Origin of the sequence: Mesorhizobium sp. AA23, from assembly GCF_001672435.1 — a bacterium.
Taxonomy (GTDB): domain Bacteria; phylum Pseudomonadota; class Alphaproteobacteria; order Rhizobiales; family Rhizobiaceae; genus Mesorhizobium.
The window spans coordinates 115,344-230,448 of record NZ_LYTP01000028.1 but is presented as its reverse complement, the minus strand read 5'-3'; the positions used below and the strand labels follow the sequence as shown (position 1 = coordinate 230,448).

Genomic DNA, 115,105 nt, shown 5'->3' with positions numbered 1-115,105 from the left:
CGGCGACGGAGTTCCGGCTTTCGCCGGAGGCGAGGATCGCTTCCATGACCTCGAGCACGTGCAGCGCCAGTTCGCCGGACGCGCGGGGTCTGCGCCCTTCCGACAGCGACCGCGCCAGGTCGGCGACGCCGAGCATGCGATAGTTGGCGCGGTCCGGTGCGGCATAGGGCCAGTTGCGCGCGCCGTAGAGCTCGCCTTCGCTCTCGAAATCCTTCCAGTCGGCGCCGTGCGCCGATAGCGAGACCGTGCCGCCAAACGTGTCGGGATCGGGTAGCCTGAGCGAGCCTTCCGTCCCGTGCAGCTCGATCGGATGGTTGGAATGTTTGAAGACGTCCCAGGAGGCGCCGAAGGTGACGGTGGCGCCGCAGTGGAATTCGAGCAGCGACAGGATGTTGGTCGGCGTGCCGACCCTGAAGCTGGTGTTTTTGTAAGGGCCTTCGGCGGTGATCAGGCGCTCGTCCTGACCGCGCGTCGTCATCGCCATGACGCGGGCGACCGGGCCGAGCAGGTTGACCAGCATCGTCAGGTAGTATGGCCCCATGTCGAACACCGGACCGCCGCCCGGCTGATAGTAGAATTGCGGATTGGGATGCCAATGCTCCATGCCGCGCCCCATCATGAAGGCGGTGCCGGTCACGGCGCGGCCGATCGCGCCCTCGTCCATTAGGCGGCGGGCACGCCGCCCGGCTGCGCCGAGGAAGGTGTCTGGAGCCGAGCCCAACAGCAGATCGCGCTTCGCCGCCTCCGCGACCAGCCGGCGGCCCTCGCCGGCCGAGGTCGCCAGAGGCTTTTCCGTGAAGACGTGCTTGCCCGCGGAAAGCGCCGAATGGGTGATGTCGAAATGCGCCGACGGAACGGTGAGGTTGAGGACGAGATCGACCTCGGGATCGGCCAGCAGCGCATCGACCGGCAGCGCGCGGATACCGTATTCCCTTGCCCGTAGCGCGGCCATGTCGGCGGAAATATCGGCGCAGGCGCGCAGTTCCCCGCCGGCGAAAAGTGCTGCGTTGCGCAGATAGGTCATCGATATGTTGCCGCAACCGATAACGCCGATACCGAGCTTCGCGCCTGATTTTGCTTGCATTTCCTTCCGACCTCCCATGCGGCACCGCCGCAGACAACCCGCTGCAACGGCGGCGGACCATGTTCGTGACTCGCTATAGCGCATTTTAAATCTTGACGCGCGTAAAATTTTTATAGAGCATGTGAAAATGCTGGCTCGACATCGGAGGCCGCCAGCTCAAAACCATTGAGGAATTTTGCACTCATGAGCCTAGGAACCAAGGTGCGCCTTGCGCGCCTCTTCTCGCATCCGTCCGGGAAGCTTTTTGGCGGCGCGGTCGACCACTTTGTCGGCTATGGCGACGTGCGCAAAGGCGGGCTTGCCGATCTGCCCGGTGCGCTCGCGCGCGTCATGATGGGCAAACCCGACTACGTCAGCATCCAGCCCGGCACCGCGCGCCATCTGTGGCCGCAATACGCGGGCAAAGCGTCTCTGGTGATCCAAGCGGGCTGCTTCACCCCAGACGATCGCATCAGCGAGCTGATTGCAACGCCGGAGGATGCGGTGCGCGCCGGGGCCGATGCGTTGGCCGTCGCCATTCCGGTGCGCGGCGCGACCGAGGGTAAGTACATACGCTGGCTGACCGACTCGGTGAATGCGGCGGCACGCTACGGCATGCCGGTGGTGGCGCATATCTACCCGCGCGATTTCACCGACGGAGCAAAAATCGTCTTCACCCCCGACGAGATCGCCTATGCGGCGCGCATCGGCTACGAGTCCGGCGTCGACGTGATCAAGATGGGCTACACGGGCGATTTCGAGTCGTTCCGAGAGACCGTCCGGACCTGCCCGGTGCCGGTTGTGATCGCGGGTGGTCCGAAGACCGAGACGCTGCTCGGCGCCCTTCAGCAGACGGCGGACGCCATACGTGCCGGCGCGCGCGGTGCCGTGGTCGGTCGCAATCTCTGGGGGCACGGCGATCCGGAGAAGGCGGCACTTGCCTTTCGGAGCGTCATCCATGACGGCCTTTCGGCAGAAGACGCCCTGGCGAAGGCGGGTGCCTGAACGATGCCCACCGTCCCTTCAATCCTCGGCTTCGGCGCTATTGCGATCGACGACATCGTCTATGTCGATCAGCCGTTGTCGGCGGGCAAGGGGAAGGTTCTGCAAACTGCCCGAACTTTCGGCGGAAATGTCGCGACGGCCCTTGCCGCCGTCGCGCGGCTCGGCGGAACCGCCGGGTTCGTCGGATGGCTGGCCAGTGCCGCTGACGACGCCGTGCTGTGCGATCTCGTTGCGAGCGGAGTTGAAACCGCATTCGCGCCGCGCCACCCGCACGCACGCCCGGTGCGCTCGCGGATCATCGTCGGCTCGGATGGGGAGAGGTTCATCGCGTATGACGACGAAGCGATGCTGGGCACCGCGCCAGACTTTCCGGACGAGGTCCTCAGCCGCGCGGCCGTCCTGATCGTCGATAGTTACGCGATCCGGTCGATGGATGTCGTGGCTCGGGCTCGCGATCTCGGCCTTGCAATCCTCGGCGATATCGAATGGAGCAGCGGCCCAGCCACCGAGAGGCTGATCGGGCTCTGCGACCATCTCATTCTTCCCCTCGGCTTCGCGCGGACTGCCACGGGCGGCCGATCGCCCGCCGAGATGCTCGACGCATTGTGGATGCCGTCGCGGTCCACCGTGGTTCTGACTGACGGCGGCAGGGGCGTCTATTATCGCGGACGCAACGAGGCAGGGCTCTGGCACCTGCCTCCGCACCGGGTTGCCGTCGTTGACTCGACCGGCGCCGGTGACTGCTTTCACGGTGCCTATGCCCATGCATTGACGCGCGGAGCCGAGACCGCAGGCCGGGTCGCATTCGCAGCCGCGGCCGCGGCCCTGTCGATAACGGGGCGTGGCGGGCGCGAGGCGCTGCCGACCGAGGGCCAGGTCACGGAACTCCTGGCATCGACAAACGCCCCGTCGGCAGTCGAACTGAAATCTGCGCAGCTCGATACCGGAACATAGTCTGAACTATCCGAGGAAGATTTCGCAGGGCGACCATAGGCCGACAATAATCATAAAAATGAGCGGCTTAGACTTGTGGAGGGAGGAAGATGGCAGAAGTCATTCTTGAGAATATCTGCAAGACCTACGGGAACAACTTTCATGCAATCGACCAATTGAACTTGTCGGTCGAGGATGGCGAGTTCTTGATTCTCGTCGGGCCGTCCGGCTGCGGCAAATCCACCGCCTTGCGAATGATCGCGGGATTGGAGGACGTCACAAGCGGCAGCCTTCGGATCGGCGGAGTCGACGTGGTCGACATGCCGCCCAAGGACCGGGACATCGCGATGGTCTTCCAGAGCTACGCGCTCTACCCGCATATGACGGTGTTCGAAAACATCGCCTTTTCGATGCGGCTGGCAGGCAAGCCGAAGGCCGAACGCAAGAAGCGGGTGGACGAGATCGCCAAAACCCTTCAGCTGACATCTCTGCTCGACAGCAAACCCGCGAACCTTTCAGGCGGACAGCGTCAACGGGTTGCCATGGGCCGCGCCATGGTGCGCGAGCCGGCCGCCTTCCTCATGGACGAACCCCTTTCCAATCTGGACGCGAAGCTGCGTGTTCAAATGCGCGCCGAAATCACCAGCCTGCAAAAGCAGCTCGGCGTCACGACCATATACGTGACCCACGACCAAACCGAGGCGATGACGATGGGGGACAGGGTCGCGGTGTTGAAGGGCGGCGTGCTGCAGCAGGTCGACACTCCCAAGAGACTCTATGAATCGCCGGTGAACGCCTTCGTTGCCGGCTTCATCGGTTCTCCTTCGATGAACCTGTTCGAGGGGACGCTGACGGGCGACGAACTGATGTCCGGCACCTTCGCCATCCGGCTGCAGGACGCAGCCTTCGTGCGCAGGCCGTCCTTGAGGTCGTATGCGGGGCGCAAGGTCGTGTTCGGGATCCGACCGGAGGATCTCTATGACAGCAGTCTCGAATCCGGCCGCAAGTATCAGACGATCCCGGCAAAGGTGACCTCGATCGAAGAACTCGGGTCCGAACACATCGTTCATCTCAGCATCGACGCGGTGCGGGTGGACTCCGGCGATCCGGACGCGGTGCAGGATTTCGGCATGACCTCGAACGCGGTGGCGAAATTCGAACCGGTCAGCACAGTCCTGCCCGGCTCGGAGATCCGCTTAGCCGTGGACGACGCCAAGCTCCATTTCTTCGATCCCGAAACGCATCTGGCGATCTGAAGATTTGTCGCAGAGCCCGCAGGCAGGAGCGATGCGCCTGCGAAAGTACTCGTAAGAAGACTTCTGAATGAAGCAGACGATCGTCCGCATTGTGCGGTCGATCTTAAGAAGGAGGAGAAAATGACGTTTCGGATACGACCCGCGATGCTGAAAATGGCCGCGGCCGCATGGCTGCTCGGCGCAACCGGCGCCATGGCGGACACGACGCTGGAATTCACGCAGTGGTGGGAGCCAGAGCTGCCCGCAGGCTCCTTGCGCAAAATCATGGACGAGTTCGAGGCTGCAAACCCCGGGATCAAGGTGACGCTGGTCAGCGGCCCCTATGCGACCACGCGAGACCAGATCTCGGTCGGTGCTGCGACCGGAACGCTTAGCGACGTTGTCGGTCTCGATGGCGCCTGGGTGAACAATCTGAACGCACAGAACGCGCTGGCCGACATGAACCCGATGATGGATGCGAGCGGCTTCGATAAGAGCCAGGTCGCCGATATCATCAAGGTGGACGGCAAGGCGGTGATGTTTCCCGTGGCTTCGTTCGTCTATCCGGTCTTCGTCAATATGGACCTCGCCGCCCAGGCAGGCGTGAGCAAGCTGCCGTCGACCCGCGCGGAGTTCCTCGAAGCCGCCAAGAAGATGACCCATGCCGACAAGAACCAGTATGGCTGGGTTCTGCCCCTGTCGCTGCAAACACCGTCCGGCGTCCAGAACGACATGATGTCGTGGGTCTGGGCTTCGGGCCAATCGATGATGGCGAATGGCAAGCCCGACCTCGAGGGCAAACCGGTGGTGGATATGCTCAGCTTCGTGAAATCGCTCAACGACGCCGGCACCATCTCGCCCGGCATCGCCACCAAGACGGAACAGGAGAAGGTCGAGGAATTCGTCAACGACCGGGTCGGGATGATGATCGACTCGCTCGCGCATGTGAACCTCATTCGCAAACGCAATCCCAAGCTGAACTTCGACCTCATCCCGGTCCCGGTCGTGGAGAACTACAACGGCAAGCGCGGCCTTCCCTATGCCTCCTGGGGTATCGGTATCTCTGCCGGCTCGAAGCACCAGGAGGAGGCCTGGAAGCTCGTCCAATATCTGATGAGTGAAAAGGTGAACGCCAAGCTCGTGTCGCTTGCAAACGCCTTCCCGGGCAACGTCAACGCCAAGCCCGATTTCGTGACGTCCGACAAGGCATTCGCAAAGGCTTTCGAAATCTTCAAGACCGGTTATCTCGCCAACGAGTTCACGGGTCTGCCGGTGGCGGAAGACCTGATGACCCAGTTCGACGTGGAAGCCCAGAAGATGCTTGCCGGCGAGCAGTCTCCGGAACAAGCCGCAGCCAACGCTCAAAAGGGCTGGATGGCGAAATTCTGATCGGCCTGTTCCCCGTTCACTTTCCGACCGGGTGGCCTGACTTCGGGCAGGCCACCCGGCCACAACGGATCGGTGGACCCGTGTTCCGAAGCTCACCTTCTCTTGAAGGCGTATTTCAAGGTTGGCACATGACCCCGCAGAAGCGCTCCCATCACAGACTGAAACGAGCGGTCGCACCCTATCTCTATCTGTCGCCCTCGCTCCTCATAATCGGTCTTCTGATGCTGCTGCCGATGGTGACGGTGATTGCCTATTCGTTCCAGAACAGCGCGGTGCTGCGCCGTGACCCATCCTTTGCCGGACTGAAACACTACCAGGCGATCTTTGCCGATCCGGTGTTTTGGGCTTCGCTGTGGCACACGCTCTACTTCACTTGCATGAGTGTTGTTTTCCACATGACCATCGGCATGGTCTTCGCACTCATGCTGAACAGCGACCGCATCAATCCGATGCTGCGCAATATTCTGCGCGTGCTCTACATACTGCCTTGGCTGTTCACTGCGGTGATTATCGCCGTGATCTGGCGCCTCCTGCTTGAGCCGAACGGGGTCGTGAACAGCATTCTCATGCAGATGGGCATCATCGGTTCCAAGGTCGAGTGGTTTTCCTCGCCCGAGACCGCGCTGCACGCCGTCACCTTCGCCAATATCTGGGCGGGGTACCCGCTTTTCATGGTCAGCCTGCTCGCAGGCCTGCAGGGCATTCCCAAGGATTTCTACGAGGCCGCCGATATCGACGGCGCCAAGGCCTACCAGAAGCTGATCTTCATCACGATCCCGCAGTTGATGCCGATCATCATCAGCATCTCGCTGCTCGACTTCATCTGGACCATGCAGGTCTTCCCATTGATCTGGATAACGACGGGCGGTGGTCCGATCTACTCGACCGAGGTCCTCAGCACCTACACCTATAAGCTGGCGTTTTCGAGCTACAACCTGTCTCAGGCGTCGGCGAGCGCTGTGGTCATCCTGCTGATCTCGCTTGGCCTGACGCTGTTCTACATCCGTTATCAAAAGGCTCGGTAGTCCATGAGGAAAAGGCACACGCCGAAAGACAAGCTGATCACCGTCGCGCTCCATGTAGCGCTTGTCGCGGGGCTCTTTTTCGCGGCCTTCCCGATCTACTGGATGCTCAGCAGCTCGTTCAAATCGAATACTGAAATCTTTGCCCTGCCACCAACCATCCTGCCGAAGGCCTTCACGCTGGAAGCGTACGCAGCCATCGTTGGCGACCCGGTAAAGCTGCGCTTCTTCTTCAACAGCTACTTCGTGGCGGCAGCGGTGACCGTGCTGACGGTGCTGATCGCCTTGCTGGCGGCCTACGGGTTCAGCCGCTTCAACTTTCGCGGCAAGGGCAGCCTGAACACACTCATCATCAGCACGCAGACGATTCCGCCGATCACGCTTCTCATCCCCTTCTTCGGGCTTGTCGTCTCATATGGCATCTTTGACACCTATATCGCGCTGATCCTGACTTACCTGGTGTTTACGCTGCCCTACGCGATCCTGCTGATGACGGGATATCTCAACACCTTGCCCCGCGATCTCGATGAAGCGGTGGCTGTCGACGGCGGCACCAGTTGGACAGCGCTTTGGCGGGTGATCGTCCCGATCTCGCTGCCTGGTATCGTGGCGACGTCTGTCTACACCTTCCTGTTATGCTGGAACGAATTTCTCTTTGCGCTGACGCTGACCAAGTCGACGTCCATGCGCACCGTGCCGATCGGCATCCAGCTGTTGATGGGGCAGCACGCCTTCGAATGGAACCAGATGATGGCGATGAGCGTGCTCGGCTCGTTACCGCTTTTGCTCATCTACCTCGTTGCCCAGAGATTCTTCCTCGCAGGCATGACCGCGGGCTCGGTCAAGTAGGACGTCCCTCCCATGAAGACGCAGAGCGACACCAAGGAATGGGCGGTATCAAGGAATGAAAGAATGAACGTGAAAGACCTCAAAGTCGGCTGCCAGACTTTTACCTGGGAGATGCTCGGCGACCGTTTTGGCGGCGGCCCGGACGATCTCATCAAGGCGATTTCCGACGGCGGCTATGCCGGCATCGAGATCACCGACACGATGATCGGTCGCTATGCCGGCAATCCTGCGGAGTTCGCCGCCGCGTTGAAGGCATCCGGCCTCATGCTGGTCTCGTTCGCCTTCGGCTCGAAGAGCGGCTTCACGCTCAAGGAGAAAATCGGCGAGGACCTCGAAACCGCCGGTCGCTGGATCGACTTCGCCGCCGCCTTTCCGGGAGCGCTGGTGTCGATGGGCTCGGCAACCGTCGTCTCCGACGGCCCGCGCGACCACAAATTCGCCATCGCCGCCGAGGTCTACAACAAGGCCGGCGAACTTGGGCGCAAGGCCGGCCTGCAGGTGGCTGTGCATCCGAGCTCGCATCACAACACGCTGCTCTTCGACCGCGCCGATTATGACCGCATCTTCTCCCTGCTTGACCCATCGCTGGTCGGCTGGGTGCCGGACACCGGACACATCTTGCGCGGCCGTCAGGACATGGCCGATACGCTCACCACCTATCGCGACCGCATTCGCTATGTGCATCTGAAAGACGTCGATGCCAACGGCAGTTGGGCGATGCTCGGCCAGGGTGTCTGCGACACGGCTAAGGTGATCGAGATCGCAAGCGCCGCGCCCAACTTCAACGGCTGGCTGGTGCTGGAGGAGGAATCCGAAACCGCCGCCGCCGATCCGGCTGGCGCGGTGAAGATGAATCGCCAGACCATGCGCGGCTACGGGGCTTGAGGCGATGATCCGCAAACAAGACCGTCGTCTTCGTGTCGGTGTGCTCGGCTGCGGGCCGATCGCGCAGTTCGCGCATCTGGAATCCTGCGTGAAGGCGGCCAATGCCGACCTCTACGCGATCTGCGACGCGGCGCCCGACCTGCTTGCGCGCATGAGCGCCACCTACGAGCCGCAAAAAATGTATGGCGACTATGACGAGATGCTCGCCGACCCCAAGTTGGAGGCGGTGATCGTCGCGACGTCCGACGCCTACCACGTGCCGATGTCGATCAGGGCGCTCGAAGCAGGCAAGCACGTGCTTTGCGAAAAGCCGATCGGCATTTCCGTCGAAGAAGGCGAGAGGCTGGCGGAAGCGGTCAAGCGCTCCGGCAAGGTGCTTCAGGTCGGGCATATGAAGCGCTTCGACCCGGCGCTGGAGGCGGCGCGCGATTTCGTGTGCGACGAGATGGGCGAGATCCTGGCGCTGAAGGCCTGGTATTGCGATTCCACCCATCGCTACACCAATACCGACGCCGTGCAGCCGCTGCCCGTCACCAGCAAGCTGGCGAGGAAGCCGGCCGGCAATCCGAAGGCGGACCTGAGACAGTATTTCATGCTGGCGCATGGCTCGCATCTGGTCGACACGGCGCGCTTCCTGTGCGGCGACATCACGGCCGTGCGCGCGCGGCTCAACCAACGCTTCGGCGCTTATTGCTGGTTCGTCGAGACGGAGTTCGCCAATGGGGCGCTCGGCCATCTCGACCTAACCGTTGCGGTGCGCATGGACTGGCACGAGGGCTTCCAGCTCTATGGCGAGAACGGCTCGGTGATCGCGAAGACCTTCAATCCCTGGTATTTCCGCGCCAGCGAGGTCGACATTTTTCATGAGAAGGACGCGACGTCGCGCAAGCCGCTCGGCGCCGACAGCCACTTCTTCCGCCGCCAACTGGAAGGCCTCGCCGACACGGTGCTCAACGGCGCGCCGCAGCGCGGCGCTACCGTGGAAGACGGGCTCGCTTCGATCCGCGCCATGGTGGCGATCGCCCGCTCGGTCGAAAGCGGCCAGCGCGTTGAGCTCGCCGGCGTCACCGGAGCGGTCTGATGCAGGTCGGGGTGTTCGCCAAGACTTTTCCAGGCGGCGAGCCGGCAGGCGTGCTCGCCGCCGTTCGCGAAGCGGGCTTCGCAGTCACCCAGTTCAACCTTGCCTGCGCCGGCCTGCCGTCGATGCCGGACGATGTTCCCGACGAAGCGATCCGTACGATCGATGCCGCCGCTAAGGCTAGCGGCGTCGGTCTCGTCGCGCTGTCGGGAACCTACAACATGGCGCATCCGGACAGCCGGGTGCGCGATGACGGGCTGCGGCGGCTCGGGGTGGTCATTGAGGCAGCCGCCAGGCTTTCGATCCCGCTGGTGACACTGTGCACCGGAACGCGCAACGCCGAGGACCAATGGGCGCACCACCCCGACAATGCCGATCCCTCGGCTTGGGCCGACATGGCGCGGGAAATGGAGAAGGCGCTTCAGCTCGCCGAGCACCACGGCGTCGATCTCGGCATCGAGCCGGAGCAAGCCAACATCGTCACCTCCGCCGATGACGCCGCGCGGCTGAATTCCGAAATGGGTTCGAACCGGCTGCGCATCGTGCTCGACCCCGCCAATCTGTTCGAGCGAGCGAATGCCGACGAGGCACGCGGCATCGTTGCCGAAGCGGTCGAGCGCACGGCGGGTCATGTCGCGCTTGCGCACGCCAAGGACCGTTTCGCCGATGGGCGCTTCGCCACGGCCGGACGAGGCGTGGTCGACTTCGACGATTTCGTCGCTCGCCTGAGGGCCACAGGCTTCGACGGGCCGCTGGTGACGCACGGGCTTTCGGCCGAGGAAGCGCCGGGCGTCGCCCGCTTCCTCAAGGGGCTCATGTGATGGGCACGCTGCTGCGCGACGGTGCCACGCTGCATATGACCGACACCGGCGAAGGCCTGGCGGTCGTCTTTCAGCATGGGCTCGGCGGCGGCGAGGCGCAGGTCGCGCAGACTTTCCCCGCAGGCTTCCGGCGCATCACGCTGGAATGCCGCGGGCATGGCGGCTCTGGGCTTGGCAAGCGGCGGCCGTTCTCGTTCGAAATCTTCGCTGACGATGTGCTTGCCGCCGCCGATCGTGCCGGCCTCGACCGCTTCGTTGCCGGCGGCGTCTCGATGGGCGCCGCGATCGCGCTTCGCCTCGCCTGCCGTCATCCGCGGCGCGTCGCCGCCCTGGTCCTGGTGCGGCCGGCATGGACGTTTTCGCCGGCACCGCAGAACATGCGGCCGATCACCGAGGCCGCCGAGCTCATCCTGGAACACGGGGCCGACAAAGGGCGGACAATCTTCGCACGATCGGACACGGCCACGCGGCTCTACCGCGAGGCGCCCGACAATCTGGCCTCGCTGCTCGGCTATTTCGACCGGCCCGACGCCAAGGGGTTCGCGCAAGTGCTCGCCGACATCGCCAGCGACGGTCCAGGCGTTTGCGACCGCGACGTCGCGGCGCTCGACATTCCTGCGCTGGTCGTCGGCAATCCGATGGACGCGGTGCATCCGCTGTCGAGCGCCTACACGCTTGCCGCCGCGATGCCCCACGCGGTCTTCGCCGAGATCACGCCGAAGGCGCGCAACAGCGCCAGACATTTCATCGAACTGCACGAGCAGATCAGTTCCTTCCTCCAGTCCAACTCGAATGCCCGGAGCCTCATTCCGTCATGACCGCCAAACCCGTCTCCGGACCCGCGGCAATAGCCGCACTGCCGCGCAACCGGCTTATCGGCGAATTCTCGCTGTGGTCGGCGGATCTCGCCAATATGGAGCGCGACCTGAAGCGCATCGAAGCCCATGCCGATCTGCACCACATCGACGTGGCGGACGCCCGCTTCACCCCCGGCTTCTTGTTCTTTCCCGACATGGTGGCGCGCATCGCCAAGCTGACGGCGAAGCCGATCCACGTCCATCTGATGGTCGAGGCCGAGATCGTCGAGGCTCAGACGCGCCAGTTCATCGAGGCTGGTGCCGATCTCGTAACCATCCATGCCGAGAATGGCGCGGCAGGCTTGCGCGCCGTGAAGCTGGCGCGTGAGCTCGACGCAGAGGCCGGAGTGGTGCTGCGGCTGGAGACGCCCCTTGAAGCGATCGAGCCGTTCCTGCCACGCGTGGCCTTCGTGACGCTGCTCGGCACCTCGATCGGGGTCAAGGGACAGAGCCTGTCCGAGGAAGCCTGCCCAAGGCTGGTCGAGGCGCGCGCCCTGATGAGGAAGGCCGGCCGCGAGGGCGACATCCGGCTCGCCGCCGATGGCGGCATCCGCCATGAGACGGTGCCGCTGCTGCGCGCCGCCGGCGCCGACACGGTGGTGCTGGGCTCGCTCGCTTTCGGCGATCCCAATCTCGCCCAGCGCATGGCCTGGCTGCATGGACTGAAGGCCGCCGCCTGATGAGCACGATCGCCCTTGCCTTCGATCTCGGCGGCACGGAACTGCGCGGCGCGCTGGTCGAGCGCAGTGGCGAAGTCGTCGAGCGCGTCTCGGCGCCGACGCTTGCCGGCGCCGGATCGGAAGCGGTGATCGGCCAGATCATCGCGCTGGCGGACAGGCTGCTTAAAGAACACCCGCAGGCAAAGGTCAGCGGCATCGGCATGTGCGCGCCGGGGCCGCTCGACCCCAAGGCAGGCATCGTCATCGGGCCGCCGACGCTCGCCGGCTGGCACAACGTGCCGCTGATCGACATCCTCAGCCGCCAGTTCGGCTTGCCGGTACGGCTGGAGAACGACGCCAATGCCGCGGCGCTCGGCGAGTGGCGTTTCGGCGCCGGCCGCGGCGCGGGCTCGCTGGTCTTCGTCACCGTCTCGACCGGTATCGGCGGCGGCGTGGTCGCTGATGGCCACATCTACCATGGAAGGCGCGGGCTCGCAGCCGAGATCGGCCACATGACCATCACCGGCGAAGGCGACCGCTGTTTCTGCGGCAACGTCGGCTGCTTCGAGGCCGTTGCTTCCGGCACCGCGCTCGGGCGCCGGGCGACCCGCCTCACCAAGCCAGGCGACGGCTCGGTGCTCAGACGTCTTTCCGACGACGGCGACGTCTCGGCCCGGCATGTCGTGGATGCCGCGCGCGCCGGCGACGCGGCCGCCCGCGAACTGGTCGAGACCGAGGCGAAATGGCTGGGCATCGGCTTCACCAATCTCCTGCATCTCTATTCGCCGGACCTGATCGTCATGGGGGGCGGCCTCGCAAACGGGTTCGATCTGCTGGCGCCGGGCATCAGGGCGACGGTCGAGGAACGCGCCATGCAAGCCTATCGCGACGTGCCGATCGTGCCGGCCGAGCTCGGCGATCGCGCCGGGCTGGTCGGCGCGGCAAGCCTGATCCTGTGGGAGGGCGAGCCGGGAACGGCGCTGGCGATGGTGCAGAATGAGCAAACGAAGCTCGGCGAAACGACCGGCGCTTCGGCCCGATCGATCATCGAACGGATGAAGGAGAGCGAAGGGAACTGAGACCGCCCGCCTTCCTATTGTCCGCGCCCGGCTCGGTCTTGGGCTGAGGTCGCGCCAGAAGATAAAGGGCGGCCACGTGCGTAATCATCAGCAGGGGCACATAGATGATCGGGATCGCGTATGCGGCGCCCAGCTGCCCGGCCTGCTCGGGCAGATGAAGCACGGTGCCGTGATAGTAGTCGCCGACGAGGTCGACTATTCCCACCAGATTGAAGGCCGCGACGGACGGCCAGAAGATCGAGGACCGCTTCACGCCAAGCAGCGCCAGCATGGCCAGCAGCCCGGTCGCGAAATCGCCATAGGCGGCAAAGACCGCGAAGTCCGCCGGGAGGTTCGGGCCAACCACGCCCGGAACCAGGAAGACCAGCCCGAAGAAGCGGAAGCTGTGCAGCGTCGCGATGGCGCGCTGCGCCTCGACGCGGTCCATGAGCCTGAGCCTCGGCCAGATATAGGCGCCGAAGCAGAGCAGCCACGGGACGTAGCCCAGGACGAGATGGATGTTGAAGATCGTCGCCGGCGTCATACTTGCCTCCCGTTAGAGATTGGCTGGAACGGCTTCGAATACCGCCTTCAGGATACCGAGACGGCCTTCCAACAGAGATTTAGCGAAGGCGGCGGCCCCGACGCCCGCAACCGCACGCGATCCAAATCGTCCGTCATTGCCACTTCCCTCCAGCCTTCCAATCGACAACACAGATACGACCGCTTTGTGCCGGGAACTATCCGCGATAATCTCAATGGGTCATGAAGCAAAACTTCACAGTCCGGCATGGCGCCCTCGACGGCGTCGAGGCGTTCCTGAGCGTCGCCAGGCATCGCAATTTCCGCAAGGCGGCGGCGGAGCTCGGCGTCACGCCATCGGCGATCAGCCAGGCGGTGCGGACATTGGAAGCGCGCATCGGCGCCGCGCTGTTCATCCGCACGACACGCAGCGTCGGCCTGACCGAAGCCGGCGAGCGTTTTTTCTCGCGTGCCCGGCCAGCCTTCGAGGAATTGGTAGCAGCAAGCGAGGTCGCGCGCGAAATCGGCCAGCGGCCGGCTGGGCTTTTGCGCCTGTCGGTACCGCCTGCGGTGGTGCCGACGCTGCTGGAGCCGATGATCGCGTCCTTCTGCCAGGCCTATCCCGAGATCGAGCTGGAGATCGTCGCTAGCGGCGAGCTGGCGGACCTCGCAGCCGAGGGATTCGACGCCGGTATCCGGCTCGGCGACCTCATCGCGGCCGACATGGTCGCGGTTCGACTGACGCCGTCCTTCCCGATGGTGGTCGTCGGCAGTCCCGACTATCTACGCCAGCGAACAACGCCGGAGCGAATCGAGGATCTGCGCCACCATGCCTGCCTGCGCCTGCGCCGATCGAACGGTTCGGTCGCGCCGTGGCGCTTCGCCAAAGGCAACAAGGCGGTCGAGGCAATCGTTTCCGGGCCGTTCATTGCACACGACTATCCCACGCTGCTTGGCGCTGCGATCCAGGGCGCCGGGCTTGCCCAGGTGCCAAGCCCGATTGCCGCCGCGGCGCTCGCGGACGGGCGCCTCGAGGCGCTGCTTTCGGCCTTCGCTGCGACATCGCCGGGTGTCTTCCTCTACTATCCGGAAAAACAACAGGTCCTGCCCAAACTGCGCGCCTTCATCGATCACATCAGGCATCGAGGCGGCGCCGAGACCTCCCGAAAACGGCCGAGGGAACGGCAGACTCAGGCCTAACGCATCAGCCGACCTGGCAGCGATCAGCGACTGGATGGGGCGGCGATAGCGCAGGCCGGCTTCAAAGTATCGGTGGTGCGGCTTCAGCAGGTGCATGACACGGTGAAGCAAGGCCTGATCACGCCGCGGGTGGCGCTGACCTCGCGCCAGGGTGTCAGCCTATCTTGGCCTAACCGGGCTCGCTTCCTTCAGGCGCGGAGCAGATCAGCGAGGCTGTCGGACTTCTCGACCTTGTCGGTAAGATCGAGCCCCGAGAGCAGATCGACCAGATGGCTGTTCATCAGCGCCGCGGCGTCGGCGCTGTCGCCGGCTTCAATGGCGTCGACCAACGCGTGATGGGCATGTTTCTCGCAGGTCGCGTCGCGGCGTTTCCAGTAGAGCGCGATGATCAGCGAGGAATGCGAGACGAGGTCGCGCACGAAGTTGGTGAATACCGAATGCGCCGCGATTTCGGCGATGCCGACATGGAAGCGCGCCGACAGCATGATGGCGTCGCTGTCGCGACCGGCATGCAGCGCCTCATGCTCCTTCTCCAGGTGCATTCGCAATTGCGCGATGTCGGAGGGCACCGCAGCCTTTGCGGCGAGCGCCGCCACCTTGGGTTCGATCAGTGCCCTCGCCTCGAACACTTCGCGCGCCTCGATCTTCGAGGGCTGTGCGACGAAGGCGCCGCGGTTGGGCTCCAGCCGCGCCAGCCGGTCATGCGCAAGGGCCTGCAAGGCGGCGCGGACGACGGTGCGACTCACCGAATAGATCGACGCCAGCTCGTCCTCCGGCAGCTTGGTGCCCGGGGCGAGACGATGGCTGACGATGGCGTCTCTCAGCCCATAGTAGATCTGCGACCAGCGCGCTGCCGGCTTGTCGTCGCGATCGTCTTCTCTGAGTACCGTCAACATGCTTTCAATGCGCAGGCCCGACGCGGCCCGCTCTGCCCCCAAATCGCCAGCGGCCGGTCCAATCTAATGGCGCTCGCGCCCCGGTCAATCCCGCGGGACCGATCTCCCGGGGCCACGTTTACCCAGGCGAACCGGCGCCCGGGGGAGACGCCGAAGCGAAGATACCCGCGAAACGCTTGCCTCGCGGGGCGGCATAGCCGCCGATCTTCGATGTCTTCAAGCCGACCTTGAACAGGCTCTCGGCCAGGGTGACGGCGCAGACGACGCCGTCAAGCACCGGAACGCCATGCTCTTCCGACAGGCTGTGCGCAAGGTCGGCCATGCCGGCGCAGCCCAGCACGATCGCCTCGGCGTGATCCTCGCGAATGGCGCGCGCGATCTCGTCCGAGATCCGATGCCTGGCGTTCGAGCCTGGCCGTTCAAGCTCGAGCACGGCGACTTCCGACGAGCGCACTTTGGCGCAGCGCGAGGAAAGACCGTATTTCGCAAGGTTGTGCTCGATGGCGGGGACTGAGCGGGCGAGCGTGGTGACGACGCTGAACTTGCCGGCGACAAGGCTGGCGAGATGGAAGGCCGCCTCGCCGATGCCGATGACCGGCGCTTCGGTCGCGCAGCGCGCGGCGTCGAGCCCGGTATCGTCGAAGCAGGCGATCACATAGGCATCCGCCGCCGGCGCCTTGCTCATCTCGGCGATGATGCCCGGTACGGCGAACACCTCGTCGAAATAGCCCTCGATGCTCGGCGGACCATCGGCCGGATTGACAGCGACGATTTCGGTTCCTGATGAGGCGACGCTTGTCGCCGCCTTGCCGATCTTGCCGGTCATCGACGCGGTCGTGTTGGGGTTGATGACGAGTATGCGCATTAAAATCAGCCTCAGATCTCGCCGCCGAGATAAAGACGTTTGACCCGGTCGTCGCTCAGCAATTCGGCGGAGTTGCCGCTCAGGGCGACGCTGCCGGTGGTCAGCGCATAGGCGCGCTGCGAAATGCGAAGCGCCATGCGGGAATTCTGCTCGACCAACAGAACGCTGACCTTCTCGTCGCGGTTGATGGCGACAATCGAGCGGGCGATGTCCTGGACAAGTTTTGGCGCGACTCCGAGCGACGGCTCGTCGAGCAGCAAAAGCTTCGGCTTGGCCATCAGCGCGCGGCCGATGACCAGCATCTGCTGTTCGCCGCCGCTCATCGTGCCGGCAGCTTGGGAGAAGCGCTCCTTCAGCCGGGGAAAGCGCCCCAGCACCATCTCCAAGGTCGCCGCGATCTCGGCCTTGCTCGAGCGCGTGAAGGCGCCCATCAAAAGGTTGTCCCTGACCGTCATATAGGGAAAGACGCGGCGCCCTTCCGGCACCATGGCGATGCCCATCTTGACGATCTCGTCTGGAGCGGCGCCGTCGATGCGCTTGCCGCTGTAGTGGATCTCGCCGGACCTAATCCGGTTGAGCCCGGTGATGGCGCGCAGGATCGACGACTTGCCGGCGCCGTTGGCGCCGATCAGCGCGACGGTCTCACCCTCATTGACCTCGAGCGAGACGCCCTTCAGCGCATAGACGTGATCGTAATAGAGTTCGACGCCGGCGAAGTTCAGGATCTGGTTCATAGCCCGATCGCCTCGTCTTCGCTGCCGAGATAGGCTTCGATGACCTTCTCGTTGGCCTGGATTTCCGACGGTGTTCCCTCGGCGATCTTCTGCCCGAAATTGAGCACCACGATGCGGTCCGAGATCTTCATCACGGCCGGCATGTCGTGCTCGACGAGCAGGATGGTAAGGCCGAGATCGCGCAGGCGCCGCACCATCGCCACCATGCGCATCGTCTCCTCGTGATTCATGCCGGCGAAGGGCTCGTCGAGCAGCAGGATCGAGGGATCGGTGGCAAGGCCGATGGCGATGCCCAGCGCCCGCAAATGGCCATGTGGCAGGTTGCGGGCGATCTCGCTGGCAAGCGAAGCCAGGCCGAGCAGCGCCAGGATCTCGTCGGCGGACTGGCCGAAAGCCCCTTCGTCTGCCTTGGCCGTGCCGGTGCCGAGAAAGAAGCCGACGAGGCTCGCCTTCGAGCGCAGATGATGCGCGATGATGACGTTGTCGCGCACGCTCATGTTCTTGAAGATCGTCGTTTCCTGGAAGGTGCGCACGACGCCCTTGCGCGCGGCGATATGCGGCGCCATGCCGGAGATGCGTTCACCCTTCAGGCGGACCTCGCCGGACGTTGGCCTGAGAAACGACGAGATCAGCTTGAACAGCGTCGACTTGCCGGCGCCGTTCGGACCGATAACCGAGAGAATCTCCTTTTCGCGCACCGAGAAGGAGACGTTGTTAACCGCGACGAGACCGCCGAAGCGCTTGGTGATGCCGGAAACTTCGAGCATTTCGGCCATGGCTCAAGCCTTCTTCCGGGTCGGAACCGTGAGGCTGAGCAGGCCGTTTGGCAGCACCAGCATCAAAACGATCATCAGGCCGGAATAGATCAGGAGCTGGAATTGGCCGGTCTGGAACAAGAGGTCCCAGCCGAAATAGAGGACCAGCGTGCCGAGCATCGGACCGAACACGTAGCCGAGGCCGCCGAGGAAGCAGTTCAGCATGAAGTTGACGGAATCGGTGACCGTGAAGCTCGAGGGATAGATCGACTGCGAGATGGCGGCGAAGATGGCGCCGGCGAGACCGCCGAAGAAGGAGGACACCGCATAGGCGATGACGCGCAGATAGGCGATGTTGACGCCGATCGAGGAAGCGAGTTCCTCGTTCTGCTGCAGCGACTGGCAGAGCTTGCCGATGCGCGAGTTGACCAGCCGATACATCACCGCGAAGCAGCCCACCATCAGCGTGACCGCCAGCAGGTAGAACGCGAGCCGCGAATTCTGCAGCGTGGCGAAGTCCGGGATGATGGTCAGCCCGAAGACCGAGAGCGCGCCGGGCAGCGGGATGCTGACGATGCCCTTGGCGCCGTTGGTGATCGGCAGCGCCAGCGCCAAGAGCCGCACGACCTCGGTCAGAACCAGCGTCACCATGGCGAAATAGACGCCGCGCAACCGCAGGATCGGCAGACCGATCAGCACGCTCGCGGCGGCGCAGAAGAGACCGGCGACAGGCAGCGTCAGCCAGAACGACCAGCCGTGGTTCATCACCAGTATGGCTGAGACATAGCCGCCCATCAGCGCATAGGCGCCCTGGCCGATATTGATGCGGCCGATGTAGAAGGTGAGCCACACGCCGGCGCTGGCGATGCTGAGCAGCGCCACCGAAGTCAGCGTGTAGTAGAGGTCGATGCGGCCGCTGGCCGAGATCGCGGCCGGCACGGCGATCAAGACGATCGCCAGGAAGGCTGCGACCGAAGCGATCTTCATGTTGCGATTGCGGGTCATGTCGCGATCAACCCCACGGCTTGCCCATCAGCCCGTTGGGGCGGATCGACAGAAACACCATCAGGGCGGCGAAGATGACGAGGTAGGTGACGTCGCCATATTCGCGCAGCGCGGTCAGGCCGACCGATTCCATCATGCCGAGGATGAAGCCGCCGGCGATCGCGCCGCCGACGACGCCGGCGCCGCCGATCATCACCATCAGGAAGGCCTTGATCGAGATCGGGCCGCCAATGCCGGAATTGACGCCGGTGATGGTGACCAGCAGGCCGCCGACAACGCCCGCCAGCATGGCACCGAGTGCGAAGCCGATCATCGAATAGCGGTCGACCCTGACACCCATCAGCTGGGCCGCGACACGGTCCTGCGCGAGCGCGCGCATGGCGCGGCCGACCCGGCTGTACTGCATGTAAAGGACAAAGGCGGCGATGAAGACGATGGCCAGAGCGCCGACAACCAGGCGGTCATAAGGCATGATGATGCCGGCCTCGTTGAAGACGCCTTTGACGATCTTGGGAACGCCGCGCTGCTTCTCACCGAACATGAGCAGGATGACGGCGTCGAAGAAGAAGGCCGTCGCGGCGGCGAGCAGCATGGTGCTCTCCTCGCGGTGACTGCGGCGGATAACCGTTCGAAAGAGGAATCTCTCCATCAGCGCACCGATGACGGCGAGTGTCACACCGGAGGCCAGGAGCGCCACCACGAAAGGCAGGCCGAGCTGGCCGTAGACGGTGTAGGTGATGAACCCGCCCAGAACGTACATCTGCCCGTGGGCGAAATTCAGCACGTTCATCAGGGCGAAGATCAGGGTTAGCCCGAGCGCGATCAGCGCGTACTGGGCGCCGAGATATAATCCGTTGGCGATGACCTGTTCCATGGATCCCTTCGATCTTCCGCGGGGTCCGAGCAGCGCCCGGACCCCCGGCATTCGGGAGGAAGTAACCTTAGGAACCCAAACCTAGTCGACGGAGCCGACGAACAGGGTCTGGAAAGCGCCGTCCTTGTATTCGTTGACCACCATCGGCACGGCCAGCTGACGCTTCTGGCCGAAGGAGGTCGCGCCGACATAACTCAGCTTGGCGTCCCCCTTGAGGAAGGGGTTGGGCGCCGAGAAGGTGTCCATGGTCTTCTTGAATTCGTCGACATTGTTGATGGCGGCCGGATTGGCCTTCATCGTCTCGATGATGTACTCCAACGCGTAAACCTTGGTATTGGACTCGTCGTTATACTCGCCGAACATCTTGGTGTAGCGCGCGACGAACTCCTTCATCTCGTCGGACGCGATCTCCGGCGTCGAGGCACCGCCGACGGAAATGAAGCCGTTGGCGTATTCGCCGGCGCCCTCCTCCAGAACCTTGGCGTCCTGCGCCGTCTCGGTCGAGATCAAGCCCTCGAAGCCGAGCTCGCGGGCGGCGCGGATGAGCAGCGGCGCGTTAGCCGGCGCCACGCCGGACAGCACCAGCAGATCGGGCTTCAGCGCGACGATCGGGGTCAGCACCGGCGTGAAGTCGCGGGTGTCATTCTGGTACGTGTCGTTCTGCGCGACGACGTCGAGCCCGAGCGCCTTGGCCGCCTCGACGCCGCTGTCACGCTGGCTGAGCGGGTCGGATTCGTTCGCGGCGACAAAGGCGATCGTCTTCACGCCCTTGTTTTCCTTGAGGTATTTATAGATCGCCGGGCCCGACTGGTAGTTGGCGATCATGCCGAGCACGGCGTTCGAGGCCGGCTTCTGGTAGAGCGCCTTCGGGAAGGCATAGGGGAAATAGATGATGCCGTTGGCCTCGGCGACAGGGCGCACCGCAGCAGCGCCGTCATCGACATTGGGTCCGACGACATAGTGGATGCCCTCCTGCGCCATCTTCTCCATGCCGGCGATGGCGCGCTTGGGATCTTTCTGGTCGTCGAAGGTGACGATGTTGATGTTGTAGGTGTCGTCGCCGATCTTGACGCCGCCTTTTTCGTTGAGCCAGGCGGCGCGCGTCTGCATCGAGCGCACATTGGACGTGCCCCAGGCGGCGGCGGGACCGCTGGTGACACCAACAAAGCCGATCTTCAGTTCCTTGTTTTCAGCCTGCGCGGACGGGATGCCTATGCCGGCCATGGCCAGGGTCGAGACGGCGCCAAGCACCAGCGATTTCAAAGTCGAGCGTCGGTTGATCATATCGGTTCCCTTCTGGTTATCGCGCTTTTGTTTTTGCTCATCGGCTGCGCGGATAACCTATGGGAAGTCGCCTGCGAGAGATTGTCAACAGATTTCTTTGTTATTGTATACAATGTTTCGGCTGAATGTGTGCGACGGCAGAGCGGCCCAACCGCGGGGCAGGCTGAGGACGGGCTGCCCGAACGGCCAGCCACCTCGGCGAACGATCAGTTCGCGGCATGATGAAATGGAGTCGGTCGCGGCTTACCGACGGCCGGGCGCGGGGCAGACCTTATTTTCCGCAATGATGGTCGTTGATTTTGTTCAGCGCATTCGCGTCCGGTCCCGTCCGGTGGTACGAACACGCGCCCGCCGCCGTGGTGACCAGCATGGCGTCATAGTAGCGCGGTCCGCCGAACAGGATGTCGATGAGGTCGCCTTCGGCCGGAACGTAGCGCTCCTGCTCGACCGGGCGCTTGAGCTGCCGGTCGCCGGCGAACGCCACGCCGGACACGCCAATGGCCGTGGCCAGAACGAGAGCGGAGATCGCAAGGTTTTTCGTCATCGGCGGCACCTTTCCGGCCATTTCGGATCAGCAGCATATCCAAAATCGCCAGCGGAGCAAAAGTTCCCAGTCTCTATCTTCAAAATAGCTTGGCCCGATTGGGAGTACACTCCTTCCCCGGAGTTGCTGCGGCTACTCGAAAGAGTAGGTAAAACCTTCCTTGGACGCGCCGACGGTGACCTTCGTCATCTTCGCACCCTCCAGCGAGCGGTTGAGCACGCCGCGACTGAGCTCCGGCAACAGCGTGTTGGTGAGGATGGCGTCGATCATGCGGCCGCCGGACTCGATCTCGGTGCAGCGCGCCTTGACCAGATCCATGACGCCGTCGCCGATGACCAGTTCGGCATCGTTGGTCGCTTTAAGCCGCCGCGCGATCTTGCCGAACTGATGGCGGGCGATCGCCTCGATCATCGAATCCGACAACGGATAATAGGGTATGGTGACCACCCTACCGAGGAAGGCGGCCGGGAAAACTTTCAGCAGCGGCGTGCGCAGGGCCGCGTCGAGATCGTCGATGCCGGTCCGCACGGTGCCGTTCTTGGTGCGGTCCATGATGACGTCGGAGCCGACATTCGAGGTGAGCAGGATCAGCGTATTCTTGAAATCGATGCGTCGGCCCTCGCTGTCGTCCATCATGCCCTTGTCGAAAACCTGGAAGAAGATCTCGTGGACGTCCGGATGCGCCTTCTCGACCTCGTCGAGCAGGATCACCGAATAGGGTTTTCTGCGCACCGCCTCGGTCAGGATGCCGCCCTTGCCGTAACCGACATAGCCGGGCGGCGCGCCCTTGAGCGTCGAGACGGTATGCGCTTCCTGGAACTCGGACATGTTGATCGAGATCAGGTTCTGCTCGCCGCCATAAAGCGTCTCGGCAAGCGCCAGCGCGGTCTCGGTCTTGCCGACGCCGGAGGGGCCGCAGAGCAGGAATACGCCGACCGGCTTTTCCGGCGCGCCAAGGCCGGCGCGGCTGGTCTGGACACGTTTGGCGATCATCTCCATCGCGTGATCCTGGCCGACCACGCGTTCCGAAAGGGTCGCGGCCAGCCTGAGCGCTTTCTCGGTCTGGCTGGACAGCATCCGTCCGGTCGGGATGCCGGTCCAATCCTGCACCACGGCGGCGACCGCATTGCGATCGACCGAAGGCAGGATCAGCGGCGTCTCGCCCTGCGCCGCGGCAAGCTCCGCCATCAGCTCGCGCAGCCGCGCGAAATCGGCAGACGAACCGGCCGATCCCTCGGCGATCGTCTCTCCGACGACCGCCTCGGGTTCGACCGCCTCGCCCTTCGCCGCCTTGGCTTTCGAGCCCTTGGATTTCGCGGGCTTGGTTTCAGCCGCCTTGCTCTCGGGCGCCTTTGCTTCGGGAGTTTCGGACGCAGCCGGCTCAGCCGCTACGGTTTCCTCCCCGGCCTCCCCCCCCGCCGCATCGAGCGGCACGCCTTCACCGCGTAGTTTAGCGCGCAGGTCAAGAATCTCGGCGACCAGTGCTTTCTCGCGATCCCAGCGCGCCTGGGCGGCGGCTAAGGTGGTCTCGGTTTCCGCCAGCCCGGCATCGACGCGAGCCTGACGGTCGGCGACCTCGATGCCGATCGCCGCCTCGCGGCCGATGATGCCACTCTCGACCTCCAGCGCCTGGCGGCGGCGCAGAATGTCCTCGACCTCGGCTGGCGTCGCATGCTGCGAGACCGCAACGCGCGCGCAAGCCGTGTCGAGCAGGCTGACGGCCTTGTCCGGCAGTTGCCTGGCCGGAATGTAGCGGTGCGAGAGCGCGACCGCCGCCTCGATCGCCTCGTCCAGTATCTGGACCTTGTGGTGCTGCTCCAGGACGCCGGCGACGCCGCGCAGCATCAGCACGGCCACAGCTTCCGACGGCTCCTCGATCTTGACCACCTGGAAGCGGCGCGTCAGCGCCGGGTCCTTCTCGATATGCTGCTTGTATTCGGCCCAGGTCGTGGCGGCTATGGTGCGCAGCTCGCCGCGCGCCAGCGCCGGCTTCAAAAGATTGGCGGCGTCGCCGGTGCCCGCGGCACCGCCGGCGCCGATCAGCGTATGCGCCTCGTCGATGAACAGGATGACCGGCACCTCGGAGGCCTGAACCTCGTCGATGACCGCCTTCAGCCGCTTCTCGAACTCGCCCTTGACGCTGGCGCCCGCCTGCATCAGCCCGACATCGAGCATGCGCACGCTGACATTCTCAAGCGTCGGCGGCACGTCGCCCTGGGCGATGCGGAGCGCAAATCCTTCGACCACCGCCGTCTTGCCGACGCCGGCCTCGCCGGTCAGGATCGGGTTGTTTTGGCGGCGACGCATGAGGATGTCGACGATCTGCCGGATTTCCGGGTCGCGGCCGACGACCGGGTCGATCTTGCCGTCGCGGGCGCGCAGCGTGAGGTCGGTCGCGTATTTGGCCAGCGCCGAATCTCCGCCCGGACCGCGCTTCATCGGCTGTTCGGCGGCGGCAGAGGCGGGAGGTGTGCCGGCTTCGAGCGAGCCTTCGGTGACATCGGCGAAACGGGAAACGACGCCGTCGGCATCGATTTTGTCGAATTCGGCGCTGATTTTCGACACCAGGCCTTCCAGTACCGGCGTCCTCAGGCAGGCCAGGAGGATATGGGCGCTGCGCACCTCCTCGACGCCGAACTCCAGCGTCGCCAGGTTCCAGCCTTCCTGGATGGCGTGGAAGATGTGATCGGAGAATTCCTCGACGGAGGTCGCGCCGTAAGGCAGCTTGTCGATGGCCCGGGTCATGTCAGCCGTCAGCCGGCTGACGTCCAACCCGGCATCGGCGATGATCATCTGCACGTCCGAGCGCTCGGACAGCACCAGTTGCTGGATGAAGTGGACGAGCTCCACATAAGGATTGCCGCGCAGCTTGGCCGTGTCGGCCGCGGCCTTGAAGGCGCGCACCCCCGTGGCGTTGAGCTTGGCGACCAGTTCCTTACGCTTGAAGCTCTGCGATGACCGGCGCTGTTCCATTCGAACCTGCTCCCGCAATCTGCCAACCGTACCCTGCCATATAAGCGGCGGCTTGACAAAGCCGTGTGACGGATAAGGCGTTTGGATCCATCCGGGCGGCACTGCCCGGTTACACAAGCTCTGCAATGTCGTGCAAGAAATACCGGATTGCGGTCCGGGCTATGCGAGCCATTTCACATACCCGGCCCGGCAATCGCGCAATGGGTTTTGCTGAAAGAAACGGTCGCGTTTAGCATCCGTTAGTTTTTGAGCAGCTGCTCAATTGTCGTGACGCGAGGCCGGTGGTAACGTTGCGTCACATAGGGTCTCAGGGCCGCTGGCTGGGGGTTAGTGTGATTGATCTCGCACTCTGGCTGAATCCTCTGAACGGTGAAAATCCGTCGGGAGAGGACTTGCGTAACGACCCGGCCTTTCATGAGCTGGAGCGCCTGACCGAACAGCAGAAAAAGGTCGAATACGAAGGAAACAACAAATCGGAAGTCGATGTTCCGGTCGACTGGTCCGTCGTACTCACCAAGGCGGAGGAGTTGCGGTCGCACGGGCGGGACCTGCGCCTCCTCGTCCTGGTTGTGCGTGCCCTTGCCAACGAAGAACAGCTGGGCGGGCTCGCCGAAGGCCTGACGCTGATCGCCCAAACCTTCGACAGGCATTGGGAAACGATGCATCCGGCACTGCGCTCTGGCGCCACGCCGCGCGAGGCTGCCTTGCGGCGCATCAATGCGCTGATCGACCTGCAAAACAGCCAGGACGGGCTGCTCAAGGATCTGCGCGGCATGGTCTTCTTTGCGCCGCGCACGGTCGGCCCGATCAAGGGAGAGGACCTGGAGAAGGGCAGCCTCGACGAACACGTCATGCTGCAGGAGGCTGCTTCGGGACTGGGCGCGGCGGAAAAGGCGGCGCTGGTGAGCGGCCACAACCAGCTGGTGAACCGGGTGCGCACCGGGTGCAAGGCGCAAGTCGATCAGGCCGGCGAGGCGATGACCTCGCTGCTCGCCGACGCCCGCGCGGTGATCGCCGCTCTCGACGAGGTCGACGCCGCCCTCAACAAGCGCATCGACGGCAATGGCCCCGCCATTCCGGAATTGAGACGCTTCCTGCAGCGATTGCTGACGACGCTGGAGCGGAATTCCGCCGCCGGTGCCGGGGCGAACGGGGCCGCAAAGCCAATCCCGCAGCCGGCGGAACCGGCAGCGCCCGGCCCAAACGGCCATGGCGCCGAAAGGATGGGCGCCGAAGCGAGGGGAGCCGAATCGATGGCAAGTGTCGCAAGCTATGCGGAACCGGGCGCCGGGCTGCCCGACCGGATCACCTCGCGCGACGACGTCGTCAAATGCCTGGATCTCGTCGTCGCCTTTTATGACCGCACCGAGCCGTCGAGCCCGATCCCGCATCTCGCCCGCCGCGTGCGCCGCATGGTGCACATGGATTTCGTGGAATTGATGGAAGATCTCGCCCCATCGGGGCTGAAGGAGTTCCGGCTGCTTGCCGGTGTCCCCGATCCGAAGAAGCCGGCCCAGAAGGATGAAAGGTAACAAGCATGCCAGCAGAGAGCAAAGCGAAGGTCATCGAAAGAAACCGCGCCCCGCGCGTGCAGATCGCCTATGACGTCGAGACCTACGGCAGCCCGACAACGATCGAACTGCCGTTCGTCATGGCCGTGATGGCCGATCTTTCCGGCGCTTCACAGACCAAGGAAGCGGTGAAGTCAGTGCTCGACCGCAACTTCGTCGAGACCGACGCCAATCGGTTCCCGAAGTTCATGGAGGCCATGGGGCCGCGGGTGAAGGCACGAGTAAAGAACACACTCCCGCAAGCCGAGGGCGCCGAGCGGGACGAAGAGCTCGCGATCGATCTCACCTTCTCCAAGATGGGCGATTTCGCGCCGGACAAGATCGCTGAGCAGGTCCCGCAACTGGCCGAGATCCTCAAGATGCGCCGGCAGCTCGAAGAGCTGCTCGGCTTCATGGACGGCCGCGTCGACGCCGAAAAGCGCATCGCGCAGCTTCTGAACAACGAACCGCTGCTGAGCAAGATCGCCGGCCAGGCGATTTCTGAGGGCAAGGGCGAGGAGTAAGTCATGGCTGAACAGCAAAAAACCGCAGCCGCCACCGCCGAGGCGGAAGCGATTGACCTCGGCGAATTCAGCGGCCTCCTGGAAAAGGATTTCAAGGTCAAGAAGGACGACAGCGAGAAGCTCCAGCAGCTGGTGCGCAACCTGGCGCTGGCGGCGCAGTCGCGCTCCGAAACCACCACCATCTCGTCCAATGCGATCAAGTCGATCAAGTCGCTGATCGCCGGCATCGACAAGATGCTGACGACGCAGGTCAACGAGATCCTGCACGCGCCGGAAGTGCGCGAGATGGAAGGCACCTGGCGCGGCCTCTGGTATCTCGTCAACAACACCGAGACGGATACGAAGCTCAAGATCCGGGTGATGAACATCTCCAAGGAACAGTTGGCCGACACGCTGGAAGACTATGAAGGCCAGATGTGGGACCAGAGCCCGATCTTCAAGAAGGTCTATACGGACGAGTATTCGATGCTGGGCGGCGAGCCGATCGGCTGCATTCTCGGCGCCTACGAATTCTCGAACCATCCGCGCGACGTCGGCCTGCTGCGCAACATCTCCGGCGTCTGCGCCTCGGCGCACACGCCCTTCATCGCCGCCGCCTCGCCGCGCCTGTTCCGCATGGACAGCTGGCAGGAACTGCCCAACCCGCAGGACCTGCAGATGATCGTCAACAACCCGGCCTATGCCTCGTGGCAGTCGCTGCGCGAGAGCGAGGACGCCCGCTATATCGGCCTCACCATGCCGCGGGTGCTGGCGCGCCTGCCTTACGGCTCGGAAACCGTTCCGGTGAAGGGTTTCACCTTCGAGGAAGAGGTGGGAGGCGACCACAACAAATATGTCTGGATGAACGCCGCCTTCCCGATGGGCGTCAACATCAACCGCAGCCACAAGCTTTTTGGCTGGGGCACACAGATCCGCGGCGTCGAAAACGGCGGCACGGTGCTCAACCTGCCGGTGCACGCGTTTCCGACCGACGACGGATCGATCGCGATGAAATGCCCGACGGAAGTCGCTATCGACGACCGGCGCGAAGCGGAGCTCGCCAAACTCGGCCTGATGCCGATCCTGCACCGGAAGAACACCGACCTTGCGGCCTTCATCGGCGCCCATTCGCTGCAGGACGACGAGACCCGAGCCGGGCGTCTGGTCGATCCCGACGCGCAGGCCAACGAGCGGCTCAGCGCCAACCTGCCCTACCTGTTCCCGGTCTCGCGCTTCGCCCACTACCTCAAGGCGATCGCGCGCGACAAGATCGGCTCGTTCAAGGAACGCACCGACATGCAGATCTGGTTGACCGAATGGATCAACCGGTACGTGCTGGCCAATCCAGCCTTTGCCGACGACAAGGCGCGCGCCAAGCGCCCGCTCGCCGCGGCCGAGGTCCAGGTCGACAGTGTCGAAGGCCGGCCCGGTTACTACAACGCCCGTTTCTATCTGCGTCCGCACTACCAGCTGGAAGGCATCAATGCCTCGCTCCGGCTGGTGTCCGAACTGCCGTCAGTGAAGGGGTGAAATCGCAAGCATAGTCATCTTGTTTGGTTTGAGAGCGGTGGAGAAAGACAATGCCTTCAATGAAGATCGATGGTTTTCTGAAAGTTCCGGACATCAAGGGTCCGAGCGTGCGCGACGGCCACGAAGATGAGATCGAAGTCCATGGCGTCGACTACAAGATGATCGCGCCTTACGATCCCAATTCGCTCTCGCGCCGCGGGCGCGTATCCTTGGGGATGATCAAGTTCACCAAGCATTACGACAAGGCGTCGCCTTACCTGAAGAAGGCGCTGTTCGACAACAAGGCGCTCGACGAAGTGGTGTTTTCGGCGCGCCGCACCATCGACGGCGAGACCAGCGATTATCTGGTGGTGACGCTCACCGACGCTTCGATCATGGAATACGACATGAAGCAGGCCGATGACGAGGCCGACCTGATCGAGGAAGAAGTGAGCTTCGCCTACAAGAAGATCAAATTCGTCTACGACAAGGACGACGAGATCGAAATGGATGTCTATGTCGGCAAGTGAGGCCAAAAGGCCCGGCGCAAGGGCGCAGCTCGCCGGCAGTTCGCGAGCAAAGCGCGAGGCGGTCCAGCCCTCCCTCTGGGACCGCCTCATCAACGACCTGCCCGGGCTGACGTCGGAGATCGAGGGGCTGCGTCGCCTGCTGGAAGAAGAACTCGGCGCCGAGCGCGTCGAGGCTCTTCTTGCCGGCAGCGCACGCACCATCGATGCCGATGCGGAACTCACCCCCGACCAAAAGCGGCGCCTGCACCGTCTGGTGTTCCAGGCCGAACATCGCGCCGAGATCGAAAGCCGCGGCGTGGTGGTGTCGGCGCGGGTGCTCAGGGAAGCCGTCCGGCGCGACATCGAAGCCTTGTTCAACACCGAGCGCTTCGAGTCCGTTCCGATGCTTTCCGATGCCGAGCACGAACAGCCCCTGGACGAGCTGCCGTCGCTTGCCGACTTTCCGGAGGTGCGCCGCAGCGTCGTGAACTACGGCGTGCCGTCCTTCTCCGGCCGCTCCTCGCGGGACTTCGACCGCGATACCCTGGCGCGCGAGATCCGCGCGGTGCTCGCCACCTTCGAGCCGCGGCTCAAGGAAAGCGCCACGACGGTCAATGTCACCCTTGGCGACAAGAGCGTCGGCCTGAAGATCGAGATCGACGCCGTGCTGATCATGACGCCGACGCCGGAGCGCATGCGGCTGCGCACCACGATCAATCTCGACAACGGCCTGGCGCGAACCGAATTCCGGGAGACCTGAGATGGATCGGGTCTTCGTCGAATATTACGAAGAAGAACTGACCCATATCCGGGCGCTCGCGGCCGAATTCGCCGATATGCATCCGGCAGTCGCCCGCAATCTTTCCCTCGACACCGTTCCCTGCCCGGACCCCTATGTCGAACGGCTGCTCGACGGCGTGGCCTTCCTTGCCGCGCGCACGCGGCTGAAGGTCGACGCCGAGCGCTCGCGCTTCTCGCGCGCCGTGCTCGACGTGCTTTACCCGGACCTGGTCACCCCGGCGCCGGCAACGGCGATGGCGGTGCTGAAACCCGGCCAGCAAGTGCAGTCGATGATCGCCGGTCATACAGTCGCGCGCGGCACACGACTGGTCTCCAGCCTGCATCCGGGGCTGTCGACGCGGTCAACCTTCAGCACCGCGCAAGAGATCACGCTATGGCCGATCGCGATCACCTCCGTCAGCTATTTCCAGGATCGCAGCGCGCTGGCTGCCGCCGGCATCGGCCCAGTCGCCGGCGCGCGCGGCGAGGCAGCGCTGCGCGTCGCGCTTGCGCGCACCGGAAAGGGCAAGCTCAGCGAGCTGTCGCTCGACCGTCTCGATCTCTATTTCGCCGGTCGCACCAAGGCGCCGCTCCTGTTCGACGCGATCTTCGGGGCCTGCTCGGCCGTCGGCGCGCGGGCGGAAGGAAAGACCAATCCGCTATCGGCGTTGCCCGAGCCCGAGATGGTCGGCATCCGCGACGACGAGGCGCTGATGCCGCGCACCCGCCCGACCTTCGAGGGCTACCGCCTGCTGCGCGAATATTTCATGGTCCCCGAACGCTTCCACTATGTGCGGGTCGCCGGCCTGCAGCCGGTGGTGCGCAGATGCGAGGCGGGGATGGAGATCATCTTCCTGTTCCGCCGCCCGGTGCCCGAGCTCGCCGACGTTGCGCCGGCCGATTTCGAGCTCTTCGTGACGCCGCTGATCAATCTCTTCGAGCGCGAATGCAACGTCATCGAGATCGATCCGCGCAGGACAAGGCAAGTGCTGCATGCCGATCGAACCAGAGCGCGCGATTTCGAGATCTTCCGCGTCACCCGAGTGGAGGATGCCGACGCGGAGGGCAGCGAGGCCGAGATTCCCGAGCTTTTCAGCCTGGGGCAGAACCGCGGCAGCGGCTGGGTGTATTCGACCGAGCGGCGCCCTCGCAGGGCCACCGAAGATGAGCGTCGCGACGGCCTGACCCGCACCTCCTACACGGGAGACGACGTTTTCCTCTCGGTGTCGCGCCCGGCCGGCAGCCCGGCCAACCGGCCGCTCAAGCGCCTCGACATCATGGCGCTTTGCACCAATCGCGACCTGCCGATCCTCGACGACACACCGACACTGACGCTAGAGACGGCGGACCCGGTGGAGGCCGTCAGGCTGCTCGGCGCGCTGCGGCCGCCCCAGCCGTCGATCCCGGCGTCGCTGCCGGCGGGCGCCGAAGGCGAATCCCGCGCCGACAATCTTGCCTGGCGGCTGGTGGCGCAGCTCTCGCTCAACTTCTTGAGTCTCGCCAAGGAAGGCCGCGGCGTCGATCCGCTGCACGCGCTGCTCGATCTTTATGCCGACCGCGGCGACCCGAGCCTCGCCCGCAACGTGCATTCGATCACCCGCATCGACTCGCGCCCGGTGATCGAGCGGCTCAAGATCGACGGGCCGATGTGCTTCGGGCGGGGCACGGAAGTGACGCTGCATGTCGACCAGTCGGTGCTGGCGGGGCAAAGCACGCTTTTGCTTTCGGCCCTGCTGGCGCGGCTGTTTGCCCGCCATGCCGGGATAAACGGTTTCGTGCGGACACGCACGCGGCTGCTGCAGAAGCAGGAGGATGTGCCATGGCCGATGACGCCCGGCAATCGCTACCTGATCTAGCGCGGCCCGCCCTGAGCGAAGCCGTCTCAGACGGAATCGGGGCGTTGTCGGAAAGCTTTGACTTCTTCGAGCTTCTGCGCCGGCTGGAGCAGAGGGGCGGGCTGTTCGGCTATTCCGGCCAGGCCAATCGCGAGCCGGCGCGGCTCGGCCAGCATGTCCGCCTGAGCTTCTCGGCCAGGGACGTGATGAAATTCCAGGAGGCGGGCGAAAAGGCTCCGGCGCGGGTGACCGTCGCCAATCTCGGACTGCTCGGGCCCGAAGGGCCGATGCCGCTGCATCTGACGCGCTGGGTGCTCGACCGGCTGTCGCAGCGCTGGTTCACCGGCACGCAAGCGGAGCAGACCAGCGACACAACCTTCGTCGACTTCGTCAACATCCTGCAGCACCGGATGATCGCGCTTTACTACCGCGCCTGGGCCGACGCACATCCGGCGGTGCAGGTCGAGCGCTCGATCGGCGGACGCGTCCGCGCCATGCTGGAAGCAATGTCGGGGATCGGCCTTCCCGGCACCCAGGATGCCGAACTCGACGCTGTGCGGCTGCGCCAGGCCGGATCGCTGGCCAGCCAGGTCGACGGTCCGGAACGGCTCACCTTGTTTCTTGCCACGGCCTTCAAGGTGCCGGTCGAGATCAAGGAATTCGTCGCTTCCTGGATCACCATACCGGCGGCACTGCAGAGCCGCGTCGGCAAGGCCTATGCGGCGCTCGGGCGCGGGGCGACGATCGGCCCGCGCGTCTTCAGCCGCCAGAGCCGGATCGAGTTGCGCGTCGGCCCGCTCGATCTCGACGACTTCAAGTCCTTCCTGCCTGGAGAGCGGCGCCTCGCCCTCTTCAAGAAAGCGGTGCGCGACATGATCGGCGAAGCGCTGGATGTCGATTTGCGCATCGTGCTTGCGCGCGACGCCGTGCCGCCGCCGAAGATCGGCACCGTCCAGCTCGGCCGAACCTCCTGGCTTGCTCGCCCCGCCGAGAAGGGAGACGCCGACGATCTCAAGCTCCGCACTGTCGTCGGCTGGCGGCCGGAAATGGCGGAGGCGGCCGCATGAGCCTGCTGCTGACGCTGGAACAAGGCCCGCGCTCCCAGGTGGTCAGGCAGACCCGGCTGGACGAAGGCGAGCTGGTGATCGGGCGCAGCGCCGATGCCGGCTGGCAGATCGACGATCCGGACATGTTCGTGTCGCGCGCCCATTGCAAGATCAGCGGCGGCCGCGACGGCTACTTCGTCACCGATACATCGAGCAGCGGGCTGTTCATCGACGATTCCGACAGCCCGCTCGGCACCGGCAGGTCGGCACGGCTGCAAAGCGGCATGCGTTTGAGACTGGGCGACTACGTGCTCTATGTCGAGGTCCAGCCAAGCGCGAGCCAGACTTCGGTCGGTGAGGCCGCCAACCATTCCGCCGCCGCCTGGTCGGCGCCTCAGCAGCGATCTTCGCCCAGCATCGGCGGCGACGATTTCTTTTCGGCCAAGGTCGAGGAGGAGCCGCGGCGGCCGCGGCCGGCCGATCTGCCGGACCCGTTCGAGCAGCCTGTGCCCGGCGCGTATGACCGCGCCTCGAACCAGCGCAGTTCGCCCGCCTTCGACGACCCATTCAGCCTCGACCCGGTGGCGACACCGGCCTCGGACGACGACTCGGCAACTGGCCGGTCCGATCCGTTCGGCTTCGGCGACATGCCCGCGCGCGGCGATACGGCGCAGCCGGCGCCGAAACCGACCGGCTTCGACGACTTCGGCTTCGGCCCAGCCGCGACGCCTGCCTCCGCCAACGGCGCGCATACGGCCCGTCGCAGCGAGCAGCCAGCCGAAAAGCCGCAGGTCGCTCCTCCGCGGGACTTGCCGGCGCGCACGCCCGAGCCGCCTCCTCCGCCGCGCCCGGCTCCCGCGCCCAGGCCGTCCCGTGCAGTTCAGCCTGTGCCCGGCGATATGGCGCTGCGCGCCGCCTTCCTGCGCGGCATGGGGGTCGAGGAGGCCGATTTTCTCGGGCGCGACGCGATCGCCGAGATGGAAAAATTCGGGCGCGAGTACCGGCTGATGCTGGACGGCCTGATGCAGCTTCTGCGCAAGCGCGCCGAGGAAAAGGGCAGCGCGCGCGTTGCCCAGACGGTGGTCGGCGCCTCCGAGGTCAACCCGCTCAAATTCCTGCCGACGGTCGAGGATGTCATCGTCACCATAATCTCGGAGCGCAGCCCCGGCTTCCTCTCCGGCGAGGCGGCGATCGGCGATGCGGTGAAGGATCTCGCGCAGCATCACGTGCGCGCCTGGCGCGGCGTTCAGGCAGCGCTGCGGCGCATGATCGACCGGTTCGATCCGGCGACGATCGAGGAAGAGCTGAAATCCAATTCCGCGATCGGCAACCTGCTTGCGGGCGGCCGCAACGCCAAGCTGTGGGAGCTTTACCAGAAACGCCATCGCGACATCGCCCAAAGCGCGGAATCGAGTTTCCTGGGCGAGATCGGCGCAGACTTCAGGGATGCATACGAAGAGGAGTAGGACATGATCGATCGACGCGAATTCATCGTTGCCCTCGGCGCGACGGGGCTGCTTGCGGCTTGCCAGAGCGGCCCGCCGAAACCATCGGTTATCTCGGTCAACGTGACCGGTGGCGCCGGCATGAATCCGGGACCCGGCGGCGGCGATCGACCGGTGACTGTGCTGGTGATGCGGCTTGCCAGCACCGGCAAGTTCAATTCGGCCGATTATTTTGCGCTGCAGGGCGATGCGGGGTCCGCACTTGGAGCCGACCTTATCGGATCCGATTCGATCTCCGTCGCACCGGGCAAGACGGCGGCCAAGACCATCACGGTCGAACCGAACGCGACGGCGCTCGGCTTCGTCGCGCTGATCCGCGAACCCGGCGGACGCAACTGGCGCACGACCAAGTCGGTGTCGGCGGGATCGAAATTCACCATCAACGTCACGCTAGGCGGCGGCGGTATTTCCGCCTGACGGCGAGACAGAAGTTGGCAGTGCAGAGAGCAGCGGCATGAGCGACGCAAACAGGGTGCTATGGTCCGAGGGGCTCTTCCTGAGAACCCAGCATTTCCAGCAGCAGGACCGGTTCTTCGAGGCGATGGTGCGGGGCGCGCTGCAGGCCGGCCAGCTCCATACGTTCGGCTTCCAGCAGCTAACGCTCGATCAATCGCTGCTCGATGCAGGCCAGGTTTCTATCGTGTCCGCCCGGGGTATTTTCCCCGACGGCACGCCCTTCTCCATCCCGGAAATGATGGACGCGCCGAAACCGCTGCCGGTCACGGCGGATACCGGCGCCGGGCCGGTGCTGGTCGCGCTGCCGCTCGAGCCGCCCGGCGGCGTCGGTTTCGACCCGGCGCATGCCGCGTCGACCGGCGCGCGCTATCACGGCAGGATCGTGTCGGTGCGCGATTCCGTGCAGGGCGGCGCCGACCCGGAAGAGATCGAGATCGCCCGCCCGCAGGCGGTGCTGCTTGCGCCCGGCAAATCGGTCGGCGGCTATACCGCGCTGCCGGTCGCCGACATCAAGGGCGTGCGGGCCGACGGCGGCGTCTCGCTCGACGAGAGCTTCCTGCCGCCGACGCTGATCACGGGCGCGGTCGCCTGGTATCGGCAACTGCTGCAGGAGGTCGTCACCGGTCTCGACCAGATCGCCGAAGCGCATGGCAAGATGGTGATGGGAGGCCCCGGCCGCAGCGTCGAGGACCTGCTGATGCTTCATCTTGCCAATGCGGCCAAGCCGCGGCTCGCCCACATGCTGGCGCAAGATGTCTTCCATCCGGCCGAGCTCTATCTCGAGCTCGCCGGCCTCGCCGGCGAAATGGCGACTTATGGCTCCAGCTCGCGCCGGCTCGGCGAGCTGCCGGCCTATGACCACATGGCGCCCGGCCCTGCCTATATGGCCCTGGCGGACGCCTTGCGCTCGCTGATCCTCAGCCTGCGGTATATCGAGCCGAAATCGCGCGCGCTGCCGGTCATGCGGCATGCCACCAATGTCTGGAAGGTGCGCATCGACAACCCGAAACTTCTGGTGGCCAGCCGCATCGTCATCCGCGTCGGCTCCGAACTGTCGGAAGACGCGCTGCGCAAGATCTTCGTCAACCAGGCCACCGTCGGGTCCGCCGACCAGTTCGAGGGGCTGTGGAAGTCGCGCCTGCCCGGCATTCCGCTGAAGCCGCTGCATTCGCAGCCGCGCGAGATCCCCTATGACGGCGACCGGCTGTGCCTGGAGCTGGACCAGAAGAGCGAGCATTGGGCCTCGCTGCTCGACGCCCCCGGTTTCGTCATCGGCGTTTCCGGCGTGCTGCCAAGCGAGCCGCAGGTCGACTGCTATTCGGTGAACAGGTGAGGCCATGAGCCGGGATGATCCTTTCGGACTGTCGGAGGATCGCGAACGCACGCGCATCAGGCTGACGGGCGCTTCGCCCCGGCCGATGGCGCCGCTGGCGCCGGGCGCGCCGGTGAAGCGCGCGCGCGCCCATCCCAATGTGCTGATCAATAGCTTCGCGCCGCTGCTCGAATTCGCGCCGGAGCTGGAAAGCGCGCTGGCGCCAGAGAACCCGGAAGTGCTGCGCACGCGCCTGCTCGAGGAGCTCGTGCGCGCACGCGACGCCGCGATGGCCGCGGGCTCGTCGCTGGAGCGGGCCGATCAGGCCGCCTGGGCGGTGGCGGCCTTGCTCGACGACCTCGCGCTCAACACGCCCTGGGGGGGCGCCAGCGCCTGGCCACGCCAGCCGTTGGTGGTGATGCTGCGCGGCGACGTCGATGCCGGCACGCAGTTCTTCTCGCGGCTCGACGAACTGGAGAGGCATCCGAACCGCGACCGCGAAATGCTGGAGTTGCAATATTATTGCCTGGCGCTCGGCTTCCGCGGCAAATATCGCGTGCCTGGCCGCGCCGGCGACCGCTCGCTCAATGCCGTTCGCGTGGCGGCGGCGCGCTTCCTGCGCAATGCCGACGCCGAAGATGCGCCGCTGTCGCCGAACTGGAAGGGCGTGATCGCCTCGGACGAGCCGCAGCGCTTCATCGTACCGATCTGGGTGATGGCGCTGGCGGCCGTGGTCATCGCCGCCGCTGCTTATGTCGGCCTGTCGATGGGGCTGAGCAGCCAGGCGGTCGAGCTCTCCGCCCTGGTCCGCGCTTTGCCGCCGCCCTCGCGGGGCGACGTCACCCGCGCCGCGCCCAAGGTCGACGCGCCCGAACCCGAGGCGCCGCAGCCGGAACCGGTCGATTTTGCGCTGCTGCCTGAATTCAAGGCCGAGGCACCGGATGGTCTCAAGCGGGCGCTGAGCGGGACCGAGAGCGTGTCGCTGGCCAAGCTCGTCATCCAGTCTTCCAATCCCGAACTGTTCCAGTCGGCGCGGCCAACACTCACGCAGGGCTATGAGCCTCTAATCGAATCGATCGCCAAGGTGATCCTCGCCAATCAGGAACTGATCGGGAACGTCACGGTGGTCGGCCACACCGACAATGTGCGCCTGCAGAAATCGAACCCGCTTTCGTCGAACCAGCGGCTGTCGGAAGCGCGCGCCGAGACCATAGCCAACCTTCTGGTGCAGGCCGGCGTCCCGCAGGAGCGCATTCATTCGGAAGGCCGCGCCGAGACCGATCCGGTGGCCGACAACTCGACGCGCGAGGGCCGCGCGCTCAACCGCCGCGTCGAGGTCCTGGTCGAGAAGAGGCTCTGATGTTCATCCTGCGCTTCCTCTGGGCGGTTCTCACTTCGCGCTTCCTTTGGACGCTGATCGGCATCGCGCTGCTTTCCCTGCTGATCTGGGTGTTCGGCCCGATCGTCCAGGTCGGCCCGTATGCGCCGTTCGATTCCGACAATGTGCGCATCGCCATCATCGCCGGGCTGATCATCCTGTGGCTGATCTGGCTGATCATCGCGCAGCGCCGCGCGATCCGCGCCAACCGCATGTTCGTCGCCGAGATCGCCGCGCCCGTGACGGAAAAGCAGCTCACTCCTGGCGAGGAAAGCGTTGCCGCGGTCGGCGCCAAATTCGGCGAGGTGATGGCGGAGCTCAAGCGACGCAAGCTCGGCGGCCGCAAATTCCTGCGCGAGATGCCTTGGTATGTCATCGTCGGACCGCCGGCCACGGGCAAGACCACGGCGCTGCGACAGTCAGGCCTCAACTTCCCGATCGATCTCACCGACGATCTGCAGGGCGTCGGCGGCACGCGCAACTGCGACTGGTTCTTCTCGGAGAATGCGGTGCTGATCGACACCGCCGGCCGTTATGTCCAACAGGAGAGCCAGCCGGATGTCGACGCGACGGAATGGCTGGGTTTCCTCGATCTTCTCAAGAAGCATCGTGGCCGCCGCGCGCTCAACGGCGTCATCGTCGCGCTGTCGATCGATGCGCTTTCGGAAGGGGACGAAGCCATCAAGGCGCATGGCCGCAAGATCCGCCGCCGGCTGGCGGAGCTGAACGACCGCCTCGAAATCCGCCTTCCCGTCTACCTGATGCTGACCAAGGCCGACCTGATCAAGGGGTTCGAGGCCTTCTTCGGCGGTCTCTCGACCGCCGCCCGCGAGCAGGTATGGGGGACGACCTTTCCGCTCGATGCCCGGATCGATGCCAAGACCGTCGAAAGAGAGCTCGCCGCGCTTGCCACGGAGCTGGAGCGGCGGCTGGTGCCGCGTCTGGAGGACGAGGACAAGCTCGGATCGCGCGCGGAAATCTTCCGTTTCCCGGCCCAGCTCGCCAGCCTCTCCGAGCCGATCCAGGTGCTGATCGAGGCAATGTTCGGCGAAAGCCGCTACGAGGAAGCCGCCTGGCTGCGCGGCCTCTATCTGACCTCGGCGACACAGGAAGGCGCGCCGATCGACCGGCTGACGGCGGCGCTGTCCTCCTCCTTCGGGCTGCCGCCGCGTCGCGCGATGCTGGCGCCGCGCGTCGAGAAGCGCAGCTTCTTCCTGCGCAATCTCCTGACCGAGGTCATCTTCAAGGAAGCGGGTCTCGGCACCTTCGACCCGTTAGCGCAGCGCCGCCGCGCCTGGATCTGGCGCGGCGCGGCTGCGGCTTGCGCGCTTGCCGCCCTTCTGGCGGGCGGGCTGTTCACCTGGTCCTATCTCGACAACCGCAATGCGATCACCGAGCAGGCCGGCCAGTTCGAGGCGCTGCAGGCGCCGCTCACCGACGTCTCCGCCACGCCGGCTTCGGTGGAGCAGCCGACGATGGATGGGGCGCTGGCCGCGATGGACACGGTGGCGACGGCACGCACCGCACCGCCGGATGCTGTCCACAATTTGCTCGGCCCGACCGCTTCGGCCGAGCTCGTGCGCGCCCAGACCGACACTTACGACCACGCGCTGCGCAACGTGCTCGAGCCGCATATGGTGGCGCTGCTCGAAGCCACGATGTGGCGGCAGATCCGCGATCCGGATTTCATGCTCGGCGCGCTGAAGACCTATCGCATGATGACCGGCCTGTCGCAGATGGACACCGACTTCGTGCAGAACTGGTGGGTGAACAGTCTGCCGGAATTCGCGCCCGCGCCGCCCTTCCCGACCGCCGACGCCGAACAGCACCAGCTTGCCGCGATCCGCCGCATGGCGGTTGACGACAGCTACATCGCCCCGGACAAGGAGCTGGTGGCCGAGGCGCTGAAGACGGTGTGCACCATCTCGCTGCCGGAGCGCGCCTACAAGCAGTTGCTCGCGGATCCGGAAGTGGCAGCGGTAAAGGAATGGGTGCCGGCCAATTTCGCCGGCCCGAACGGCGCCAAAGTGTTCGCGCGCCGCTCCGCCAAGACGCTGCGCGTCGGCGTTCCCGGCGCCTACACCTATGCCGGCTTCCACGACGCCGTTCTCGATCGCGTCGAGGACGTGGCGGCGCAGGCGGCGCTTGATCGCGCGGTGTTTGCCGGCGGCTGCTCGGAGAATGCCGAGACCTCGGTCTCGGCGCTGTCCGAGGACATTCTGAAGCTCTACTACGACGACTACATTTCGCAGTGGGACAGCTTCCTGCGCGACATGCGGCTGGCGCCGCTGACCGACCTCAATGTCGCAAGCGAAAATCTCAAGGACCTTTCGAGCGCCGATTCCGCGCTGAAACGCCTCCTCACCGCCGTCGTGCAGGAACTCGATCTCACCCGTTCCGACGAAGTGCCGGCTGACAACAAGAACGGCGCCGCCGCCAAGAGCGGCTCGAAGCTGCTCTCCAAGCTCGGCAAACTCGGCAAGGTCGTGAAGACGGGAGCGAAATTACTGCCGCGCGCGGGCTCGGCCGAGCAGGTCGACATGACCGGCAGCCTGGTGGCCGAACATTTCAAGCCGCTCAAGGGCACGATCGCCGAGGTGGACGGCCAGCCGCCGGCGCTCGACGCAGCCGTGGTGGCGCTGACGGCGCTGTCCAATGTGCTGCAGACCGTGTCGGCCAACCCCGACCCGCAAGACGCCATCAAGAAGCAGGGCGGCCTGGCCGAGCTGACGGGGGCGGTCGCTAGACAGGCGCAGATCCTGCCTTCGCCGATCAACGACTGGCTGGGCGGGATTGCCGGCGACACCAGCGGCCTGTCGCAGAAGGCGGTCACCAACGAGCTCAACGCCATCTGGCGCGCCGACATCCTGCCCTTCTGCCAGGCTGCGCTCAACAACCGCTATCCGTTCAGCCCGGAGAGCGCGGTCGACGTCAATGTGCGCGACTTCCAGCGCCTCTTCGGCCCCGCCGGCCTGATCGACGCCTTCATCAACGACCATCTGATCAACTATGTCGACACCGCCAGCCAGCCGTGGAAATGGCGCGCCGATTTCGGCCTCGACGCGGCCGCGCTGGCGGCGTTCGAGCAGGCACGGCACATCCGCGACGACCTGTTTCCCGGCGGCACCGGCCCGGTGATGAACTTCACGCTGGAGCCAAAGGACCTGTCGCCCAACGTGGCGCGGGTGACGCTCAACCTCGATGGCCAGAACCTCGTCTACTACAACAACGCGACCCGGCCGCAGCCGATGACGTGGCCCGGCAAGGACGGCACCGGCGTGATCTCGCTCGCCTTCCAACCGGTCGACGGCTCGCCCGAGGTGATGCTCAACGAGACCGGCAGCTGGGCGTGGCTGAGGATGCTGCGCGGCGGCAAGTTCGCCGGAACCAACCTTTCCGACGTCTATAGCCTGCGCCTCGGCACGAAAGGCATGTATGCCGATTTCGAGCTCAAGGCGGCCAGCGTCGAGAACCCCTACACACTCGAGATGTTCAAGAAGTTCACATGTCCGCCGCAGATATGAGCACCGGCTTCTACGGCAAGATGCCCGCCACCGGCGATTTCGTGACGCGGCGGCTGCCGGGCGATTTCGTGCGCGTCTGGGACCGCTGGCTGGCGCAGCAGATCGTCCCGCTGTTTGGCCACGATGCGTGGCAGACGGACACTGCCTTGCGCTTTCTCGCCGGCCCCGCCTCGTTCGGCGCCTCGGCCGGGGTCATCGTGCAGAGCGCCGACAAGGTCGGCCGACAGTTCCCGCTCAGCGTAGTCGCACGGCTTGCCGAGGCGCCGCTCAGGCTGGCCTATTCGGATGCCTGGTTCGACCGCATCGAGGAAGCGGCCTTCGCCGCGCAACGGGGCGAACTGACGCCCGACGAACTGGATGCCGCGCTGGGCGCCCTGCCTGCCCCGGCGGTCGATGAGGATGGCGATGTCATCGACGACCTCGTCATGTGGACCGCGCGCACGGATATCTTCGACGTCGATCCGCAGACGCCGCAGCCGGCGCTGGAGCGGATCTTCGTGGCCAGTTGGGAGACGAGCTGATGTTCGTCAGCCAGAACACCACCCCTTTTCTTGCCGAAACTTTTCCCTATCAGGATAAGCATTGCGTGAAGTTCTGCGTCGCGGTCATTCGCGCGACATACGATGTCGATGAGCAAGGCAACTGCACACTCAGCAAGACGCAGTCACCTTTCGTCTACGCCGATACTCACTATGGCGATCCGGAATTCACGTCCATTCGCGTTGAGACCGACTTTGCCCCGGTCAAACCCAAATGTGAGGTCCTGCTCGATGCGATGGCGGTCGCCCCGCAAGGCAGGCAAGCGGAAGCGGTCGAAGTGCGCCTGGTCGGCCCCGGATTAGACAAGCGCGCGGTGGTTACCGGCCAAAGGCGTTGGTTCAAAGGCGGGCTGGGCATCCAGGCTTCGCGGCCGACCCCTTTCACCTCGATGCCGTTGGCATGGCACCTTACCTTCGGCGGCACAGACCGATCCGATCCTGATCCAGCGAAACAACGCAGCGACGCAATCAACCCGATTGGCAGTGGCTATCTTGTCGGCCAGGGCAGTATTGACGGGACGCCCCTGCCCTGCATCGAGCACCCGCAATCACGGATGCGCATCTGGAACGACCGGCCGCGCCCCATCGGTTTCGGCCCGGTGCCGCGCTTTGCAAAGGAGCGCGCACGCTATGCCGGCACCTACGACAAAAACTGGATGGAGAACGTGCTGCCCTTCCTGCCGCAGGATTTCGACGACCGCTACTTTCAGGCGGCGCCCCAGGACCAATGGCTCGACAGATTGGGCGAGGGAATGATCTTCGGCTGCATCGGCATGAACGAGAGAGGTCGGTTCGGGGTAAAACTGCCGAGACTGTCAGTGCCGGTGCGCTTCGTGTTCGACGACCATTTGGAACGAAAGACGATGGTGCCTGATACGCTCATCATCGTTCCGCACGAGCGCAGAATCGTGCTGGTGGGCCGGGTAGGCACGAAGCTGCCGCGCAAGTTCGTGAAACTTGAGGAGGTTCAAGTCGGCAACGACCTCATCCCCCGCGACGGCGAGAAGCCGCACTATGCGGGGCTGGGAGTCGCAGTTGCCGCTCTTAAGGAGATAAGGCGCCTAAAATGACGGTCATTTCCTGCCTTAGCCTCGTGTCGCCGGTCGGCTATTCGGCGGGGAGTACGGCGGCCGCTATGCGGGCAAACATAGCGGCGTTCGCCGAACTTTCCTATCGCGACGCCGACGGCGAGCCAATACGTGGCGCGTCAGTAGATGCCCTGCCGGCGACGATGCGCGGCCGCGATCGCGTTGCTGCCCTGACGCGCCTGGCCGCCGATCAGGTCGACCCAAAACAGGCGGACCGGCTGCCCTGGGGCGAGATGCCGATCATCTTGTGCACGCGTGAACCGAAGGTTCCAGGCGCGCGCCTCAACGGCATTGTGGGCGGGTTGGCGCTGCCCAATGGCGCATCTCTTGTCGGACCGCATTCCGTGCATGTGACGGAAGGGGCCGTGTCCACCTTCGTCGGCGTCTGGCACGCGCGCAAGCTGCTCGCCGAACGCAAAGTTCCCGCCTGTATCATCCTGGCCGTGGATACGCTCATCGATTCGCGCACCCTCGGCTGGCTCGACAGGGCGGGCCGTCTCAAAACGAGCATCATCACGGATGGCCTCATTCCTGGCGAGGCGGCGAGCATCTCCGTCGTCAGCGCTCGTCCGCTACTTGAATCACATGTGACGGTGCACGGCCTCGGCTTGGCGCGCGAGACCGCGACAGTGCTCAACGAGGAGCCGTTCCGCGCGGACGGCCTGGCCTCTGCGCTGCGGACGGCCCTGGCGGAAGCCAGGGTGGAGATTCACGATGTTGCCTTCCGCATGTCCGACGTCGCCGGCGAATCCTACGCTTTCGAAGAACTGGTGCTAGCGCAAATGCGGGTGATGCGCACAGTCAGGTCGCAACAACTGGTCTGGCTGGCGGCGAGTTGCATCGGCGACTGCGGAGCGGCTGCGGGTTCCATCCAGTTCGCATGGGCCGAGCAAGCCTTCCGGCGCGGCTATGCGCCCGGGCCTTCCGCGGTGCTCTACGGCAGTTCGACGTTTGGTAGCCGCGCAGCGGCGATCGTTACCGCATAGGGTCGAGAGAGATGACCAAGAACGTCTTCGCGGAAAAATGGGAGATTGCCGGAAACAACGGCATGAACAAGTCGATCGCGCGGTTTCCGGATGTCTGCCTGTCGCCGCCATCGCCACCGGCCGGGCCCATCCCAGTTCCCTACCCGGACACGTCGTTCTCCAACAATCTGAAGGAAGGTTCCGAGACTGTGCTGATCGGCGGCAAGCCCGCAGCGCTGGCCCAGAAATCCTACTACAAGGAGCCGATGCTCGGAAACGAGGCCGCCACCCGCACGTTCGGATCTTCGGTCGTGACCCACCAGATCACCGGCAAAACCTACTTTCAGGCCTGGTGCATGTCGGTGAAGTTCGAGGGCAAGAACGTCTGCCGGCATTTTGACATCACAACGAGCAACCATGCGTCCTATGTTGGCGCGACGCCGCCGGCGCCGGCGCTCGAGACGCTGAATGCAAAGGCTGCCAAGGCGGCCGCGAAGGCGGGGAACTGCCCGTGCTGCGGTGGCCCGCTGCACGAATGGCAGAAGGATCCTTCCGGCAAGGCCTATCCCGTGGTCAAGGAAAAGACGTTCTGGACCAACAAGATTAAGAAAATGAGAACTGGGAACGCCGCGCAGATTGCTAATAAGGCTCTTTACGAAACCACGCTAAAGAGGATGTTGCAACTTAAAGCAAAGCATCGCCGACTGCGGAAAGCCGGCAAACCGGCTTGTCCCAATGTCCACAACAATGACAATCAGGGCTGCGCGATGTACTTCGACATTCCGAAGGGCGCGAGAACCTCTGGGGGGGTCAATACACCGGCGCAGGAAGCCAAGATCGCCTTTGAAGCGACCGGAGTGAAGGATGGCTGCATTCTTGCCTGGGAAACGGGGAAAGGCTCACCCATTAGAAGAGGGCCGAATGCTGTCGCCGGGAAGAAGTCCTACCATTCCTTGAATCACTTAACACCTCACATGGCCGGCGGATGCAACGAGCCATCAAACGTGTGTCCACAGGATATCATGGATACGGGTGAATGCCAGGAGATTGAGGACGCGCAGTCTATTCTTGAGAACGTAAACGACTGCATTCCATAAGGCTTGACAATGTCGAAACACATTCAAGTTCCAGAATCCACTCTCAAGACCCTTTCGATAGGATTTTATGTTCCTGGAGTCGATTTGCGTTCTTATGATCCATCCCGGTTGCTTGGAAGCGATGAAATCTGGGAACAGATAGCAGGCCTCTTTCTGGCTTGCGAGTTGGGCGACTTTTCCGCGTTGCGCCGCATTCCCGCGATCATGAAGGGCAGCGATGCCTATCTCGTCTGGCGAGCGGTCACCAATCTGGCTGGCTTGGCCGGTACCCTTGGCTTTGTGAAGGACATCTTCAAGCCCTTCGAGAAGGACGGCTCCGGATCGGAGTACTTCATGGCAACGGCGTTGGGCCTGACGCTAGACCCTGACGCGATCCGGATGCTGCTGACCCTACACAATGACGCATCGGACGAAGAGACCCGCTATCAGGTCGAGAGAGAGTTGTCGTATCTGCTCGAGGACACCAACGGACCCATAAGCAGGGGCGCCGACGAGTCCATCGAATCCGAGGATCGAGATACCGTTCACATCATCAATCGGGAGAAGTACTTTCCCAAGGTAGAGGACGCGTTGTCGCTGATGCTGGGCCAGCTTCCGGGTCCCAATACCCCCATCCTCGGTGGCAAGGTTTTCGACGTGGTCAAGCTCGCAAGGCAACTGCTCGAACGGGTGGGCGGCGCAGCGCCGGAAATAGGCCGCGTCCACCGGCACCGTCTCATCTTCGAGGCCGCCACCGGCGTGAACTGTGCCGCCTTCTTTGACAGCCCGGTCAAACTCAATTCGCTTCAGGCGACGGCAATACTGGAGACATTCCTCGATAGCGACGACGTCAGAAGATTTGTCCCGGGGCAGAGGTATTTTTTCGGCCATCCCATCGGCGCCTGATCCGACTGGAAATGAGAGTTGCAACGTCGTTTCAGTCGCGTAGGGCGCCGGCCGCTCTGCCCCATTCAGCAACCTTATCGGCGAGCGGCACCCGTACGATGCTGTCGCTGAAGTAGTCGATGAAGTCCGGGCCAACCTCTGCCACGTCCGCGGTAGACAGCTCATCCCAGGGAGCTTCTGGAAACAATTCCGCAAATGATGCGCCCGCTGCGATCGATACCGGCGGCTCGCGCATCCTCTCAACAAGCCAGCCAAGCCGGCCGCGATCGCCCAACATGCCGATGCTGCGAACCGCGATTGAGGCGGTCTGGGGCGACTGCATCAATCCGCCGAGCCATGCCCGAACTTCCGTTTCAGGCCCGCCCTTGATCGCGGCGCGGAGCGCTATCAGCCTGTCTTTCCCCGGCGTTTCAACCGCTGCCCTCAATACGTTTTGCGCCGCCCGGGCATGACCCAGTTCAACCAGCGACCATGCCGACCAGAATCGCGCACCTTCGTCGGAATCGTTGAGCGCAGCGTTCGCCTCGCCGGCAAGATCGGTTCGTTTTAGAACGCCCACCAGCTGTAAGCCCGCCGCACGAACGCGGGGATCCGGATCGCGGGCTAGCCGCGGCAGCAGGTTCTTTGGATCGACCGAATGAGCCAGACATGCAGAAACGCCGAGAAAGCGCTTGAAGGCGTCGGCATCGGTGATCCAGTCCCTCACATGCGGTCCGATTCGGTCGGCCGCATGCCACCGCAGCGCGCCGATGAACCCGTCCGGGCTCGGTGTCAGCTCGCGGGCATGCCCCACCGCTTCTGAAAGCCTGACTGGATCGTTGAACTCGATCGCGGTCCAGGCAAAGGCAAACAGTTCCCCACTGTCAGGATAGTCTTGCAGTTGCTGGTGCAAGCTCGGCCACGCGGCCTGCCCTGCGATGCGCAGTCCGTCCATGTTGGCTTCGATACGGTCGTCGATATCCTTAGCCGCCACCGCCGCGGGCGGCTCCTGCGCAAGAAGGCTCTCGCGCTGCACCCAAAGAAAGGCTACCAGTTCCGCGTGCTGCCTGACCACAAGGCTCGCGATGCGGGGGCGATGGAAGCTGTCGACGGGCGACATCAGTTCAGATTGATCGAGCCGCCACGGATATAATTCGGCCCGCTGGAGTGGCTGACCAAGTATGTACCGCGGATGACGATCTGCCCATCACTATCCATCACGATGGATGCCTTGCCGCAACGCAGTTCGAGCCGGTCATTGGCGACGATGCGTACACGCTTGCCATCGCTGATAACCTCGACGCCGGGCCTGCGCGCCGGCTCGACGATGCGACCGACGATCAGCGGCTTGCGCGGATCGCCCTCCTGGAAAAGCAATGCCACCGCCTTGCCGACCATATCGGAAGACAATTCGCTGAGGCTGCGCGCAGGCTGCGCCGTTTCCTCGGGATTGCCGGCAAAGACCACGAGGGGTACGCCTTCTTCGCCGAACCCCATGAAAACTCCGATCACAACGCCATCGATCGTGCTCTTGACCCTGCCCATCACGTCCCTCAATTCTCGTTGATCTTCGAGCCTTTGATGATGACATCGCTCGACGCCTTGACGTTGATTTTCCCTGAACCCGTCACCGTGATGTCCTTGCCGTCGATGATGATGGTACCGTCCTTCTTCATCACGATCTTGGAGCTGCCGCACTTAAGGGTAATGTCGTCGGCTGCTTCCACTGAAAGGCTCTTACCGACCTTGATGCCGGTATTCTCCTTCACGTCGGTAAGGCTGCCCTTCGCTACCTTCAGGATGTAACCGCCGCCGACGTCGGTGCTGTCGTTCGACTTGATGTTGGCAGCGCGTGAGGCGCCTACGTCGGTCGCCTGTGACGCGGCGATCGCAACCGTCTGTCCGGCGCCGATGCTGATGTTCTGTCCCGCGCCTATGGTCCAGGTATCGCTTGCCCCGATGCTGTGGGTCTGGCTGATGCCTACGGTGACAGCCCGCGTCGCTCCGATCGTGTTGATCTGTGCCGCGCCGACAGTCCGTGTCTCAGCCGCCCCAACCGTATCGACACGCGCCGCACCCACCGTCACCGTCTGCACCAGCCCCACCGTCTGCGAGTGGTTGGCGTCGATATTCTCCGTCGAATTCGCAACAATGTGGATGGTCTCATTCGCATGGACCGTCAGCGAGCGGTTCGCGCCCACCGTTTCGGTATCGTTCGACCCGATATTCGTCGTCTGGTCGACGCCGATCTTGACCGTCTTGTTGTTGCCGACGTCCTCGTCGAGGTTGTGGCCGACGGAGTGCTTGGCGTCGTGGTCGATGCGGTCGGACTGGTCGTGCTGGACCAGCTTGTTGCGGTCGTGCTTGATCAGCAGATGGTGGTCTTTCTGCGCCTGGAAATTGACCAGCTCGGAGCCCGCCTTGTCCTCGAACATCAGCTCGTTGTAACCGCCGCCGCCTTTCGAGGAGTTCGACTTCCAGCCCGACTGCGTCGCATTGCCCGGCAGCCCGTACGGCGGCATCTGCGACGCGTTGTAGACCCGGCCAGTGATGATCGGCAGGTCCGGGTCGCCTTCGATGAAGTCGACGATCACCTCCTGGCCGATGCGCGGAATCTGGATAAAACCCCAGCCGCTGCCGGCCCAGGTTTGCGACACGCGCACGAAGCAGGAAGAGTTCTGGTCCTTCTTGCCGAGGCGGTCCCAGTGGAACTGCACCTTCACGCGCGCATATTTGTCGGTGAAGATTTCTTCGCCCGAAGGGCCGACCACCGTCGCCGTCTGCGGACCGCGCATGATCGGCCGCGGCGTGATGCGCGGCGGCCGGTAGGGCAATTTGGTGGGCGCCACGCCGAGCACCACCTTGAAATTCTCGCTATGGGCCTCGTTCTGGGTCCGGTAGCCCGGATCGAACAGCCGGTACTCGGCGCTGATCACCAGATAGTCCTGGTTCTGGTCGTCGCGCGGAAAGCTTTCCAGCTTGAACTTGCAGCCAGAGAAGAGGCCGCGCACGGTGCCCACCGCCGTGCTGCGCTGGTGCACGGCCTGAAGCTCCTCGCGGCGAATTCCCGCAATCGTGTCGCCTCGCCCGACATCGAGATGCGCGCCGGGCTGGCGATAGTTTTCGCCCGCGGCCTCCTTGTGGCTGAACGGCTGGGCGGACTTCGCCATCAAATCCGCGCCGGGCTTCTCGAAATCAAAGTCGGTGTGGGCATAGGCCCCCGGCCGCACCGCGCTGCCTGGAATCCATTCGGTGATGTATTCGACGTCGCGCCGCGAGCCCTGGCCCTCGAAATTGTAGAGCACCTTCTCGTAGCCGGGTGCCGGCTTCAGCTTGCTCATCGCGTCGCAGAGCACCAGGGTATGCTTGCCCTCGTCATGTTCGAAGAAATAGAAGATGCCCTCGTGCTCAAGCAGCCGCTGCACGAAATCCAGATCGCTTTCGTCATACTGGACGCAATATTCGCGCTGCGGATAAGACCCTTGCAGCCGCTTCTCGAATTTCGCGATGCCGTATTTCGAGAAGATTTTCTCGACGATCTCGACCGCCGTCATATTCTGAAAGATGCGGCAATCGGTGGTGTTGCCGAGGAACCAGAGCCATGGCCTGACCATCGCCTCATAAAAAGCGATCCTGTCCTCGATGCGGATGAGCTTGAATTCCGACACAAGACCGCTGAACCAGCGTTTCGGATCGGATTCGCCCTCAACCGAAACGACGCCGCCCAGCATCTTCAGCGGATCGACGTCATGGCTCTTGGAGACGAAGCCGATCGTATAGGCGAAACAACGGCTGATCTCGTCGCGCCCGACGAGATGGGTGAAGGTCAGCACATCGCCGCCAACGGGCGTCTGCACAACCGTGGCGCGTTCGTTCGGCATGGGTCGTGCCCCTCCTGGACGCGGCCGCCAGTATGATGGATTGAAGCCCCCGCTATGTTAACCGCATCACGTTCGGGAACTTTTCGCACCCACCGCACCGGACCGTTTTCAGCCTAGCACATGTTTGGTGGCGGCCAAACAACAGCTGTGGCTAAACCCGCCAAGCGCCGGTGTGAAACGCTCCTCTCCCGCCGCGCTCGCAAGCTGCTAGACTGCCAGAGCAATTCCCGGAACACCGCATAGCGATTTTCCGTTCGGAGTTGCGTGAAGAATAAGCATTTGTTGACCAAGTTCGGCGACGCTTCCGGATGTTCATCTCGCTCCAGATCAGCAATGTCGACAGGCTGCCATCCGGCGCCGCCGCGAGCTACGCCGCCCGCGACCGCAGTTTCGAGATCGGGCGCGAGAATTGCGACTGGACGCTTTCCGATCCGGACAAGATCATTTCGGGCCGGCATTGCGAAGTCCGCTTCCAGGCGGGCGGCTTCTGGCTTTACGACATCTCGCGCAACGGCACTTTCGTCAACGGCTCCAGCCAGCGCATGGCCGGTCCGCACCGGCTGGCGCATGGCGATCGGATGCTGATCGGCCGCTATGTCGTCGCGGTATCAATTGACGAGGAAGGCGCCGCCGCCGCCCATCCGCGAACCCGGCCCGCGTCGACGCAACGCGAGCTGCCGCCATCGACGGGCAGACCGCTGGAGCTCGGCAAAGAGCCCTTCTTCAGTCGGACGGAACAGCGGCCCGGGACGGGAGCGGCGTCGACATCTTCGGCGCTGCGGCCGCCCCCAGCGCCGGCGAAGCCGGGTAGCCAGCCGGCGGGAACCGATATGCTGCTGCAGGATATCGCGAAGGCGGCCGGCATTTCGCCCGACCTGCTTCAAGCGCGCGATCCGCATGAGGTGGCCGCCGAGATCGGTACCGTGCTGAGGACCACCATCGAGCAACTGTCGCTGCTGCTCAAGGCGCGCGCGGCGGCCAAGGTGCTGGCCAAGAACGCTAACCGCACGATGATCGGCGCCGAAAACAACAACCCGCTGAAATTCGTTCCCGGCACCGACGACATACTGGAGATCATGTTCGCCAAACGCCGGACCGGCTATCTCGACGCCGCGCACAGCGTCGAGGACGCCTTCCGGGACCTCAAGACGCATGAATTGGCAACTTACGCCGCCATGCAGGCAGCGCTTTCCAGGCTGCTCGACGACCTGTCGCCGGAGGCCATCGCCAGGAAGCTGCCGCCGGCCTCCTTCTCATCCAAGAAGAGCCAGGCGTGGGATGCCCTCGTCGCCACCTGGCGGACGATGGAGGAGAAGCATGAAAACGGCATGCTCGACGTCTTCCTGGCCTATTTCAGCGAAGCCTACGCCAAGGCCAGCAAGCAGAAGTAGTAGACCGGGGCTATGTGACGGGTCTCACAGAAGAAAGCGCTGCTTCGAGCATCCTGCTTTCCGATTTCAATCAGCTGCCTGTACGGTTAGGATAACGTACGGAAGCTTGCCTGGCGGGCAAAGCGGCGTGGCTTGGGGCGTGTGCAGCAATGTCATGTTTCGGCGAGATGAGCCTTTCCATCCGGCCCGCCCCCAAAGCTCGGCATGAAAAGCCGGCAGCCGACCTCATTCCCCGTCAAGGAAATGTTCGCCGCGCCACGACGGTGGATCGACGATGAGTTCGAAGGACGATCCCTCCCGGCCGGCGGACAAGACCGTCATCCGAGCGCCACGGCCTAGACAACGCTCGCCCGCGGCTCCCGCGAGTTCCTCGTCGGCTGGCGCTGAGCCCGCTGCGACACCCGCCAGGGAATCGACGGTTTTCGACCCCGGCGTCGGCCGGCGGATGCCGACAGGCTGGTCCTCCGGAACCGTGGTCGTTCAAAACCCGGTTCCCGGGGCTGCCGCTGCAGCGGCGGCGCCCGCGTTGCAACAGGAAATCCTGCTCAACGCCGCGGATGGCGTGAAATACGCCGCGGCAAATCCAATCCTCGCGGCCGCGGCGCCCTTGCTGATGCTGTTCAGCCAGTTGCGGCTGATGCCGGTCGAGCGGCAGGCGGCCCCTTTGGCAGAGCACATCACCGAAGCGATCGAGACATTCGAGAGGGAGATGGCGAAAGCCGGCATCGCCGAGGAAGACGCGCGGATTGCTAAATTTGCTCTATGCGAGACCGCCGACGATCTGGTCGGCAACCTGCCCTGGCCGAAGGACGAGGGCTGGATCGGGCACAGCCTGGTGGCGCGGTTCTTCCACACGAAGCCCACCGGGGGAGCCGGTTTCTACGAAGCGCTGAACAATATCCTGGCCCGGCCGGAGGGTCATCACGACCTCCTCGAACTGATGCATGCCTGCCTGTCGCTCGGGTTCGAGGGCCAGTATCGTGGGAGGGTCGGCGAACGGGACGCGCTCGAACGCGTCCGGCGCGACGTCTACGACACGATCCGCTATTTTCAACCGCGCGCCGGGGACGACATCTCGCCCCATTGGCAAGGCATGGCGGCGGCGCTGTCAAAGCCCCGGGCGCGGTTGCCGCTATGGGCGGTCGCGGCCGCCGCGGCGACGCTGGTGACGGCGGCCTTCTTCGGGCTACGGATCCTGATCACCGACGAGGGCGACGCAACAGCCGTCGAATTGCTGGCGCTCAATCCCTCGACGCCGGTCACCATCGAGCGCGCGAGCGTCGCTCCGGTTGCCGAGCCGGCTGTAGCCGCTCCGCCGGAAGCCACCCCGCCGCCGCCTGCCGTTCCCACCGTAACCCAGATCGACCGCATACGCGCCGCGCTCGCCAGCGAAATCGCCGGCGGCGGGCTGACGGTCGGCACCAAGGGCAACTTCATCGTGGTCGAAATCAGCAACCAGCTCTTGTTCACGCCCGGGCAAGCCGAGCTGAAGCCGGAGTTCCAGCCCATCGCCGCGGACATCGCCACGGCTCTCGATGCCGAGCCCGGACCAATATGGATCGTCGGCCACACCGACAATGTGAAGCCGAAGAAGTCGAGCCAGTTCAAATCGAACTTCGATCTTTCCGTCGCGCGCGCCAAAGCCGTCCAGTCAATGGTGGCAAACGAGCTCAAAGACCCATCGCGGGTCGCGGTCGACGGCAAGGGCGAGGACGAACCGATCGCCGACAATGCGACGGCGGACGGCCGCGCCAAAAACCGCCGCGTCGACGTGATGATCCCGAAGGAGGAGACGTTGTGAGCGCGCGCGGCGGGGAGCGGCACTGATGCGCTGGGTGCTGCGGCTGTTCAGCCTGCTCGCGCTTGCCGGCTTCTCGGCTGCGGTCTGGTATGCCGGGCCGCTGATCCGGTATGCCGATACACGTCCGCTCGGACCGGTCTGGCTCCGGACAACGATCATCGGCGTGGCCGTCGCGCTGCTCGCAATCTTCTACGGCATCCGCTTCTGGCAAGCGCGCAAGGCGCAGAAGGCGATTGAGACGGGCATCGTTCGCAGCGGCGACCGCAACGACGATTCAGGGGTGCTCGAAGCGCGTATGAGCGAGGCCATCGCGACCCTGAAGCAGTCGAGCGGCAGGCGCAACTTCCTCTATGAGATCCCCTGGTACATCATCATCGGCCCGCCGGGCGCCGGCAAGACGACGGCGCTGGTCAATTCGGGGCTGAAATTTCCGCTTGCCCGCTCCGGCAATGCCCAGCCGCTGGCCGGGGTCGGCGGCACGCGGTCCTGCGACTGGTGGTTCACCGAGGATGCCGTGCTGATCGATACGGCCGGCCGCTACACGACGCAGGATTCGGATGCCGAGCGCGACAAGGCGAGCTGGCTCGGCTTCCTTGGACTGCTCAAGAAGTACCGCACCCGGCAGCCGATCAACGGCGTGATCCTCGCCATCAGCGTCGCCGATCTGATCGGCTTCGACGACCAGCAGCTCGATGCGCATGTCACCGAGATACGAAGCCGGCTGCGGGAGTTGCACGAGACGCTGAAGATCCAGTTCCCGGTCTACCTGCTCTTCACCAAGGCGGACCTCGTTGCCGGCTTCATGGACTATTTCGGCGATTTCGATGAAGTCCGCCGGCGCAAGGTCTGGGGTGCGACGTTCCAGACCACCGACCGCAACAGGAACATGGTCAGCGAAACCTCGGCCGAGTTCGACGCGCTGGCCAGGCAGCTTGCGGACGAGATCGCCGACCGCCTGCAGGACGAGGCCGATCCGGTGGCGCGCATCGCGATCTTCGGCTTCCCGGCCCAGTTCGCCGCGCTGCGAACCCGCGTCGTGTGGTTCGTCACCAGCCTTTTCGATGCCTCGCGGGCCCAGGTGAATGTCAGCCTGCGCGGCCTCTATTTCTCGTCGGGCACGCAGGAAGGAACACCGATCGACCAAGTGCTGGGCGCGATCGGCCGCAATTTCGGCAGCGCTTCGCAGGCGCATCTTTCCGGTACCGGCAAGAGCTTCTTCCTGCATGATCTTCTGGCGAAGGTGATCTTCCCCGAGGCCGGCTGGGTCTCGTTCGACAGGACAGCGGAGCGGCGCGCCAGGCTCGCCAGATTTGGCAGCCTCGCCGCGATCGCATTGGCGGCTTTTGCAGCGCTCGGCGTGCTGGGCCTCAGCTACTTTGCCAACGAGTCGCTGATCGGCTCCACTAGACAGGCCATGGCGCAGTATCGGGACGGCGCGGATTCGCTGCTCAGGAGCACGACAGTTACCGATGTCGACCTCGAAAACGTCATCGGCCCGCTCGATCAACTGCGCAATCTGCCGGCGGGATATGAGACCGCCGGCCAAACGAAGCCGATCGAGGAGAGTTTCGGGCTCAACCAGCGGGAGAGGCTTCTGTCGGCGTCCAAATCCGCCTATCGGCAGGCGCTGGAGCGTAGCTTCCGCTCGCGTCTGCTGGTTCAGGCGGAGCGCACGATCCAGGCCAAGATGGCCGACCCGATCGCGCTCTACGAACCGTTGAAGATCTATCTGATGCTGGGCGGCAAGGCGCCCAAGGTCGACGACGAGCTGATCGTCTCCTGGATGAAGCAGGATTGGGAGGAAAACCGCTACCCCGGCGAGAACAACCGCGAAGGCCGCGCGCAGCTCGAAAAGCATCTGCGCGCCATGCTGGCGCTCGACGATGCCTACGACCCGGTGTTCGAGCTCAACCAGCCGCTGGTCGAGGCCGCGCAACGCTCGCTCGGACGCATGAGCCTTGCCGACCGCGCGTCGGCGCTGATCAGATCGGCGGTCTATGCGGCAAGGCTCCAGGATTTTTCCGTTGCCGCCAAAGCCGGTCCGGAGGCGCAGCTGCTGTTCGAACGCATGGACGGCGCAGAGCTCGCCGACCTTGGCGTTCCCGGCCTCTACACCAAGGCGGGGTTCAACGGTTTCTACCTGCCGCAGCTCTCGCGCATCGCGCAAATGCTGGTCGATGACCAGTGGGTTCTCGGCGGCGGCGGCGAGCAGGGCGGCATCGATCAGGACCTGCCCAGGCTCGGCCCCGAACTCATCGATCGCTACGGCAAGGAGTTCGCCTCCGCCTGGAACGGCGCGCTCGATCAATTGAAATTCAAGGCGATGCTGAAGGACAAGCCGCAATATATCACGCTCTCCGCCGCCGCCTCGCCGGACTCGCCGCTGGACCGGCTGTTCACGGCCATTGCCGATGAAACCGCCCTGACAAAAGACGGCGCCGCCTTCGCAGGCGACACCGGAACGGCGCAGCAGGACCCGGTCGTTATGGCCAAGGGTCTCGCCCGCATCGGTCTGCAGATCGCCGGCGGCAAGTCGCAGAGCCGCGCCGGGGCAAGCTCGTCCGCCACGCAGAATGCCGGCGCCACCGTCGAGGCGCAGTTCAGGCCGTTCCAAGCGCTGGTGAGCGGCTCCAGCGGTCGCCGCCCGCTCGATGCGCTGACGCAAAACTTCCACGACATCTACCAGAGCGTGAAGCTGGCAGCGGATGTCCCCGCGCAGACGGAGCGCGTCAACGCGAACCTGAAGCTGCAGATTTCGACGATGCGCGCCAATGCCTCGCGCCTGCCCAAGCAGCTCGCGCGCATGGTCGACGCGGCGGCGGACGAGTTCGAAGGCAATGTCGCCGAGACTTCGGTAGCCAACCTCAACCAGATGCTCGACGAGACGGTCACGCGCCCCTGCGAGGAAGCCGTCAACGGCCACTATCCCTTTGCCGGCGACGGCAGCGAGGAAATCTCTCTTGCCGATTTCGCCAAGCTGTTCGCACCGGGCGGCCTGATGGACCGGTTCTTTGCGCAGAACCTGGCGCCGCTGATCGACATGACAGGCCAGGACTGGACCTGGAAGCAGGAGGCCCGCTCCAGCCGCGACCTCGCCAAATCGACCTTGAAGGCGTTCCAGTCGGCGGCGGAAATCCGCAGCGCCTTCTTCCCCTCCGGCGGTTCGGCGCCGTCGGTCTCGATCACCTTCACGCCCTCCTCGCTGAACAGCGAGGTAGATAGCGCGGTGCTCAACATAGATGGGCAGACGGTGCAAAGCACGCAGGCCGGCAATGCGCCGAGCACGGTGACATGGCCGGGCGGCGGCGCTTCCGGATCCGCGAGCCTCAGCCTGACGCCGGAGATGCCCGGCCGCGAGTCCGCCCTCAAATTCGAAGGGCCATGGGCTCTGAAGCGCCTGCTGGACAAGGGGAGCGTCACCACCAACGGCGCCGGTGCCGAGGCGCGCTTCGTGATCGGCGGACGCGACGTCGCCTACAAGATGGAGAGCGGCTCTGGCGCCAATCCCTTCCTGCTCCCGGCGCTGTCCGGGTTCAGCTGTCCGAAGGCATTCTGAGATGGCGCCGTCATGGTCGATCGGATCGTTCCCGAGCAGCACCGTCTCTCGCCTTCATTTTGATACTCTAAAGTATGCGCTTGTGGCAAACTGGCCTGGGCACGCGGCCCATCGTTCGTCACAGAGGACGCTCGCGAAGCGCTTGGTGGCAAATTGAGCACTGTCGCCCTTTCCATTGAGAGTTTCGGCGTCAGCCACAAAGGCTGTGTGCGCGACCACAACGAAGACAACTATCTGGTCGAGCAACAAGCCGGCCTTTGGGTGGTGGCCGACGGAATGGGCGGCCATGAGGCCGGCGAGGTCGCTTCGGCCAGCATCGTCGACCACCTGGCGACGATCGGCATTGCGAGCTCGGCGCCGGACCTTCGCGCCCGTTTCGAGGACCGGCTGAGCCGCGCCAATGCCGAGATCCGCAACATATCGCGTTCGCGCGGCATCACCATCGGCTCCACCTTCGCCGCCCTGCTCGCCATGGAGGGGCGGTTCGCGGGCCTGTGGGCCGGCGACAGCCGCATCTATCTGGTACGCGGCGGCGCTATCTCGCAGATTTCCAGGGATCATACCGAAGTCCAGGAGCTGCTAGACCGGGGCATGATCAGCGCGGAGGAAGCGCTCACCTGGCCGCGCCGCAATGTGATCACCCACGCCGTCGGGGTCAGCGACGAACTCGAGATCGATTTTCAGCAAGGCGAGTTGATGCCGGGGGATATCTTCGTATTGAGCACCGACGGGCTCACCGCGCATGTCAGCGACGCGGAGATCGAAGCGGCGGTGAAGTCCGCGCCGCCGCAAGCCGCGTGCGAGAAGCTGCTGGAGACGGTGCTGGCGCGCGGCGGAACGGACAATGTCACCATCGTGCTGGTCAGGATCGGCGACGGACGCAACGGACCGCTCGATGCGGATCGGTCCAGGGGCTGAGACACATGAGCGACGACGACAGGACGCGGATTTCGCCGAACCTCGCAAATACCGGCGTCGGCACGCAGCTCAGCGGCATTTACGAGCTTGACGAGCGCATCGCATCCGGCGGCATGGGCGAAGTCTATCGCGGCCACAATATCCAGACCGGCGACCATGTCGCGATCAAGATCGTGCTGCCCGAGTTCGCGCGCGACCAAACCATCCTGTCGCTGTTCCGCAAGGAAGCCTCGATCCTCAACCATTTGTCGCATGACGCGGTGGTGCGATACCACGTCTTCACCATCGATCCGGGCATCGGCCGCCCCTACCTGGCGATGGAGTTCGTCGACGGCCAGTCGCTGTTCGATGTCATGCGGCGCGGCCCGATGGCGCCGCCGGACGTGCGTCGGCTTTGCCATCGCCTCGCCTCGGGCCTGAGCGCCGTCCATCAGGCCGGCGCGGTCCACCGCGACCTTTCGCCCGACAACATTATCCTGCCGGGCGGCCGGGTCGAGCGCGCCAAGATCATCGACTTCGGCATCGCGCGCTCGGCGAATGTCGGCGGCGAGACGCTGATCGGCGGCAAATTCGCCGGCAAATACAATTACGTCTCGCCCGAACAGCTCGGCCTTTATGGCGGCGAGGTCAGCGAGCAATCCGATATCTACAGCCTCGGCCTGGTGCTGGCCGCCGCGCTGCGCGGGAAGCCGCTCGACATGAGCGGCTCGCAATATGAGGTCATCGAGAAGCGCCGCACCGTGCCGGACTTGTCGGACATCGATCCCGATTTCCGCGAACTCATCGAAGCGATGTTGCAGCCGGATCCTCAAGACCGGCCCGCCAGCATGGCCGAGATCGCCAGGGCAACGCGTGACGACGATCTCGACGCGACCTTGCCGCCGCCCGGATCGTTTGCTCCGCGGGAACGATCCGGCTTGCCGCGCGCCGGCTGGACGGCCTTGCCAAACACCAGTCCCCCGGCTTCTGCTGTTCCCGACGAACCGCGTTTCGTTCCGCATGTGCGGCCTGCGCACCTGTCGCAACCGAGGCCGGCGCCGGCGGCGGCTCCGGCCAGTGCGTCAAGCCGACCTGCGGAGCGAAAGCCCTCGCGGATCCCGGCCATAACGGGCGGCGTCGCGGTTCTGGCAGTCCTGGCGGCGGCCGGCGTCTATTTCAGCGGCGCGTTGGTCACTCCGCCCGCCGTTGAAAAGCCTGGGCCTCTTACGCCGAAGCCGGCGGCAAAACCCGTCGCGGAAGCGCCCCAGCCGGTAGCGGAGGCACCGACGCCTCAGCCAGAAGCACCGCAACCTCGGCCGCAAGCGCCGGCCGAACCGCAGCCGGAAGAACCGAAGGCGGACAGCTCAGCCACCGTTGAGCCGGCAAAGCCTGCCGCTCCGGCTCTGCCGCAACCGCAAGACACGACACAACCCGTCCAGAAGCAGGCCGAGACTGAGCAGAAGCCGACACAGCCTGCCCTATCGGCTGCGCCGCAACCGCAGGACAAGACCGCCCAGAAACAGGCGCAAGTAGAGACCGGACAGAAATCCGAGCCGACACCGCCTGCCCCTTCAGAGAGCTTGGCCAAAAACAACCAGGCGAAAGCCTCGCAGCCGGCGGAGGCCGAACCGGCTCAGCCGTCGGTCGAGAACTTGCCGGCACCCCTGCCGAAAGCAGCGGAAAACCAAAAGCCGTCGAGCCCGACGGCGGAAGCTGCTGCGGCGCCGGAAGCAAAACCGCCGGCGACGAAACCGAGCGCATCCGACCTCGTCGACGCTCTGTCCAAATTGTCGAAGTCGAAGACGCCGGCGCCGCAAGTTACGGAAAACCAAAATCAGGCGCCGGCTTCGACTGCGCGCCAGCCGGCAGCGCCCGAAGCGGCTACTCAGCCGGCAAGGCCGAAAGTCTCGACCACACAACCGGCACCACTGCCGCAGCCACCGCCGGCCAACAAGCCATCTCAAAATACCGACGTCGCAATCAATCTGCCAAAGCCCCAGGTTCCGCCGCCGGCAAACAAACCCGACGCGTTGGCTCAGCGCGCCTCTTGGGTGCGCGACTTCAGCGGCGGCAATTGCTTCTACGCGACCCTGACATCGGCAACGGGCACATCCGCGGCGATCGAGGGATTCGGAACGGCCGTGCAGCCTTTCGAGCAACTGCTCGGCGCGTTCCAGTCCAGGTTCAACGTCGAGCCGGACATCAGCGTGCGCCTGATTACCCCATCACAATGCGGCGTACCCACCTTCCTGCACCTTCTCGACCGAAGCGAAGCTGAACGACCGCAGCTCGTGCTCGACCGGACATCGGTGCCCGACGGATCACCGATCAGCGGCACGCTGGTGACGCGCGGGGGGCTCATCTCCAGCGTGTTGCTGATCAACCACAATGGCACCGCCTTCAACCTCGACAGCCGCATGGTCGCGCAGCCGGACAGGGCGACCTTCAAGATCGCCATCGATCTCGCCGCTGACGACAAGGCGGCCGGCAAGACTTTGCCTCAGGTCATCCTGGTGATCACCGGGCCACGGGACGTCCAGGCCGCGATGTTCGCGGGCCCGACCCCCGCCTCGGAAGTGCTGCCCCGGATCCTTAAGGAGATCCAGGCGGACGATTCCGGATTTTCGGCCACCGCCAAGTATTTCCGGCTTGGCGGATAGCGCGGACGCCGATGGTTCTCTGCCGCCTGCTCTCTTCCACCCTGTCCCAGTCACGCAAGGAGCGCGGACCGATCCGGCCTGTTGCTGATCGCATCGGCCGCATGAAGCTTGCTGCGCTTGCCGGCACGGCGTTGCTCTCCGTGCTATCCGTCAACAAGGCACATGCCGAATTCACCGTCTGCAACCAGACGCTCGACGTCGTCAACCTCGCCGTCGGACAGAAGGTCGACGATGCCGACCAGACCGACGGTTGGTGGACGATCGGCGCCAACCAGTGCGTCAACGTCATCCGCGAGGAGCTGACCAACCGCTACATCTACATCTACGCCACGGACGTCTTCGGCCATGCGATCCTCACCGGATCGATCGAGATGTGCATCGACCGGCGCCGCTTCTCGATCCGCGGCATCGACGAATGCTGGCAGCGCGGCCATATCGCGGCGCGGTTCGTCGAGGTCGACACGCAGGAGCAGGTGCGCTGGACCTATTTCCTGAGCGGGAACGGTCCGTGACGCACAGCATCGACACGAGCTTCAAACTGAAGAAGCAGGCGCGCTTGGCCGAGCGCCGCCGCAAGCTGTGGCGCTGGATTCTTTCCGGCGTTGCGGCACTCGTCCTCGTCTCGGCAGCCACGGGTTTCTACCTCACACGCGATTACTGGTCCTTCGGCGACGAGGACGAGGAACTGCATCCGGTCGAGGGGATGAAAGACGTGCCGCCCGACGCTTCGGTCTATGTGCCGGCCATCATCGACCTCGCCGGCGATCCGATGTGGATCACGCTGGCGCCCGATGCCGACACGGCCAAGGGCAAGACCGTCGCGCGCCCGGCCGAGCTCGACAGTTCCGGCGCCTCGCCGCAGATCGAAATCCTGTCCGATGTAATGTTGAGCGCCAGCGAAAAATTCATGACGACGATCCCCTCGACGCAGGAGGATTTCGCCTTCTTCCAGGCGCAGCGGCAGACCGTGCCGAAATCTCCTGCAACGGCGCCGCAGGATCGGCAAGCCGCCCCCCTCGCTCCGGGCGCAGCCGACGACCAGCAAGGCGATCTTGAGAACGACCTTCAGGCCGCACCCGACGAGAGCGAAGCTCCTGCCAGTTCAGCGCCCAAGGCGGATGCCGATGATCCGGAAGCGGGCTGGGGCGAGACCGTCGACCAGGGCGAGGCCGCCCTTCCCGCTTTCAAGAAGACCCAGATCGAGAACAACACGACCGTTGCGACCGTCAGCAGCGAATACCAGCGCTTCGAGGCGACCGAGGACACATTCGTAAAAATCCTCAACGACCGCAGCCTGGACAGCGTCGTCGCCGATGCGCATTTCTCCGGCGACGACGCGAAGCTGGCGGGCGAAGCGCTGAAGACGCTGTTCAACCGTGACGGGCTGGGGGCGGGCTTTGTCGTGGCGATGCGCGGATTCAGGCCGAACCGCGAGACCACCACCATGTCGCTTATGCAGGTCTCGATCTACGCCAGGAATGTCTATGTCGGCACGCTGACGAGCAATGCTGCGGGCGCGTTCGTGTCGGGCGTCGACCCATGGGTGCGGGAGGACCTTTTCAACTATTCAGGCGCATCCGACGAAGGCGGGCCCAAGCGCCAATATCGCCTGCTCGATGCGATATATTCGACGGCCGCCCGCAACAAGGTTCCGACCAGCGTGATCGGAGAGGCCATCATGTATCTGTCGCGAGGACAGGATCTCGACGCCTTCGCCAGCGAGGACCAGCGGCTGGTGCTGATCTACTCGCAGACGCCGCGCGGCCAGGGCGAAATCTCAGGACGGGTCCTCTATGTCGGCGTTCAGGGCACGGAGAAGACGCTCGACTGTTTCGTCTTCCAGCAGAGCGATGGCCAGTATGCGTGCGTGACGGGCAATGACGAGGTTCGCTCGCTCAACGTCACCAACGGCATGGTGACGCCGGTGAGCGGGGTGATGACCTCGACGTTCGGCCCGCGCAAACACCCGATCCTGGGCACCGTTCGCATTCATAAAGGCGTCGACTGGGCCGCTCCGGTCGGCACGCCGATCATAGCCGCCTTCGACGGCGAAATCACCTTCCAGGGCGATGGCGGCAGCTATGGCAATCTGGTGAAGATTGCACATGCCAACGGGCGCGAGACGCGCTACGCGCATATGCAGAAATTCGCCATCGCGAGCGGCGTCGGCACCAAAGTGAAGGCCGGCGACGTCATCGGCTATATCGGCACCACCGGACTTTCGACCGGCCCGCACCTGCATTTCGAGCTCTACCAGAGCGGCCAGGCGATCGATCCGCTGGGTACGGTCACCACGGTCGCCACCTATGCGTCCGGCGGCGCCGGCGGCGGCTACGGCGATGCTGCCGTCGAGACGCTGACCGACCGCATCGTCCATGTCGAAAGCGGCGGCAAAGCGCGAGCCAAGAACCCGCTCTCCTCGGCGACCGGTGCCGGTCAGTTCATCACCAAGACCTGGATCCGGATGATGAACACCTATCGGCCCGATCTCGCCCGCTCGCTGTCGACCGCCGACCTGCTCGCGCTCCGCTACGACGCCACGCTGTCGCGCGAGATGGTGCGCAATCTGGCGCGCGAGGGCGAAGCCTATCTTCGCGCCCGCGGCCACCAGATCACCGCCGGGCGGCTCTATCTCTGCCATTTCCTGGGCATGGAAGGTGCTGCCCAGGTTCTGGCGGCGCCCGGCTCGGCGCAATTGAGCGCAGTGCTCGGCTCCGCCGTGATCCAGGCCAACCCTTTCCTTACCGGAAAGACCACCAGCTACGTCGTCGACTGGGCCGAGCGGAAAATGGGTCAGAAGGTGACCCGCTTGGCGTCGTCCGATCAGAACCAGCAGACGACCACGACCCAGGTCCGACAGACATCGCCGGAGTTCGAGAAATACAAGCAAGCCGTCACGGCCCTGATAAGCTCGATCCAGGCCACCCTTTGAGGCCCTGTCGCGCTACCGTCGGTCGCTGTTCGCAGCGTGAGTGATTCGTGCGGCTTATTCCGTCCTGATCCGCATCTCGACCCGGCGGTTGACCGGATCGTAGGGATCGGCGACGCGCGGGTGCGACTTGCCGAGACCAATAGCTTCGAGCCGGGTGGCCTGTACGCCGTTCGCGGTCAGGAATGCGGCAACCGATTTCGCCCTGCGCTGCGACAGGTCCTGATTGTAGCGATCCGAACCCGAAGCATCGGTGTGGCCTTCGACAACGAAGCTGAACGAACTCAGCCGGTTGTCTTTCAGCGCCTTGGCGAACTCGTCGAGCTCGGTGCGCGCGGTCTGGTCGAGCTGGGCCGAATCCAGCGCGAAATTGATCATCATGTCGAGCCCGGTTTTGGTGGGGGCCGCGGTCTGGTCGTTCTTGCTCTTGCACTCTTCTTCAGTGCCGACGCAAATGCCGCGCGTCGCGCCGAGATTGCCCGCGCCGGTGAAGAACTTCACGATGTCTTCGGATTTCTGAAGCGGATCAGCGGAAACGTGCGTCGAAAAAAGCACGGCCGCCAATGCAACGGCTGAACTGGCCCACCGCATGACCGTTACTCCCTGTTTGAGCGGATTTCGCTGCGGCGGATGATAGCAAATCTCGCGCCGATTGTCTGTGAACAAACACACGCTGCGTGCGCCCGTCATTTGCTAAAGCTAACGCTTGACCAGCGCCTCCGCCGGGGCTTCAGTATCCCTATTCTCCTAATAAGGGCGTGGCAGCCATGGCGAGGGGGCTCCAGTTCAGGACGGCGCGGGATCTCTTCAGCGCTTGCCCCGCCATCGCCCGGGACATGAAAGCGGTCCCGACAGACCAGCCCTCGATCGAGTTTTGCCGGGCGCTGCTCGCCGGGCGCGTGCCGGAGGAAGCAATCACCTTCTGCGCCTATCTGCTGCCCGAGCGGGCCGCGATCTGGTGGGCGCATGAGTGCCTGAGCAACCTTGCCGAGCTCCTCGGCGACAGGGACCTCGAATTGCTGGCGCTCGTCGGCGACTGGGTCGGCCAACCCGGCAATCCCGACCATCGTGAGGCGGTGGCCCAGGCCGTGGAGGTGCCGCCCGCGACGCCGGTTTCCTGGATCGCTTTGGCAGCAGGCTGCCGCGACGGCGACTCGGGCATCGATCAGGCGACAGCCGAATTTCCAACCGCCCATGCCGTCAGCGCGGGGATACTGGCAGGCCTTGCGCGGGTATCGCTCGCGGACCGGTTTGCCGTGCTTTCAGCCTTCGTCGAAATGGGCATCGAGATGGCGGAGATGGAGGCGCAGCAGCAACCGGCCGATGCTTACTAGCCAAGCCTGCTCAAACTAGCCAAGCCTGCTCGAATGTCGGCGATCACGTATAGCCGCCTTGCGCCCCTTGGGGTCAACCTCCCCAGCCGCCGCCACCACCACTATTGCCGCCGCTACCGCCTCCGCCCATCGCTGGAATAACTGGAGGCGGAGCTTCAGTTGTTACCTCCGCCGGTTCGATCGGCTTCTTCGCGGTGACCTTCTTCTGCTGGATCACCTTTGGCGTGGTCGTTGTCCGAACGACTTTTTGCTTCGTCGTCGGCTCCGGTTCGACCTGGGGCGTCACGGCGGTGCACCCCGCGACAGCCAGAACTCCAGTTAGGAATGTTGCTATGATTGCCAGTTTCGATGCCCTGCCCACCATTGCCTCCTTGTTGATCAGAACAAGTCCCGACGCGGATTGGCTTGCTCCCAGACCGCTCTGGCCGTCTTGACCAGTTGAACGTCCAACGAGCCTTCCGCCGAAATCTTTGATTTGAGTTCCCCACGCAGCTGTTTCAGGGCCGCCGTTTTCGCTTTAGCTCCGAACTTCGCCAGCGTGGCCTTGGCATCTGGAATTTCGTTGCGAACATCGAGCGCCGCCGCGAAAGCAAGGTAACGTACGGCGAGAGGCTGGTCCGCCTTGTTGCCCCGCTGCAGTTCCAGAGCCGCGCGATCATATGCGGCCGACTGATCACCGCGGTCGGTCGCTACCTCGAAAAGGCGTTGCGCCTCAGCAAGGTCCTGCTGCACACCGACACCGTCCCTGTACATACGCGCCAAGCTGCCGGGAGCGTAGGGTTGGCCGAGATCCATGGATTTCTGGAAGAGTTCGAGCGCGCTCTTGGGATCCTTCTCAACCCCAGTGCCGGCGAGATAATTTCGGCCGAGCAGGTTCATCGAATACATGTCCTGCCGTTCGACGCCCGCTTTGAGGAAGGCCACGGCGCGAGCCGGATCGGCAGGTACGCCGTTACGACCTTCCGTAAAAATCGCGGCGAGGTCGTTCATGGCATAGGTGTGCCCCATCGCCGCCGCTTTGAGCAGCAGGTCCAGGCCCTTGGTGGCATCACGATCGACGCCATAGCCGTTGAACAAAGCGCGACCCCACGAGGTCATTCCATACGGATCGCCCTTGTCGGACGCTGCGGCATAGAAGGTATTGGCCTGCTTGCGATTGACGGGCATTCCCGTTCCCGTGGCGTTGAGATAGCCAAGCTCGAACACCGCCCGGACATGCCCCATGTCGGCAGCCTCCTGGATCGCCTTCTTGGCCTCGTCGACCTTGCCGGCAACGAGCAGCGCACGCCCGAGCTGGTAGCGGAAGCGGGCGACGTCGGGATAGGCTTTCACCGCTGCCCGGCAGACATCCACGGCGTTGCTGCTGATTTCGTTCGGCAGCAGGCCGGGGACGACGCCCTGCAGGTCGAGAGGCTCGCCGGCCTCCCTGTCACAGGCGTCGACGCTTGGCGACAGTTTCATCGTCGCCGGCTTTGACGGCGTGTTGTCGGCCCTTATTTCGAAGCCGACGCTCAGCGGCTTGACGGCGCCGATCTGGGGTTCGTAGCGCAAGTGGTCGACTTCATCGGCCATCAGGCTTGAATCCGGAGACAAGGTCCGGTCCGGCAGCGACAGCGTTCCCGTTGCCGGATAGCTTGCAAGCTTCACGCTGACGGCGGGATCCTTGGTCGGGAAAACGAGCTTCAGCGGCACCGGGCCGACACCGACCGGGACGCTTACGTCACGGTTCTCGATCGCCTCGGCGGCGCCGGTGATGTGAATGCCGCGCTCCAGCACCTGCTGCTCCTGCTCGGCCTCGAGCGAAGCCATGAGCTGCTGCCCTTCGGCGGCGTTCCCGTTCTTGACCCGAAACACCAGGATACCTTGGGATTGACCGCCCCAATTGTCATGCGTGGCATAGGCCAGCATGTCGACCTCTTCCTGCGCGCCGGATCCTTTCGGCACGTCCAGCTTAAGGCGCGGCAGATCCTTGCCCGCAATCGGCTGTCCGATAGCGACAGGCTTGCCGTCCAGCGTCAGGCGTCCAAGCGCCGGCGGCCTTTCGATGCTGACGGTGACCGCGCCGCCGTCGACATCGACCGGCTCCGGAAGGTCAAGCGCCACCGGTCCGACGCCCGACGGCACGACCTTTTCCAGGACCGGCGGCAGCGCCGGTCGACTGGCGCGGCGCATCAGCACCACCTCGTCGATCAGCGACGAATTCTCCCAAGGAACCTGCTTGCCATCGGTGGCTTTGACCACGTCGCGGCGAACCGCCGCCATCACCGTGCGGATCTCCTGGTTGGGCGCCAGCGCCCGGCGCGAGAAGGCGGACGAGAACGGGCTGAGATCATCCGCTCCGTCATAGGCGACGGCTCCCGGCTCGGTGGCGAAGGCAATCAGCGTGTTCAGCGAGCTCTTCACCTGCGCAAGTCCGGTGCCGCCCGCGGCAATCAGCTGGTCGCGCAACCAATAGTCCTTGCGCGGGAACGGATTGTTGCGGCAGGCATCGAGGATGATCACCTGGATTTTCGATTTCGCCCGCAGCTGCTCCAGCACGTCGTCGAGCTTGATCGCCTGGACCTCGATGTCGGCCGCGGCCTTGAGCGAGGCATCGACCGGGATGAGGAAATTCTCGCCGCCGATCTGAAAACCGTGGCCCGAAAAGTAGACGACGGCGAGATCGGCACCGTCCGCCGCGGCGAGATAGTTGCGGAACTGCTCCTCGAACCGAAGCTTGGTGAGATCCTTGGCGACGAACACGTCGAAGCCGGCCAGGCGGAATGTGTTCGACACATCCTCGGCATCCTTGTCCGGGTTCTTGAGAGCCGGGATGTCGCGGTATTCGGAATTGCCGATCACAAAGGCGACCCTGCGCTCCGCATGAGCTTCGAAGGCCGTGAAGCTCACGAGAACCAGGGCTGCAAGGAACGCGCAGCATCGCAGCATGGCAAATCCTTAACTGCTATGACCTGTCGGCCACAGGAACGCAGCTTGCGGCGCCGAGGTCTGTTAAAGAGTTCACAATCTGCCGGGACCAGAGCAGACCGCATGCATAACGACAGCGGGCATGCGTCTCATCCAACCAAGTACTAAATTACTCCAGAGACCTATTCACCGCAATGACAAGACGCGTTGGATCGCCGGATTGCGTCGCGGCCATCCAACTTCCCGTTCAGGGCTGCCGGGCGTTTGCGCTGCCTATGCCAGCCGCGCGGCGTGCCACTTCAAATGATCGTCCATGAAGGTCGAGATGAAATTGTAGGAATGATCGTAGCCCTCCTGCATGCGCAGCGTCAGCGCGATGCCTGCCTTTTTGCACGCCTCTTCGAGCAGCCAGGGACGAAGACCATCCTGGAGGAAGCCGTCGGCGCTGCCCTGGTCGACGAGCAGTTCGCCGTAACGATGGCCGTCCTCGATGAGCAGCGTGGCGTCACAGGCGCGCCAGCTCTTTTCGTCTGATCCCAGATATTTTTCCAGCGCCGGCCGCGACCAGCCCGCCGTCGTCGGCTGCACGATCGGCGCGAAGGCCGAGCAGCTCCGGAAGCGCTCAGGGTTCTTTAGCGCGATGGTCAGCGCGCCGTGCCCGCCCATCGAATGGCCGAAGATCGACTGGCGCGACACGTCGACCGGGAAATTGGCGGCGACGAGCGCCGGCAATTCCTCAGTGACGTAGGAGTACATGCGATAGTTCTTCGCGTAGGGCGCTTGCGTGGCATCGACATAGAAGCCGGCGCCGCAACCGAACTGCCAATTGTCCTTCTCATCGGGAACGTCCGGACCGCGCGGGCTGGTGTCGGGGCAGACGACGACGAGTCCAAGCTCGGCCGCCAGGCGCCGGTATTCGCCCTTGTCCATGACATTGGCATGGGTGCAGGTGAGCCCCGAGAGATACCACAAAACCGGCAAAGGCCCGTCCTTCGCCTGGGGTGGCACGAAGACGGCAAAGGTCATGTCGCAAGCGCAGACTTCCGACGCGTGCGAATAGACGCCCTGGATGCCGCCGTGCGATTTGGACGTGGAAAGGACGTTCATCGGTTCTGCCTTCTCGCCGGGAATGTCCGGCCCGACATAGCTGCCGGACCCGGCGCCCGCAACCTTGCACCTCGCCAAAACGGCGCAGATGCGCGATCGAACGGCGGAAGGGCGGACATTTCGAGCCGCTCTCGTTATGCGTCGCCTCCCAGGCGAGCGTTCGCGTGTTCTAGGGTCGGCAAGAGAACATCCGGGCCGGATCGCAAAAAGAAGTCTTTTCTGTCCTTTGCTTCGCCGAAACCGAAGCGGGGCGCTCGCTGGCAAGCGGGCAGGGAAAATTCGACGGGTTGTGAACGGAAGCTGTCCGCCGGTGCAATGCGGGTGGGGGTGCTCGCATTGCACCGGCGGCTCGGCAATCAGCGGATTGATGAGCAGATCGCGGTGCGCTGCCGCTCGCCGCATCGTCAAGCGATAAGCTGGTCGATCCTGATCGGCAGATCGCGGATGCGCTTGCCCGTCGCGTGGTAGACCGCGCTGGCAACGGCGGCGGCGGTGCCGACATTGCCGAGTTCGCCCAAGCCTTTGACGCCGGCCGGATTGACGGCGTGGTCTACCTCCGGGACCAGGATCACCTGCAGGTCCCTGATGTCGGCGTTGACCGGCACGAGGTAATCCTGCAGGTCGCGGTTGACGTAGCGGGCATAGCGCCTGTCGACCTCGGTCGCTTCATGCAGCGCCTGGCCGATGCCCCAGATCATGCCGCCCATCAGCTGGCTGCGCGCGGTGCGCGTGTTCATGATGCGGCCGGCCGCGAAAGCGCCGACGATGCGCGGCACACGGATTTCCCGAGTATAGCTGTTGATGCGAACTTCGACGAACTCCGCGCCGAAGGCGTATTTCACCGAGTCCTCGTCCTGATCGCCGCCATGGAATTCCGACTGACCGGCATAGAGTTTCTTCACTGCCTCAGGCGTCGCGCCTTTCGGGGCAAACTCGGCATATTCCTCGATCGCGCCAATTTGCATCGCCTTGAAGACGTCCCCGATCTTCGCGGACGCTCCGCCCCTGGCCGCAAGCTTGCCGCCGTCAAGGTCCAGTTCCTCGTTATGTGAGCCGGCAAGCGGGCCGCCTTCGGCCGTGGCTCCGGCGGAGAGCTTCGCCCGGATGGCATCGCAAGCCTTCAGAACCGCCGAGCAGACGCTTGCGGTGGAAATCGAACCACCTGAGACCGGGGCCGGAGGCAGGCTGCTGTCGCCCATTTCGACGGTCACCTTGTCGATCGAAACGCCAAGACGTTCCGAGGCCATCTGGGCGGCCACTGTCCGGACGCCGGTGCCGATCTCATGCGAGCCGCATTGCACCCGCACATCGCCATCCGACGTCAGGCGCACGCGCGCCGCGCATGGTGCCACCGCGGTGGGGTAGATGGCGGTGGCGCAGCCCATGCCGATCAGCCAGTCGCCGTCGCGCATCGCGCCGACCTTGGGGTCCCGCTTCGCCCAGCCGAAGGCATTGGCCGCCTGTTCATAGCATTGGATCAGCGAGCGGCTGGAGAAGGGCTTCTTGCCGATCGGTTCCGCCTTCGGCTCATTGATGCGGCGGAACTCGACCGGGTCCATGCCAAGCGCCACCGCCATCTCGTCCATCGCGTTTTCCAGCGCGTAGACGTAAGGCGTCTCGGGCGGCGAACGCATGTAGCCCGGCGTGTTGCGATCTGCCTGGACCAGCGACACATGCGTCAACACCGAGCCGTAGTCGTACATGCGGCCGGTCGCCGAGGTGCCGCCGACAACATAGGGATCAGGGCGCGATGTCACCTCCCATCCTTCGTGCGCGAAAGCGGTGATGCGGCCGTCCTCGCCGGCGCCGATCCGGATGCGGTGGCGGGTTTCGGCCCGGTAAGTCTGTGTGCCGAAAGCCTGCATGCGGCTCGTTACGCAGCGCACGGGACGCCCGAGACGTTTTGCGGCTACTGCGACGATGGCGGTGCGCGGCGTCATCGGTCCTTTTGAGCCGAAGGCGCCGCCGATGAAGGGACTGACGATGCGCACATTGGCCGGATCGATTTTCAATTCTCTCGCAAGTTCGGCCTTCCAGCCGGTGACGTTCTGGGACGGCTCGTGGACGATGAGCTGATCGCCCTGCCAAAATGCCGTCGTGGAGAACAGCTCGATCGGGTTGTGGTGCTGGGTGGGCGTTGAATACCGAGCGTCGATCCTGACCGCGGCGGCTGCATAGGCGGCGTCGAAATCGCCTGCTTTCACATCCTCCTTGAACAGCGGACTCTTGCCGGCGGCGGGAATGGTTTTGGTGCCGGGACTATCGAAACTCGCGGACGGCTTCTCTTCCTCGTAATCGGCGCGGATCAACTGGGCCGCCTCCTCCGCCGCCTCGAATGTCTCGGCAACGGCCAAGGCGATGATCTGGCCGTCGTGGAAAATCGTCCTGTCATGCAGCGGTCCGATCGAGGTCGCGCCGGCGTTGCCGAATTTCGGCTTCTCGACCTTGTCCATGTCGCCATAAGTGACGATGTCGAGAAGGCCGGGCACGGCACGGGCATCGTCCAGGTGAAGCTTCGTCACCCTGCCCTTGGCGATGCTGCTGGTGGCCAGCGCGCCATAGGCTAGGTTTGCCGTCGGCAGGTCTGCCGGATAGTGGGCTTGCCCGGTGACTTTCAGCCGCGCATCGACGCGCGGCAGCGGTTCGCCCATGTTCTCCTTGGGCTTCGGAGCGGCTGGGTCCATGGTCACACCTTCATGTCTCGCGTTTCGAGCAGCGCGCGCACCAGCGTCCGCTTGCCGAGCTCGATCTTGAACGCATTGTGCTGGCGCGGTTCGGCACCGGCAAAGGCAGCGTCCGCCGCCGCACCTGCCGATGCCTCGTCGAGCTTCTTGCCCTGCAGGGCCGCTTCGGCCTCGCCGGCGCGCCACGGCACCGTCGCCAGCCCGCCGAGCGCAATCCTTGCCTCGCGGACGCTGTCGCCGTCGAGGTCGAGCGCAACGGCCGCCGAGGCCAGCGCAAAGGCATAAGACTCGCGGTCGCGGATCTTCAGGTAGCGCGAGCGCCGGGCCCACGGTAAGGCAGGCACCTCGATGGCGGTGATGATCTCGTCCGCCGCCAGATCCGTCTCGATATGCGGCGTGTCGCGGGGCAGCCGATGCAGCCTAGCAAAGGGAATTTCGCGCGCTCCGCGAGACCCCTCGGCTCGAATAACGGCATCGAGCGCAATCAGAGCCTGGGCAAAGTCGCCGTGATAGGTGGCAATGCAGGCATCGCTGGCGCCCAGCACCGCGTGCTGGCGGTTGAAGCCTTCCATCGCCGCGCAGCCCGAACCCGGCACCCGCTTGTTGCAGGCCCAGGAGGGCTCGCGGAAATATTCGCAGCGCGTTCGCTGCAGCACGTTGCCGGCCAGGCTCGCCATGTTGCGGATCTGGCCGCTTGCCGCCAGCCGCAAACTATCGGCAATGACGGGATAGCGGCGTTTGACTTCGCCATGGTCGGCAGCCTCGCCCATCCGCACCAGGGCGCCGAAGCGCACGCCGTCGTCGGTAACCCTGATCTGCCTCAGCCCTGGCTCTTCGAGCCGGTTGAGGTCCAGCAGCCGGTTGGGCGCCGCCACCCCAAGTTTCATATAGTCTGCAAGATTGGTGCCGCCTGCGATGAACTGCGCGTTCGCCCGTGTCGGCTGGTCGTCCTCGGTGGTAAAGCGGGATGCGATGGCGACCGCGGCGGAGACATCTGTCGGCCGTTCATAGATGAAGGGGCGCATCGTCAGGTTCCTCTCGCCTGATCGCGCGCCTGGACGACCGCGGCGACGATGTTCGGGTAGGCCGCACAGCGGCAGATATTGCCGCTCATATATTCGCGGATGTCGTCCTCGGAGTTGGCGTGGCCTTCGTTGACGCAGCCGATGGCCGACATGATCTGACCCGGCGTGCAGTAGCCGCACTGGAACGCGTCGTGGTCGATGAAGGCCTGCTGCATCGGATGCAGCTTGCCGTCGCTCGAGGCAAGCCCTTCGACGGTCGTCACCTCCTTGCCGTCGTTCATCACGGCGAAGCTCAAGCAGGAGAGCACGCGCTTTCCGTCCACCAGAACGGTGCAGGCGCCGCACTGCCCATGGTCGCAACCTTTTTTCGTGCCGGTAAGGCCGACATGGTCCCGCAGGGCGTCAAGCAGGCTGGTCCTGGCATCCAGCGAAAGCTCGTAAGGCTGCTTGTTGATGCGCAAGGACACCGCGACCTTTTCCCTCAAGCCGGAACGGGTCGCGGCCGGTTTTTCCGCTCTCGTTGGGGAGCTGAGCAAGGGCGCCGCCGCGGCGGCTGAGACAGTAGCTGTCATGAAGCTTCGCCGGCTGAGGCCGGTCGCGCTTGGCGCAAAAATTCGGGACATGGCTCGCTCCCAGGCTGGCTGTCATCGGGGCTGGCTATGGGGCGCTAACCTCTCAACGGGGGCATTGTTCCGAATTTTGCAGGCGAAGGCCCGGAAGCTCACGCGACTGTGACAGCATCGACGGAAGTCGGAGGCAGAGCACGCCGGGACAGCAGAGGAACGTTCCGCGCAAGGGGGGTTGACTGCCACGCGGCGGTGCGCACCGGCGCTGCGCAAGCTCGCACAACCGATCGAAAGTCACACCGGTAGATACCAATTCTCCAGTTGTCGAACCGTAGCTGAGCAATAAGGCTAACAGGCCCTGCCCAACGACAGGAGGGGTGGTTTCGAGCAGGGCATGGGAGCGGGGCTCTGGTTCAATGCTGCGGTCCTTGCGCCACCAGATGGAAGCTGTATCGGTCGCGCACGAACTCGTTGAAGAACCGGCCCTTGGACCGAGCAGCCTTGAATGCCGCGTGGGTCTCTGGCTCAACCTGCTCATAGTCATAGCGGTCGCCGCTCGGGACAAACCATACCGAAAGGATCTTCGTCGCCGGGTCGTAATAGATGTTCCGGATGGCGGTGGAAGGCATGACGAGCGCCCCGTTGGCCAATGCGTAATTCCCGGAGCTGTCAATGGGTTCCGTCGCACCGGCTGCCGACGGATCAGGGCCTTGCGAGACCTGCCGAATTGCCTATCTGAGGTTTATGCCGTCAACGAAATCGAGCGCCACGGCGCAAGTCCGCCAAGGAGATCTTTTCGGTGTCCCGAACAGCCTGCCGGAAGGATTCCGCTACCGGCCGGAGCTGATCACGCGCAACGAAGAAAGCGCGTTGGTGCGCTGCATCGAAGGCCTGCCGTTCAAGCCCTTCGACTTCCACGGCCATCTAGCCAACAGGCAGGTTGTCGGCTTCGGGCTGCGTTACGACTACGACCGCCGCGAGGTCGTGGAAGCACCGGCCATACCCGACTTCCTGCTGCCGCTTCGCGACAAGGTCGCCGACTTCGCCGGTCGGCCCGCGTCGGAGTTCTCGCAGGTGCTGATCAACGAATACCGGCCTGGCGCGGGCATCGGCTGGCATCGCGACAAGCCCCATTTCGAGCTCGTCGCAGGCGTCTCCCTGCTGGCATCCTGCAGTTTCCGGCTGCGCCGCAGGAACGGCGCGACATGGGACCGGCAGACGATCGAGGTCGAGCCGAGATCCGCCTATCTCATGGCCGGTCCGGCGCGCAACGAATGGGAGCACAGCATTCCGCCGCTCGCAGAACACCGCTACTCGGTCACATTTCGGACCTTGCGACCCAAGCTGTAAGTCCGACGTTCTGCCAGGCCGATATTCCAAGTCGCCCAATCAGGGGTCGAGCCATGGCGTGGTGTCCTCCACAGCCGTGCCGGCCTTTGCCGGATCGGACGGACGGCGCGCGACGAAGCCGCCGAAACCAGCTTGCGCCTGCAGCTTTTCGCCCGCGATCAGCGGCTCACCACGCAGCAGCACGGTGATCGGCTTGCCCGTCACCGCCTTGCCTTCGTAAGGCGAAAAGTCGACGCGCGAGTGCAGCATTTCGTGGCCGATGGTCCACTTGCGTGCCGGGTCCCAGAGCGCGAGATCAGCGTCCAGGCCGGGGGCGATGCGACCCTTGCGGTGGTCGAGACCGTAGATCGCGGCGGCATTGCGCGAGGTCAGATCCAGATATCGCTGCAGCGAAAGGCGCCCCGTCAGCAGCCCTTCGGAAAACAGCAGCGGCAGCCTGGTTTCCAGGCCCGGAATACCGCTCAATGTCGTGGTGAAACCTGGCTGCGGCGCCTTGCCGATCTTGTCGGCGAAATAATAGGGCGAATGATCGGACGACCAGAGGTCGATGCCGCCGTCCGCCAGCAGCCGCCAGAGATGCTCGCGGGTATGCGGCGTGCGCGGCGGCGGCGAAAAGACGAAGCGGGCGGCGTCCCTGCCTGGGCGGGCGAGGTCCGCGGCACCGAGGAAGATGTATTGCGGGCAGGTTTCGGCCGCGACGTCGACGCCGCGCTGACGCGCCCGCGCGACTTCCTCGGCGGACTGCCGCGACGACACATGGACGATGGTCATGCGGGTGCCGGTCATCTCCGCCAGCGCCAGAGCCCGATGGGTCGCCTCGCGCTCCATGATCTCGCTGTGCGCCACGGCGTGATAGCGCATCTCGGTGCGGCCAAGCTCGATCAGCCGCTGCCGCGTGCGCCGTATGGCGGCATCGTTCTCGGCATGAACCATGACGATCCAGCCGAGCTTCCTCGCCGTATCGAGCACGGTGAAGAACAGGTCGTCGTCGACCGCGAAGCCCTGGTAGGTCATGAAAAGCTTGACCGAAGCAATGCCTTGCCCGGCCAATTGGCTAAGTTGTGCCTCGACGTTGGCGCCGGTCCCCATCGTCACCACCGCATGGAGGCCGTAGTCGATGATGGAACGGCCGGCCGCGCAGCCCATCGCCCGTTCGAGCGCATCCACCGTGGTCATATTTGGACCCGGCATGCCGAAGGGCACGATGCAGGTCGTGCCGCCGAATGCGGCCGAGATGGAGCCCGATTCAAAATCGTCGGCGTTACCGGCCCCGCCCCAAACAGGCTGGTCGAGATGGCAGTGGGCATCGATGCCGCCAGGCATCACCCACAGGCCCGCGGCGTCAATGGTTTGCCCACCTTGCAGGCCTGAATCGATCGCCGCAATGCGGCCGTCATCGATGCCGACGTCGCAATCCCGCCAACCGTCATCCAAAGCGACCCTACCGCCTTTTACGACCAGCTGATGCGAGCGCCGCGCCATTCGTGCCGCTCACGCCGCTGTGCTGTTGCGGGTCACCGGGCAGGCAAGCACCGGTCAGGCCCTCAGCCGCTTGCCATCGGGATCGAAGGGCGGCCTCTCGAGCAACACGGCATTGTGCGGCCGGCCGAGGATCGCGACGGTGACGGCATCGCCGGATTTCACCGAGCCCGCCTTCACATAGCCGAGCGCCAGCGACATGCCGACATGATAGCCGTAGGCGCCAGACGTGACCTGGCCGACCGGCGTGCCATCGGGAAGGAAGATCGGCTCGCCGCCCGTGGCGTCGGCATCCTTCGCCTCGATCGAGATCATGATCAGCTCGTCGCGGGCCGGCTTCGATGCCAGCGCGGCGTAGGCGTCGCGGTTGAGGAAGTCGCCCTTATCCATCTTGATCAGGCGGTCGAACTTGACCTCCTGCGGCCAGTATTCGGGCGAGTATTCGCGGCCCCAGCTGCCATAGCCCTTCTCCACCCTTAGCGACATCAGCGCGCGCGAGCCGACCGGCCCGCCGCCTTCCTGACGCGCCGCGTCGAGCAGGGCGTTGTAAAGAGCGGTCTGGTCCTTCTCCTCGCAATAGAGCTCCCAGCCGAGATCGCCGGTGAAGGAGACGCGCAGCGCAATGACATCGAGGCCGGCAACGGTGATGCGGCGCGAGGCCATGAAGGGGAACGACGCCGTCGTCAAATCGTCATTGGTCAAGCGCTGCAGCACCGCGCGCGACTTCGGCCCGGCGACGTTGAAGCCGCACATGTCCTCGGTGAGCGAGCGGAACGTCGTGCCCTCCGGCAAGGGCAGCATCTTGAAGAAACGCTGATGATAGCGCTCGGCCATGCCGGAGCCGAAGACGCGATACTCGTCCTCCGCCAGCTTGGTGACGGTAAAGTCGCCGGCGATGCCGCCGCGCATGCCGATCAGCGGCGTCAGGCAGGATCGTGCGACCCGCGAGGGAATCTTGTTGGCGAAAAGCGCGTTCAGCCAGGCCTCGGCGCCCGGCCCCTTCACCTCGTATTTGGCGAAGTTGGAGATGTCGATGATGCCGACATGGTCGCGCAGCATGCGCGCCTCGCGGCCGACAGGGTGCCACCAGTTCTGCCTGGTGAAGCCGATCGTCTCCTCGCGCGGCTCGCCGTCGATCGAGAACCACAGCGGATGCTCCCAACCGAAGTTCAGGCCGAACACCGCGCCGTTTTCTTTCTGCATGGAATAGGCCGGCCGTATGCGCACAGGCCGGCCCGCAGCGCGCTCCTCGTTCGGGAAATGGATCTTGAAGCGATGGCTGTACTGGTCCTGCACGCGCGCCTTGACGAATGCCTTGCCCGCCCAGTGGCCGAAGCGGGCGAGATCCCAGCCGAACATGTCGAGCGTCGGCTCGCCCTCGATCATCCACTCGGCCGCTAGGCGCCCGAGGCCGCCGGATTGCGAAAAGCCCGGAATGATGCCGGCGCAGCAGAAATAGTTGCGCAGCTCCGGAACCGGGCCGAACAGCGCGGCGCTGTCCGGCGACCAGATCATCGGTCCGTTGATCACCCTCTTGACGCCGGCAGCGCCGACCGCCGGCACGCGGGCGATGGCGCGCATCATGTTCTCCTCGATGCGTTCCAGATCGTCCGGGAACAGCTCGTGGCCGAAATCCTGGGGCGTGCCGTCCTCGGCCCAGAATTTCATCGCCCGCTCATAGGCGCCGATCAACAGGCCGAGGCCCTCCTGGCGCAGGTAATATTCGCCATCGCGGTCGGCGACCGAAGGCAGACGCCGGCCCATCGAGGCGATCTCTGGGATGGTCTCGGTGACGAAATACTGGTGCTCGGTCGGTATGAGGGGCAGCGCCAACCCGGCCATCGCGCCGACCTCACGCGCCCACAGTCCGGCGGCGTTCACCACCCATTGCGTGCGGACGTCGCCCTTGGTGGTGCGCACGATCCAGCTACCGTCCGGCTGCTGCTCCGTTCCGGTCACCGCGGTGAAGCGGTGGATTTCGGCGCCACGCTGGCGCGCGCCGACCGCGTAGGCGGCCGTCACGCCCGAAGGATCGACATTGCCGCCTTCGGGTTCGTACATGATGCAGCGTATGCCGTCGAAGTCGACGAGCGGGTGCAGCCGCTCGGCCTCCGCCCGGTCGACCTCGTAGAAGTTCATCTTGTAGCGGCGCGCCTTGGCTTCCTGCAGCCGGAGCTGATGTTCACGCGCCTCGGTCTGGGCGAGATAAAGCGATCCCGGCTGGAAAATGCCGCAGCCCTGACCGGTCTCCTTCTCGAGCTCCTTGTAGAGCGCCATGGTGTAATGCTGCAGGCGGCTGATATTGGTCGAGTCGTGCAAGCCGTGAATGTTGGCCGCGGCATGCCAGGTCGAGCCTGAGGTGAGCTCGTCGCGCTCGAACAGCACGACATCGCTCCAGCCGTGCTTGGTCAGATGATAGAGGATCGAGCATCCGATCAGGCCGCCGCCGATCACAACAGCCTGGGCATGAGTCCGCATTTACGTGTTCCTTGTGGCTGTGTGCCGGAGCCGGACGGCCGGGCGACGGGCCGGATAACAACAGGGGTTCGTGCTGGCTCTTGTGCCGACAACATGACCCCACTTTTTCGAACGCCGGCAATGTAGAAAGCTCGGGAAACGACTGTAAAGCCTGCTATTGGGGCTGGCTGCTGCTTTTCGGGGCAGTTAAGAGCAAAAAAAACGAGGTCATAGCCACATCAATCTTCGTTTGTAGGCATAGAGGCCGGGTGTAGCTTTTGGCGGGGAATTGAGCAGCCGCGACTAGCGGCGCCACCAATGGGAGCCACCCGCCATGGACCTGCATTCCGAGCGCGGAGACAGACCGGTCAGACCGGCATGCCTCTCGTCGTCCATGCGTCTTGACGGTCCGGCGGCGCGGTCGCGCCGCGGCCTTCAAAACCGGTTCCGCACCAGTCGAAAAGACAGCGCCGAAGCGCCCTGTCCGGCACGCGCATCGCGACAACTCGGAGGTTAAGACCTTGGACAAGACATCGCATCCCTATATTCCGACACTGCTCGATCAGCTTAACGAGGGCGAGATCAGCCGCAGGGACTTCTTGCGCAAGTCGACGCTGCTCGGGCTTTCGGCCGGCGCGGCCTATGCCACCGCCGGCATCATCGACCCGGCGACGCAAGCGCGTGCCGGCGACCTGCCGAAAGGCGGCAATTTGCGCATCGGCATGCGCTGCATGGAGATCAAGGATCCGCATCTGGCCGACTTCGCCGAAAAATCCAACGTCATCCGCCAGGTCTGCGAATATTTGACCTTTACCGACCGCAACAACATCACTCACCCCTATCTCTTGGAGAAGTGGGACGTCAGCGATGACCTGAAGACCTGGACGCTGCACATCCGCAAGGATGTGAAATGGCGTGACGGCAGGGCGCTTAATGCCGACGACGTGGTCTGGAACCTGAAGCGTGTCAGCGATCCCAAAGTCGGCTCCTCGGTGCTCGGCCTGTTCACCGGCTATCTCGTCGAGGAGTACGATACCGGCGAGAAGGACGACAAGGGCAATCCGAAGAAGTCGAGCCGGCTCTGGTCCGACAAGGCGATCGAGAAGGTCGACGACAGCACGGTGCGGCTGAACCTGTTCTCGCCGCAGATCGCGGTCGCCGAACATCTCTTCCATTATCCGATGTTCATCCTCGATCCGAAGGACAATGGCGCCTTCGGCCCGAGCGCCAACGGCACCGGTCCCTTCGAGATGGTCGAATACACGGTCGGCAAGGGCGCGAAGTACAAGGCGCGGGCCGATTATTGGGGCGGTGCCGCGCATCTCGACACGTTCGAATTCGTCGATCTCGGCGACAATCCCGGCGCCGGCATCGCCGCGATGGCGTCCAAGCAGGTCGATGGCCTGTCGGAAGCCGACGCGGTGCAGATCAATTCGATGAAGGCCTTCCCGCATGTCTCGGTCCACAAGGTCGAGACGACGCAGACCATCGTCATGCGCATGCATCCCGATGTCGAGCAGTTCAAGGACAAGCGCGTGCGCCAGGCCATGCGCCATGCGCTCGACCGCGACAAGATCATCCAGACCGTCCTGCTCGGCGCCGGCACGCCGGCCGAGGACCACCATGTGGCGCCGTCGCACCCCGAATATGCCGCGCTGCCCAAATGGCCGCGCGACGTCGAGAAGGCGAAGAAGCTGATGGCCGACGCCGGCCATGCCGACGGTTTCGAATTGGATTTGGTGACGCGGCCCGACCCGATCTGGGAGCTCAACACGACACAGGCGATGGCCGAACAGCTGAAGGACATCGGCATCAAGGCCAACATCAAGTCGCTGCCGAGCGCGCAGTACTGGGAAGTGTGGACCAGCGCGCCCTTCAGCCTGACCGCCTGGGGCCACCGCCCGCTCGCCATCATGACGCTCGGCCTCGCCTACCGCTCCAATGCCGCCTGGAATGAATCGCATTTCTCGAACGCCGAATTCGACAAGCTGCTCACCCAGGCCGAGGGCATTCTCGACCCGAAGGAGCGCAGCAAGGTGATGGAGAAGATCGAGCTGATCATGCAGGACGAGGGCCCGATCGTGCAGCCGTTCTGGCGCATCTTCTCGACCGTCATGGACAAGAAGGTGCAGGGCTTCGAACTGCATCCATCACAGTACATCTTCGCCAAGGATTATGCGGTCGCCTCCGCCTAGACCACGCTGCGCCCGGCCGGCGACAGAACGGCCGGGCGTTCCTTTCCACTCGCACCCAGAACGGAAACGTCCGGCTGATGGCAATATTCGTGGCGAAACGGCTGGCGATGATGCTGCTCACCATGGTCGCGGCGTCGTTTCTGGTATTCGCCGTCTGCGAGTTCACCCCGGGCAGCGTCGCGCGCAAATCGCTCGGGCCGTTCGCGACGCAAGAGCAGGTCGATTTCCTGACCAAGAAGCTGAGGGCCGACGATCCGCTGCTGGTGCGCTACGGGCGCTGGGCGGGCGTGCTGCTCGGCATCATTCCGGATCCGCTCCAGGACCCGAGCACCGGGCTCAATTTCAAGGATCCGCGCGGCGCGCAGTATTTCGGCAATTTCGGCTATTCGACGCTGAACAAGCTGCCCGTCAACGACGTCATCTGGAACCGGCTCGGCAATACGGCGATCCTGGCCGGGCTGGCCTTTCTGCTGATCGTGCCGCTGTCGATCGTCTTCGGCATCCTGTCCGGCCTGAAGGAAGGCGGCGTGCTCGACCGGCTCTTGTCGGTGATCTGCATAACCTTCACCTCGATCCCGGAATTCGCGTCGGGCGTGTTTCTGGTCACCCTATTCGTCATTCTCTGGCCCGTGCTGCCGGGCACCAGCCCGCTCGATACAGAGGGCGGCTGGTCCGTTCCCTCGCAGCTCGTGCTGCCGGTGGCGGTGCTCGTCATCTATGATTTCGGCTATGTCGCGCGCATGATCCGCGTGTCCATGATCGGGGTGATGGAAAAGCCCTTTATCCGCACCGCGGTGCTGAAGGGAATGAGCACGCGCCAGGTCGTCATCGGCCATGCCCTGCGAAACGCGATGATCGCCCCGTTCACGGTGCTGCTCCTGCAGATCAACTTCCTGATCAGCGGCGTGGTGGTGACCGAACTCGTCTTCGCCTATCCCGGCTTCGGTCGGCTGCTGCTCGATGCCAGCCTGTTCGGCGACATCGCGACCATCGAGGCGGCCACGCTGATCACCGTCGCCATCGCGGTTACGACGCAATTCGTCGGCGATCTCGGTTACATGCTGCTCGATCCACGCATAAGATTGCGATGAGCGCACTGGTCGAGCAAAGAGCTATGGAGGCGACAGCCGTCAAGGCAACGGGCAGGGCACGCCTGAAATGGGCGCGCATCCTGCGCTCGCCTACCGCACTGGTCGGGCTGTTCCTGGTCGGCTTCTGGGTGCTTGCGGCGATCCTCGCACCGGTGCTGCCGCTCTATTCTCCGACCGAGCAGGATGTGATGGCGCTAGCCGACCCGACGCCATCGGCGGCGCATTGGCTCGGCGTCGACATTCTCGGCCGCGATGAGCTGTCTCGCCTGATCTTCGGCGCCCGCACCGTGCTGGTCGTCGCGCCGCTTTCGGTTGCGGTCGCCATGATCGTCGGCATCACGCTCGGCATGATCGCCGGCTATTACGGCGGCTGGATCGATGCCGTGATCAGCCGCCTTTCCGACATCATCCTCGCCTTCCCGGTGCTGGTCCTCTACGTCATCCTGATCGCCAATATCGGGCCATCGATAATCAACATCGTCATCGCCACGACGATCGCCTCGGCGCCAGGAATCGGGCGAATAACGCGCGGGCTGGTACTCGGCCTGAAGGAGCAGGAATACATCGCCGCCGCAAGGCTGCGCGCCGAAAGTACTTTATACATCATGCTTGTCGAGCTGTTGCCCAACTGCCGCGGCATGCTGATCGTCGATGCCTGTCTGCGCATCGGCTACACCATCATCACCATCGGCATCCTCGGCTTCCTTGGCCTTGGCCTGCCGCCGCCCAATCCCGACTGGGGCGGCATGGTCAAGGAAAGCACGACGGTGCTCAACGTCTGGCCTTTGATGTCGGTGCTGCCCTCAATCGCCATCGTCAGCCTGGTTCTGGGTTTCAATCTTTTGGCCGACGGCCTGCGGGAGGCCTGGAAGCCATGACGATGGTCGCCGAGCCAATTTCGACGCAAGGCGAGCGTGCGTCCGAGACGCCGCTCCTCGCTGTCCGAGATCTGCGCATCGAGTTTCGCGGGAAGGCCGAGACAATCGTTGCGGTGCCGAAGCTGTCTTTCGAGGTGAAGCCCGGCGAAAGCTTCGGGCTGGTCGGCGAATCCGGCTGCGGCAAGAGCACCACGGCGATGGCGATCATGGGCTATCTCGGTGCGACAGGCGTCGTCGCCGGCGGCAGCATCCGCTTCGAAGGCGAGGAACTGGTCAACGCACCGGCGCATAAGTTGCGCGCCATACGCGGACGGCGCATCGCCATGGTCTACCAGGACCCGATGAGCGCGCTCAATCCGGTCAAGACGATCGGCGCGCAGCTTGCCGAGGTGCCGATGCTTCATCTCGGCGCAAGTCGCGTCGAGGCGCTCGACATGGCAGCCGCCATGCTGAAAGACGTGCGCCTGCCCGATGCCGGCGACATGCTGAAGCGCTATCCACACCAGCTTTCGGGCGGCCAGCAGCAGCGCGTCGTCATCGCCATGGCGCTGCTCGGGCGGCCGTCGCTGCTCCTGCTCGACGAGCCGACCACCGGTCTCGACGTGACGGTGGAGTCGGCGGTGATCGATCTGATCGGCGAGCTGCGCCGTCGCTACGGAACCAGCCTGCTGTTCATCTCGCACAATCTCGGTCTGATCGCCGAAAGCTGCGACCGGGTCGGCATCATGTATTCCGGCGAGCTGGTCGAGGAGGCGCCGACGCGCGAGCTGTTCGGCCGGCCACGCCATCCCTACACGCAAGGGCTGATCGACTGCATTCCCGATATCGGCCAGGGCAAGCACAGCCGCACGCTTGCCGCCATTCCGGGCCATATCCCGCTTCCGTCGGAGCGGCCGCGCGGCTGCCTGTTTGGTCCGCGCTGCGCCGGTTTCCGGGTCGGCCTGTGCGACCGGCCCGGCATGACGCTGGAACCGGTCGGCGAGCGGCATGTTGTGCGCTGCGTGCGCTGGCCCGAACTCAAGGTGGCTCATCGGGAGCTTCCGCCACTATCCGGCGAGAGTGCGGCACCGGCAGCCGAGATCACTTTCTCCGACATCACCAAGTTCTATCACCTCGGTTACCACAAGACGCTGAAGGCCAATGAGGCCGTATCCTTCGAGGCCGGCAAGGCCGAGATCGTCGCGCTGGTCGGCGAATCCGGCTGCGGCAAGTCGACCCTGGCGCGTATCGTCACCGGCCTCGACCGCGCCACTTCGGGCGAAATCCGCATGGCTGGCGAAAACATCGCCGCGATCGAAGCGAGCGCGCGGCCGAAGCCCCTGCTGCAATCGATCCAGATGGTGTTCCAGAACCCGGACTCGACGCTCAATCCGTCGCACAGCGCCGGCTTCTCGATCCGTCGCTCGCTGAAGAAGTTCGGCATCCGCAAGGGCAAGGCGGCCATCGACCAGCGCATGCGCGAGCTGCTGGAGATGGTCCGGCTTTCGCCGGACTTCGCCGCCCGCCGGCCGAGCCAGTTGTCCGGCGGGCAGAAGCAGCGCATCGCCATCGCCCGCGCCTTCGCCTCCGATCCGTCGCTGATCGTCGCCGACGAGCCTGTGTCGGCGCTGGATGTCTCCGTGCAGGCGGCCGTGGTGACGCTGCTGCTCGACATCCAGAAGACCCGGCATGCGACGATGCTGTTCATCAGCCATGACCTGGCGCTGGTGCGCCACGTCGCCGACAAGGTCGTGGTGATGTATCTCGGCAAGGTGATGGAAAAAGGCACCGTCGAGGAGATCTTCGGCGGTGCGACCCATCCGTACACCGAGGCGCTGATCTCGGCGATCCGCAGCACCAAACCGGAAGGGGCAGAGCGCAACCGCATCACGCTGACCGGCGACACGCCGAGCCCCGTCGATGTGCCGCGCGGCTGCCGCTTTGCCAGCCGCTGCCATCGCAAGCTGGGTTCGATCTGCGACAGGGAACCGCCACCGATCCGCAGGATGTCCGCCACGCACGAGATCGCCTGCCACATTCCGGCGGAAGCGCTGGAGAGTCCCAGGCATCCGGACGAGGCGAGCGACCGTTCATGACCAGGCCAGCTTCACTGGGCCGCCTCTGGCGTCAGGCCGAACGGTCGCGCGCCATCCTGTCGATCATGGCGCGCATCTGCCTGGCCGGCACCGGCAGCGCCATGCTGACCACCGCGGTCTCGCTTGCATTGAGCGCGCCGGGAATCGACCCCTCCGAAGTGCAATTGGTGCTGACCGCTTACCCGGTCGGATTTCTCATCGGCTGCCTCGTCGCGCGTCCGCTGGTGTCGCGCGTCGGCCATGAGCGCGCCTTCTTCGCCATAACCGTGCTTGCAAGCCTCGCCGCCGCGGGGTTCGCGCTCACCGATTCCATGCCGGCATGGCTCTGCTTCCGACTGCTCGGCGGCCTTGCCATGGCGGCGATGTTCGTTGTCTGCGAAAGCTGGATCAACCTCTATGCCGACCAGCACAATCGCGGCAGGCTGTTTTCCATCTACATGCTGACGACGGCGGTCGCGGTGCTGTTCGGACAGCTGCTGCTGGAGATCGTCGGCGCGCATTCGCCGCATTTGTTCGCCGTCAGCGCGGCGACGGTGCTCTTGTCGGCGCTTGCACGGTTTGTCTCCAGGCCTTGGCCTGCCCTGCCCGCCGAGCAAACCGAGCCGTCCCTGGCCGATATCCCGGCGCATGACGAACGCTACGGCGTCATCCAGTTGCTGCGTCTCGCTCCGGTAACGGTGGTCAGCATCTTCCAGGCAGGCATCACCAACATGAACATCTTCGTGCTGACGCCAATCTACGGCGCCAAGATCGGACTGTCCGCCGCCGCCACTGTCGGCCTGGTGACGACCGTCAGCATTGCCGGCATGCTGGCGCAGACGCCTATCGGATGGCTGTCCGACCGGTTCGACAGGCGCATCATGCTGCTTGTCCAGGGACTGCTTTCCGTGTCGCTATGCGCCTCTATCGCCTGGCTGGGCAGCGGACCGCTACCGCTGCTCTTCCTGCTGTTCTTCCTCTATGGAGCAACCGCGCTCACGGTCTATCCTGTGGCCATCGCCTTCGCCAATTCGCGCATGCACAGCCGGCACATGGTGGCGGCTTCGGGCACGCTGCTTCTGCTCTATTCGATCGGCAACATCCTGACGCCGGGTCTCGCCGCGGGACTGATGGAGCGTACCGCGCCGCAGGCCATGCTGTTTGTGCTCGGCACCGGCGGCATTCTGGTGGCGGTTGCGGCTTGCATCAATCTGCGGCGGCGCCCGGTCGGCGTCGCGGTTGCGCAGCCGTGCGGAGGCGAGCCGTGAACAGCGCCCTTGCCCACCGTCTGGATGGCAAGTTCGTTCTGATCACGGGCGCCGCGAGCGGCATCGGCGCGGCGATCGCGCGCCGCTGCGCCGAAGAGGGAGCCCGTGTCGCCTGCTCGGATCGGGACACAGCATCGACGAAGGCGCTTGCCGCCAGCCTTGGGCCGAATGCTCTGGCTGTCGACTGTGATGTCACCGATCCGGACTCGGTCCAAGATGCTGTCGACGCGACAGCTCAAGCATTCGGCCGGCTGGACGGTCTGGTCCACAACGCCGCGGCTCCCTCGACCGACGGCACCGTCGCCGACCTTGCAGTCGACAAGTGGCGGCTGGAACTCGACGTCAGCCTGACCGGCGCGTTCCTGATCTCCAAATTCGCGGTGCCGCTGATGGCATCGAGCGGCGGCGGGTCGATCGTCTTCATCGGCTCGCAATTCGCGCGCGTCGCCGTCGGCAAGGCGGTGGCCTATTGCGCGGCGAAGGCGGGGCTTGTGCATTTGGCGAAGGCGATGGCGATCGACCATGCGGATCAGAACATCCGGGTGAACAGCCTGTCGCCGGGAGCGGTCGCGACCGCCCGCCTGCTGCAGCGCTGGTCCAGTCTGGAGGCGGCCGACAAGGGTCTAGGACCTGCGCATCTGCTCGGACGAATTGCCGAGCCCGAAGAGATCGCGGCCGCCTGCGCCTTTCTGCTTTCGTCCGACGCTTCCTTCGTCACCGGCACGGACCTCCTGGTGGATGGCGGCTATGCGGTGCGTTGAACCAATTTCCAGCATAGGAGGCTCCAAGACATGACCCTTCTCGTCACAGGTGGCACCGGCTTCGTCATGAGCGTGGTGGCGCGTGCCTGGCTGGACCGCGACTCTGGCGCGCGCGCTGTCATCCTGGATCGCGCCGTCCTCGACGCCGCGGCCGAAAGGCATTTCGCTCCGGTGCGCGATCGGCTTACGGTGATCAGCGCGGATATCCTCGACCCGACGGCGTGGTCCGCCGCACTCGACAACGAGCACATCACCGCGATCGTACATGGCGCGACCATCACACCGATTTCGCGCGGCAGCGCCACGGAGGCCAAGCGCCAGCCGGAGGCCGAGGACCCGGCCCGCATCGTCGATGTCAATCTCATGGGCACCGTGCGCATGCTTGAATGGGCACGCGTGCGAGCCAACGTCAAGCGCTTCGTCTATGTCAGTTCGGGAGCCATCTATCGGCACAATGGCCCAGACTGGAGCGGCGAGCCGCTGCCGGAGGACGGCTACGTCGCGCCCTTGACGCTTTACGGCATCTCCAAATTCGCCTCCGAGATGGTGACCAACCGCTATGCCGACCTGTTCGGCCTGTCGGCGGTTTCGGTCCGGCTTGCTTCCGTCTACGGCCCGATGGATCGCGCGACCGAGAGCCGCAACTTTCGCCATGTCCCCAACCGTGTTGCGCACATGGCCCTGGCCGGCGAAACGATCCGGCCGAACAGTCTGGAGCCGGTGGGCGACTATCTTTCCTCGACCGATGTCGCTGCCGCGATCCTCGCGCTGCTCGATGCGCCGCGCCTCAATTACCGCCATTACAATATCGGCTCCGGCTCCAGCCAGACCATCGGCGAGATCATCGCCTGGGCAAAGGAGCGTGTTCCGGCGCTGAAGGTTGAGGTGACGCCTGGAGAAGACGCCAATATCGTACAGGACGTGTCGCTGAAAGGCGGCATGTGGGGCGCCTACGACATCGCGCGGATCATGCGTGATACGGCATGGCGGCCGCGCCCGGGCAAGGAGGCGTTCCACGCCTATATGGACTGGATTTCGGCCAACGAGATGAAGTGAGAGGGATTGCCATGACAAGCGCTGCCTCACAACCGGTCCAGCCGCGCGACTTCGTCGGCTATGGACCGAACCCGCCCTATGTCACCTGGCCGGACGGCGCGAAAGTCGCGATCAATCTGGTGCTGAACTACGAGGAAGGGTCGGAGTACAACTGGCTGGATGACGGCCGCAACGACAATTGGGGCGAGTACAACAACCCCGGCCTTTCACCGCATCGCGACCTCGGCACCGAAACGCATTTCGAATATGGCAGCCGGGCCGGGGTCTGGCGGGTGGCTCGGCTGTTCGACCGCTACGATGTGCCGATCACGGTGTCGGCTTGCGCAGTGGCGCTGGAGAAGAATCCCGCCGTCGCCGAGTGGATGAATGCGCGCGGTCACGACCTGCTCGGTCACGGGCTGCGCTGGACCGATTATCCCGGCATGCCGCGCGAGGAAGAGGAGCGGCAGTTGCACGAAGCGATCGCACTTTACGAGAGGATGCTTGGCCGGCGGCCGCTCGGCTGGAACTGCCGCTCGTTTCCAAGCGTCAACACCCGCGATCTGCTGGTGCGCGAGGGCGGCTTTCTCTACCACTCCGATCCCTGCAACGACGAGCTGCCCTATTTCGTCGACCATGGCGAGGAGAAAATCCTGGTCGTGCCCTATTCCAAGACGCTCAACGACAGCCGCTTCCTCATCGCGCCGGGTTACAGCAATCCACGCGACTTTGCCGAGGATTGCCGCTCGGCCATCGATTACATGCTGTGGGAGGCAGAAGAGACGGGCGGACGGATGCTCAATATCTGCGTGCACGCGCGCTGGATGGGCCAGCCGAACCGGGCGTCCGGCCTGCGCGAGGTGATCGAGCACGTGCAAAAGACGCCGGGAGCGATCTTCATGCGGCGCGCAGGCATCGCGCGGTACTGGCTCGACAATCACCGGACGTTTGCCAGCAAGCGTGCCGGCTGAACAGCGGAATGTTCAAAACCCTCATCAGCGGCGCGACGATCGTCAACGCAGATGGCGAAGCCCGCCGCGACATTGCCATCAACGCCGGCAGGATCGCGGCCCTGATCCAGCCAGGAGACGCGGCCGAAGCGCGGAAGGTGATCGACGCAAGCGGCTGTATGCTGCTGCCCGGTCTCGTCGATGCGCACGCGCATCTGCGCGAACCGGGACTGACCCACAAGGAAGACTTCTCGTCGGGCACGCATGCGGCTGCGCTCGGCGGCGTGACGACGGTGCTCGACATGCCGACCGACGAGCCCTGGACGGCGACGGCAGACCAGCTTGCCGAGAAGATGTCGATGGCCGAAGGCAAGCTCAACGTCGATGTCGGCTTCCAGGCTGTTGTCAGCGAGAGGCTGGACGGTCTCGAAAGGCTCGCGGCGCTTGCCCCGGTGTCGTTCGAGCTTTTCACGGCGGATGTCCCAGAGCCGTTTCTTTTTCCGACGGTGGACACCGTTCTTCACGCGCTGAAGCGGATGAGCGCGCTCAAGACGATCGTCGGCATCTCGCCCGGCGATCAATCGCTGCTGGTGGGCAGCGCCGCGCGCGTTCATTCTGGCGACATCGCAGCGTTCCGCGAAAGCCGGCCCCCACTGGCCGAGGCCAACGGCATCGCGCGGGCGCTGCTGGCGGCGGCCGAGACCGACGCGCGCGTTCATGTCCGCCAGATCAACTCTTCGCTCGGCGTCGAGACCTGGCGGCGCCTGCGCGATCTTGCCGATGCCAGCGTCGAGACGACACCCCAGAACCTGTTCTTCTGTGCGGACGACTACGAAAAGCAAGGCGCGCGGCTGAAGGGATCACCGCCGTTCCGGCCGAGGCAAGATGTGCAGCGCCTCCGCGAGGCTGTAGCGGCCGGGCTGATCGACATCATCGCCACCGATCACGCGCCACACAGCCCTGCTGAGAAGGCCGCCGAGTATCCGGCTTTCGCGGACATCCCGGGCGGCATGCCCGGACTGCAGACGCTGCTGTCCGTCATGCTCAAGCTCGTCGACGAAGGCCTGATTGGGCTGCGCGACATCGCGCGCCTGTGCGCGGCCAATCCGGCCGACCGGTTCGGGCTTGGCCGGCGCAAGGGCAGGCTGGCCGTCGGCCACGATGCCGACATCCTCATCATCGACCCGACGCGAACCTTTGCCATCCGCGATGCCGACCAGAAGTCAAAGGCCGGCTACACGCCGTTTGACGGCTGGAGCGTTTCAGCCACCTTGCGGCAGGTGTTCCTGCGCGGCGAGGAAATCACGCGTGACGGCGCGCTGGTCAACCCGGGACAAGGCCAAGTGGTGCGGTGGGAAAGCTGAGGCAGGCAAGATGGGTCTTCTGGACGGCAAGGTTGCCATTGTCACCGGCGCGAGCTCCGGCATCGGCCGCGCCATCGCGCAACGCTACGCGCAGGACGGCGCGAAGGTGGTGGTCGCCGATACGCGCGAGGAAGCTATCGAAGGCGGCGAAACAACGGTCCGGCTGATCGAAGCGGCTGGCGGTGAGGCGATCTTCATCTCCACGGACATCGCCGATCAGCAGGCCGTCATAACCATGATGCGGCAGGCGGTGGACCGGTTCGGGCGGCTCGATATCCTAGTCAACAACGCCGCGGTCTATACCTCGACCAATCTGCTCCAGACCACGCCGGAGCAATGGGCGAAGGTGATCGACGTCAACGTCACCGGCTTCTTCTACTGCTCGCAACAGGCGGTGCTGCAGATGCTCAGGCAGGAGCCGGTCAACGGCGTACGCGGGCGCATCATCAATATCGCCTCGCAGCACGGTATGGTCGCCTGCCCGGGCGATTTCCCCTATTCGGTCAGCAAGGGCGCGATCGTGCAGATGACGCGCCAGATCGCGGTCGATCACGCCGAGGACCTGATCGTCTGCAATGCGATAGCTCCCGGCAAGATCATCACCGGCAAGCCGGGCATCGCCAACGACCCTGATGCGCTCGACTATTCGCGCCGCCGCACGCCATGGCCGCGGCTTGGCGAGCCGAACGATGTCGCCGGCGCGGCGCTTTTCCTGGCCAGCGACCTTGCGACATACGTCACCGGGATCAACCTGATGGTGGACGGCGGCTGGATGGCCGGCTGAGCGGTCATCGCGCGAAAGCAAAGGCCGGCTGCAAAGCGGCCAGCCTCCTTCCTATCCGACGATCACGACGATCGCAGCTACTTATTCGGCACTTCGTAGACCTTGCCGTGCCAAGGTGCTGCATCGATCTGGTCGAGGGCCATCACGTAAAGTTCCTTTTCATCGGGCCCGAAGGCGAAGTTCGGCATGGACGGCGACGGCACCGAAAGCGTGCGCAAGAGCTTGGCGTCCTTGTCCACCACTATGATCTTGCCCGGCGCGTCGAGGGAGCGCGGGCTCTGGCCGATATACATCTCGCCAGCCTTGTCCATCTTGATGCCGTCCGGCCAGATATGCGGCTGGTTCGGGAACAGATCGTCGAGCCGAAGGAAGACGCGACGGTTGCTCAAGCTGTGATCGGCCCCGACATCGAACTCGATGATGCGGTTGTCCTCTGTTTCGACCAGGTAGAGCATCTTGCCGTCGTTCGACATGACCAGCCCATTGGCATTGTGCAGGTCGCCAGCCACCTTCTTCACGCTGCCGTTCTTGCCGATGTAGTAGGCCGACGCGTCGATCAGCGGACCGCCCTTGCCGGAGCCGGTGAAGTAGATGCCGCCCTCCTTGTCCGGCGCGAAATCATTGGGGCCGCTGAACGGCTTGCCGTCGGTGTCCTTGTCGTAGGCCGGCAGCGTCTTGCCGTCGGCCGAGATGCGGCCGATCGTGTTGTTGTCGTAGCAGGTGACGACGAATTCGCCCGTCGCGGTCGGCAGCACGGCCGAAGGGCCGCAGCCATCCATCTTCCAGAAAATCGCGTTCTTCTTGCCGTCCCAAACGTCCACAGTGCCGCGGCCGTATTCGACGTAGAAGAGCTTGTCCTGGTACCAGATCGGGCCCTCGGCGAACCAAGCGTCGTCATTGATCACCTTGACGTTCGCGGCGTGTGCCGATGCGGTAAGAGCGAGGGCTAACACTGTGCCCAGCAAATGCTGTCTTGTCATGCGCTTCCCCTTTCTTTCGTTGAACTCCAGGCGCTTAGGGCTCGCCGGCGCCGATCTCCTCCTTGCGGCGCGCCACATAGGCGTCCAGCTCCTCGCGGATGGCTGGATCCATAACCGGTTCCTCGTAGTCGCTGAGTGCCTGCTGCCAGAGCTGCGTCGCCCGCTCCAGCGCATCGTGGCCGCCCGCTTCCTGCCAGCTGCCGTAATTTTGCCAATTGGACAGCATCGGCCGGTAGAAGGCGGTCTCGTAGCGCGCCATGGTGTGCTCCGACCCGAAGAAATGTCCGCCGGTCGGCACGGCCTTGATCGCCTCGAAGCCGAGGTCGTCCTCCTCGAACGGCATCGGCCGCAGGAACTCCATCATGTTCTGCAGGATCTCGACGTCGAGGACGAGCTTCTCGTAGGAGGCTGTCAGCCCGCCCTCCAGCCATCCGGCGGCGTGATAGATCAGGTTCGCGCCGCCGAGCACCGCGCCCCAGGTCGCCATCTCGGTCTCATAGGCCGCCTGCAGGTCGACGACATTGGAGGCATTGGCATTGGAGGTGCGGTAGGGAAGGTTATAGCGCCGCGCCAGCTGTCCGGCGACGATGTTGGCCTTGGCGTTCTCCGGCGTGCCGAAGGCAGGCGCGCCGGAACGCATGTCGACATTGGACGTGAAGGCGCCATACATCACCGGCGTGCCGGGATTGACCAGCTGCGTCAGCGTCACGCCGAACAGGGCCTCGGCATTCTGCTGCGCAAGAGCCGCGGCCAGCGTCACCGGGGTCATGGCGCCCATCAGGGTGAAGGGCGTGATCGTCACCGGCTGGCCGTGCTCGGCCATGGCGATCAGGCCTTCGGCCATCGCCTCGTCGAACAGGCGCGGCGAGTTGACGGAAATAATCGTCGTGACCCCCGGCGAATTGCGCAGTGCCTCGATGGTCGTGCCGCGTGCGATCGCCGTCATGGCGATGCTATCCATGGCGCGGCCGCGGCCGATCGCCGAGCAATGGAAGCTCAGATCCGACAGCGTGAGATTGGCGCGATAGGTGTCGAGATGGCGCGAATTCGCCGGCAGCTCCATAGGCGCCACCACCTGGTTGCCGATGATATGGATGGCGTTGAAATGATGCGCGAGGCGGATGAAGTTCTCATAGTCAGCCAGATTGCCCTGCCGGCGGCCGTTGATGCGGTCATGCACATTGGGCGGCCCGGCGACCAGCCCGAACACCAGCGAATTGCCGCCGATGCGGATCTGCTTGTCCGGATTGCGCGAGCTTAGCGAGAAGGACGATGGCGCGTTCCTAAGCGCTTCTCTGACGATACTCTCGTCGATCCGCACCGTGTTCTCGGCCCGATCAACGATGGCGCCCGCGGCCTCGAAGATACCCAGCACCTTCTCGCCCATGACGCGGATGCCGAGTTCGGACAGGATGCGCATCGAGGTGCGGTGGAGCTTGTCCATCTGCTCCTCGTCGAGGATCTGCATCGGCGCGTAGGGGTTTGTGACGCGCTGCCAGGGCAGTTGCGCAATGCCGCCGCCACTGCGCCCGGCCGCTCTGGTGCGCCGTCCGCCGCTTCGCCTGTCATGCGCTGTCATCGGCCTGTCCTCCTTAATAGCCGCGTCCCGGATCCACCACATTCGCCAAAGGCTCGCCGCGCCGGTAGCGGGCGAGATTCTCGGCAAACATGCGTGCCGACTTCACGTCCCAGCCGTCGTAGACGGACGAGCAATGCGGCGTGACGATCACGTTCTCGTAGCCCCACAGCGGATGCGCCGGCGGCAGCGGCTCGACGGCGAAGACGTCAAGCGCCGCGCCCTTGATCCGGCCGCCGTCGAGCGCCGCAAGGAGCGCCGCCTCGTCGACGACGCCGCCGCGGGAAACGTCGATCAGCACCGCCGAAGGCTTCATCGCCGCGAAGGCCTCGCTGCCCACAATGCCACGTGTGCTTTCGAGCAGCGGCACGGCGCACAAGATGAAATCGGCACGGCCCCACAGGCTGGGCAGGTCGGCCATGCCGTGCACCTCATCGATGTGGTAGGTCGGTTTCGGGCTGGCGCGCACGCCCAGGGTCGTCATGCCGAAGGCCCTGGCCCGGACGGCGACCGCCTGCCCCGTCTTGCCGAGCCCAAGGATCAGAAGCGTCTTGCCCTGGATCGGCTCGACCTTGCCGGCCGTCCACCTCCTGGCAGCCTGCTCGCGTGCGAAGCCGCGCAGGCCGAGCGAGAAGGAAAGCATCGCGCCGAAGACATATTCGGCCATCATGTCGGCAGCGACGCCGGCCGAATTGGTTATCGTCACCCTTGTCGGATCCCAGGGGCGCAGGTGATCCGTGCCGGAGCCGCCGACCGAAACCCAGCGCACGGTCGGGCTCTCGACCAGCGCCGCGCGCGGATAGCGCGATCCCCGGTCGAATTTGATGGTGAACACCACCTCGGCGCCGGTGTCCGCAATCAGGTCGGGAAGCGCCTCGTAGCTGTCGCAGCCGAGCACCCTGAGATCGGGATGGGTTTCCGCCAGCGCCGCAATCGGCCCGTCCGGCGCGTCGCTGCTGACGATGATTGTTGGCCGCGCGGACATTTCAGCCCCGCCTCGGACCAGGAATGTGATCGGCAAGAGGACCCAGCGTCTCGAGCAAAGCCTTGCCTGCCTGCGGGCTGGTGTTCTCATGCGGCGCGCGCAGATTGAGCCAGCGCTGGTCGCCGGAGCGCACGGCAAGTGCCGCCTTCATCCCGCCGATCAGACCGGCGGTCTGAACCGCCTTTCGAAATTCCTTTATGGCGGCATCGGCGGCCGAGACGTCGCGGCCGGCGCGCGCGCCGTCATAGACGGCGCGGATAGCCCTGGCGTTGAGGTTGACGGAAGCGGAAATGCAGCCCGCCGCGCCGGCGACCAGGCCTTGGGTAAGCTGGCCCTCGGAACTCGGGAAGACCGAGACGTTGGGCGCCGCCGCGATCACGGCGGCGGTGTTGTCCCAGTTCCCGGCACTGTCCTTGTAGGCGACAACGGTTTCGGGAAATGCCGCGTTGAGCCGCGCCGTCAGCGCCGGCGATACCGGCACCCCGGAATTCTGCGGGATGTGATAGAGGATCAGCTTGAGCTTCGGGCTGGCGACTTTCTCGACCAGTTCCGAATAGTAGCGCGCCTGCCCGTCATCGCCCGCCGCAGTGTAGAAGAACGAGGGCAGCACCATGACGCCAGCGCAGCCGAGTTCCAGGGCATGCCGGCTGAGTTCGAGCGTCTCGGGCAGCGCGGTAACGCCTGTGCCGGGCATCATCTTATCCGCCGGGATGCCGGCCTCGGCCAGCCACTCCAGGGCTTGCATGCGTTCGCGCGGCGACAGCGACAGCGCCTCGCCGGTCGTCCCAAACGGCGAAAGGTAATGCGCGCCCTGAGCAAGCACCCATTTCGCATGGTTGACCCACAGATCGCGGGCGACGCTGCCGTCTTTGTCGAAGGGCGTCAGGATGGGGCCAATGACGCCTTGCACGCTGTTCATCGATGGTTCTCCCGGGTCGTCGTGTCGCCGTCGGCGAGCTTCGCTGCCGCGTCGACTGTTCTGATAAAGAATGCTGTTGAGGCGATGTCGAAGAAGACGTGGAAGCCTGCCTCGCTGCGCACCAGCACGGCTTCGAGATTCGCGACGCGCGTCTGCGCGATCTCGTCATCGGCAAAACGGCCAGGCCTGAGGTCCAGTGCGCAAAGCCTCGCCATCACCGCTTCTGCCGACTGGCCGGAAAGCCGCATCCAGCTCCAGCCTTCCTCGCGCCAGGACCAATAGCCGCGCGAACCTTTCTCGGCCTGCCAGGCAGCGACGAGCTTTGCGACGGCGCCACCGGCGATATCGTCAATCGCGAGGAAATCTTCGCTGCCTAGACGCAGCAGCCTGACGCCGCCCTGCCTAGCGATGCGATTGACGGGCGGCAAGGCGAGACCTTGCGCTTCGAGCCAGGCTGAACTGCCGGGCCCTTTGATGCCGAAGCGCGATCGGGCCGTCAGATCGGTCACTATCAGCTGCCCGTTTGGCAGAACTGCTTCAGCGGCCGAGCCGTCCGGCGACAGGGGAAATGTTCGCATGGCAAGACCGGCCATCTTTACATCTCCTGCCGGACGTTCTGCGGATCGAAGAAGGCGTGACCGACCACCGGCACCTGCACCAATTCGCCGCTGCGACACTTCACCGTGACCTTGCTGCCAGGGGCAGCGTCGTCGATATGGACATAGGCCAGCGCGATTGTGTGGCGAAGCGTTGGCGAGAAGCCAATCGAAGTGATCTGCCCAACCGGGTTGCCGCCGCGCAGCACCAGGCAGGACTCGCCGGGGATGTTGCTTGCACCCTCGAAAGAGAGGCCGACGAGCCGGCGCGTTTCGCCAAGCCTCGTCCGCATCTCGATTGACCGCTTGCCGACGAAGAAGGGCTTCTTCTTCGAAACCGCCCAGCCGAAACCGAGCTCGTTGGGCGTGGTCAGCGCGTCGGTATCCTGGCCGATCAGGATATGCCCCTTTTCAAGCCGCAGCATGCGCGAGGCCTCGAGTCCATAGGGACGCAAGCCATGCGGCTTGCCGGCCTCGGACAAAGCGTCCCACAGCGCGACCGCATAGCTCGAAGGACAGTGCAGCTCGTAGCTCACCTCGCCCGTGAAGCCGATCCGCATCACACGCACCGGCAGGCCGGCCAGCATGCCTTCGCGCCCCTGGAGATAGGGGAAAGCGTCGCGCGAGAAATCGATGTCGCCATCTAGCGCCTGCAAGACCTCACGCGCCTTCGGGCCGGTGACGTTCATGCCGGAAAATGCTGCCGTGACGTTGAGCACGTCGACCTTCAGCCGCCACTGCGCATTCCAGAACAGCATGTCGGCCTGCACGCGGGCGACGGCGCCGGTCGTCGCGGTGACGTAGAACAGGTCATCGGCGAGACGATAGGCGACGCCGTCATCGATAACCGTCCCCATCTCGTTGAGCATCAGGCAGTAGCGGACCCGGCCGACGCGCTGGTTGGCATGCGCCATCGTGTACATCCGATCGAGGAAGGCGCCGGCGTCAGGACCGCGGATCTCCAGCTTGCCCAAAGTCGACACGTCGAGCATGCCGACGCCGTTGCGGACCGCGGCGATCTCTTCGCGGACCAGGCGGTCTATCCGGTCTTCCGGCCCGTAAAAATACGGCCGCCACCAGGCACCGATCGGCTTCATGCGAGCGTTGAGTGCGAGATGGCGCGCATGCAGCGCGGTGCGCCGCTCCAACGGCTCGTGATGGCCGGCGAGCACGCCGAGCTTCTCCGGTCCGGTCGGCGGCCGCGCCGTGGTGATGCCCACCTCGCCAACCCCGCGCCCCGTCGCTTCGGCGACAATCCGCGCCGTGGCGAGCGCCGAATGCCTGCCTTGGCTCGGCCCCATGCCGACGGTGGAAAAGCGCTTCACCAGTTCGAGTTCGCGATAGCCTTCCTTGACCGCATTCCTGAGGTCCTTGACCTGCAGATCCTCATCGAAATCGACGAAGTCGCGACCTTTTGCGTTGCCGGCGAGCGGTTGTGCCCAGGCAGCTGGCTCGGGCTCGTATTCGTTCTGCACGTCAGGAGGATCGCCGTGGCCGAGCCGCTCCAGAGCCTCGCGCGCGGCGCGGCGGCCGTCGGCCATCGCAGACTGCAACCGCGATTTGCCGGCAACGGCGCCTGCCAGCCGGACGGCCGCGCCCACCGGCAGACTGAGCGTCATTCGCGCCGTCGCATCGTCGTAGCCAACTATCGCTCCCGCATGGCAGGGCAACTGCCAGGCAGGCACCGAGCCGACGGAGACCGCCACGAGATCGCAGTCGATCCAGCGGCTGCCAATGCGGACCCGCGTCACATGCTTGTTGCCGCGCGTCCCGGACGCTTCCTCGATCGGGGCGCCTGCGAGGATCCCTATCCCCCTGGCCCGAAGCTCACCGGCGCGGTCGCCGGCATTTGGCCGAGGATCGACGATCGCGGCCAGTTCGACGCCAGCCTCGACCAGATCCAGCGCGGAGTCGTAGCCATCGTCATTGGCGGCCAGCACGACGGCCCGCCGGCCAGGTTGCACCGCGTAATGGCGGAGCAATCGTTGCACGGCGCCGCCGGTCATGATGCCAGGCAGATCGTTGTTGCGGAACACCGCCGGCTGCTCGATGGCGCCTGTCGCCAGGACAACCTCGCGGGCGCGGGTTCGGTAGAGCCGGTTGCCCTGGATCAGCGGCAGCCAATTGTCCTCATACCAGCCGTTGCAGATGGTGCCGGTCATGATGCGCAGATTGGGGAGCTTGGCTGCCTTGGCTGCCAGACTGAACAATATGCCCGGATCGCAGCGGCGATAGGTCAGCGAACCGCCAATTTCGGGATTGTCGTCGCACAACAGCACGTCGGCGCCGGCTTGTGCGGCCGAGATCGCAGCCGATAGACCCGCCGGCCCCGCGCCGACGACCAGCAGGTCGCAGTGAAGATGCGCCTTGTCGAAACTCAGATGCGGCGCCTTGACGTCGACGATCCCGAGCCCCGCCTTGCGACGGATCATCGGCTCCCAGAAGCGGAGCCAGCTGTCCTGTCTCGGACCCATGAAGGTGCGGTAGTAGAAGCCGACCGGCAGGAAACGTCCAAAGCGGTCGATCACCGCATCGCGGTCGTTTTCCAGCGAGCCGTTGACGTTCTGCGCCGTCACCATCATGCCGTCCTGGAGCGGCGTCAGGTCGGCGGGAACATTCGGCTCCGACGGCAATTGCACCAGCGTGTTCGCTTCCGCGCCGGCCATGGTCATGATGCCGCGCGGCCGGTGGTATTTGAACGAGCGCGACAGGACCCACTGGTCCGAGGCCGCCAGCGCGCTGGCGATGCAGTCGCCGGCAAAGCCATGATAAGCCTTGCCTTCGAAGGTGAAGCGGACAGGCCGCGTCCGGTCGAGGCGCGAGCCGTATGGCGTGCCAAGCCGCGTCATGGCCGGCTCCCAGGCGCATAGGTGCGGATGATTTCGTTGGTGACGACGTCGCGCTCGGCGAGGAAGAAGAAGTTGCTCGGCACGTGCCGCCACCACTCGACCACTACACCTTTTCGATTGTCCGCGCGAAAGAGATGCCTTGCCCACTCAGCGTCGGCGGCAGCATCCGCATCGGGCGCCTGCCGCAGCGGACCGAAGGACTGGAATTCGTCGATGTTGCGCGGGCCGTTCATGGGGCAGTCAAGCAGCTTCATGGTCAGTGGCTCGCCGCCGTGGCGCCCATTTCGTTGAGCAGTCGGAACTTCTCGAAGCGCTCCAGCGCAAACGGCTTCAGCAGGTCGGGAACCCGGCCCCTGGCGATGGTTTCCGCCATGCGCTTGCCGGCGACCGCAGTCGCCTTGAAGCCCCAGGTGCCCCAGCCGCAATCGAGCCACAGATTGGCGAGAGGGCTGGCGCCCATGATCGGGCTGTAGTCCGGCGTCATGTCGGTGATGCCGGCCCATTGCCGCAGCAGCCGCACACTTTGCAGGAAGGGAAAGAGATGCACGGCGCCTTCCGCCAGATGCTCCTTCATGTCCAGCGTCGAGCGGGTCGAATAGAGCTGGTACGGATCCGAGCCGCCACCGATGACGATCTCGCCGCGCGAGGATTGCACCAGATAGGTGTGCAGCGACACGGACGAGACCAGCGTGTGCAGCCAGGGCTTCAGCGGCTGCGTCACCATTGCCTGCAGGGGGTAGCAGCGGATCGGCAGTTCCACGCCGGCCATCATGGCGACATCGTAGTTCATGCCGCCGGCGGCGATGAGCACGGAGCCGCAGGCGATCCGTCCGCGGTTCGTCACCACAGCGCGCACCTGACCGGTCTCGACCTCAAAGCCTTGAACTTCGGTGCGCTGGTGGATTTCGGCGCCGCGGCGCGAGGCCTGCGCGGCGAAGCCCCAGGCAACCGCATCGTGGCGGGCCGTGCCGCCATCGGCATGCCAGAGGCCGCCGAGGATCTCGAGCGCGCCGCCGCGATCCATGTTGAGTTCGGGCACCAGCTTCTCGACCTCTTTTGCGTCGATCACCTCGGTGCGCGTGCCCATATGCTTGCCCATCTCGGCGCGCAGATGGAAGGCGCGCAGCGTCGCTTCCGTGTGTGCGAGCGTCAGCTGGCCGCGCTGCGAGAACATGACGTTGAAGTCGAGCTCCTGCGACAGCGCTTCGAAGAGCGAAACGCCTTCCTTGTAGAAGGCGACGCCTTCCTGGGTGATGTAATTGGAGCGGATCGTCGTGGTGTTGCGGGCGGTATTGCCGCCGGCCAGATAGCCTTTTTCGAGCACCGCGATGCTGGCGATACCATGGTATTTCGACAGATAATGCGCGCAGGCCAAGCCATGCCCGCCGCCACCGACGATCACCACGTCATAGGACGGCTTCAGCTCCGGTGTCGCAGGAATGTCGCCCGTCACCGGATAGTCGCGGCTAAGCCCGTATTTGAGAAGCCTAAGCGGCATGGCTGCCCTGGCCGCCAGGAGGATCGTAGACCAGAGCGGTCAGCTCGGAAAGCCGGCGGTCGGCGTCGGTCAGGCCGAGAATACCGTCCCGGATCGCGGCGGCCCTGGTCGAGCCGAGAACGGGCGACGCAAACTCCATGTACTTGGCGACGATATCGGCTTCGCTGAACGGGGCTTCGGGGCCGCCGCGTGCGTGGACATCTCCGGACTCCAGCCGCCGGCCGTCAACCGTCTCGATCTGCACGTCGGCCCAGCGCCCGGCGGGGAAACGGTCGCTGTGCTTCGCCGCCTCGTTCACCTCGACGCGCTTCAGCATATCCGCGACGGCGGCATCGCGCAGACCCGAGCCCGAAATGTGCTCCACGCCGATCCGACCATAGTGGATCATCGTGGCCACGGCGAAGGGCAGGCTGTACTGCGCCTTTGATGTCGTGTCCGGCATGCCGGCAAACAGCGTCGCCGCATAGTGGAAGCTGTTGACATGGACTTTGCGTATGTCTTCCGGCCGAAGCCCATGCTGCAGGCAAAGCGCGCGCGTCGCGTCGATCGCGGCATGGGCCCAGCGGCAGACCGGATAGGGTTTTATGTATTGCCGGGTCATCTGCCAGAACAGGCCGAGGTCATCCCAATGTGCCGCGACCTCCGGCGCCTCGACCGTGATCGCCGGCGCGCCGGCGAAACCGGCTTCGGCAAGCACGGCGGCCGACAGGCCGACCAGCGCCCCCATGCCTGAGCCGTCATGCAGCATGGTCGGCGTTGCGATCTCGCGCATCATCTGGCTGCGCGGTCCGTGATACTCGGCGATGCCGAAAGCATGGCGCAGTTGATCGTCGTCAAGCGAAAGCAGGCGGGCCGCGACCGCCGCCACGCCAAGAGAATTCCACGCGCCGGAGGTGTGATAATCGGAGACGGTTGCGTGCAGCGCAATGCCGGCCCGCCCCGCGATCTCATAGCCGACGACGATCGCGGCCAGCGCCTCGGGGCCGGTCAACTCAGGCTTTTCTTCTGCGAGCGCAAGCAGCGCCGGGATAACCGCCACGCCGATGTGCCCCTTGGTCGGCGGGTAACCGTCATGGCCGTCGAGATTGTCGGTCTGGGTCGCCGCCGCGAAGGCGGCGCCGGCCATGCTGGCGCGCCTGCCGTCGAAGATCATCCTCGCCGCGTGCCGGTCGGCGCCGGAACCGTAGAGCATAACCGCGGCATCGCGCGCGATTTGTCCGGCGTGCATCGGGCCGGCGGCGATGGCAATGCCCATCGTGTCGAGGAACTGGAGGGCTGCCGATTTCAGAACGTCGCGCGGGAACGCGCCGGCCGACCTGCGCAGCACGAAGTCGGCAACACGGGCAAATACGGTGGAAGCAGACTCACCTTCCGCCGTCCGCTGGTCCATGGCGCCACCTTTCGCGTCCCGATCGCTCCAAGATAACTACGAATAATTTGGTCTCATGGGCCAGGCACGTAATTAGTTTGGCGCCATCGCACAAAAAAATCGGGGTCAAGGCGATTGCGGAGGCCAACGAAGCCGGTCTAGTTTTCGCTTCGCCAAGGAGCGATCGCATGAAGCCGCCACCCCCACTGAACTATATCCGCTCGTTCGAGTGTTCGGCGCGGCATCTCAGCTTCACCCTCGCTGCCAGCGAGCTCGGCTACACCCAGGCGGCGGTCAGCAATCATGTGCGGGGGCTGGAACATTATCTTGGCCGGCAGCTCTTCGTGCGCTATCCGCGCAGCCTGAAGCTGACCGAAATGGGCGAGGCCTTCCTGCCGACGCTGCGGCAGGCGCTCGACCAGATCGATCACGCCACGGAGGCGATCGTCGCCTCCTCGCGCAACAGGACGGTCGTCATCTCCTGCCCAATGAGCCTGGCCGAAAACTGGCTGGCCGGCTGCATGGCGGCGTTCCGGCAAATCCATCCGGAGATCGAGGTCGTTCTGCACGGCACGATCTGGGAAGACCTCAGCGAGCAGATCGCCGACATCACCATCTCGACCCGCCGCTTCGACGACCGCCCGCCGAGTGGCGTTCCGCTGTGGAACGACCAGCTCGCCATCCTCTGCGCACCCGGCCTGCTGTCCGGCCCGAAAGGGCTGCGCTCGCCGCGCGATATCCTCAACGTCGACTGGATCTTCGTGCATGGCCGCCAAGAATATTGGCAATGCATGGGCGACGCGCTGCAGATCGACATTTCGAATTATGAGAAAGGCATCACCACGAACGCCTCGAACATTGCGCTGGAACTGGCGGCAATGGGCGCGGGCTGCGTCGCCACGCAATATTCGCTGGCGAGAACCTATATCAGCCGCGGGCTTCTGGTGGAGCCTTTCCCCGTGCGAGCCGCCAGTCCATGGACCTATTATCTTTCGGAGAGCCAGCTCTCGAAAGGCAGCGTGGTGAGGACCGTCAGAGGGTGGATCATGGAACGAGCCAACGCCCATGTAGAAGCCGTTTAGGCTGACGGCTCGGCAACCATCCGTCCGGGGGAAGGAAGCAATCCGAAGACAACTACCCGAGGGTCTGACTTGCTAAGGCATAGGTCTTCGGCCTAGCCGAGCCGCCGTCGGAAAAATCGGCGAGGCATTTGCCCTTCGACATGGTCAGCACCGTGTCGAAGACCGGCATTCCGCTGTGCGACAGGAAGGCGGCGAACTCGCCATTGTCCATGTGCGTGTCGATCCTGAGGAAATATCCCGAATGGTCGGCCACGTGCGGCCTGACGACCGCCAGGGCGTCGGGGTCGCTTCCCGCCACCACCGGCCCTATGACATGGCCCCGTCCGAACGGTCGGCAGAGGGCAAAAGCGGTCAGCTTGTTCCCGTCGAAAAGCCCATAGCCGGCCGATTGCCCGAAGAGCTTTTCAACGAGCGCTGTGCGCCTCACGCCAAATCCCGCCGCGTCCAGCGCGATCGCTGCCGCAACATCGCCCGCGTCCAACGTCCGGACGCTACCGTGCGCCTCCGTCGGCCGGCCCGCTGTCGGCACGCGGGCGATGCCCTGGCATTGATAGACGGTCTTCTCCGGCTGGAAATCGAGGGAGAGATAAAGCCGCCGCGCAGCACGGGTTGCATTGAGGCGCAGATCGCGCCCGGGGATCCTGTCGAAGATCCGCTTCATCAGCCATTGCGCCGCCCCCTGCGTCTGAAGCCGCGGCGAGGTGATGACCATCCCCAAGGTGGCGAAATTGGCGCCGTGCGGGAACCACATGGCCGAACCGAGAGCCCGGCCGATCTCATCGAGCGCCACGAAGCCTTGGCCCGATTCACGCAGGAATTGCCAATCCTCGGCGCGATGCGGCCATCCCACCGACAGGGAGAGCGCGTGCAACCTCTCCAGGTCGACATCTTGGACGTCGCCGATACGCATGGAGAAGGCATCGATTTTCAAGCTCTCGGACGGCTTCACTTCCATGGCCCTGAAAGAACCCTCAAAAATAAAGAACCCTCAAAAATCAACGGGCGAGCAGACCGCTGCCCCGTGCCCGCCAACGCTAGACAAGCAAACCCCACAGGATTTGCTCGAAAGCCGTGCACCAACGCAAGATTCAACTGAAACACTTCCGCTTTCGGCATGCAATCGCGTGGCAACGCACCCATCCTCTGCGGAAATTCACCAGCATGCGGCTCGATGCCGGCAAAACCCTGAATGCCTTGAGGGCTGGAATGGACGTCTTCGACATCCTCGACCGTCTCGTCGCCTTTCCGTCGGTCGCCGGCAAGCCGAACGGCGACATTGCCGGCTGGATCGAGGCTCATCTCACCGAACAAGGCGCGAAGGTCAGCCTGCTCCCAGGGCCAGAGGGCGACCGTTTCAATCTTTTCGCCACCATCGGCCCGGCCGAGGTTCCGGGCTACATCCTATCCGGCCATATGGACGTCGTCCCCGCCGGCGAGCCGCAATGGAGTTCGGCCCCTTTTTCGCTGCGCCGGGAGAGCGAACGGCTCTACGGACGCGGCACCACCGACATGAAGGGGTTTCTCGCCGCCGCGCTCGCCGCCGTGCCTGCGCTTGTGCGGCTGCGCCTCGCCAGACCGATCCACCTCGCCTTCTCCTATGACGAGGAGATCGGGTGCCGGGGCGTGCCGCATTTGATCGCCGGGCTGCCCGAGCTTTGCGCCAAGCCGCTCGGCGTCATCGTCGGCGAGCCGAGCGGCATGCGCGCCGTGCGCGGCCACAAGGGCAAGGCGGCCGCCCGCGTAATCATCAGCGGCCGCTCCGGCCACTCCTCGCGACCGGATCTTGGGCTTAACGCCATCCATGCGATGTCCGATGTGCTGAGCGCCGCCGTGAGTGAAGCGGAGCGGCTGATGCATGGCCCGTCCGACCCAACCTTTGAGCCGGCCTATTCCTCGCTGCAGGCCGGTGTGATCGCAGGCGGCCAGTCGGTCAACATCATCCCCGACAGCTGCACGCTCGACCTGGAGGCGCGCGCAATACCGGGCATCGAACCGGCTGGCTTGCTCACCCCGGTCAAGGCGCGGGCTGAAGCTCTTGCCGCTCAAGGCTATGTTGTTGAATGGAAGCCGATTAGCGCCTATCCGGCGCTGTCGCTGCCGCAAGACTCGGCTCTGGCGGGACTGCTGCGCGAATTGACCGGCGAAGCGCCTTTAGCCGCCGTCAGCTACGGGACGGAGGCCGGACTTTACCAAGGCTCCGGGCTCGATGCGATCATCTGCGGCCCCGGCGATATCGGGCGCGCCCACAAGCCGGACGAATATATTCTCGCCAGCGAGCTCGCCGCCTGCCAGCAGATGATCGAGGCGCTGGGCGCGCGATGCGCGGCCTGAAGGAGCAGCCGGAATGACATTCCTCTTCAATTCCGACGCGCGGCGTGGCGCGATCTTCGCCGAGGCCTTCGCTAAGGAGTTGCCGGACCTCCCCTTCACGATCGATGCCGCTACGGTCGATCCCGACGCAGTGCGCTACCTGATCACCTGGACGGTGCCGGAGAACCTCGACCGCTACACCAACCTCGAAATCCTGTTCTCCATCGGCGCCGGCGTCGATCAGTTCCGCTTCGACGCGGTGCCCGCGCCGGTGAAGATCGTGCGCATGGTCGAGGAGGGCATCGTGCGCATGATGCAGGAGTATGTGACGCTCGCCGTGCTTGCGCTCCACCGCAACTTGCCGGCCTATCTGGCGCAGCAGCACGCCGGAGAATGGCGCGACATCCCTCAGCCTCAAGCCGCGTCGCGCCGGATCGGCGTGCTCGGCCTCGGACAGCTTGGCCAAGCCGTCCTCGACCGGCTGAAACCTTTCGGCTTCCAGCTCTCCGGATGGAGCCGCTCCCCGCGGCGGCTCGAAGGGGTGACCTGTTATCATGGCGAGCTTGGGCTGGAGCAGATGCTGGCGGCCAGTGACATACTGATCTGCCTGCTGCCACTGACCGAGGAGACGCGCGGATTTCTGAACGCCGGCCTGTTCGCGAAACTGCCTGACGGGGCGGCTCTCGTTCATACGGGTCGAGGCCCGCAGCTCGATCACGAAGCGCTTGTCGCCGCGCTCGATAGCGGCCATTTGTCGTCGGCGATGATCGACGTGACCGATCCCGAACCGCTGCCCGCGGGACATCCGTTCTGGTCGCATCCGAAGATCATCCTCACTCCGCACATAGCCAGCGTGACCCAACCCGCGACCGCCGCCCAGGCCGTCATCGACAACATCAAGCGCCACCGCGCCGGGCTCGATCCCATCGGGCTCGTCGACCGGTCGCGCGGTTATTGAAACTCAACTGGAAAGGCCATCCTTTGTCCCTGCTCAAGTCCATCGATATCAACCCGAGCTTTTCGCCCCGCGAATCGACCGCGCTGCCGGAGCGGCTCATTGCCGGCAATCCCGCCTTCAAAACCTGGGCGCAGGACGTGGCCAAGGACGACCTTGTCCATACCGGCGTCTGGGAGGCCACGCCCGGCGAAACGCGCTCGATCAAGGGGGAAACCTTCGAGTTCTGCCATATCCTCGCCGGCGTGGTCGAAATCACGCCCGACGCCGGCGAAACGGTGACCTACCGGGCCGGCGACAGCTTCGTCATGAAGCCGGGCTTCACGGGTGTTTGGAAGACCATCGAGACCGTGCGCAAGATCTACGTCACAGTGGGCTAGCGAGCGCCCGCGCAGGCCCTGACCGCCGCGGAAGATTTTGCCGTCTCTTGTCCCCAGCACGCAACATTCGTCGGCGGCGGATCGCCGAACAGCGCATGCTGCGTGTCGGCACAGGCTAGGCTGAGGCCGATGCTGCCGAGTGGTTGCCCATGAGCCTGAGCTTCGATCCCGATACAATCTCGCTTCCCGTCGGCCACTTCATCGATGGGGAGCTGATTTCGGCCGAGGGTGCGATCGAGATGCGCCGTCCGTCCGACGGCAAGTCCTATGCCGCCTGCCCCGTGGCCGGTGCGGACTTGGTGAACCGGGCGGTGGAAAGTGCCAAAGCGGCGCTGAAAGCCAGCAACTGGGGCGGCGTCCGGCCGCGCGAGCGCACCGGGGCGCTCCACGCCTGGGCCGATCTGATGGAAGCGGAAGCCGAAACGCTCGCCAGGATCGAGGCGCTGTCCTCGACCCGGCCCGTGGGCCAGCTCGCCGCCGGCGACATCGCCGTGACCGCCGAGCAGATCCGCTTCTTTGCCGAGTTCGCCGATAAGGAAGGCAGCGAACTCGCGCCGACCGACGACGCCAGTTTCGGCATGATCATGAGCGAACCCTATGGCGTCGTGGCCGCGATCACGCCCTGGAATTTTCCGATCTCGATGGCCGGCTGGAAACTCGGCCCGGCGCTGGCTGCGGGCAATGCAGTCGTGCTGAAGCCTTCGGAAATGACGCCGTTCTCGACCGTCTATTTGGCGCAGCTCGCCGTCAGAGCCGGCCTGCCGGCAGGACTTGTCAACGTGGTGCTCGGCGACGGTCCCACGACCGGCACGGCGTTGACTGGCCATCCCGAGATCGCCAAGGTCAGCTTCACCGGTTCGACCCGCGCCGGCTCGGCGATCATGGAGAACGTCGCCCGCACCGGCGTCAAGCCTATGACGCTGGAGCTCGGCGGCAAGAGCCCGCAGCTCGTCTTTGCCGATGCCGATCTCGATAAGGCGGCAGCAGCAATCGCCGGCAGCGTCACCTTCAATGCCGGCCAGGCCTGCGTGGCCGGCACGCGCCTGATCGTCGAGAAGAGTGTGGCCGGCAGGCTGACGGCCTCGATTCTGGAAAAGATGAAGGCGGTGAGGTCCGGCCCGACCTGGGACGAGACCACGCAGTATTCGCCGATCATCTCGGAACGGCAGCGGGGACGTGTCGACGCCATCGTGCGGGCCGCGGTCGAGGCTGGCGGCGAATGCCTGACGGGCGGCACCTTTATGGACAGCCCCGGCTATTTCTACGAGCCGACGCTGATCGCCAATGTCGACCAGGCCAATCCGGCGATCGTCGAGGAAATCTTCGGCCCGGTCCTGACGGTCCAGACCTTCGAGACCGAAGACGAGGCGCTGGCGCTGTCCAGCCATCCGACCTACGGACTGGCTTCCGGCCTGTTCACCGCCGATCTGTCTCGCACGATCCGTCTCGCGCGCAAGCTCGAAGCGGGCACCGTGTGGGTCAACCGCTACAGCCGCTCGCGCGACCACATCCTGCCGACCGGCGGCTACAAGCGCTCCGGCATCGGCAAGGACCTTGGCCGCGAGGCCTATCTCGCCAACCGCAGGACCAAGAGCGTCCTGATCAGCCTGTGAAGAGATGCCGATGAAGACCTACTCGATCGCCCTGATCCCCGGTGATGGCATCGGTCGCGATGTGACCGCCGCCGCCTGGACGGTGCTGGAAACCGTGGCGAAGCACTCCGGCTTTGCCCTGACTGGGACCGAGTTTCCATGGTCCTGTCGTTTCTTCAAGGAAACCGGTCGCATGATGCCCGAGAACGGCATCGAGACCTTGCGCCGCTTCGACGCCATCCTGCTCGGGGCCGTCGGCTGGCCGACGGAGGTGCCGGATTCCGTTTCTCTCCACGGGCTGCTGCTGCCGATCCGCAAGGCATTCGTGCAATACGCCAATATCCGGCCGCACCGGCTGCTGCCGGGTGTGAGGGGGCCGCTGCGAGCCGAGAGCTTCGATATTCTGTGCATCCGCGAAAACACCGAAGGCGAATATTCCGGCGCCGGCGGGCGTGTGCATCAAGGCACGCTGGACGAGGTCGCGGTGGAAACCTCGATCTTCACCCGGGCCGGGGTCGAGCGCATCCTGCGCTTCGGCTTCGAGCAGGCACGGGCGCGGCGCGGCAGGCTGGCTTCCGTCACCAAGTCCAACGCGCAGAAATATTCGATGGTGTTCTGGGACGAGATCACGCGCAAGCTGGCCGCCGACTATCCGGACGTCGACGTGACCAGCTATCATGTCGACGCACTCGCTGCGCGCATGATCATGGATCCGCAGAGCCTCGACGTGGTCGTCGCTTCCAATCTCTTCGGCGACATACTGACGGATATCGGCGCGGCGATCCAGGGCGGGCTCGGCTACGCAGCTTCCGCCAACATCAACCCCGACCGCTCGGCGCCGTCCATGTTCGAGCCGGTGCACGGCTCCGCGCCCGACATCGCCCACCTCGGCATCGCCAACCCGATCGCCGCCATATGGTCGGGCGCAATGATGCTTGAACATCTGGGCCAAAAGGACGCAGCCGGCCGCGTCATGAACGCGATCGAAGCGACAACGGCGCGAGGGGTGGGAACCACGGCCGGCAAAGATCGTACGGACGCCATCACATCCGCCGTTGTCGCGGCGCTCACCTGATTTGCGAGGTCGTTTTCGATGAAAAGCCTGAAAGACAAAACTCTCTTCCGCGAGGCCGGTCTGATCGGCGGCAGATGGGTCGCGGCAGGTTCCGGCAGAACGGTCGATGTGATCGATCCGGCAACACAGTTATCAATCGGCACAGTGCCCGACATGGCCGGCCCGGAGGCCGGCGCGGCCATAGAGGCCGCGGCTTCCGCCTATCGGGATTGGAAAAAGAAGACCCACGCCGAACGCGCCGCCCTGCTGGAGGCCTGGCATGGTCTGATGCTTAAGCATCTGGACGATCTCGCGCTGATCCTGACCACGGAACAGGGCAAGCCGCTGGACGAGGCCAAAGGCGAGATCCGCTACGGAGCGTCCTTCGTCAAATGGTTCGCCGAGGAGGCGCGCCGGATCAATGGCCACACCATCCCCTCGCCTACATCAGACCGCCGCATCATCGTCCTGAAGGAACCCGTCGGCGTGTGCGGCATCATCACGCCTTGGAACTTTCCCAATGCGATGATCACCCGCAAGGTTGCGCCGGCGCTGGCCGCCGGCTGCACGGTGGTGATCAAGCCGTCCGAGTTCACGCCCTATTCGGCGTTGGCGCTCGGCGTGCTCGCCGAACGCGCGGGTATTCCCGCCGGCGTCATCAACATCGTCACCGGCATGCCGGCCGAGATCGGCAACGAGATCATGGCGAATGAGACCGTGCGCAAGATCTCCTTCACCGGTTCGACCAGGGTCGGCTCGCTGCTGATGCGCGGAGCGGCCGACAGCGTGAAAAGGCTCAGCCTCGAGCTCGGCGGCAACGCGCCCTTCATCGTCTTCGACGACGCCGACCTCGACCTCGCCGTCGAGGGGGCGCTGGCGTCGAAGTTCCGCAATGGCGGCCAGACCTGCGTGTGCGCCAACCGCATTCTCGTCCAGGCCGGAGTCTATGACGCCTTCTCCGCCAAGCTCAGCGCCCGCGTCAATGCGTTGACGGTGGGACCGGGCACGCAGCCCGGTGTCGCCATCGGCCCAATGATCAACATGGCGGCGGTCGAGAAAATCAATCGGCACGTCGAGGACGCGCTTGCCAAAGGCGCGACGATCGTCACCGAGAAGCCGGTGCTGCCGGAGGGTCCTCAATATGTCGCGCCGCTGGTGCTGGCCGGTGCGACAAACGAAATGGAACTCGCCAGCGAGGAGACTTTCGGTCCCGTCGCACCGCTTTTCCGTTTCGAGACGGAAGAGGAAGCGGTCGCGCTTGCCAACGGCACACCTTACGGGCTTGCCTCCTACTTTTACACCGAGAACCTGAAGCGCGCCTGGCGCGTCGGCGAGGCGCTGGAGTTCGGCATGGTGGGTCTGAACACCGGCTCGGTTTCGATGGAGATAGCCCCCTTCGGCGGCGTCAAGCAGTCCGGCCTCGGGCGCGAGGGCGCGCAGGCCGGCATCGAGGAATATCTGGAACTGAAGAGCTTCCACATGGGCGGGCTGGGTTAAACCCCAGCCCCGATCACTGGATCCGGTCGAGCGCCTTGTAGTAGAGACCGACCATCGGCAGGAACCAGGGCTTGCCGGAATAGCCGGGAATGGCAGGCCACTCGAGCCCCTTCATCGGATTGCGGTCCGCGCGACCAAGCATGGCATCGGCCATGATCATGCCGAGATGGGTGGAAAGCTGCGCGCCGTGGCCGGAATAGCCCATCGCGTACCAGACCCCGTCATGGTAGCCGGCCCGCGGGAAGCGGTCCTTGGTCATGTCGACCAGCCCGCCCCAACAGTAATCGATCTCGACCCTGGCGAGCTGCGGGAAGATCGCCGCGAGGCTCGCCCGCAATATCTGGCCGCTCTTGGCATCGGAGCGCTGGTCCGATGTCGCCGAAAAGCGTGCGCGGCCGCCGAAGATCAGGCGCTTGTCGGGCGCAAGCCGGAAGTAGTTGCCGATGTTCATCGAGGTCACGCATGTCCGGTTGCCGGGCATCGTCGCGGCGATCTCGGCGTCGCTCAGCGGTCGCGTGGCGATGATGAAGCTGCCGACGGAAATGATCCTGCGGCGAAAATAGCCGAAATTCGGCGTGGTGTAGGCGCCGGTCGCCACCAGCACATTGTCGGCGCTGATGCGGCCGCGGGAGGTGGTCAGCTGATGCCGCGTGCCCGACTGCCTATGATCCGTCACCGCCGCATTCTCGTGGATGACGGCGCCATGGCGAACCGCGGCCGTCGCCAGCCCGGCCACGTAGCGGCCCATATGCATCATGGCGCTCTTCTTCGACAGCATCGCGCCATGGAAGGGCGAGCCGATCTCGGATTTGAGATCGTTCGGCGACAGCAGCGCCGTATCCGGATCCACCTCGGCATGGACGGCCTCGAAGTTACGGGCGATCGCTTCGAAATGCTGCGGCTTGGAGGCGAGCTTCAGCTTGCCGGAGCGGCGGAAGTTGCAGTCGATACCCTCCTCGGCGACCAGCGCCTCGATCGTGTCGACGGAATCGTCCAGCGCCCGGTAGAGCGCGATCGCGCGCTCCTTGCCGAGTTCCGCCTTGGCCGAAAGATAGCTGTGGGCGAGGCCGTTGTTCAGGTGCCCGCCATTGCGTCCCGACGCACCCCAGCCGACCCGCTCCGCCTCCAGCACCGCCACCTTGGCGCCGGCCTTCGCCAGTTGGCGGGCGGCGGCGAGGCCGGTGAAGCCGCCGCCGATGATGGCGGCGTCGTAGTGTCCCTCGACCGGGCCTTGCGCCCCGCCGGAAAAAACTGGAGCGGTGTCGTGCCAGTAGGAGACCAGCTTCATTTGCAATCCGTCAGTTTCAAAGCCCGACCACGCCCGGAAGACCGGAAATGTCGGCGATCTCGACATAGCCGTAATAGGGGTTGGCCGGCTCGTGGCCGCGATTGACCCAGACCTTGTTCTTGATCCCGAGATCATGCGCCGACATCAGGTCGTAGCGGAACGAGGACGAGCAGTGAAGAACATCCTCCGGGCCACAGCCCAGCCTATCGAACATATATTCGAAAGCCTTGAAGCGTGGCTTGTAGGCCTGCGCCTGTTCGGCCGTGTAGACGGCATGGAATGGCGCGCCGAGCTTCTCGACATTGGACATGATCTGCGCGTTCATGGCGTTGGAGAGGATGACCAGCGGAATTTCCTTGGCAACCTTCGCCAGGCCAGCTGGAACGTCCGCGTGGGGTCCCCAGGTCGGGACACGCTCATAGACCATCGTGGCGTCGTCCGGGCTGAAGGCAACGCCGTTGCGCTTGCAGGCGCGCTCGAGCGCGTTGTGGACGACGTCGGCATAGGGCTTCCAGTCGCCCAGGATCTCGTCGAGCCGGTAAGCCGCGAAGTTCTTGATGAACGCCTGCATGCGCGGCTCGTCGAGTCGGCTGCCATAGAGGTCACGCGCCGCCTCCGCCATCTGGAAATTGGTCAACGTGCCGTAGCAGTCGAAGGTGATGTATTTGGGCCTGAAAGAAGCCATATCCGTCGATCTCCGGTGGAAGCACATCCGCGTTGGGACGTCTTTCATCATAGGCCGGCAGGAAGCGACCTACCTGACCGAAAAGCGCCTGCCGAAAGCAGAAAGTTCCGTATCCGCGGTTCCGTTTGGCACGCTGTAGCATCTTGAGCGTCGAAGGATGCCGCCGGTCGAGGCGCTAAACGCATCCAGTTCCATAGGGGCCAGCACAAGATGCGGCGCACGCCCTCAGCAACGGCGAATGATACCGCCGAAGTCGAGACCTTTAGACGATCTGCGGCGCACTGATGATCGAGACTTGGGGTCAGACTGAAAGGTGCGTCATGCAGCAAGGCGAGATCGAACTCCAGGACTTCGGGCCGGATCATATCGAGGGTGCAGTCGCGCTATCTCGGCAGGAGAATTGGCCGCATCGCCCGCAGGATTGGCAGATGGCGCTGCAGCTTTCGAGCGGCGCGGTTGCGCTCGACGACCAGGGCCGGGTCGCCGGGACAATCCTGGTAACGGCTTACGGCGCCGATTGCGCCATGATCAACATGGTGATCGTCGACAGGAACGCGCGAGGCAAAGGGCTCGGGCGCCGGCTCATGGAACAGGCCTTCGCCCTTGCCGGCGACCGTCCGCTGCGGCTCGTCGCCACGACCGACGGCATGCCTCTTTATGAGAAGCTTGGCTTCGTGCCCTCGGGCACGATTCTTCAGCATCAGGGCCAGGTGGCAGCGCTTGAGGCTTCCGACGGTGTGGAAGCCGCGGGCGCGCACCATCTGCCGGAAATCAAGGCCCTGGACCGTGACGCCTACGGCGCCGACCGTGAAGCTTTGATCGATGCGCTGGCCGAGCGGGGTGAATTCGCCGTCATCCGCCGCAGTGGCGTCATCGCGGCCTATGCCGCAATCCGCCCGTTCGGACGCGGCGAGGTGATCGGCCCCGTCATCGCCGGAAATGCAGACGACGCCAAGGCCCTGATCAGCTTTTTCGCCGCGTCTCGCCCTGGCGCTTTCCTGCGCGTGGATACCGAAAGCAGGACCGGCATCGCCGGCTGGCTCGGAGAAATCGGCCTCGCTCATGTCGGCGGCGGCGTCGCTATGGACCGTCCGGCCAAGAATGGGGCCGAACAGGCCAGGCCAAAAGTTTACGCCCTCGCCAACCAGGCGCTCGGATAGCCCGGAGGACAACAATGCTCGCCAATTCCCTGATCGAACTCGACCGCGCCCATCTCATCCATCCGGTCGCCTCATATCGCGGCCATGAGGCGCTCGGCGTGCGGGTGCTGAAATCGGCGAAGGGCGCTACCGTGACCGATGCGTCCGGCCGGCAACTTCTCGACGGCTTCGCCGGACTGTGGTGCGTCAATGCCGGCTATGGTCACGACAGCATCGTCGAAGCAGCGGCCCGGCAGATGCGCGAGTTGCCCTACGCCACCGCCTATTTCGATCTCGGCTCGGAGCCCGCCATCCGGCTCGCCTCGGAGCTGGCCGACCGGGCGCCCGGGGATCTCAATCACGTCTATTTCACTCTCGGGGGATCGGACGCGGTCGACAGCACGATCCGGTTCGTCCGCTACTACTGGAACGCCAGAGGCGAGCCTGAACGCGACCAGTTTATTTCCATTGAGCAGGGTTATCACGGATCGTCGGTGGTCGGCGCGGGCCTGACCGCCCTGCCCGCCTTTCATGCCGGTTTCGGCATTCCGTTCGAATGGCAGCACAAGATCCCCTCGCCCTATCCCTATCGCAATCCGGTTGGCGATGACCCGAACGCGATCATCGCCGCATCGCTCGCCGCGCTGAAGGCGAAGATCGAGGAGATCGGGCCGGAGCGGGTCGCCGCCTTCTACGCCGAGCCGATCCAGGGCTCGGGTGGCGTTATCGTCCCGCCGAAAGGCTGGATCAAGGCGATGCGAGAACTCTGCCGTGAATACGGCATCCTGTTCATCGCCGACGAGGTGATCACCGGTTTCGGCCGCACCGGCCCCCTGTTTGCCTGCACGGAGGAGGATATCGTTCCCGACTTCATGACCACCGCGAAGGGCCTGACCTCGGGCTATGTGCCAATGGGCGCTGTCTTCATGGCCGATCATGTCTATAACGTCATCGCCGATGGCGCAGGCGCCTCGGCGGTCGGCCACGGCTACACCTATTCCGCCCATCCGGTCAGCGCCGCCGTCGCGCTCGAGGTGCTGAAGCTCTATGAGGAAGGCCTTCTGGAGAACGGCGCCAGGGCCGGCGCGCGCTTGATGGCGGGCCTGTCTGCCTTGAGCGATCACCCACTGGTCGGCGATGTGCGGGGTCGCGGCATGCTCGCCGCGATCGAACTGGTGGTCGACAAAAAGAAGAAAACGCCGCTTCCAGCCTCGGCCATGCCGGCGCGGCGCGTCTTCGACAGGGCGTGGGACAATGGCCTGATCATCCGCGCCTTCGCGCATGGGGTTATCGGCTACGCCCCGCCGCTCTGCTGCACCGACGGCGACATCGATGCGATCATCGAGCGCACGCGCCGGACGCTGGACCAGACGCTGGACGACGCCGATGTCCGCCGGGCGCTTGCATGAAGGGCGACGCATTTTTCGCATCTCGAAATATCGCCGCGGCAGACGATTTCGCAATTTTGTGCCGCTACCTCGCGCCTTTTCGGCGAATCCAGCGCGGGGGAAGTGCCAGACTGCTTTTTAAGACAAGGCCAGAAAGCCCGGATTTCCGGGCTTTTGAAAAGGCCGACGCCCCGGACAGCACGGAATTTTGTTCTGTTCAGCATCAGTAATTCGGCCGCGCGCAGAGGAGAGCCAGTCTTGGCCAGGGGCTTTAGCGAATTCAAATACATGACCTTCGATGTGGTCGGCACGCTGATCGACTTCGAAGGCGGCATAACAACCTGCCTGGCCGGGATCGCTGCGGAGGCCGGTGTCTCAATCGACGGCGAAGAAGCGCTGGCCCTTTACCGGCAGGCCCGCTACATGCCCGATGCGAACCTGTTCCCCGACGATCTCGCGCGTGTCTACACAGTCATCGCACCGCGGCTCGGCCTGCCGGCCGAGGAGAAATACGGCGCCCGCCTGCGGGATTCGGCCAGCGTCTGGCGAGGCTTCTCCGACAGCAAGGCGGCGCTGGCCGACCTTGCGACGTCCCATAAGCTGATTGCCATGACCAATGCCCGGCGCTCCATTTCGAGAAGCAGCTCGGATCGCCCTTTTTTGCCACCTTCACCGCCGACGATACCGGCACGGAAAAACCGGATCCCGCCTTTTTCCAGAAGGTCTTCGATTTCGTGGCGTCGCGCGGCGACAGCAAGGACGACATCCTGCACGTCGCACAAAGCCAGCATCACGACATCGGCATATCCCGGGCGCTCGGCATGACCAACTGCTGGATCGAGCGCCGTCATGCCCAGAAGGGCTATGGCGGCACGATCGAGCCCGAGCGCTTCACCGTGCCGGACTACCACTTCACCTCGATGGCCGCGTTTGCGGCGGCCGTGCGGGAGAGCATGAAAGAACGAACCTGAACCCAAGCCCGGAAAAGCCGCAGCAAGACGCGCGTCCTGACCAACCAACGAAAGGGGAATGACATGACCGACAAGATCACCAACTGGACCGGAGCAGACGATGCGATGGTCGAAAACGCCATCCGGCGAGGCGCGAGCCGCCGCGAACTCCTCAAAATGCTGCTGGCGGGCGGCGCCGCGGTTGCCGCGGGCGGCGTTGTGCTTGGCCGTGCCACGCAGGCCGTCGCCGCCACGCCGGTCTCCGGCGGAAATTTCAAGGCGGCCGGCTGGTCGTCATCGACGGCCGACACGCTCGATCCGGCAAAGGCATCGCTCTCCACGGACTATGTCCGCTGCTGCTCGCTCTATAACCGTCTGACCTTCCTCGACAAGGATGGCAAGACGCAGATGGAACTGGCCGAAAGCATCGACAGCAAAGACGCAAAGACCTGGACGGTGAAGCTGCGCAAGGGCGTCACCTTCCACGACGGCAAGGACCTGACGGCTGACGACGTCGTCTTCTCGCTCAAGCGCCATCTCGACAAGGCGGTCGGCTCCAAGGTCGCCAAGATCGCCGCACAGATGACCGGCTTCAAGGCGGTCGACAAATCGACGGTCGAAATCACCCTGGCCGATCCGAATG

95 protein-coding genes and 1 pseudogene (2 of these 96 only partly in view) are annotated in these 115,105 nt (G+C 64.5%); 60 read left to right on the top strand and 36 right to left on the bottom strand.

Annotation, left to right across the window (positions count from 1 at the left end; translation table 11 throughout):
* Positions 1 to 1,084, bottom strand: the 5' portion of a protein-coding gene (locus tag A9K66_RS20875) for a Gfo/Idh/MocA family oxidoreductase (RefSeq protein WP_067327686.1). Its footprint begins 65 nt before the window's first position; 1,084 of the gene's 1,149 nt are visible here — the first part of the coding sequence; its start codon is at positions 1,082 to 1,084; the stop codon falls past the left edge of the window.
* A 183-nt stretch (positions 1,085 to 1,267) separates the two neighbouring features.
* Here A9K66_RS20875 and A9K66_RS20870 point away from each other — a divergent pair, with 183 nt between their 5' ends.
* The 12 genes from A9K66_RS20870 to A9K66_RS20815 all read left to right on the top strand — a co-directional run bounded on the left by A9K66_RS20870 (position 1,268) and on the right by A9K66_RS20815 (position 12,875).
* Positions 1,268 to 2,068, top strand: a complete 801-nt coding sequence (locus A9K66_RS20870) for a class I fructose-bisphosphate aldolase (protein ID WP_067327683.1) — start codon at positions 1,268 to 1,270, stop codon at positions 2,066 to 2,068.
* Positions 2,069 to 2,071: 3 nt separating this feature from the next.
* Entirely contained in the window at positions 2,072 to 3,022 is a 951-nt protein-coding gene (locus A9K66_RS20865) for a PfkB family carbohydrate kinase (protein ID WP_067327680.1), read from the top strand.
* Positions 3,023 to 3,111: 89 nt separating this feature from the next.
* Positions 3,112 to 4,257 (top strand): ABC transporter ATP-binding protein, encoded by a 1,146-nt coding sequence (locus A9K66_RS20860; protein WP_067327677.1) that lies wholly within the window; start codon positions 3,112 to 3,114, stop codon positions 4,255 to 4,257.
* Positions 4,258 to 4,377: 120 nt separating this feature from the next.
* Positions 4,378 to 5,625: a sugar ABC transporter substrate-binding protein gene (locus tag A9K66_RS20855; protein WP_067327674.1), complete on the top strand. Its 1,248-nt coding sequence runs from the start codon at positions 4,378 to 4,380 to the stop codon at positions 5,623 to 5,625.
* A 128-nt stretch (positions 5,626 to 5,753) separates the two neighbouring features.
* Positions 5,754 to 6,650: a sugar ABC transporter permease gene (locus A9K66_RS20850; RefSeq protein WP_067327670.1), complete on the top strand. Its 897-nt coding sequence runs from the start codon at positions 5,754 to 5,756 to the stop codon at positions 6,648 to 6,650.
* A 3-nt stretch (positions 6,651 to 6,653) separates the two neighbouring features.
* Positions 6,654 to 7,496 (top strand): carbohydrate ABC transporter permease, encoded by an 843-nt coding sequence (locus tag A9K66_RS20845; RefSeq protein WP_067327667.1) that lies wholly within the window; start codon positions 6,654 to 6,656, stop codon positions 7,494 to 7,496.
* 63 nt (positions 7,497 to 7,559) lie between these two features.
* Entirely contained in the window at positions 7,560 to 8,381 is an 822-nt protein-coding gene (locus tag A9K66_RS20840; RefSeq protein WP_067327664.1) for a sugar phosphate isomerase/epimerase, read from the top strand.
* A 4-nt stretch (positions 8,382 to 8,385) separates the two neighbouring features.
* Positions 8,386 to 9,462 (top strand): Gfo/Idh/MocA family oxidoreductase, encoded by a 1,077-nt coding sequence (locus A9K66_RS20835; RefSeq protein ID WP_067327661.1) that lies wholly within the window; start codon positions 8,386 to 8,388, stop codon positions 9,460 to 9,462.
* Entirely contained in the window at positions 9,462 to 10,280 is an 819-nt protein-coding gene (locus tag A9K66_RS20830; protein WP_067327657.1) for a sugar phosphate isomerase/epimerase family protein, read from the top strand. Before A9K66_RS20835 ends, A9K66_RS20830 begins: the two co-directional genes overlap by 1 nt.
* Positions 10,280 to 11,098 carry an alpha/beta hydrolase gene (locus A9K66_RS20825; RefSeq protein ID WP_067327654.1) on the top strand — a complete coding sequence of 273 codons (819 nt, stop codon included), beginning with the start codon at positions 10,280 to 10,282 and terminating at the stop codon, positions 11,096 to 11,098. The genes A9K66_RS20830 and A9K66_RS20825 overlap by 1 nt, the downstream gene beginning before the upstream one ends.
* Positions 11,095 to 11,817 (top strand): ribulose-phosphate 3-epimerase, encoded by a 723-nt coding sequence (locus A9K66_RS20820; RefSeq protein ID WP_067327651.1) that lies wholly within the window; start codon positions 11,095 to 11,097, stop codon positions 11,815 to 11,817. Before A9K66_RS20825 ends, A9K66_RS20820 begins: the two co-directional genes overlap by 4 nt.
* Positions 11,817 to 12,875 carry an ROK family protein gene (locus A9K66_RS20815; RefSeq protein ID WP_067327648.1) on the top strand — a complete coding sequence of 353 codons (1,059 nt, stop codon included), beginning with the start codon at positions 11,817 to 11,819 and terminating at the stop codon, positions 12,873 to 12,875. The genes A9K66_RS20820 and A9K66_RS20815 overlap by 1 nt, the downstream gene beginning before the upstream one ends.
* Here A9K66_RS20815 and A9K66_RS20810 read toward each other — a convergent pair.
* Entirely contained in the window at positions 12,841 to 13,398 is a 558-nt protein-coding gene (locus A9K66_RS20810) for a hypothetical protein (RefSeq protein ID WP_245307625.1), read from the bottom strand. The genes A9K66_RS20815 and A9K66_RS20810 overlap by 35 nt on opposite strands.
* Before the next feature lie 221 nt (positions 13,399 to 13,619).
* On the opposite strand from A9K66_RS20810, the gene A9K66_RS20805 reads away from it, so the two are divergent.
* Positions 13,620 to 14,576 (top strand): LysR family transcriptional regulator, encoded by a 957-nt coding sequence (locus A9K66_RS20805; protein ID WP_067327645.1) that lies wholly within the window; start codon positions 13,620 to 13,622, stop codon positions 14,574 to 14,576.
* A 188-nt stretch (positions 14,577 to 14,764) separates the two neighbouring features.
* Here A9K66_RS20805 and A9K66_RS20800 read toward each other — a convergent pair whose 3' ends face one another.
* From A9K66_RS20800 to tssH, 9 genes are all read right to left on the bottom strand, one after another.
* Positions 14,765 to 15,472, bottom strand: a complete 708-nt coding sequence (locus A9K66_RS20800) for a GntR family transcriptional regulator (protein ID WP_067327642.1) — start codon at positions 15,470 to 15,472, stop codon at positions 14,765 to 14,767.
* Between the two features lie 118 nt (positions 15,473 to 15,590).
* Positions 15,591 to 16,337, bottom strand: coding sequence for an aspartate/glutamate racemase family protein (locus tag A9K66_RS20795; RefSeq protein ID WP_067327640.1), 747 nt, complete (start codon positions 16,335 to 16,337; stop codon positions 15,591 to 15,593).
* Positions 16,338 to 16,348: 11 nt separating this feature from the next.
* Positions 16,349 to 17,071, bottom strand: a complete 723-nt coding sequence (locus tag A9K66_RS20790; protein WP_066989044.1) for an ABC transporter ATP-binding protein — start codon at positions 17,069 to 17,071, stop codon at positions 16,349 to 16,351.
* Positions 17,068 to 17,847: an ABC transporter ATP-binding protein gene (locus tag A9K66_RS20785; RefSeq protein ID WP_067327637.1), complete on the bottom strand. Its 780-nt coding sequence runs from the start codon at positions 17,845 to 17,847 to the stop codon at positions 17,068 to 17,070. Before A9K66_RS20785 ends, A9K66_RS20790 begins: the two co-directional genes overlap by 4 nt.
* A gap of 3 nt (positions 17,848 to 17,850) precedes the next feature.
* Complete coding sequence (locus A9K66_RS20780) at positions 17,851 to 18,831, bottom strand: branched-chain amino acid ABC transporter permease (RefSeq protein WP_067327634.1); 981 nt, start codon at positions 18,829 to 18,831, stop codon at positions 17,851 to 17,853.
* Between the two features lie 7 nt (positions 18,832 to 18,838).
* On the bottom strand, positions 18,839 to 19,705 hold the full coding sequence (locus A9K66_RS20775; RefSeq protein WP_066989049.1) for a branched-chain amino acid ABC transporter permease: 867 nt from the start codon (positions 19,703 to 19,705) through the stop codon (positions 18,839 to 18,841).
* A gap of 81 nt (positions 19,706 to 19,786) precedes the next feature.
* Positions 19,787 to 20,989: an ABC transporter substrate-binding protein gene (locus tag A9K66_RS20770; RefSeq protein ID WP_067327631.1), complete on the bottom strand. Its 1,203-nt coding sequence runs from the start codon at positions 20,987 to 20,989 to the stop codon at positions 19,787 to 19,789.
* Between the two features lie 271 nt (positions 20,990 to 21,260).
* Positions 21,261 to 21,533 (bottom strand): hypothetical protein, encoded by a 273-nt coding sequence (locus tag A9K66_RS20765; protein ID WP_067328006.1) that lies wholly within the window; start codon positions 21,531 to 21,533, stop codon positions 21,261 to 21,263.
* Between the two features lie 132 nt (positions 21,534 to 21,665).
* Positions 21,666 to 24,506, bottom strand: coding sequence for a type VI secretion system ATPase TssH (gene tssH, locus A9K66_RS20760; protein ID WP_067327627.1), 2,841 nt, complete (start codon positions 24,504 to 24,506; stop codon positions 21,666 to 21,668).
* 332 nt (positions 24,507 to 24,838) lie between these two features.
* Here tssH and tssA point away from each other — a divergent pair, with 332 nt between their 5' ends.
* The 17 genes from tssA to A9K66_RS20675 are packed head-to-tail and all read left to right on the top strand — an operon-like array spanning position 24,839 to position 44,987.
* On the top strand, positions 24,839 to 26,038 hold the full coding sequence (tssA, locus tag A9K66_RS20755) for a type VI secretion system protein TssA (protein ID WP_067327623.1): 1,200 nt from the start codon (positions 24,839 to 24,841) through the stop codon (positions 26,036 to 26,038).
* A 5-nt stretch (positions 26,039 to 26,043) separates the two neighbouring features.
* Positions 26,044 to 26,580 carry a type VI secretion system contractile sheath small subunit gene (tssB, locus tag A9K66_RS20750; RefSeq protein WP_066989057.1) on the top strand — a complete coding sequence of 179 codons (537 nt, stop codon included), beginning with the start codon at positions 26,044 to 26,046 and terminating at the stop codon, positions 26,578 to 26,580.
* Between the two features lie 3 nt (positions 26,581 to 26,583).
* Entirely contained in the window at positions 26,584 to 28,089 is a 1,506-nt protein-coding gene (tssC, locus tag A9K66_RS20745; RefSeq protein WP_066989059.1) for a type VI secretion system contractile sheath large subunit, read from the top strand.
* Between the two features lie 59 nt (positions 28,090 to 28,148).
* Entirely contained in the window at positions 28,149 to 28,598 is a 450-nt protein-coding gene (locus tag A9K66_RS20740) for an Hcp family type VI secretion system effector (RefSeq protein ID WP_170950255.1), read from the top strand.
* Positions 28,585 to 29,337, top strand: a complete 753-nt coding sequence (gene tssE / locus A9K66_RS20735) for a type VI secretion system baseplate subunit TssE (protein ID WP_067327620.1) — start codon at positions 28,585 to 28,587, stop codon at positions 29,335 to 29,337. Before A9K66_RS20740 ends, tssE begins: the two co-directional genes overlap by 14 nt.
* A gap of 1 nt (position 29,338) precedes the next feature.
* Positions 29,339 to 31,213 (top strand): type VI secretion system baseplate subunit TssF, encoded by a 1,875-nt coding sequence (tssF, locus tag A9K66_RS20730; RefSeq protein ID WP_067327617.1) that lies wholly within the window; start codon positions 29,339 to 29,341, stop codon positions 31,211 to 31,213.
* Positions 31,177 to 32,259: a type VI secretion system baseplate subunit TssG gene (gene tssG, locus A9K66_RS20725; RefSeq protein WP_067327614.1), complete on the top strand. Its 1,083-nt coding sequence runs from the start codon at positions 31,177 to 31,179 to the stop codon at positions 32,257 to 32,259. Before tssF ends, tssG begins: the two co-directional genes overlap by 37 nt.
* Entirely contained in the window at positions 32,256 to 33,704 is a 1,449-nt protein-coding gene (gene tagH / locus A9K66_RS20720) for a type VI secretion system-associated FHA domain protein TagH (protein ID WP_067327611.1), read from the top strand. The genes tssG and tagH (A9K66_RS20720) overlap by 4 nt, the downstream gene beginning before the upstream one ends.
* Before the next feature lie 3 nt (positions 33,705 to 33,707).
* Complete coding sequence (gene tssJ, locus A9K66_RS20715) at positions 33,708 to 34,160, top strand: type VI secretion system lipoprotein TssJ (RefSeq protein ID WP_066989071.1); 453 nt, start codon at positions 33,708 to 33,710, stop codon at positions 34,158 to 34,160.
* A gap of 37 nt (positions 34,161 to 34,197) precedes the next feature.
* The gene (gene tssK, locus A9K66_RS20710; RefSeq protein WP_067327608.1) at positions 34,198 to 35,532 is read left to right on the top strand and encodes a type VI secretion system baseplate subunit TssK; all 1,335 of its coding nucleotides are present in this window, start codon (positions 34,198 to 34,200) and stop codon (positions 35,530 to 35,532) included.
* A 4-nt stretch (positions 35,533 to 35,536) separates the two neighbouring features.
* Complete coding sequence (tssL, locus tag A9K66_RS20705) at positions 35,537 to 36,871, top strand: type VI secretion system protein TssL, long form (RefSeq protein ID WP_067327605.1); 1,335 nt, start codon at positions 35,537 to 35,539, stop codon at positions 36,869 to 36,871.
* Positions 36,871 to 40,413 (top strand): type VI secretion system membrane subunit TssM, encoded by a 3,543-nt coding sequence (gene tssM / locus A9K66_RS20700; protein WP_067327601.1) that lies wholly within the window; start codon positions 36,871 to 36,873, stop codon positions 40,411 to 40,413. Before tssL (A9K66_RS20705) ends, tssM (A9K66_RS20700) begins: the two co-directional genes overlap by 1 nt.
* Positions 40,395 to 40,934: a type VI secretion system-associated protein TagF gene (gene tagF, locus A9K66_RS20695; protein ID WP_067327598.1), complete on the top strand. Its 540-nt coding sequence runs from the start codon at positions 40,395 to 40,397 to the stop codon at positions 40,932 to 40,934. The genes tssM (A9K66_RS20700) and tagF overlap by 19 nt, the downstream gene beginning before the upstream one ends.
* The gene (locus A9K66_RS20690; protein WP_067327595.1) at positions 40,934 to 42,022 is read left to right on the top strand and encodes a DUF2169 domain-containing protein; all 1,089 of its coding nucleotides are present in this window, start codon (positions 40,934 to 40,936) and stop codon (positions 42,020 to 42,022) included. Before tagF ends, A9K66_RS20690 begins: the two co-directional genes overlap by 1 nt.
* Positions 42,019 to 43,026: a hypothetical protein gene (locus A9K66_RS20685; RefSeq protein ID WP_067327591.1), complete on the top strand. Its 1,008-nt coding sequence runs from the start codon at positions 42,019 to 42,021 to the stop codon at positions 43,024 to 43,026. The genes A9K66_RS20690 and A9K66_RS20685 overlap by 4 nt, the downstream gene beginning before the upstream one ends.
* Positions 43,027 to 43,037: 11 nt before the next feature.
* Positions 43,038 to 44,102 (top strand): DUF4150 domain-containing protein, encoded by a 1,065-nt coding sequence (locus tag A9K66_RS20680; RefSeq protein WP_067327588.1) that lies wholly within the window; start codon positions 43,038 to 43,040, stop codon positions 44,100 to 44,102.
* 9 nt (positions 44,103 to 44,111) lie between these two features.
* On the top strand, positions 44,112 to 44,987 hold the full coding sequence (locus A9K66_RS20675; protein WP_156751109.1) for a hypothetical protein: 876 nt from the start codon (positions 44,112 to 44,114) through the stop codon (positions 44,985 to 44,987).
* Positions 44,988 to 45,018: 31 nt separating this feature from the next.
* Here the strand turns inward: A9K66_RS20675 and A9K66_RS20670 are convergent, their stop codons facing one another.
* From A9K66_RS20670 to tssI, 3 genes are read right to left on the bottom strand one after another with little or no spacing between them, the layout of a single operon-like run.
* On the bottom strand, positions 45,019 to 46,086 hold the full coding sequence (locus A9K66_RS20670) for a HEAT repeat domain-containing protein (RefSeq protein WP_067327583.1): 1,068 nt from the start codon (positions 46,084 to 46,086) through the stop codon (positions 45,019 to 45,021).
* On the bottom strand, positions 46,086 to 46,511 hold the full coding sequence (locus tag A9K66_RS20665) for a DUF6484 domain-containing protein (protein ID WP_067327580.1): 426 nt from the start codon (positions 46,509 to 46,511) through the stop codon (positions 46,086 to 46,088). The genes A9K66_RS20670 and A9K66_RS20665 overlap by 1 nt, the downstream gene beginning before the upstream one ends.
* Before the next feature lie 8 nt (positions 46,512 to 46,519).
* Positions 46,520 to 48,847: a type VI secretion system tip protein TssI/VgrG gene (gene tssI / locus A9K66_RS20660; protein ID WP_067327577.1), complete on the bottom strand. Its 2,328-nt coding sequence runs from the start codon at positions 48,845 to 48,847 to the stop codon at positions 46,520 to 46,522.
* Positions 48,848 to 49,155: 308 nt separating this feature from the next.
* Here tssI and tagH (A9K66_RS20655) point away from each other — a divergent pair, with 308 nt between their 5' ends.
* From tagH (A9K66_RS20655) to A9K66_RS20625, 7 genes are all read left to right on the top strand, one after another.
* Positions 49,156 to 50,238, top strand: coding sequence for a type VI secretion system-associated FHA domain protein TagH (gene tagH, locus A9K66_RS20655; protein ID WP_067327574.1), 1,083 nt, complete (start codon positions 49,156 to 49,158; stop codon positions 50,236 to 50,238).
* 526 nt (positions 50,239 to 50,764) lie between these two features.
* Positions 50,765 to 52,039: a type VI secretion system protein TssL, long form gene (gene tssL / locus A9K66_RS20650; RefSeq protein ID WP_348626455.1), complete on the top strand. Its 1,275-nt coding sequence runs from the start codon at positions 50,765 to 50,767 to the stop codon at positions 52,037 to 52,039.
* Between the two features lie 25 nt (positions 52,040 to 52,064).
* Entirely contained in the window at positions 52,065 to 55,595 is a 3,531-nt protein-coding gene (gene tssM, locus A9K66_RS20645) for a type VI secretion system membrane subunit TssM (RefSeq protein WP_197507501.1), read from the top strand.
* Positions 55,596 to 55,748: 153 nt separating this feature from the next.
* Complete coding sequence (locus A9K66_RS20640) at positions 55,749 to 56,513, top strand: protein phosphatase 2C domain-containing protein (RefSeq protein ID WP_066989102.1); 765 nt, start codon at positions 55,749 to 55,751, stop codon at positions 56,511 to 56,513.
* Positions 56,514 to 56,518: 5 nt separating this feature from the next.
* Positions 56,519 to 59,152 (top strand): serine/threonine-protein kinase, encoded by a 2,634-nt coding sequence (locus A9K66_RS20635; protein ID WP_067327564.1) that lies wholly within the window; start codon positions 56,519 to 56,521, stop codon positions 59,150 to 59,152.
* 11 nt (positions 59,153 to 59,163) lie between these two features.
* Positions 59,164 to 59,664 (top strand): DUF1036 domain-containing protein, encoded by a 501-nt coding sequence (locus A9K66_RS20630; protein WP_245307622.1) that lies wholly within the window; start codon positions 59,164 to 59,166, stop codon positions 59,662 to 59,664.
* Positions 59,661 to 62,084, top strand: a complete 2,424-nt coding sequence (locus A9K66_RS20625; RefSeq protein ID WP_067327561.1) for a M23 family metallopeptidase — start codon at positions 59,661 to 59,663, stop codon at positions 62,082 to 62,084. Before A9K66_RS20630 ends, A9K66_RS20625 begins: the two co-directional genes overlap by 4 nt.
* A gap of 54 nt (positions 62,085 to 62,138) precedes the next feature.
* Here A9K66_RS20625 and A9K66_RS20620 read toward each other — a convergent pair whose 3' ends face one another.
* Positions 62,139 to 62,672 carry an OmpA family protein gene (locus tag A9K66_RS20620; protein WP_067327557.1) on the bottom strand — a complete coding sequence of 178 codons (534 nt, stop codon included), beginning with the start codon at positions 62,670 to 62,672 and terminating at the stop codon, positions 62,139 to 62,141.
* 176 nt (positions 62,673 to 62,848) lie between these two features.
* Between A9K66_RS20620 and A9K66_RS20615 the strand changes: the two genes are divergently transcribed.
* On the top strand, positions 62,849 to 63,415 hold the full coding sequence (locus A9K66_RS20615; protein ID WP_082953995.1) for a hypothetical protein: 567 nt from the start codon (positions 62,849 to 62,851) through the stop codon (positions 63,413 to 63,415).
* Between the two features lie 73 nt (positions 63,416 to 63,488).
* On the opposite strand, the gene A9K66_RS29725 is transcribed toward A9K66_RS20615, so the two are convergent.
* The 7 genes from A9K66_RS29725 to A9K66_RS20585 all read right to left on the bottom strand — a co-directional run bounded on the left by A9K66_RS29725 (position 63,489) and on the right by A9K66_RS20585 (position 72,354).
* Positions 63,489 to 63,701 carry a hypothetical protein gene (locus tag A9K66_RS29725; protein WP_245307621.1) on the bottom strand — a complete coding sequence of 71 codons (213 nt, stop codon included), beginning with the start codon at positions 63,699 to 63,701 and terminating at the stop codon, positions 63,489 to 63,491.
* A gap of 92 nt (positions 63,702 to 63,793) precedes the next feature.
* The gene (locus A9K66_RS20610) at positions 63,794 to 66,343 is read right to left on the bottom strand and encodes a caspase family protein (RefSeq protein ID WP_067327551.1); all 2,550 of its coding nucleotides are present in this window, start codon (positions 66,341 to 66,343) and stop codon (positions 63,794 to 63,796) included.
* A 252-nt stretch (positions 66,344 to 66,595) separates the two neighbouring features.
* Positions 66,596 to 67,429 (bottom strand): S-formylglutathione hydrolase, encoded by an 834-nt coding sequence (gene fghA / locus A9K66_RS20605; protein WP_067328005.1) that lies wholly within the window; start codon positions 67,427 to 67,429, stop codon positions 66,596 to 66,598.
* Positions 67,430 to 67,833: 404 nt separating this feature from the next.
* A complete protein-coding gene (locus A9K66_RS20600) occupies positions 67,834 to 70,113 on the bottom strand; it encodes a xanthine dehydrogenase family protein molybdopterin-binding subunit (protein WP_067327547.1) in 2,280 nt (759 codons plus the stop codon).
* A 2-nt stretch (positions 70,114 to 70,115) separates the two neighbouring features.
* A complete protein-coding gene (locus A9K66_RS20595; RefSeq protein ID WP_067327544.1) occupies positions 70,116 to 71,138 on the bottom strand; it encodes a xanthine dehydrogenase family protein subunit M in 1,023 nt (340 codons plus the stop codon).
* A gap of 2 nt (positions 71,139 to 71,140) precedes the next feature.
* Positions 71,141 to 71,710 carry a (2Fe-2S)-binding protein gene (locus tag A9K66_RS20590; protein WP_164746726.1) on the bottom strand — a complete coding sequence of 190 codons (570 nt, stop codon included), beginning with the start codon at positions 71,708 to 71,710 and terminating at the stop codon, positions 71,141 to 71,143.
* Positions 71,711 to 72,117: 407 nt separating this feature from the next.
* Positions 72,118 to 72,354, bottom strand: a complete 237-nt coding sequence (locus A9K66_RS20585; RefSeq protein WP_336619663.1) for a KTSC domain-containing protein — start codon at positions 72,352 to 72,354, stop codon at positions 72,118 to 72,120.
* 94 nt (positions 72,355 to 72,448) lie between these two features.
* Between A9K66_RS20585 and A9K66_RS20580 the strand changes: the two genes are divergently transcribed.
* Positions 72,449 to 73,054 (top strand): alpha-ketoglutarate-dependent dioxygenase AlkB, encoded by a 606-nt coding sequence (locus A9K66_RS20580; RefSeq protein ID WP_067327538.1) that lies wholly within the window; start codon positions 72,449 to 72,451, stop codon positions 73,052 to 73,054.
* A gap of 39 nt (positions 73,055 to 73,093) precedes the next feature.
* Here A9K66_RS20580 and hydA read toward each other — a convergent pair whose 3' ends face one another.
* A complete protein-coding gene (gene hydA / locus A9K66_RS20575; protein ID WP_067327535.1) occupies positions 73,094 to 74,536 on the bottom strand; it encodes a dihydropyrimidinase in 1,443 nt (480 codons plus the stop codon).
* Between the two features lie 54 nt (positions 74,537 to 74,590).
* Positions 74,591 to 77,011 carry an FAD-dependent oxidoreductase gene (locus A9K66_RS20570; protein ID WP_067327532.1) on the bottom strand — a complete coding sequence of 807 codons (2,421 nt, stop codon included), beginning with the start codon at positions 77,009 to 77,011 and terminating at the stop codon, positions 74,591 to 74,593.
* A gap of 500 nt (positions 77,012 to 77,511) precedes the next feature.
* On the opposite strand from A9K66_RS20570, the gene A9K66_RS20565 reads away from it, so the two are divergent.
* The 10 genes from A9K66_RS20565 (at position 77,512) to A9K66_RS20520 (ending at position 89,370) form a co-directional block, all read left to right on the top strand.
* Entirely contained in the window at positions 77,512 to 79,185 is a 1,674-nt protein-coding gene (locus tag A9K66_RS20565; RefSeq protein WP_067328003.1) for an ABC transporter substrate-binding protein, read from the top strand.
* 77 nt (positions 79,186 to 79,262) lie between these two features.
* A complete protein-coding gene (locus tag A9K66_RS20560; protein ID WP_066989127.1) occupies positions 79,263 to 80,276 on the top strand; it encodes an ABC transporter permease in 1,014 nt (337 codons plus the stop codon).
* Entirely contained in the window at positions 80,273 to 81,154 is an 882-nt protein-coding gene (locus A9K66_RS20555) for an ABC transporter permease (RefSeq protein WP_245299494.1), read from the top strand. The genes A9K66_RS20560 and A9K66_RS20555 overlap by 4 nt, the downstream gene beginning before the upstream one ends.
* Positions 81,151 to 83,229 carry an ABC transporter ATP-binding protein gene (locus A9K66_RS20550; RefSeq protein ID WP_067327529.1) on the top strand — a complete coding sequence of 693 codons (2,079 nt, stop codon included), beginning with the start codon at positions 81,151 to 81,153 and terminating at the stop codon, positions 83,227 to 83,229. The genes A9K66_RS20555 and A9K66_RS20550 overlap by 4 nt, the downstream gene beginning before the upstream one ends.
* A complete protein-coding gene (locus A9K66_RS20545) occupies positions 83,226 to 84,476 on the top strand; it encodes an MFS transporter (protein ID WP_067327525.1) in 1,251 nt (416 codons plus the stop codon). Before A9K66_RS20550 ends, A9K66_RS20545 begins: the two co-directional genes overlap by 4 nt.
* Positions 84,473 to 85,237: an SDR family oxidoreductase gene (locus A9K66_RS20540; RefSeq protein ID WP_067327522.1), complete on the top strand. Its 765-nt coding sequence runs from the start codon at positions 84,473 to 84,475 to the stop codon at positions 85,235 to 85,237. The genes A9K66_RS20545 and A9K66_RS20540 overlap by 4 nt, the downstream gene beginning before the upstream one ends.
* Positions 85,238 to 85,267: 30 nt before the next feature.
* On the top strand, positions 85,268 to 86,293 hold the full coding sequence (locus tag A9K66_RS20535) for an NAD(P)-dependent oxidoreductase (protein ID WP_067327519.1): 1,026 nt from the start codon (positions 85,268 to 85,270) through the stop codon (positions 86,291 to 86,293).
* An 11-nt stretch (positions 86,294 to 86,304) separates the two neighbouring features.
* Complete coding sequence (locus A9K66_RS20530) at positions 86,305 to 87,243, top strand: polysaccharide deacetylase family protein (protein ID WP_067327516.1); 939 nt, start codon at positions 86,305 to 86,307, stop codon at positions 87,241 to 87,243.
* Between the two features lie 8 nt (positions 87,244 to 87,251).
* A complete protein-coding gene (locus A9K66_RS20525) occupies positions 87,252 to 88,586 on the top strand; it encodes a dihydroorotase family protein (protein WP_067327512.1) in 1,335 nt (444 codons plus the stop codon).
* A 10-nt stretch (positions 88,587 to 88,596) separates the two neighbouring features.
* Positions 88,597 to 89,370, top strand: coding sequence for a glucose 1-dehydrogenase (locus A9K66_RS20520; RefSeq protein ID WP_067327509.1), 774 nt, complete (start codon positions 88,597 to 88,599; stop codon positions 89,368 to 89,370).
* Positions 89,371 to 89,447: 77 nt separating this feature from the next.
* Here A9K66_RS20520 and A9K66_RS20515 read toward each other — a convergent pair whose 3' ends face one another.
* Genes A9K66_RS20515 through A9K66_RS20475 form a run of 9 tightly spaced genes read right to left on the bottom strand, consistent with a single transcriptional unit; the run spans position 89,448 to position 100,163 of the window.
* Complete coding sequence (locus tag A9K66_RS20515; protein WP_164750713.1) at positions 89,448 to 90,350, bottom strand: SMP-30/gluconolactonase/LRE family protein; 903 nt, start codon at positions 90,348 to 90,350, stop codon at positions 89,448 to 89,450.
* A 34-nt stretch (positions 90,351 to 90,384) separates the two neighbouring features.
* Positions 90,385 to 91,929 (bottom strand): trimethylamine methyltransferase family protein, encoded by a 1,545-nt coding sequence (locus tag A9K66_RS20510; protein ID WP_067327502.1) that lies wholly within the window; start codon positions 91,927 to 91,929, stop codon positions 90,385 to 90,387.
* 13 nt (positions 91,930 to 91,942) lie between these two features.
* Positions 91,943 to 92,911: a D-2-hydroxyacid dehydrogenase gene (locus A9K66_RS20505; protein WP_067327499.1), complete on the bottom strand. Its 969-nt coding sequence runs from the start codon at positions 92,909 to 92,911 to the stop codon at positions 91,943 to 91,945.
* A 1-nt stretch (position 92,912) separates the two neighbouring features.
* A complete protein-coding gene (locus A9K66_RS20500) occupies positions 92,913 to 93,830 on the bottom strand; it encodes a dihydrodipicolinate synthase family protein (RefSeq protein ID WP_067327496.1) in 918 nt (305 codons plus the stop codon).
* Positions 93,827 to 94,423 carry a hypothetical protein gene (locus tag A9K66_RS20495; protein ID WP_067327493.1) on the bottom strand — a complete coding sequence of 199 codons (597 nt, stop codon included), beginning with the start codon at positions 94,421 to 94,423 and terminating at the stop codon, positions 93,827 to 93,829. Before A9K66_RS20495 ends, A9K66_RS20500 begins: the two co-directional genes overlap by 4 nt.
* Positions 94,424 to 94,425: 2 nt before the next feature.
* On the bottom strand, positions 94,426 to 97,275 hold the full coding sequence (locus tag A9K66_RS20490) for a 2Fe-2S iron-sulfur cluster-binding protein (RefSeq protein ID WP_067327490.1): 2,850 nt from the start codon (positions 97,273 to 97,275) through the stop codon (positions 94,426 to 94,428).
* The gene (locus tag A9K66_RS20485; protein WP_066989149.1) at positions 97,272 to 97,529 is read right to left on the bottom strand and encodes a sarcosine oxidase subunit delta; all 258 of its coding nucleotides are present in this window, start codon (positions 97,527 to 97,529) and stop codon (positions 97,272 to 97,274) included. Before A9K66_RS20485 ends, A9K66_RS20490 begins: the two co-directional genes overlap by 4 nt.
* Positions 97,530 to 97,531: 2 nt before the next feature.
* On the bottom strand, positions 97,532 to 98,773 hold the full coding sequence (locus A9K66_RS20480) for an FAD-dependent oxidoreductase (RefSeq protein WP_067327486.1): 1,242 nt from the start codon (positions 98,771 to 98,773) through the stop codon (positions 97,532 to 97,534).
* The gene (locus A9K66_RS20475) at positions 98,763 to 100,163 is read right to left on the bottom strand and encodes an MmgE/PrpD family protein (protein ID WP_067327484.1); all 1,401 of its coding nucleotides are present in this window, start codon (positions 100,161 to 100,163) and stop codon (positions 98,763 to 98,765) included. Before A9K66_RS20475 ends, A9K66_RS20480 begins: the two co-directional genes overlap by 11 nt.
* 167 nt (positions 100,164 to 100,330) lie before the next feature.
* Here A9K66_RS20475 and A9K66_RS20470 point away from each other — a divergent pair, with 167 nt between their 5' ends.
* Entirely contained in the window at positions 100,331 to 101,224 is an 894-nt protein-coding gene (locus tag A9K66_RS20470; RefSeq protein WP_067328002.1) for a LysR substrate-binding domain-containing protein, read from the top strand.
* 52 nt (positions 101,225 to 101,276) lie between these two features.
* Here the strand turns inward: A9K66_RS20470 and A9K66_RS20465 are convergent, their stop codons facing one another.
* Positions 101,277 to 102,179, bottom strand: coding sequence for a GNAT family N-acetyltransferase (locus tag A9K66_RS20465; RefSeq protein WP_067327482.1), 903 nt, complete (start codon positions 102,177 to 102,179; stop codon positions 101,277 to 101,279).
* A 251-nt stretch (positions 102,180 to 102,430) separates the two neighbouring features.
* Here A9K66_RS20465 and argE point away from each other — a divergent pair, with 251 nt between their 5' ends.
* The 6 genes from argE (at position 102,431) to A9K66_RS20435 (ending at position 109,012) form a co-directional block, all read left to right on the top strand.
* A complete protein-coding gene (argE, locus tag A9K66_RS20460) occupies positions 102,431 to 103,555 on the top strand; it encodes an acetylornithine deacetylase (protein ID WP_067328001.1) in 1,125 nt (374 codons plus the stop codon).
* A gap of 13 nt (positions 103,556 to 103,568) precedes the next feature.
* Positions 103,569 to 104,492, top strand: coding sequence for a glyoxylate/hydroxypyruvate reductase A (locus A9K66_RS20455; protein WP_067327479.1), 924 nt, complete (start codon positions 103,569 to 103,571; stop codon positions 104,490 to 104,492).
* A 23-nt stretch (positions 104,493 to 104,515) separates the two neighbouring features.
* Positions 104,516 to 104,869, top strand: coding sequence for a cupin domain-containing protein (locus A9K66_RS20450; RefSeq protein WP_067328000.1), 354 nt, complete (start codon positions 104,516 to 104,518; stop codon positions 104,867 to 104,869).
* Positions 104,870 to 105,018: 149 nt separating this feature from the next.
* On the top strand, positions 105,019 to 106,482 hold the full coding sequence (locus A9K66_RS20445) for an aldehyde dehydrogenase family protein (RefSeq protein ID WP_067327476.1): 1,464 nt from the start codon (positions 105,019 to 105,021) through the stop codon (positions 106,480 to 106,482).
* Between the two features lie 10 nt (positions 106,483 to 106,492).
* Positions 106,493 to 107,536 (top strand): tartrate dehydrogenase, encoded by a 1,044-nt coding sequence (locus A9K66_RS20440; RefSeq protein WP_067327473.1) that lies wholly within the window; start codon positions 106,493 to 106,495, stop codon positions 107,534 to 107,536.
* An 18-nt stretch (positions 107,537 to 107,554) separates the two neighbouring features.
* A complete protein-coding gene (locus A9K66_RS20435) occupies positions 107,555 to 109,012 on the top strand; it encodes an NAD-dependent succinate-semialdehyde dehydrogenase (protein ID WP_067327470.1) in 1,458 nt (485 codons plus the stop codon).
* Between the two features lie 13 nt (positions 109,013 to 109,025).
* Here the strand turns inward: A9K66_RS20435 and A9K66_RS20430 are convergent, their stop codons facing one another.
* A complete protein-coding gene (locus A9K66_RS20430) occupies positions 109,026 to 110,300 on the bottom strand; it encodes an FAD-binding oxidoreductase (RefSeq protein ID WP_067327467.1) in 1,275 nt (424 codons plus the stop codon).
* A 16-nt stretch (positions 110,301 to 110,316) separates the two neighbouring features.
* Positions 110,317 to 110,985, bottom strand: coding sequence for a haloacid dehalogenase type II (locus A9K66_RS20425; RefSeq protein WP_067327464.1), 669 nt, complete (start codon positions 110,983 to 110,985; stop codon positions 110,317 to 110,319).
* Between the two features lie 320 nt (positions 110,986 to 111,305).
* On the opposite strand from A9K66_RS20425, the gene A9K66_RS20420 reads away from it, so the two are divergent.
* The 4 genes and pseudogenes from A9K66_RS20420 to A9K66_RS20405 all read left to right on the top strand — a co-directional run.
* Positions 111,306 to 112,145 (top strand): GNAT family N-acetyltransferase, encoded by an 840-nt coding sequence (locus A9K66_RS20420; RefSeq protein ID WP_067327461.1) that lies wholly within the window; start codon positions 111,306 to 111,308, stop codon positions 112,143 to 112,145.
* 14 nt (positions 112,146 to 112,159) lie between these two features.
* A complete protein-coding gene (locus A9K66_RS20415) occupies positions 112,160 to 113,533 on the top strand; it encodes an aspartate aminotransferase family protein (protein WP_067327458.1) in 1,374 nt (457 codons plus the stop codon).
* A 237-nt stretch (positions 113,534 to 113,770) separates the two neighbouring features.
* Positions 113,771 to 114,483, top strand: a pseudogene (locus tag A9K66_RS20410) (HAD-IA family hydrolase).
* Between the two features lie 63 nt (positions 114,484 to 114,546).
* Positions 114,547 to 115,105, top strand: the 5' portion of a protein-coding gene (locus tag A9K66_RS20405) for an ABC transporter substrate-binding protein (protein ID WP_067327454.1). 1,052 nt of this gene lie beyond the right edge of the window; only the first 559 of its 1,611 coding nucleotides appear in the window; it begins with the start codon at positions 114,547 to 114,549; its stop codon lies beyond the right edge, outside the window.

What these genes read in the sequence shown, in the direction of transcription:
- A9K66_RS20680 (WP_067327588.1), top strand. Translation starts at nt 43,038, where the DNA reads ATGACCAAGAACGTCTTCGCGGAAAAATGGGAGATTGCCGGAAACAAC.
- A9K66_RS20595 (WP_067327544.1), bottom strand. Translation starts at nt 71,138, where the DNA reads ATGCGCCCCTTCATCTATGAACGGCCGACAGATGTCTCCGCCGCGGTC.
- A9K66_RS20840 (WP_067327664.1), top strand. Translation starts at nt 7,560, where the DNA reads ATGAACGTGAAAGACCTCAAAGTCGGCTGCCAGACTTTTACCTGGGAG.
- A9K66_RS20805 (WP_067327645.1), top strand. Translation starts at nt 13,620, where the DNA reads ATGAAGCAAAACTTCACAGTCCGGCATGGCGCCCTCGACGGCGTCGAG.
- A9K66_RS20590 (WP_164746726.1), bottom strand. Translation starts at nt 71,710, where the DNA reads ATGACAGCTACTGTCTCAGCCGCCGCGGCGGCGCCCTTGCTCAGCTCC.
- tagH (WP_067327611.1), top strand. Translation starts at nt 32,256, where the DNA reads ATGAGCCTGCTGCTGACGCTGGAACAAGGCCCGCGCTCCCAGGTGGTC.
- A9K66_RS20550 (WP_067327529.1), top strand. Translation starts at nt 81,151, where the DNA reads ATGACGATGGTCGCCGAGCCAATTTCGACGCAAGGCGAGCGTGCGTCC.
- tagH (WP_067327574.1), top strand. Translation starts at nt 49,156, where the DNA reads ATGTTCATCTCGCTCCAGATCAGCAATGTCGACAGGCTGCCATCCGGC.
- tssI (WP_067327577.1), bottom strand. Translation starts at nt 48,847, where the DNA reads ATGCCGAACGAACGCGCCACGGTTGTGCAGACGCCCGTTGGCGGCGAT.
- A9K66_RS20610 (WP_067327551.1), bottom strand. Translation starts at nt 66,343, where the DNA reads ATGCTGCGATGCTGCGCGTTCCTTGCAGCCCTGGTTCTCGTGAGCTTC.
- fghA (WP_067328005.1), bottom strand. Translation starts at nt 67,429, where the DNA reads ATGAACGTCCTTTCCACGTCCAAATCGCACGGCGGCATCCAGGGCGTC.
- tssB (WP_066989057.1), top strand. Translation starts at nt 26,044, where the DNA reads ATGCCAGCAGAGAGCAAAGCGAAGGTCATCGAAAGAAACCGCGCCCCG.
- tssF (WP_067327617.1), top strand. Translation starts at nt 29,339, where the DNA reads ATGGATCGGGTCTTCGTCGAATATTACGAAGAAGAACTGACCCATATC.
- A9K66_RS20480 (WP_067327486.1), bottom strand. Translation starts at nt 98,773, where the DNA reads ATGCCGCTTAGGCTTCTCAAATACGGGCTTAGCCGCGACTATCCGGTG.
- A9K66_RS20505 (WP_067327499.1), bottom strand. Translation starts at nt 92,911, where the DNA reads ATGTCCGCGCGGCCAACAATCATCGTCAGCAGCGACGCGCCGGACGGG.
- hydA (WP_067327535.1), bottom strand. Translation starts at nt 74,536, where the DNA reads ATGGCGCGGCGCTCGCATCAGCTGGTCGTAAAAGGCGGTAGGGTCGCT.
- A9K66_RS20500 (WP_067327496.1), bottom strand. Translation starts at nt 93,830, where the DNA reads ATGAACAGCGTGCAAGGCGTCATTGGCCCCATCCTGACGCCCTTCGAC.
- A9K66_RS20455 (WP_067327479.1), top strand. Translation starts at nt 103,569, where the DNA reads ATGACATTCCTCTTCAATTCCGACGCGCGGCGTGGCGCGATCTTCGCC.
- A9K66_RS20490 (WP_067327490.1), bottom strand. Translation starts at nt 97,275, where the DNA reads ATGACGCGGCTTGGCACGCCATACGGCTCGCGCCTCGACCGGACGCGG.
- argE (WP_067328001.1), top strand. Translation starts at nt 102,431, where the DNA reads ATGGACGTCTTCGACATCCTCGACCGTCTCGTCGCCTTTCCGTCGGTC.
- A9K66_RS20865 (WP_067327680.1), top strand. Translation starts at nt 2,072, where the DNA reads ATGCCCACCGTCCCTTCAATCCTCGGCTTCGGCGCTATTGCGATCGAC.
- A9K66_RS20770 (WP_067327631.1), bottom strand. Translation starts at nt 20,989, where the DNA reads ATGATCAACCGACGCTCGACTTTGAAATCGCTGGTGCTTGGCGCCGTC.
- A9K66_RS20845 (WP_067327667.1), top strand. Translation starts at nt 6,654, where the DNA reads ATGAGGAAAAGGCACACGCCGAAAGACAAGCTGATCACCGTCGCGCTC.
- A9K66_RS20520 (WP_067327509.1), top strand. Translation starts at nt 88,597, where the DNA reads ATGGGTCTTCTGGACGGCAAGGTTGCCATTGTCACCGGCGCGAGCTCC.
- A9K66_RS20630 (WP_245307622.1), top strand. Translation starts at nt 59,164, where the DNA reads ATGGTTCTCTGCCGCCTGCTCTCTTCCACCCTGTCCCAGTCACGCAAG.
- A9K66_RS20465 (WP_067327482.1), bottom strand. Translation starts at nt 102,179, where the DNA reads ATGGAAGTGAAGCCGTCCGAGAGCTTGAAAATCGATGCCTTCTCCATG.
- A9K66_RS20870 (WP_067327683.1), top strand. Translation starts at nt 1,268, where the DNA reads ATGAGCCTAGGAACCAAGGTGCGCCTTGCGCGCCTCTTCTCGCATCCG.
- A9K66_RS20570 (WP_067327532.1), bottom strand. Translation starts at nt 77,011, where the DNA reads ATGCGGACTCATGCCCAGGCTGTTGTGATCGGCGGCGGCCTGATCGGA.
- tssM (WP_067327601.1), top strand. Translation starts at nt 36,871, where the DNA reads ATGTTCATCCTGCGCTTCCTCTGGGCGGTTCTCACTTCGCGCTTCCTT.
- A9K66_RS20855 (WP_067327674.1), top strand. Translation starts at nt 4,378, where the DNA reads ATGACGTTTCGGATACGACCCGCGATGCTGAAAATGGCCGCGGCCGCA.
- A9K66_RS20445 (WP_067327476.1), top strand. Translation starts at nt 105,019, where the DNA reads ATGAGCCTGAGCTTCGATCCCGATACAATCTCGCTTCCCGTCGGCCAC.
- A9K66_RS20580 (WP_067327538.1), top strand. Translation starts at nt 72,449, where the DNA reads ATGCCGTCAACGAAATCGAGCGCCACGGCGCAAGTCCGCCAAGGAGAT.
- A9K66_RS20795 (WP_067327640.1), bottom strand. Translation starts at nt 16,337, where the DNA reads ATGCGCATACTCGTCATCAACCCCAACACGACCGCGTCGATGACCGGC.
- A9K66_RS20600 (WP_067327547.1), bottom strand. Translation starts at nt 70,113, where the DNA reads ATGGACCCAGCCGCTCCGAAGCCCAAGGAGAACATGGGCGAACCGCTG.
- A9K66_RS20475 (WP_067327484.1), bottom strand. Translation starts at nt 100,163, where the DNA reads ATGGACCAGCGGACGGCGGAAGGTGAGTCTGCTTCCACCGTATTTGCC.
- tssM (WP_197507501.1), top strand. Translation starts at nt 52,065, where the DNA reads ATGCGCTGGGTGCTGCGGCTGTTCAGCCTGCTCGCGCTTGCCGGCTTC.
- A9K66_RS20440 (WP_067327473.1), top strand. Translation starts at nt 106,493, where the DNA reads ATGAAGACCTACTCGATCGCCCTGATCCCCGGTGATGGCATCGGTCGC.
- tssH (WP_067327627.1), bottom strand. Translation starts at nt 24,506, where the DNA reads ATGGAACAGCGCCGGTCATCGCAGAGCTTCAAGCGTAAGGAACTGGTC.
- A9K66_RS20470 (WP_067328002.1), top strand. Translation starts at nt 100,331, where the DNA reads ATGAAGCCGCCACCCCCACTGAACTATATCCGCTCGTTCGAGTGTTCG.
- A9K66_RS20415 (WP_067327458.1), top strand. Translation starts at nt 112,160, where the DNA reads ATGCTCGCCAATTCCCTGATCGAACTCGACCGCGCCCATCTCATCCAT.
- A9K66_RS20690 (WP_067327595.1), top strand. Translation starts at nt 40,934, where the DNA reads ATGTTCGTCAGCCAGAACACCACCCCTTTTCTTGCCGAAACTTTTCCC.
- A9K66_RS20800 (WP_067327642.1), bottom strand. Translation starts at nt 15,472, where the DNA reads ATGTTGACGGTACTCAGAGAAGACGATCGCGACGACAAGCCGGCAGCG.
- A9K66_RS20830 (WP_067327657.1), top strand. Translation starts at nt 9,462, where the DNA reads ATGCAGGTCGGGGTGTTCGCCAAGACTTTTCCAGGCGGCGAGCCGGCA.
- A9K66_RS20835 (WP_067327661.1), top strand. Translation starts at nt 8,386, where the DNA reads ATGATCCGCAAACAAGACCGTCGTCTTCGTGTCGGTGTGCTCGGCTGC.
- A9K66_RS20545 (WP_067327525.1), top strand. Translation starts at nt 83,226, where the DNA reads ATGACCAGGCCAGCTTCACTGGGCCGCCTCTGGCGTCAGGCCGAACGG.
- A9K66_RS20825 (WP_067327654.1), top strand. Translation starts at nt 10,280, where the DNA reads ATGGGCACGCTGCTGCGCGACGGTGCCACGCTGCATATGACCGACACC.
- tssE (WP_067327620.1), top strand. Translation starts at nt 28,585, where the DNA reads ATGTCGGCAAGTGAGGCCAAAAGGCCCGGCGCAAGGGCGCAGCTCGCC.
- A9K66_RS20665 (WP_067327580.1), bottom strand. Translation starts at nt 46,511, where the DNA reads ATGGGCAGGGTCAAGAGCACGATCGATGGCGTTGTGATCGGAGTTTTC.
- A9K66_RS20675 (WP_156751109.1), top strand. Translation starts at nt 44,112, where the DNA reads ATGTCGAAACACATTCAAGTTCCAGAATCCACTCTCAAGACCCTTTCG.
- A9K66_RS20535 (WP_067327519.1), top strand. Translation starts at nt 85,268, where the DNA reads ATGACCCTTCTCGTCACAGGTGGCACCGGCTTCGTCATGAGCGTGGTG.
- A9K66_RS20685 (WP_067327591.1), top strand. Translation starts at nt 42,019, where the DNA reads ATGACGGTCATTTCCTGCCTTAGCCTCGTGTCGCCGGTCGGCTATTCG.
- A9K66_RS20495 (WP_067327493.1), bottom strand. Translation starts at nt 94,423, where the DNA reads ATGGCCGGTCTTGCCATGCGAACATTTCCCCTGTCGCCGGACGGCTCG.
- A9K66_RS20790 (WP_066989044.1), bottom strand. Translation starts at nt 17,071, where the DNA reads ATGAACCAGATCCTGAACTTCGCCGGCGTCGAACTCTATTACGATCAC.
- A9K66_RS20525 (WP_067327512.1), top strand. Translation starts at nt 87,252, where the DNA reads ATGTTCAAAACCCTCATCAGCGGCGCGACGATCGTCAACGCAGATGGC.
- A9K66_RS20420 (WP_067327461.1), top strand. Translation starts at nt 111,306, where the DNA reads ATGCAGCAAGGCGAGATCGAACTCCAGGACTTCGGGCCGGATCATATC.
- A9K66_RS20860 (WP_067327677.1), top strand. Translation starts at nt 3,112, where the DNA reads ATGGCAGAAGTCATTCTTGAGAATATCTGCAAGACCTACGGGAACAAC.
- A9K66_RS20815 (WP_067327648.1), top strand. Translation starts at nt 11,817, where the DNA reads ATGAGCACGATCGCCCTTGCCTTCGATCTCGGCGGCACGGAACTGCGC.
- A9K66_RS20485 (WP_066989149.1), bottom strand. Translation starts at nt 97,529, where the DNA reads ATGAAGCTGCTTGACTGCCCCATGAACGGCCCGCGCAACATCGACGAA.
- tssK (WP_067327608.1), top strand. Translation starts at nt 34,198, where the DNA reads ATGAGCGACGCAAACAGGGTGCTATGGTCCGAGGGGCTCTTCCTGAGA.
- A9K66_RS20435 (WP_067327470.1), top strand. Translation starts at nt 107,555, where the DNA reads ATGAAAAGCCTGAAAGACAAAACTCTCTTCCGCGAGGCCGGTCTGATC.
- A9K66_RS20515 (WP_164750713.1), bottom strand. Translation starts at nt 90,350, where the DNA reads ATGACAAGACAGCATTTGCTGGGCACAGTGTTAGCCCTCGCTCTTACC.
- A9K66_RS20430 (WP_067327467.1), bottom strand. Translation starts at nt 110,300, where the DNA reads ATGAAGCTGGTCTCCTACTGGCACGACACCGCTCCAGTTTTTTCCGGC.
- A9K66_RS20425 (WP_067327464.1), bottom strand. Translation starts at nt 110,985, where the DNA reads ATGGCTTCTTTCAGGCCCAAATACATCACCTTCGACTGCTACGGCACG.
- tssL (WP_067327605.1), top strand. Translation starts at nt 35,537, where the DNA reads ATGAGCCGGGATGATCCTTTCGGACTGTCGGAGGATCGCGAACGCACG.
- A9K66_RS20635 (WP_067327564.1), top strand. Translation starts at nt 56,519, where the DNA reads ATGAGCGACGACGACAGGACGCGGATTTCGCCGAACCTCGCAAATACC.
- A9K66_RS20530 (WP_067327516.1), top strand. Translation starts at nt 86,305, where the DNA reads ATGACAAGCGCTGCCTCACAACCGGTCCAGCCGCGCGACTTCGTCGGC.
- A9K66_RS20785 (WP_067327637.1), bottom strand. Translation starts at nt 17,847, where the DNA reads ATGGCCGAAATGCTCGAAGTTTCCGGCATCACCAAGCGCTTCGGCGGT.
- tssG (WP_067327614.1), top strand. Translation starts at nt 31,177, where the DNA reads ATGGCCGATGACGCCCGGCAATCGCTACCTGATCTAGCGCGGCCCGCC.
- A9K66_RS20740 (WP_170950255.1), top strand. Translation starts at nt 28,149, where the DNA reads ATGAAGATCGATGGTTTTCTGAAAGTTCCGGACATCAAGGGTCCGAGC.
- A9K66_RS20820 (WP_067327651.1), top strand. Translation starts at nt 11,095, where the DNA reads ATGACCGCCAAACCCGTCTCCGGACCCGCGGCAATAGCCGCACTGCCG.
- A9K66_RS20560 (WP_066989127.1), top strand. Translation starts at nt 79,263, where the DNA reads ATGGCAATATTCGTGGCGAAACGGCTGGCGATGATGCTGCTCACCATG.
- tssJ (WP_066989071.1), top strand. Translation starts at nt 33,708, where the DNA reads ATGATCGATCGACGCGAATTCATCGTTGCCCTCGGCGCGACGGGGCTG.
- A9K66_RS20775 (WP_066989049.1), bottom strand. Translation starts at nt 19,705, where the DNA reads ATGGAACAGGTCATCGCCAACGGATTATATCTCGGCGCCCAGTACGCG.
- A9K66_RS20555 (WP_245299494.1), top strand. Translation starts at nt 80,273, where the DNA reads ATGAGCGCACTGGTCGAGCAAAGAGCTATGGAGGCGACAGCCGTCAAG.
- A9K66_RS20620 (WP_067327557.1), bottom strand. Translation starts at nt 62,672, where the DNA reads ATGCGGTGGGCCAGTTCAGCCGTTGCATTGGCGGCCGTGCTTTTTTCG.
- A9K66_RS20615 (WP_082953995.1), top strand. Translation starts at nt 62,849, where the DNA reads ATGGCGAGGGGGCTCCAGTTCAGGACGGCGCGGGATCTCTTCAGCGCT.
- A9K66_RS20850 (WP_067327670.1), top strand. Translation starts at nt 5,754, where the DNA reads ATGACCCCGCAGAAGCGCTCCCATCACAGACTGAAACGAGCGGTCGCA.
- A9K66_RS20765 (WP_067328006.1), bottom strand. Translation starts at nt 21,533, where the DNA reads ATGACGAAAAACCTTGCGATCTCCGCTCTCGTTCTGGCCACGGCCATT.
- A9K66_RS20670 (WP_067327583.1), bottom strand. Translation starts at nt 46,086, where the DNA reads ATGTCGCCCGTCGACAGCTTCCATCGCCCCCGCATCGCGAGCCTTGTG.
- A9K66_RS20780 (WP_067327634.1), bottom strand. Translation starts at nt 18,831, where the DNA reads ATGACCCGCAATCGCAACATGAAGATCGCTTCGGTCGCAGCCTTCCTG.
- tagF (WP_067327598.1), top strand. Translation starts at nt 40,395, where the DNA reads ATGTCCGCCGCAGATATGAGCACCGGCTTCTACGGCAAGATGCCCGCC.
- A9K66_RS20510 (WP_067327502.1), bottom strand. Translation starts at nt 91,929, where the DNA reads ATGACAGCGCATGACAGGCGAAGCGGCGGACGGCGCACCAGAGCGGCC.
- A9K66_RS20810 (WP_245307625.1), bottom strand. Translation starts at nt 13,398, where the DNA reads ATGACGCCGGCGACGATCTTCAACATCCATCTCGTCCTGGGCTACGTC.
- tssC (WP_066989059.1), top strand. Translation starts at nt 26,584, where the DNA reads ATGGCTGAACAGCAAAAAACCGCAGCCGCCACCGCCGAGGCGGAAGCG.